The organism is Acinetobacter sp. OYA S30, assembly GCF_033599315.1.
Taxonomy (GTDB): Bacteria; Pseudomonadota; Gammaproteobacteria; order Pseudomonadales; family Moraxellaceae; genus Acinetobacter; species Acinetobacter baumannii.
On the sequence record NZ_JAWVAV010000001.1, the window covers coordinates 115,343 to 230,685 of the forward strand.

Annotated in this window: 114 protein-coding genes, 2 tRNA genes, 1 pseudogene and 1 riboswitch (2 of these 118 running past the window's edge); of the genes and pseudogenes, 66 read left to right on the plus strand and 51 right to left on the minus strand. The window is 39.7% G+C overall.

Annotated elements, in window-relative coordinates; genetic code table 11:
- Positions 1-717 carry the 5' portion of a trigger factor gene (gene tig, locus R5R67_RS00530; RefSeq protein ID WP_001198432.1) on the minus strand. It extends 618 nt beyond the left edge of the window, so only the first 717 of its 1,335 coding nucleotides appear in the window; the start codon lies at positions 715-717; its stop codon lies beyond the left edge, outside the window.
- Between the two features lie 414 nt (positions 718-1,131).
- Between tig and R5R67_RS00535 the strand changes: the two genes are divergently transcribed.
- The 7 genes from R5R67_RS00535 (at position 1,132) to rdgB (ending at position 9,520) form a co-directional block, all read left to right on the plus strand.
- A complete protein-coding gene (locus R5R67_RS00535; RefSeq protein ID WP_005135841.1) occupies positions 1,132-3,363 on the plus strand; it encodes a TonB-dependent receptor in 2,232 nt (743 codons plus the stop codon).
- A 104-nt stretch (positions 3,364-3,467) separates the two neighbouring features.
- Positions 3,468-4,151 carry a Fe2+-dependent dioxygenase gene (locus tag R5R67_RS00540; protein WP_001984475.1) on the plus strand — a complete coding sequence of 228 codons (684 nt, stop codon included), beginning with the start codon at positions 3,468-3,470 and terminating at the stop codon, positions 4,149-4,151.
- A gap of 458 nt (positions 4,152-4,609) precedes the next feature.
- Positions 4,610-6,307 (plus strand): 2-isopropylmalate synthase, encoded by a 1,698-nt coding sequence (gene leuA, locus R5R67_RS00545; RefSeq protein ID WP_000978836.1) that lies wholly within the window; start codon positions 4,610-4,612, stop codon positions 6,305-6,307.
- An 83-nt stretch (positions 6,308-6,390) separates the two neighbouring features.
- Entirely contained in the window at positions 6,391-7,551 is a 1,161-nt protein-coding gene (metX, locus tag R5R67_RS00550) for a homoserine O-succinyltransferase MetX (RefSeq protein WP_000009640.1), read from the plus strand.
- Positions 7,551-8,144, plus strand: coding sequence for a methionine biosynthesis protein MetW (gene metW, locus R5R67_RS00555; protein ID WP_001217230.1), 594 nt, complete (start codon positions 7,551-7,553; stop codon positions 8,142-8,144). Before metX ends, metW begins: the two co-directional genes overlap by 1 nt.
- On the plus strand, positions 8,141-8,728 hold the full coding sequence (locus R5R67_RS00560) for a tetratricopeptide repeat protein (protein WP_000751692.1): 588 nt from the start codon (positions 8,141-8,143) through the stop codon (positions 8,726-8,728). The genes metW and R5R67_RS00560 overlap by 4 nt, the downstream gene beginning before the upstream one ends.
- A gap of 168 nt (positions 8,729-8,896) precedes the next feature.
- The gene (rdgB, locus tag R5R67_RS00565; protein ID WP_000106709.1) at positions 8,897-9,520 is read left to right on the plus strand and encodes an RdgB/HAM1 family non-canonical purine NTP pyrophosphatase; all 624 of its coding nucleotides are present in this window, start codon (positions 8,897-8,899) and stop codon (positions 9,518-9,520) included.
- 194 nt (positions 9,521-9,714) lie between these two features.
- On the opposite strand, the gene R5R67_RS00570 is transcribed toward rdgB, so the two are convergent.
- Positions 9,715-10,590 (minus strand): AEC family transporter, encoded by an 876-nt coding sequence (locus R5R67_RS00570; protein ID WP_001196391.1) that lies wholly within the window; start codon positions 10,588-10,590, stop codon positions 9,715-9,717.
- A 252-nt stretch (positions 10,591-10,842) separates the two neighbouring features.
- Here R5R67_RS00570 and R5R67_RS00575 point away from each other — a divergent pair, with 252 nt between their 5' ends.
- The 5 genes from R5R67_RS00575 to R5R67_RS00595 all read left to right on the plus strand — a co-directional run bounded on the left by R5R67_RS00575 (position 10,843) and on the right by R5R67_RS00595 (position 17,172).
- Entirely contained in the window at positions 10,843-11,061 is a 219-nt protein-coding gene (locus R5R67_RS00575) for a Sec-independent protein translocase subunit TatA (protein ID WP_000908081.1), read from the plus strand.
- Positions 11,062-11,072: 11 nt separating this feature from the next.
- Complete coding sequence (gene tatB / locus R5R67_RS00580) at positions 11,073-11,510, plus strand: Sec-independent protein translocase protein TatB (RefSeq protein WP_000887763.1); 438 nt, start codon at positions 11,073-11,075, stop codon at positions 11,508-11,510.
- A complete protein-coding gene (gene tatC, locus R5R67_RS00585; protein WP_001072722.1) occupies positions 11,507-12,277 on the plus strand; it encodes a twin-arginine translocase subunit TatC in 771 nt (256 codons plus the stop codon). Before tatB ends, tatC begins: the two co-directional genes overlap by 4 nt.
- Before the next feature lie 172 nt (positions 12,278-12,449).
- The gene (locus R5R67_RS00590) at positions 12,450-14,630 is read left to right on the plus strand and encodes a PhoX family protein (RefSeq protein WP_000205450.1); all 2,181 of its coding nucleotides are present in this window, start codon (positions 12,450-12,452) and stop codon (positions 14,628-14,630) included.
- 208 nt (positions 14,631-14,838) lie between these two features.
- Complete coding sequence (locus R5R67_RS00595) at positions 14,839-17,172, plus strand: PhoX family protein (protein WP_000137995.1); 2,334 nt, start codon at positions 14,839-14,841, stop codon at positions 17,170-17,172.
- Positions 17,173-17,215: 43 nt separating this feature from the next.
- Here the strand turns inward: R5R67_RS00595 and R5R67_RS00600 are convergent, their stop codons facing one another.
- Complete coding sequence (locus tag R5R67_RS00600) at positions 17,216-17,995, minus strand: NRDE family protein (RefSeq protein ID WP_000335019.1); 780 nt, start codon at positions 17,993-17,995, stop codon at positions 17,216-17,218.
- Positions 17,996-18,088: 93 nt separating this feature from the next.
- Between R5R67_RS00600 and lgt the strand changes: the two genes are divergently transcribed.
- The 7 genes from lgt (at position 18,089) to msrA (ending at position 22,971) form a co-directional block, all read left to right on the plus strand.
- The gene (lgt, locus tag R5R67_RS00605; RefSeq protein WP_000959085.1) at positions 18,089-18,907 is read left to right on the plus strand and encodes a prolipoprotein diacylglyceryl transferase; all 819 of its coding nucleotides are present in this window, start codon (positions 18,089-18,091) and stop codon (positions 18,905-18,907) included.
- Between the two features lie 73 nt (positions 18,908-18,980).
- Entirely contained in the window at positions 18,981-19,340 is a 360-nt protein-coding gene (locus R5R67_RS00610) for a hypothetical protein (protein WP_000889270.1), read from the plus strand.
- A gap of 10 nt (positions 19,341-19,350) precedes the next feature.
- A complete protein-coding gene (locus tag R5R67_RS00615; RefSeq protein WP_000881941.1) occupies positions 19,351-19,716 on the plus strand; it encodes a hypothetical protein in 366 nt (121 codons plus the stop codon).
- Positions 19,717-19,882: 166 nt separating this feature from the next.
- On the plus strand, positions 19,883-20,725 hold the full coding sequence (thyA, locus tag R5R67_RS00620) for a thymidylate synthase (RefSeq protein WP_001203166.1): 843 nt from the start codon (positions 19,883-19,885) through the stop codon (positions 20,723-20,725).
- Positions 20,726-20,769: 44 nt separating this feature from the next.
- Positions 20,770-21,279 carry a dihydrofolate reductase gene (locus R5R67_RS00625; protein ID WP_000312546.1) on the plus strand — a complete coding sequence of 170 codons (510 nt, stop codon included), beginning with the start codon at positions 20,770-20,772 and terminating at the stop codon, positions 21,277-21,279.
- A gap of 14 nt (positions 21,280-21,293) precedes the next feature.
- Positions 21,294-22,349 (plus strand): DUF4105 domain-containing protein, encoded by a 1,056-nt coding sequence (locus tag R5R67_RS00630; RefSeq protein WP_000551512.1) that lies wholly within the window; start codon positions 21,294-21,296, stop codon positions 22,347-22,349.
- Between the two features lie 100 nt (positions 22,350-22,449).
- Positions 22,450-22,971 carry a peptide-methionine (S)-S-oxide reductase MsrA gene (gene msrA, locus R5R67_RS00635; protein WP_001183413.1) on the plus strand — a complete coding sequence of 174 codons (522 nt, stop codon included), beginning with the start codon at positions 22,450-22,452 and terminating at the stop codon, positions 22,969-22,971.
- Between the two features lie 60 nt (positions 22,972-23,031).
- Here msrA and R5R67_RS00640 read toward each other — a convergent pair whose 3' ends face one another.
- The 5 genes from R5R67_RS00640 to R5R67_RS00660 form a co-directional block, all read right to left on the minus strand.
- A complete protein-coding gene (locus R5R67_RS00640; RefSeq protein ID WP_000885431.1) occupies positions 23,032-23,436 on the minus strand; it encodes an ExbD/TolR family protein in 405 nt (134 codons plus the stop codon).
- Positions 23,436-24,056 (minus strand): MotA/TolQ/ExbB proton channel family protein, encoded by a 621-nt coding sequence (locus R5R67_RS00645; RefSeq protein WP_001011664.1) that lies wholly within the window; start codon positions 24,054-24,056, stop codon positions 23,436-23,438. Before R5R67_RS00645 ends, R5R67_RS00640 begins: the two co-directional genes overlap by 1 nt.
- 44 nt (positions 24,057-24,100) lie before the next feature.
- Positions 24,101-24,856 carry an energy transducer TonB gene (locus R5R67_RS00650; RefSeq protein WP_000083586.1) on the minus strand — a complete coding sequence of 252 codons (756 nt, stop codon included), beginning with the start codon at positions 24,854-24,856 and terminating at the stop codon, positions 24,101-24,103.
- 391 nt (positions 24,857-25,247) lie between these two features.
- Positions 25,248-26,111, minus strand: a complete 864-nt coding sequence (gene purU, locus R5R67_RS00655) for a formyltetrahydrofolate deformylase (protein ID WP_001057506.1) — start codon at positions 26,109-26,111, stop codon at positions 25,248-25,250.
- Between the two features lie 74 nt (positions 26,112-26,185).
- Positions 26,186-26,878 (minus strand): TetR/AcrR family transcriptional regulator, encoded by a 693-nt coding sequence (locus tag R5R67_RS00660; RefSeq protein WP_000056618.1) that lies wholly within the window; start codon positions 26,876-26,878, stop codon positions 26,186-26,188.
- Between the two features lie 112 nt (positions 26,879-26,990).
- On the opposite strand from R5R67_RS00660, the gene R5R67_RS00665 reads away from it, so the two are divergent.
- From R5R67_RS00665 to R5R67_RS00680, 4 genes are all read left to right on the plus strand, one after another.
- A complete protein-coding gene (locus R5R67_RS00665) occupies positions 26,991-28,439 on the plus strand; it encodes a coniferyl aldehyde dehydrogenase (RefSeq protein ID WP_001088259.1) in 1,449 nt (482 codons plus the stop codon).
- A 167-nt stretch (positions 28,440-28,606) separates the two neighbouring features.
- Positions 28,607-28,843 (plus strand): 50S ribosomal protein L28, encoded by a 237-nt coding sequence (gene rpmB / locus R5R67_RS00670; protein ID WP_000048256.1) that lies wholly within the window; start codon positions 28,607-28,609, stop codon positions 28,841-28,843.
- A 12-nt stretch (positions 28,844-28,855) separates the two neighbouring features.
- Positions 28,856-29,011, plus strand: coding sequence for a 50S ribosomal protein L33 (gene rpmG, locus R5R67_RS00675; protein ID WP_001205031.1), 156 nt, complete (start codon positions 28,856-28,858; stop codon positions 29,009-29,011).
- A gap of 148 nt (positions 29,012-29,159) precedes the next feature.
- Positions 29,160-30,869: a cation:proton antiporter gene (locus R5R67_RS00680; protein ID WP_001119808.1), complete on the plus strand. Its 1,710-nt coding sequence runs from the start codon at positions 29,160-29,162 to the stop codon at positions 30,867-30,869.
- A 36-nt stretch (positions 30,870-30,905) separates the two neighbouring features.
- Here R5R67_RS00680 and R5R67_RS00685 read toward each other — a convergent pair whose 3' ends face one another.
- The 10 genes and pseudogenes from R5R67_RS00685 to R5R67_RS00730 all read right to left on the minus strand — a co-directional run bounded on the left by R5R67_RS00685 (position 30,906) and on the right by R5R67_RS00730 (position 39,703).
- The gene (locus R5R67_RS00685; RefSeq protein WP_000027403.1) at positions 30,906-31,184 is read right to left on the minus strand and encodes a hypothetical protein; all 279 of its coding nucleotides are present in this window, start codon (positions 31,182-31,184) and stop codon (positions 30,906-30,908) included.
- A gap of 112 nt (positions 31,185-31,296) precedes the next feature.
- On the minus strand, positions 31,297-31,800 hold the full coding sequence (locus R5R67_RS00690; RefSeq protein ID WP_002027464.1) for a DUF6586 family protein: 504 nt from the start codon (positions 31,798-31,800) through the stop codon (positions 31,297-31,299).
- Positions 31,801-31,922: 122 nt separating this feature from the next.
- A pseudogene (locus R5R67_RS00695) lies at positions 31,923-32,084 on the minus strand (ASCH domain-containing protein); the annotation flags it as partial.
- A gap of 7 nt (positions 32,085-32,091) precedes the next feature.
- Positions 32,092-32,331, minus strand: coding sequence for an RNA recognition motif domain-containing protein (locus R5R67_RS00700; protein WP_000699342.1), 240 nt, complete (start codon positions 32,329-32,331; stop codon positions 32,092-32,094).
- 73 nt (positions 32,332-32,404) lie between these two features.
- Positions 32,405-34,384, minus strand: a complete 1,980-nt coding sequence (locus R5R67_RS00705) for an ATP-dependent helicase (RefSeq protein WP_000050351.1) — start codon at positions 34,382-34,384, stop codon at positions 32,405-32,407.
- A 116-nt stretch (positions 34,385-34,500) separates the two neighbouring features.
- Positions 34,501-35,073, minus strand: a complete 573-nt coding sequence (locus R5R67_RS00710; RefSeq protein WP_000859452.1) for an HdeD family acid-resistance protein — start codon at positions 35,071-35,073, stop codon at positions 34,501-34,503.
- A gap of 137 nt (positions 35,074-35,210) precedes the next feature.
- On the minus strand, positions 35,211-35,969 hold the full coding sequence (locus R5R67_RS00715; protein ID WP_000265766.1) for a hypothetical protein: 759 nt from the start codon (positions 35,967-35,969) through the stop codon (positions 35,211-35,213).
- An 87-nt stretch (positions 35,970-36,056) separates the two neighbouring features.
- The gene (topA, locus tag R5R67_RS00720; protein ID WP_000024261.1) at positions 36,057-38,693 is read right to left on the minus strand and encodes a type I DNA topoisomerase; all 2,637 of its coding nucleotides are present in this window, start codon (positions 38,691-38,693) and stop codon (positions 36,057-36,059) included.
- A gap of 35 nt (positions 38,694-38,728) precedes the next feature.
- Positions 38,729-39,178, minus strand: a complete 450-nt coding sequence (locus tag R5R67_RS00725) for a hypothetical protein (protein ID WP_000368721.1) — start codon at positions 39,176-39,178, stop codon at positions 38,729-38,731.
- Between the two features lie 147 nt (positions 39,179-39,325).
- Positions 39,326-39,703, minus strand: coding sequence for a winged helix-turn-helix transcriptional regulator (locus R5R67_RS00730; RefSeq protein ID WP_001029766.1), 378 nt, complete (start codon positions 39,701-39,703; stop codon positions 39,326-39,328).
- Between the two features lie 99 nt (positions 39,704-39,802).
- On the opposite strand from R5R67_RS00730, the gene R5R67_RS00735 reads away from it, so the two are divergent.
- Complete coding sequence (locus R5R67_RS00735; RefSeq protein WP_000648644.1) at positions 39,803-40,813, plus strand: zinc-binding alcohol dehydrogenase family protein; 1,011 nt, start codon at positions 39,803-39,805, stop codon at positions 40,811-40,813.
- A 47-nt stretch (positions 40,814-40,860) separates the two neighbouring features.
- Here the strand turns inward: R5R67_RS00735 and R5R67_RS00740 are convergent, their stop codons facing one another.
- Positions 40,861-41,106 (minus strand): SlyX family protein, encoded by a 246-nt coding sequence (locus R5R67_RS00740; protein ID WP_000165735.1) that lies wholly within the window; start codon positions 41,104-41,106, stop codon positions 40,861-40,863.
- Positions 41,107-41,138: 32 nt separating this feature from the next.
- Here R5R67_RS00740 and R5R67_RS00745 point away from each other — a divergent pair, with 32 nt between their 5' ends.
- The 4 genes from R5R67_RS00745 to R5R67_RS00760 all read left to right on the plus strand — a co-directional run bounded on the left by R5R67_RS00745 (position 41,139) and on the right by R5R67_RS00760 (position 46,248).
- Positions 41,139-43,049 (plus strand): ATP-binding cassette domain-containing protein, encoded by a 1,911-nt coding sequence (locus tag R5R67_RS00745; RefSeq protein WP_000323468.1) that lies wholly within the window; start codon positions 41,139-41,141, stop codon positions 43,047-43,049.
- Positions 43,050-43,194: 145 nt separating this feature from the next.
- Positions 43,195-43,827: a LysE family translocator gene (locus R5R67_RS00750; RefSeq protein ID WP_000886295.1), complete on the plus strand. Its 633-nt coding sequence runs from the start codon at positions 43,195-43,197 to the stop codon at positions 43,825-43,827.
- A gap of 119 nt (positions 43,828-43,946) precedes the next feature.
- On the plus strand, positions 43,947-44,882 hold the full coding sequence (gene lpxL / locus R5R67_RS00755; protein WP_000078872.1) for an LpxL/LpxP family Kdo(2)-lipid IV(A) lauroyl/palmitoleoyl acyltransferase: 936 nt from the start codon (positions 43,947-43,949) through the stop codon (positions 44,880-44,882).
- Between the two features lie 265 nt (positions 44,883-45,147).
- On the plus strand, positions 45,148-46,248 hold the full coding sequence (locus R5R67_RS00760; RefSeq protein WP_000867097.1) for a glycosyltransferase family 4 protein: 1,101 nt from the start codon (positions 45,148-45,150) through the stop codon (positions 46,246-46,248).
- A 55-nt stretch (positions 46,249-46,303) separates the two neighbouring features.
- Here the strand turns inward: R5R67_RS00760 and gltP are convergent, their stop codons facing one another.
- Both gltP and R5R67_RS00770 read right to left on the minus strand, forming a co-directional pair.
- Positions 46,304-47,590, minus strand: coding sequence for a glutamate/aspartate:proton symporter GltP (gltP, locus tag R5R67_RS00765; protein WP_000787679.1), 1,287 nt, complete (start codon positions 47,588-47,590; stop codon positions 46,304-46,306).
- A gap of 689 nt (positions 47,591-48,279) precedes the next feature.
- Complete coding sequence (locus R5R67_RS00770; protein ID WP_000639216.1) at positions 48,280-49,401, minus strand: endonuclease/exonuclease/phosphatase family protein; 1,122 nt, start codon at positions 49,399-49,401, stop codon at positions 48,280-48,282.
- 189 nt (positions 49,402-49,590) lie between these two features.
- Between R5R67_RS00770 and asd the strand changes: the two genes are divergently transcribed.
- The 5 genes from asd to truA all read left to right on the plus strand — a co-directional run bounded on the left by asd (position 49,591) and on the right by truA (position 55,386).
- Positions 49,591-50,709 (plus strand): aspartate-semialdehyde dehydrogenase, encoded by a 1,119-nt coding sequence (asd, locus tag R5R67_RS00775; protein ID WP_000862762.1) that lies wholly within the window; start codon positions 49,591-49,593, stop codon positions 50,707-50,709.
- A 148-nt stretch (positions 50,710-50,857) separates the two neighbouring features.
- Positions 50,858-52,222 carry a FimV family protein gene (locus R5R67_RS00780; RefSeq protein ID WP_000128067.1) on the plus strand — a complete coding sequence of 455 codons (1,365 nt, stop codon included), beginning with the start codon at positions 50,858-50,860 and terminating at the stop codon, positions 52,220-52,222.
- 59 nt (positions 52,223-52,281) lie between these two features.
- Entirely contained in the window at positions 52,282-53,544 is a 1,263-nt protein-coding gene (locus tag R5R67_RS00785) for a hypothetical protein (protein ID WP_000967583.1), read from the plus strand.
- A 58-nt stretch (positions 53,545-53,602) separates the two neighbouring features.
- Positions 53,603-54,574 (plus strand): asparaginase, encoded by a 972-nt coding sequence (locus R5R67_RS00790; protein ID WP_318754729.1) that lies wholly within the window; start codon positions 53,603-53,605, stop codon positions 54,572-54,574.
- Positions 54,575-54,588: 14 nt separating this feature from the next.
- Positions 54,589-55,386, plus strand: a complete 798-nt coding sequence (gene truA, locus R5R67_RS00795) for a tRNA pseudouridine(38-40) synthase TruA (RefSeq protein WP_001190102.1) — start codon at positions 54,589-54,591, stop codon at positions 55,384-55,386.
- Positions 55,387-55,405: 19 nt separating this feature from the next.
- On the opposite strand, the gene R5R67_RS00800 is transcribed toward truA, so the two are convergent.
- Entirely contained in the window at positions 55,406-56,416 is a 1,011-nt protein-coding gene (locus R5R67_RS00800) for an AraC family transcriptional regulator (protein WP_002009591.1), read from the minus strand.
- Positions 56,417-56,679: 263 nt separating this feature from the next.
- Between R5R67_RS00800 and infA the strand changes: the two genes are divergently transcribed.
- Positions 56,680-56,901 (plus strand): translation initiation factor IF-1, encoded by a 222-nt coding sequence (infA, locus tag R5R67_RS00805; protein ID WP_001284370.1) that lies wholly within the window; start codon positions 56,680-56,682, stop codon positions 56,899-56,901.
- Between the two features lie 51 nt (positions 56,902-56,952).
- Here the strand turns inward: infA and R5R67_RS00810 are convergent, their stop codons facing one another.
- On the minus strand, positions 56,953-57,321 hold the full coding sequence (locus tag R5R67_RS00810) for a lysozyme inhibitor LprI family protein (RefSeq protein WP_000724608.1): 369 nt from the start codon (positions 57,319-57,321) through the stop codon (positions 56,953-56,955).
- A 168-nt stretch (positions 57,322-57,489) separates the two neighbouring features.
- On the opposite strand from R5R67_RS00810, the gene R5R67_RS00815 reads away from it, so the two are divergent.
- Positions 57,490-57,897 (plus strand): hypothetical protein, encoded by a 408-nt coding sequence (locus tag R5R67_RS00815; protein WP_002030185.1) that lies wholly within the window; start codon positions 57,490-57,492, stop codon positions 57,895-57,897.
- A gap of 53 nt (positions 57,898-57,950) precedes the next feature.
- On the opposite strand, the gene leuB is transcribed toward R5R67_RS00815, so the two are convergent.
- From leuB to leuC, 4 genes are all read right to left on the minus strand, one after another.
- A complete protein-coding gene (gene leuB / locus R5R67_RS00820) occupies positions 57,951-59,030 on the minus strand; it encodes a 3-isopropylmalate dehydrogenase (RefSeq protein WP_000043186.1) in 1,080 nt (359 codons plus the stop codon).
- A 31-nt stretch (positions 59,031-59,061) separates the two neighbouring features.
- Entirely contained in the window at positions 59,062-59,652 is a 591-nt protein-coding gene (locus R5R67_RS00825) for a hypothetical protein (protein WP_001984507.1), read from the minus strand.
- Positions 59,653-59,764: 112 nt separating this feature from the next.
- The gene (gene leuD / locus R5R67_RS00830) at positions 59,765-60,412 is read right to left on the minus strand and encodes a 3-isopropylmalate dehydratase small subunit (RefSeq protein ID WP_000649450.1); all 648 of its coding nucleotides are present in this window, start codon (positions 60,410-60,412) and stop codon (positions 59,765-59,767) included.
- Between the two features lie 18 nt (positions 60,413-60,430).
- Positions 60,431-61,849 carry a 3-isopropylmalate dehydratase large subunit gene (gene leuC / locus R5R67_RS00835; protein ID WP_000907602.1) on the minus strand — a complete coding sequence of 473 codons (1,419 nt, stop codon included), beginning with the start codon at positions 61,847-61,849 and terminating at the stop codon, positions 60,431-60,433.
- Between the two features lie 237 nt (positions 61,850-62,086).
- Here leuC and R5R67_RS00840 point away from each other — a divergent pair, with 237 nt between their 5' ends.
- Together R5R67_RS00840 and R5R67_RS00845 are read left to right on the plus strand one after the other, a co-directional pair.
- Complete coding sequence (locus tag R5R67_RS00840) at positions 62,087-62,341, plus strand: DUF2061 domain-containing protein (RefSeq protein WP_000244900.1); 255 nt, start codon at positions 62,087-62,089, stop codon at positions 62,339-62,341.
- 117 nt (positions 62,342-62,458) lie between these two features.
- A complete protein-coding gene (locus R5R67_RS00845; protein WP_001046500.1) occupies positions 62,459-63,319 on the plus strand; it encodes a LysR family transcriptional regulator in 861 nt (286 codons plus the stop codon).
- A gap of 5 nt (positions 63,320-63,324) precedes the next feature.
- Here R5R67_RS00845 and R5R67_RS00850 read toward each other — a convergent pair whose 3' ends face one another.
- Positions 63,325-63,561, minus strand: a complete 237-nt coding sequence (locus R5R67_RS00850; protein ID WP_000164722.1) for a hypothetical protein — start codon at positions 63,559-63,561, stop codon at positions 63,325-63,327.
- Between the two features lie 95 nt (positions 63,562-63,656).
- Between R5R67_RS00850 and R5R67_RS00855 the strand changes: the two genes are divergently transcribed.
- Positions 63,657-64,253, plus strand: a complete 597-nt coding sequence (locus R5R67_RS00855; RefSeq protein ID WP_000114044.1) for a hypothetical protein — start codon at positions 63,657-63,659, stop codon at positions 64,251-64,253.
- Between the two features lie 54 nt (positions 64,254-64,307).
- Here the strand turns inward: R5R67_RS00855 and R5R67_RS00860 are convergent, their stop codons facing one another.
- Positions 64,308-64,958: an HAD family hydrolase gene (locus R5R67_RS00860; RefSeq protein WP_000761586.1), complete on the minus strand. Its 651-nt coding sequence runs from the start codon at positions 64,956-64,958 to the stop codon at positions 64,308-64,310.
- 182 nt (positions 64,959-65,140) lie between these two features.
- Here R5R67_RS00860 and R5R67_RS00865 point away from each other — a divergent pair, with 182 nt between their 5' ends.
- From R5R67_RS00865 to katG, 3 genes are all read left to right on the plus strand, one after another.
- Positions 65,141-65,626: an RNA pyrophosphohydrolase gene (locus R5R67_RS00865; RefSeq protein ID WP_000567254.1), complete on the plus strand. Its 486-nt coding sequence runs from the start codon at positions 65,141-65,143 to the stop codon at positions 65,624-65,626.
- Between the two features lie 85 nt (positions 65,627-65,711).
- A complete protein-coding gene (gene ptsP / locus R5R67_RS00870) occupies positions 65,712-68,006 on the plus strand; it encodes a phosphoenolpyruvate--protein phosphotransferase (RefSeq protein ID WP_000069121.1) in 2,295 nt (764 codons plus the stop codon).
- A gap of 516 nt (positions 68,007-68,522) precedes the next feature.
- A complete protein-coding gene (gene katG / locus R5R67_RS00875) occupies positions 68,523-70,679 on the plus strand; it encodes a catalase/peroxidase HPI (protein WP_000064294.1) in 2,157 nt (718 codons plus the stop codon).
- 66 nt (positions 70,680-70,745) lie between these two features.
- Here katG and R5R67_RS00880 read toward each other — a convergent pair whose 3' ends face one another.
- On the minus strand, positions 70,746-71,798 hold the full coding sequence (locus tag R5R67_RS00880; RefSeq protein WP_000653392.1) for an MBL fold metallo-hydrolase: 1,053 nt from the start codon (positions 71,796-71,798) through the stop codon (positions 70,746-70,748).
- Positions 71,799-72,533: 735 nt separating this feature from the next.
- Here R5R67_RS00880 and hcaR point away from each other — a divergent pair.
- Positions 72,534-73,433 carry a DNA-binding transcriptional regulator HcaR gene (hcaR, locus tag R5R67_RS00885; protein ID WP_000423241.1) on the plus strand — a complete coding sequence of 300 codons (900 nt, stop codon included), beginning with the start codon at positions 72,534-72,536 and terminating at the stop codon, positions 73,431-73,433.
- 263 nt (positions 73,434-73,696) lie between these two features.
- The gene (locus R5R67_RS00890; RefSeq protein ID WP_000232918.1) at positions 73,697-74,374 is read left to right on the plus strand and encodes a DUF1345 domain-containing protein; all 678 of its coding nucleotides are present in this window, start codon (positions 73,697-73,699) and stop codon (positions 74,372-74,374) included.
- Between the two features lie 58 nt (positions 74,375-74,432).
- Here R5R67_RS00890 and R5R67_RS00895 read toward each other — a convergent pair whose 3' ends face one another.
- The 4 genes from R5R67_RS00895 to R5R67_RS00910 form a co-directional block, all read right to left on the minus strand.
- Complete coding sequence (locus R5R67_RS00895; protein ID WP_000053843.1) at positions 74,433-75,038, minus strand: glutathione S-transferase family protein; 606 nt, start codon at positions 75,036-75,038, stop codon at positions 74,433-74,435.
- A gap of 49 nt (positions 75,039-75,087) precedes the next feature.
- On the minus strand, positions 75,088-75,783 hold the full coding sequence (locus R5R67_RS00900) for a helix-turn-helix transcriptional regulator (protein WP_000091414.1): 696 nt from the start codon (positions 75,781-75,783) through the stop codon (positions 75,088-75,090).
- Between the two features lie 73 nt (positions 75,784-75,856).
- Positions 75,857-76,531 (minus strand): HAD-IA family hydrolase, encoded by a 675-nt coding sequence (locus tag R5R67_RS00905; RefSeq protein WP_000054126.1) that lies wholly within the window; start codon positions 76,529-76,531, stop codon positions 75,857-75,859.
- A complete protein-coding gene (locus tag R5R67_RS00910; RefSeq protein ID WP_001089408.1) occupies positions 76,528-77,460 on the minus strand; it encodes an RluA family pseudouridine synthase in 933 nt (310 codons plus the stop codon). Before R5R67_RS00910 ends, R5R67_RS00905 begins: the two co-directional genes overlap by 4 nt.
- Positions 77,461-78,182: 722 nt before the next feature.
- On the opposite strand from R5R67_RS00910, the gene R5R67_RS00915 reads away from it, so the two are divergent.
- The 4 genes from R5R67_RS00915 (at position 78,183) to R5R67_RS00930 (ending at position 83,955) form a co-directional block, all read left to right on the plus strand.
- The gene (locus tag R5R67_RS00915) at positions 78,183-81,515 is read left to right on the plus strand and encodes an Rne/Rng family ribonuclease (protein ID WP_000827319.1); all 3,333 of its coding nucleotides are present in this window, start codon (positions 78,183-78,185) and stop codon (positions 81,513-81,515) included.
- Between the two features lie 192 nt (positions 81,516-81,707).
- Positions 81,708-83,549 (plus strand): long-chain-acyl-CoA synthetase, encoded by a 1,842-nt coding sequence (locus R5R67_RS00920; protein WP_000084322.1) that lies wholly within the window; start codon positions 81,708-81,710, stop codon positions 83,547-83,549.
- A gap of 232 nt (positions 83,550-83,781) precedes the next feature.
- Positions 83,782-83,857: transfer RNA gene (locus R5R67_RS00925), tRNA-Lys, on the plus strand.
- A 22-nt stretch (positions 83,858-83,879) separates the two neighbouring features.
- Positions 83,880-83,955, plus strand: a tRNA-Lys gene (locus tag R5R67_RS00930).
- Positions 83,956-84,018: 63 nt separating this feature from the next.
- On the opposite strand, the gene R5R67_RS00935 is transcribed toward R5R67_RS00930, so the two are convergent.
- Complete coding sequence (locus R5R67_RS00935; RefSeq protein WP_000375491.1) at positions 84,019-84,915, minus strand: LysR family transcriptional regulator; 897 nt, start codon at positions 84,913-84,915, stop codon at positions 84,019-84,021.
- 112 nt (positions 84,916-85,027) lie between these two features.
- Here R5R67_RS00935 and R5R67_RS00940 point away from each other — a divergent pair, with 112 nt between their 5' ends.
- Positions 85,028-85,783: an SDR family oxidoreductase gene (locus R5R67_RS00940; protein ID WP_000207243.1), complete on the plus strand. Its 756-nt coding sequence runs from the start codon at positions 85,028-85,030 to the stop codon at positions 85,781-85,783.
- A 51-nt stretch (positions 85,784-85,834) separates the two neighbouring features.
- Here R5R67_RS00940 and hemW read toward each other — a convergent pair whose 3' ends face one another.
- On the minus strand, positions 85,835-86,989 hold the full coding sequence (gene hemW / locus R5R67_RS00945; protein WP_000279709.1) for a radical SAM family heme chaperone HemW: 1,155 nt from the start codon (positions 86,987-86,989) through the stop codon (positions 85,835-85,837).
- Between the two features lie 117 nt (positions 86,990-87,106).
- On the opposite strand from hemW, the gene R5R67_RS00950 reads away from it, so the two are divergent.
- On the plus strand, positions 87,107-87,568 hold the full coding sequence (locus tag R5R67_RS00950; protein WP_001984522.1) for a DMT family transporter: 462 nt from the start codon (positions 87,107-87,109) through the stop codon (positions 87,566-87,568).
- A 33-nt stretch (positions 87,569-87,601) separates the two neighbouring features.
- Positions 87,602-88,948 (plus strand): multidrug efflux MATE transporter AbeM, encoded by a 1,347-nt coding sequence (abeM, locus tag R5R67_RS00955; protein ID WP_000073360.1) that lies wholly within the window; start codon positions 87,602-87,604, stop codon positions 88,946-88,948.
- A gap of 34 nt (positions 88,949-88,982) precedes the next feature.
- On the opposite strand, the gene R5R67_RS00960 is transcribed toward abeM, so the two are convergent.
- Positions 88,983-90,233: an acyl-CoA dehydrogenase family protein gene (locus R5R67_RS00960; RefSeq protein WP_000205418.1), complete on the minus strand. Its 1,251-nt coding sequence runs from the start codon at positions 90,231-90,233 to the stop codon at positions 88,983-88,985.
- Positions 90,234-90,266: 33 nt separating this feature from the next.
- Complete coding sequence (locus tag R5R67_RS00965) at positions 90,267-91,514, minus strand: SfnB family sulfur acquisition oxidoreductase (RefSeq protein WP_000202666.1); 1,248 nt, start codon at positions 91,512-91,514, stop codon at positions 90,267-90,269.
- A 257-nt stretch (positions 91,515-91,771) separates the two neighbouring features.
- On the opposite strand from R5R67_RS00965, the gene R5R67_RS00970 reads away from it, so the two are divergent.
- Together R5R67_RS00970 and R5R67_RS00975 are read left to right on the plus strand one after the other, a co-directional pair.
- Positions 91,772-93,070, plus strand: coding sequence for an ABC1 kinase family protein (locus R5R67_RS00970; protein ID WP_001096918.1), 1,299 nt, complete (start codon positions 91,772-91,774; stop codon positions 93,068-93,070).
- 100 nt (positions 93,071-93,170) lie between these two features.
- Positions 93,171-93,425 (plus strand): type B 50S ribosomal protein L31, encoded by a 255-nt coding sequence (locus tag R5R67_RS00975; protein ID WP_001224256.1) that lies wholly within the window; start codon positions 93,171-93,173, stop codon positions 93,423-93,425.
- Positions 93,426-93,558: 133 nt separating this feature from the next.
- On the opposite strand, the gene R5R67_RS00980 is transcribed toward R5R67_RS00975, so the two are convergent.
- A complete protein-coding gene (locus tag R5R67_RS00980; protein WP_000123564.1) occupies positions 93,559-94,002 on the minus strand; it encodes a hypothetical protein in 444 nt (147 codons plus the stop codon).
- A gap of 25 nt (positions 94,003-94,027) precedes the next feature.
- Between R5R67_RS00980 and R5R67_RS00985 the strand changes: the two genes are divergently transcribed.
- The 10 genes from R5R67_RS00985 (at position 94,028) to R5R67_RS01030 (ending at position 101,537) form a co-directional block, all read left to right on the plus strand.
- Positions 94,028-94,279 (plus strand): hypothetical protein, encoded by a 252-nt coding sequence (locus R5R67_RS00985; RefSeq protein WP_001071970.1) that lies wholly within the window; start codon positions 94,028-94,030, stop codon positions 94,277-94,279.
- A gap of 72 nt (positions 94,280-94,351) precedes the next feature.
- The gene (locus R5R67_RS00990; protein ID WP_000200014.1) at positions 94,352-95,506 is read left to right on the plus strand and encodes a replication initiation factor domain-containing protein; all 1,155 of its coding nucleotides are present in this window, start codon (positions 94,352-94,354) and stop codon (positions 95,504-95,506) included.
- A complete protein-coding gene (locus R5R67_RS00995) occupies positions 95,496-95,807 on the plus strand; it encodes a hypothetical protein (RefSeq protein WP_001159851.1) in 312 nt (103 codons plus the stop codon). The genes R5R67_RS00990 and R5R67_RS00995 overlap by 11 nt, the downstream gene beginning before the upstream one ends.
- Before the next feature lie 94 nt (positions 95,808-95,901).
- Positions 95,902-96,096 (plus strand): hypothetical protein, encoded by a 195-nt coding sequence (locus R5R67_RS01000; protein WP_000332078.1) that lies wholly within the window; start codon positions 95,902-95,904, stop codon positions 96,094-96,096.
- 2 nt (positions 96,097-96,098) lie between these two features.
- On the plus strand, positions 96,099-96,359 hold the full coding sequence (locus R5R67_RS01005) for a hypothetical protein (RefSeq protein ID WP_000812656.1): 261 nt from the start codon (positions 96,099-96,101) through the stop codon (positions 96,357-96,359).
- 98 nt (positions 96,360-96,457) lie between these two features.
- Positions 96,458-97,801, plus strand: a complete 1,344-nt coding sequence (locus R5R67_RS01010) for a virulence factor TspB C-terminal domain-related protein (protein ID WP_000534881.1) — start codon at positions 96,458-96,460, stop codon at positions 97,799-97,801.
- Positions 97,802-97,803: 2 nt separating this feature from the next.
- Positions 97,804-98,085 (plus strand): DUF2523 family protein, encoded by a 282-nt coding sequence (locus tag R5R67_RS01015; protein ID WP_000269720.1) that lies wholly within the window; start codon positions 97,804-97,806, stop codon positions 98,083-98,085.
- Positions 98,086-98,161: 76 nt separating this feature from the next.
- Positions 98,162-99,637 (plus strand): zonular occludens toxin domain-containing protein, encoded by a 1,476-nt coding sequence (locus R5R67_RS01020; RefSeq protein WP_000902833.1) that lies wholly within the window; start codon positions 98,162-98,164, stop codon positions 99,635-99,637.
- 357 nt (positions 99,638-99,994) lie between these two features.
- Complete coding sequence (locus R5R67_RS01025) at positions 99,995-100,972, plus strand: IS110 family transposase (protein ID WP_001108400.1); 978 nt, start codon at positions 99,995-99,997, stop codon at positions 100,970-100,972.
- A 232-nt stretch (positions 100,973-101,204) separates the two neighbouring features.
- Positions 101,205-101,537, plus strand: a complete 333-nt coding sequence (locus tag R5R67_RS01030) for a HopJ type III effector protein (protein ID WP_000046495.1) — start codon at positions 101,205-101,207, stop codon at positions 101,535-101,537.
- Positions 101,538-102,035: 498 nt separating this feature from the next.
- Here the strand turns inward: R5R67_RS01030 and crcB are convergent, their stop codons facing one another.
- The 4 genes from crcB to R5R67_RS01050 form a co-directional block, all read right to left on the minus strand.
- Positions 102,036-102,416: a fluoride efflux transporter CrcB gene (gene crcB / locus R5R67_RS01035; RefSeq protein WP_000291740.1), complete on the minus strand. Its 381-nt coding sequence runs from the start codon at positions 102,414-102,416 to the stop codon at positions 102,036-102,038.
- Between the two features lie 124 nt (positions 102,417-102,540).
- A riboswitch (Fluoride riboswitch) is annotated at positions 102,541-102,607 on the minus strand.
- A 44-nt stretch (positions 102,608-102,651) separates the two neighbouring features.
- Positions 102,652-103,062, minus strand: a complete 411-nt coding sequence (locus R5R67_RS01040) for a GFA family protein (protein ID WP_000075984.1) — start codon at positions 103,060-103,062, stop codon at positions 102,652-102,654.
- Positions 103,063-103,139: 77 nt separating this feature from the next.
- Positions 103,140-104,345, minus strand: a complete 1,206-nt coding sequence (locus R5R67_RS01045) for a TIGR03862 family flavoprotein (RefSeq protein ID WP_000066781.1) — start codon at positions 104,343-104,345, stop codon at positions 103,140-103,142.
- Positions 104,335-104,973 carry an SAM-dependent methyltransferase gene (locus R5R67_RS01050; protein ID WP_161782654.1) on the minus strand — a complete coding sequence of 213 codons (639 nt, stop codon included), beginning with the start codon at positions 104,971-104,973 and terminating at the stop codon, positions 104,335-104,337. The genes R5R67_RS01045 and R5R67_RS01050 overlap by 11 nt, the downstream gene beginning before the upstream one ends.
- 87 nt (positions 104,974-105,060) lie before the next feature.
- Between R5R67_RS01050 and R5R67_RS01055 the strand changes: the two genes are divergently transcribed.
- The gene (locus R5R67_RS01055; RefSeq protein WP_001138289.1) at positions 105,061-105,255 is read left to right on the plus strand and encodes a DNA gyrase inhibitor YacG; all 195 of its coding nucleotides are present in this window, start codon (positions 105,061-105,063) and stop codon (positions 105,253-105,255) included.
- Here R5R67_RS01055 and R5R67_RS01060 read toward each other — a convergent pair.
- From R5R67_RS01060 to R5R67_RS01080, 5 genes are all read right to left on the minus strand, one after another.
- Positions 105,252-105,896, minus strand: a complete 645-nt coding sequence (locus R5R67_RS01060; RefSeq protein ID WP_000942273.1) for an MBL fold metallo-hydrolase — start codon at positions 105,894-105,896, stop codon at positions 105,252-105,254. The two genes, R5R67_RS01055 and R5R67_RS01060, sit on opposite strands and share 4 nt — an antisense overlap.
- A gap of 23 nt (positions 105,897-105,919) precedes the next feature.
- Complete coding sequence (gene hemH / locus R5R67_RS01065; RefSeq protein ID WP_000007331.1) at positions 105,920-106,936, minus strand: ferrochelatase; 1,017 nt, start codon at positions 106,934-106,936, stop codon at positions 105,920-105,922.
- 73 nt (positions 106,937-107,009) lie between these two features.
- Positions 107,010-108,014, minus strand: coding sequence for a DUF4062 domain-containing protein (locus R5R67_RS01070; RefSeq protein ID WP_000887662.1), 1,005 nt, complete (start codon positions 108,012-108,014; stop codon positions 107,010-107,012).
- A gap of 120 nt (positions 108,015-108,134) precedes the next feature.
- Positions 108,135-109,001 carry a glutamate racemase gene (gene murI / locus R5R67_RS01075; protein ID WP_000125350.1) on the minus strand — a complete coding sequence of 289 codons (867 nt, stop codon included), beginning with the start codon at positions 108,999-109,001 and terminating at the stop codon, positions 108,135-108,137.
- Positions 109,002-109,049: 48 nt separating this feature from the next.
- Positions 109,050-109,661, minus strand: coding sequence for a DUF1285 domain-containing protein (locus tag R5R67_RS01080; protein WP_000248028.1), 612 nt, complete (start codon positions 109,659-109,661; stop codon positions 109,050-109,052).
- Between the two features lie 186 nt (positions 109,662-109,847).
- On the opposite strand from R5R67_RS01080, the gene R5R67_RS01085 reads away from it, so the two are divergent.
- On the plus strand, positions 109,848-111,560 hold the full coding sequence (locus R5R67_RS01085; RefSeq protein WP_009518782.1) for an electron transfer flavoprotein-ubiquinone oxidoreductase: 1,713 nt from the start codon (positions 109,848-109,850) through the stop codon (positions 111,558-111,560).
- An 86-nt stretch (positions 111,561-111,646) separates the two neighbouring features.
- Here R5R67_RS01085 and R5R67_RS01090 read toward each other — a convergent pair whose 3' ends face one another.
- Both R5R67_RS01090 and tusA read right to left on the minus strand, forming a co-directional pair.
- Positions 111,647-112,027 carry a hypothetical protein gene (locus R5R67_RS01090; RefSeq protein WP_001000885.1) on the minus strand — a complete coding sequence of 127 codons (381 nt, stop codon included), beginning with the start codon at positions 112,025-112,027 and terminating at the stop codon, positions 111,647-111,649.
- A gap of 142 nt (positions 112,028-112,169) precedes the next feature.
- A complete protein-coding gene (gene tusA, locus R5R67_RS01095) occupies positions 112,170-112,427 on the minus strand; it encodes a sulfurtransferase TusA (protein WP_000003406.1) in 258 nt (85 codons plus the stop codon).
- Positions 112,428-112,611: 184 nt separating this feature from the next.
- Here tusA and R5R67_RS01100 point away from each other — a divergent pair, with 184 nt between their 5' ends.
- Positions 112,612-113,451: an HlyC/CorC family transporter gene (locus R5R67_RS01100; protein WP_001154809.1), complete on the plus strand. Its 840-nt coding sequence runs from the start codon at positions 112,612-112,614 to the stop codon at positions 113,449-113,451.
- Positions 113,448-115,007 carry an apolipoprotein N-acyltransferase gene (gene lnt / locus R5R67_RS01105; RefSeq protein WP_001203098.1) on the plus strand — a complete coding sequence of 520 codons (1,560 nt, stop codon included), beginning with the start codon at positions 113,448-113,450 and terminating at the stop codon, positions 115,005-115,007. Before R5R67_RS01100 ends, lnt begins: the two co-directional genes overlap by 4 nt.
- A 1-nt stretch (position 115,008) precedes the next feature.
- Here the strand turns inward: lnt and R5R67_RS01110 are convergent, their stop codons facing one another.
- Positions 115,009-115,343: the 3' portion of a tRNA-binding protein gene (locus R5R67_RS01110; RefSeq protein WP_000434937.1), read on the minus strand. It continues 4 nt past the right edge of the window; the window shows 335 of its 339 coding nt (coding positions 5-339); the start codon falls outside the window, past its right edge; the stop codon is at positions 115,009-115,011.

Consider the following 115,343-nt stretch of genomic DNA (forward strand, 5'->3'; position numbering starts at 1 on the left):
AACTTGCTTCACAGTGATTTTGAACTGAGCTGCTTTACCCGCTAAGTTTTCAGCTTGGTAATCTTCAGGGAAAGTTACATCAATAACTTTCTCTTCACCAGCTTTCATGCCAATGATACCGTCTTCGAAGCCAGGAATCATACGGCCTGAACCTAACACAAGTTTAAAGTCTTCAGCAGAACCGCCTTCGAACTTCTCACCGTCGATAGAACCTTCAAAGTCAAAAGTCACTTGCATGTCTTTTTTCGCCATACCCTTGGTTACAGCCCAAGTTTGACGTTGCTTTTGCAAGTTTTCGATCATGGTGTCAACGTCAGCGTCTTTAATTTCAGCTGTTTTACGTTCAACTTCCAAACCGTCAAATGCTTTTACTTCAACTTCAGGATAAACTTCTACAGTTGCTTCAAAAACTAAAGCATCTTCTTTATGTTCAACTTTCTCAATGTTCGGCATACCTACCGCATTGATTTTTTCTTGTTGAATTGCTTCAAATACGCTGTCACGAATGATGTCATTCACAACTTCTTGATAAATACTTGCACCGTATTCGCGGCGAACAACGTTTGCAGGTACTTTGCCCGGACGGAAGCCGTTGATCTTCACAGTTTTGGCAGTGCGCTTCAAACGAGCTTCAAATTGCTCGTTAATACGGCTCGTCGGTACAGAAACATTTAAACGACGGGCAACGCCCGAAACCGCTTCAGTCGTTACTTGCATGGCTTCCTCGATAAAAATTAGTTAGTAGGAACAGTTTTTAAAAAAGTGCTGTATTATATGACAACTTTCAAGATATACAAAATTAACCGATCAGATCATAAAATTGAAGGACGTATTTTTAGGAAATTTCACAGTAATTTTATGATTTTTTAATTTTTTTTAATGCAACGTTAAGCAAAAGTAATTTTTTAACTATTCTTTACAAATCTAAAATTACAATTAATTTTAATAAAGTTATCGATTTTCCAAACAGTTAAGTTTAATCAAATAATTAGGGCCAATTTGCAACTAAAAGTGATTAAAACTTTCACATTTCCTTCACAATTCTATCGGCAAATCCAATTAACACAAACTGTACATATAAATAAGAATTATTATTATTCGCATAACGTTTATATTTAAGTCCTGAAAGTCATGTCATTGATTAGAACACGTAAAAAAATTGTTTCCTCTGCAATCGCCTCATCGCTCTCGATGATAGCAACAACTGCGATGGCGCAAGAAGCAGTTTCGCAATTACCAACTATTCATACTAAAGCGACTCAAGAAGAATCTTTAAAGGTTGATCAATCAGCAAACTCTAAATTTGTTGCTCCCCTTCTAGATACTCCTAAATCAGTATCAGTTATCTCAAAACAACTTATAGAAGATACAAAAGTAACAACTTTAGCAGATGCATTGCGTACTGTTCCTGGCATTACTTTAGGTGCAGGTGAAGGCGGTAATCCGAATGGTGATCGACCTTTCATCCGTGGTTATAGTTCAGAAAGCTCTATGTATATTGATGGTATCCGCAACTCTACCTCACAAAACCGTGAAATGTTTGCGGTCGAGCAAGTAGAGGTAACCAAAGGTTCTGCATCAGCAATGGGTGGTGCAGGTTCAGTTGGTGGCAGCATCAATATGATTTCCAAGGTAGCTAAAAAGGGTGATTTTCTAGAAGGCTCAGTAGCCGCTGGTACTGATAACTACCAACGTATCACTTTAGATGGTAATAAAGACTTTGGAAATGGCATTGCAGCACGTGTAGCTGTTTTGGGACATCAAAATGAAAAGGCTGGCCAAAGTAATGGGGCTGAATATAAACGTGTTGGTATTGCACCAAGTATTACTTTTGGCTTAGATACACCGACACGTGCAACTTTGAGCTACTATTATTTACAAACTGATGATAAACCTGATTCAGGTATTCCTTATTGGGATTCATCTCTTGGAAAAGCTCAAGGTAAACCGGCTGAAGTCAAACAAGGTACATATTACGGCTGGAAAGATCGAGATTTTCAAAAGCAAGAAAATCACATCGGTACAATTAAATTAGAACACGACCTTACCGACAATATAACTATTACTAATACGGCCATGTATGCCAAATCAAAAAATGATTATGTCTGGACAAACCCAGATGACTCAAAAGGTAATGTTGGCAAAGGTCTTGTTTGGCATCGTTTGAACTCAGCTATTACAGATAGTGAGACATTTACCGATCAATTAGCACTTACAGGTAAATTTGATACTGGCTTCTTAAAGCACAGATTTAATGTAGGAGCAGAGTACAGCAAACAAAAAACTGATAAAGGCGGCTATAACATTATTGATGCCAAAGGTAATGTTTCTAGTACTGGCTTCTATAGCGATTGTTCAGACTTATCAACAAATTGGTGTACTTCGCTCAATGGTCCAACTCAAAAGCCATTTGTTGACCGTTTACAAGCACGCCCAGACTTTGATGCAACTGTAGAAAGTACTTCTGTCTACTTACTCGACAATATTGAGATCACACCAAAATGGTTATTAGATCTTGGCCTACGTTGGGATAAGTTTGAAGCTGAACAAAACTTCTTAGCCACTTCTAGTGCAGCGGCCTATACAGCAAAAAATGATTCAGATTTCGTGACCTATCAAGCGGGCATTACATTTAAACCAACAGAGAATGGCTCAATTTATACAAGCTATGCAACCTCAGCTAGTCCAGTCGGCTTAAATGCAGGTTGGGGGGATAATAGCGAAACAATTAATGCCAATAATCAAATGATTGATCCCGAAGAGGCACAAACATTTGAAATCGGTACGAAATGGGATTTCCTAGATAACCACCTAAATTTAACAGCTGCTATTTTCCGTACTGAAAAACAAAATACACGTGTACAAATCGACCCAACTACTTATGCAAATGTAGGTGAAAGTAAAGTTGATGGTTTTGAATTAGGCTTAAATGGTGAAATTACTGATAAATGGAACATTTCAGCTGGCTATACTTATTTAGACAGTGAACTAACCAAAAATGGTAAATCTTGCCGTAGCGGAAAATGTACTGACCAATCCATTTATAATGGCAACCAAATGCCAAACGTACCTAAGCAAGCTGCTACGTTATGGACTACCTATAGAGTACTTCCACAATTGACGGTAGGCGCTGGCGCTGTTTACTCTGACAAAGTATATGGTGATGTAGCAAATACTAAATGGGTTCCATCTTACGTACGTTACGATGCGATGGCACGTTACAACGTAAATAAAAATGTTGATCTTCAATTAAATATCAACAACCTATCTGATAAGCGCTATTTCACTAAAGCTTACGCTTCTCACTATGCAACAGAAGCAGAAGGCCGTAGTGCAGTTCTAGCAGTTAACTTTAAATACTAAGTTAACCTAGAATCCCATAATATTTTTATGGTTTATAATATAAAATAGCCTCTCTTGTTAGAGGCTATTTTAATTTTCTACTATTATTACTCGCAGGTATCACCGTGATCCATCATATTCCCAATGTCTTGAGTAAAGAGCAGGTCCAATATTTTCGTAATGAAATGGATAAAATTGAATGGGTCAATGGCAAAGTAACCGCTGGTACACTCTCTGCAACTGTAAAACGCAATCAGCAGCTACCTGAAGATCACCCTCTTACTCACCATCTCAGCAATATTATTCTTGAGGCACTAGGCACACACCCTTTATTTTTATCTGCTGCAATTCCACTTGATATCATCCCTCCTCTTTTTAATCGTTATGAGAATCAGGAGTCTTTTGGTTTCCATGTAGATAATTCTATCCGACGCATACGTGGTACAAATGAACGGCTTAGAACTGATTTGTCATGCACTTTATTTTTAAGCGAACCTGAAGAATATGAAGGTGGTGATCTGGTCGTAGAAGACACTTATGGTTATCACGAAGTGAAACTCCCAGCAGGAGATATGATTTTATATCCATCCACCAGCTTACATGAAGTGACTGCAATTACTTCTGGCTGCCGTATTGCTTCTTTTTTCTGGGTGCAAAGTATGGTTCGTGATGACGCCGAGCGACATATGCTTTTTAACTTAGATCAAACGGTACAAAACCTAAGAATGCAACTGGGTGATAATCATAGTGAAGTAATTAAACTGACTAACCTTTACCATAATCTCATGCGTAAATGGGCTGAACTGTAACACTATTTATTTTTGCCTTATTTGAGCTAATTAATTATTTTTACCTCAATAAGGCAAAATAATGAAAATTATTTTCAACAAAACATAAAACAATGGAAAATTAGAAAATTATTTTCTAAACACTGAAATTAAAATCTCTATAAGACTTTTGCACAACGTGTAATCATCGTTTAGATGTGGTATATCTAAACAATAAGCATATTTGCAAACCACCAAACTTACTATTTCATGGTCTATAGATGAAAACGAATTACTTGTTTGCCCAGCCTACTCAAGCAAGACATCATCTCGAACTCCTGATGCTGCGCCTCGCGCGCGTATAAATTTTTGTCTGTATTTTAGAGCAGACCTTTTCAAATTCCCTTTAATTTTTCTGTATTAGATACCATATATAACTGTAGACGTTGCCTTTCACACGATACTTGACGCAACCGTGCTACGAGATAAGGAGTTTTCTCATGATGTTGGCTGACCCTAGCAAAAAATACCACCGTATGTACCAGCGAGTCGATTTACCAGACCGCCAATGGCCAAATAATGAAATTACAAAAGCGCCAATCTGGATGAGCACGGATTTACGTGATGGTAACCAAGCAATTTTTGAACCGATGAACATGGAACAAAAGTTCAAAATGTTCAAAATGCTTGTAAAAATCGGTTTTAAACATATTGAAATCGGCTTCCCTTCTGCGTCTCAAATTGACTTCGATTTTACTCGTATGTTGATCGAAGAAAATCATATTCCTGATGATGTATACATTGAAGTATTGGTTCAGGCACGTGACCATTTAATTGAGCGTACTTTCGAAGCTTTAGCAGGTGCTAAGCGCGCAATTGTGCATATTTATAACTCTAACTCTCCAACTTTCCGTCAAAAAGTGTTGAATGTAGATGTTAATGGCGCAAAACAGTTGGCGGTGAATGCAGCTCAGAAAGTGAAAGAATATGCTGCGCAATATCCTGAAACTGATTGGATTTTCCAGTATAGCCCAGAATGCTTCTCTGCAACTGAATTAGAAGTAGCAAAAGAAGTCTGTGATGCGGTTACAGAAATTTGGGATGCACGCCCAGATCATAAAGTTATTTTGAACTTACCTGCGACTGTCGAAGTTTCCACACCAAATGTTTATGCAGACCAAATCGAATGGATGCATCGTAATTTGGCACGTCGTGATGGCGTCATTATTTCTGTTCATTGTCACAATGACCGTGGCTGTGGTATTGCTGCATCAGAACTTGCCATTATGGCAGGTGCCGACCGTGTTGAAGGCTGCGTATTTGGTAATGGCGAACGTACCGGTAACGTTGACGTTGCTGCAATTGCATTGAACATGTACACCCAAGGTGTAGCACCAGAATTAGATTTCTCTAATATTAATGAAGTCATTGCAACGGTTGAAGAATGTACTGGTTTACCTGTACACCCTCGTCATCCATATGCAGGTGACTTGGTATTTACTGCATTCTCTGGTTCGCATCAGGACGCAATCAAAAAAGGCTTTGAATACCAGAAAAACGAAGAAATCTGGGATATGCCTTACTTACCAATCGACCCGAAAGATTTGGGCCGCGACTATGATGCTGTCATTCGTGTAAATAGTCAGTCTGGTAAAGGCGGTATCGCTTACTTATTAGAATCAAACTATAACGTTGTATTGCCTCGTCGTTTACAAATCGAATTTAGTCAGGTTGTTCAACAATATACTGATGAGAATGGTACAGAGATTAGTGCTAAACAAATCTGGACTTTATTTAAAGACACGTATGTTGAAGTGAAAAACCATCATTACACGGTCAAAAACTATAAGTTATCTGACATTAATGGTACTCAAATTATTGAACTTGAGATTGATGTTGAAGGTGAAACTCAACAATTACGTGGCGAAGGTAATGGTCCTATCTCTGCATTCTTAAATGCACTTCAATTACCAATTGATGTATTGAACTACGAAGAACGCAGTATTAGTTCAGGTGCAAATGCCAAAGCATTAACCTTAATTGAACTTCAAGTGAAAGGTACAGGCAGAGGCTCATTTGGTGCAGGTGTTCACGACAACACAGTCACTTCATCTATTGAAGCTATTATTGCATGTACCAACCGTTTGATTGATCAAGGTGTTTTAAGTACAGATCAGGTTGTTGCCGCCGCTGTTTAATTAAAAAAAAGACTTTGGAAAGGATACCTAGCTTGGTATCCTTTCTTTTTATTCCTGAAAGATTTAAAAGGCGAAATGTTCCCGTGTCTTTTCCAGCTGACTCAGTGGGGTTAGTCACTCCGCAAAAGTTCCAATTTGAAGAACCCTTACATCTTGAATGTGGCCGTGTTTTACCGCGCTTTGAGTTAATGGTTGAAACTTACGGCACTTTAAATGCAGATAAATCAAATGCGATTTTAATCTGTCATGCCCTTTCCGGACATCATCATGCAGCAGGTTATCACCATGAAGATGATAAAAAAGCTGGATGGTGGGATAGCTGTATTGGCCCGGGCAAGGCAATCGACACAAATAAATTTTTTGTAGTTGCGCTTAATAATATTGGCGGATGTAGTGGATCAACCGGTCCAACTTCACCAAATCCGGAAAATGACAATCGTCCCTATGGTCCAGATTTCCCGTTAGTAACGGTCCGTGACTGGGTCAAAACTCAAGCCATGCTTTCTGACCGCTTAGGAATAAGTGTCTGGTATGCGGTGGTCGGCGGTTCTTTGGGTGGCATGCAGGCGTTACAATGGTCGGTAGACTACCCTGACCGTTTACAAAAATGTGTCGTTATTGCCAGTGCGCCAAAGCTTTCAGCACAAAATATTGCGTTTAACGAAGTGGCACGTCAATCAATTCTGTCTGACCCGGACTTCCATCATGGTCGTTATTTGGAAAATGATAGCTATCCGAAGCGTGGTCTAATTTTGGCTCGTATGGTTGGCCATATTACCTATCTTTCTGAAGAAGCCATGAAACAAAAATTTGGTCGTGATTTAAAATCCGGCAAGTTTATGTACGGTTTTGATGTCGAGTTTCAGGTCGAAAGTTATCTCCGTTATCAAGGTGAACAGTTCAGTCGTAACTTTGATGCCAATACTTATCTCATTATGACCAAAGCTTTGGATTATTTTGATCCATCGCGTGAGTACGGTCACTCGCTTACAGAAGCGATGAGTAAAACCAAATGCCAGTTCCTGATTGTCTCATTCACCACTGACTGGCGTTTTGCACCAAGTCGCTCACAAGAAATTGTAGATGCACTCATTACCAATCATAAACCGGTAAGTTATCTTGATATTGATGCTGAACAAGGTCATGACTCGTTCTTATTCCCGATTCCACTGTATGTCAAAACACTGCGCGCTTTCTTAGGCGGTGAAGAACATTTAAAATCGACATCACTGGAGGCAAGCTAATGCGTATTGATCAACAACTGGCAGAAAAGTGGATTAAACCCGGCTCTAGCGTACTCGATTTAGGGTGTGGTGACGGTGAATTACTCGCTCATATGAGCCAAAAGCATCAAATTCGTGCTTATGGTTTAGAAATTGATCAAGAAAAGATTGCAATTGCCGTCAGTCGCGGGTTAAATATTATTCAACAAGATTTGAATCTCGGTTTAAGCCGTTTTGCCGACCAGTCTTTTGACTATGTGGTTATGGCACAGGCTTTGCAAGCCGTAGATGCACCCGATGTTTTATTAAGAGACATGGTGCGTGTGGGTAAACAGGCCATTATCACTTTTCCAAACTTTGCACACTGGAAGACTCGCTCTTTTCTAGCATTAAAAGGGATGATGCCTGTATCGGATGCTCTACCATATATGTGGTATAACACCCCCAACATTCATTTATGTACGTTTAAAGATTTCGAAGCACTATGTGCGGAAAATCAAATACAAATTATTAATCGACTCGCCGTCAATGGAAACCAGCAGGGAAGCCTGTTAAGCAAACATGTTCCGAATTTGTTTGGTGAAGTCGCTATTTATCGAGTGAGTGCACTATGAAAAAGACATTATTTAGCACACTAATTGCAGGACTGCTAAGTATGCAGGCTCATGCAGATTATATCGCCCAGCCACAATCGGTTGCGAGCCAAGCTGCGCGCTTCTCCACAATGGGGATTCATGACCTTCAAAAAGCTGCTCAAGCGGGTCAAGCTGGAGCACAGTTTTATCTTGGTACACGTTATCAATACGGCAAAGATGTAGCAAAAGACGATAAACAAGCATTTGCATGGTTTAAAGCTGCTGCTGATCAAGGTCTTTCACCTGCGCAATTAAATGTTGGCCGTATGTATGCTGATGGTATTGGCGTTAAGAAAGACGAAGCTATGGCTCGTAAATATTTCGAAAAAGCGGCAAGTAACGGCGATAACCGTGCAAGCTACAACCTTGCGATGATGGAAGAGCAAAAGAAAAACTACGTAGGTGCTTACCAGTGGTATGAACTTTCAACTCGTGATGGCATGCTCGACAATAAAGTGATTAGCTTATCTGAAGGTAAAAAGACGGCTCTTGCTGCAAACTTAACTCAAGAGCAAATCCGTATGGCACGTGACCGCGCGGATAAATGGATTCAAGCACAATAATAATCCAGCTTATACTTACTCGACTAAAACCACCTTATATCACCTATAAGGTGGTTTTAGTTTTTTAAGCTTCTAAATTTATATTCCATTTGTTTTGCTCTATATCCCCTTTCAAAAAACACGTAACATAGCTCACGTTCAATATTGGTTATAAAATTTGGTTATCTTATGTCTACCCCACATTGGTTTGATCAGGGCTCTTTAGTCCTTGCAAGTAACAACAAAGGTAAAGTCGCAGAGTTTGAAAAACTTTTTGAACAGCTCAAGTTGCCTGTAGAAATTATTCCTCAGGGTCACCTAAATATTCCCGACGCCATTGAAGACGGCTTAAGCTTTATTGAAAATGCCATTATTAAAGCGCGTCATGCCTCTAAGATTTCAGGGAAACCTGCTATGGCTGATGACTCCGGTATTTGTGTTCCGGTTTTAGGGGGTGCACCTGGTATTTATTCAGCACGTTATGCTGGAGAACATGGTGACGATGCAGCGAATAATGCCAAATTATTAAATGACCTTTTGCCATTTCGTAAAAATGGTGAAGCGATTGAAGGTATGTTTGTGTGCGTACTTGCTTTAGTGACTCATGCGGAAGATCCATTGCCACAAATTTTCCAAGGCATCTGGCATGGTGAAATTTTAGAAGCGCCACGTGGTGAAAATGGTTTTGGTTATGACCCACTGTTCTGGTTGCCTGAGCTACAAGTTTCTAGCGCTGAGTTGTCTAAAGAAGAAAAAAATAAGATTAGTCATCGTGGACAAGCGATGCAGTTATTTAGAGAAAGTTTAGTATAATTTTTTTCCATATAGCCTTTGAATACCACGTTAGAAAGTATTCGGCTTTGTATAGGCAATACCTTACTTTTGTTTTGGCAAAAGTAACAAAACCATTTATGTCACTGACGGTACATCCTTGCTACCGCAGTGACATGGCGGCATCCATGCCGCCTTCGCACAAGTAAATGTGGGGGAAGAAAATTTAAAATTAATTATAATGCTACATGTAAAAACACCGCATAAATCGCAATACACACACAACTCACAATCGTCCCTGAAGCGATATAAGCCGCAGATCTCCCTGTCCCTTGATAATGTGTCTCTAACGCAACAATATTGGCTGCTGGTGGCAAGCAAAACATTAAAAACATTACACCGATGTGCTGATTTATATTTGAAATCGGTAAAAATCTATAACTTAATCCACAAAGTATAAATCCACAGGCCACTTTAAATGCTTGAGCTTTTGTACTGTAAATTAAATCTTTTATATAAACTCTGGTACGGCGCAGCCACATTCCAAGCACACACATACCTGCAAAAGTCATTGCAAATTTAGCAACCTCATAAACCCAATGTATAGCAGGGCTTTCGATATGTTGGGCCCCTAAAAGTCTGAGCACAACAGCACAGAATATCGATATACAAGGTGGTGAAGTTAAAACCTTTTTTAATATATTGAGCTTACTTTGCGGTGCCGTAGTAACGGCAGTCACAGCCCAAGCATTGCCAAAAAGCGACATTCCAATATATAAAGCAACAATTGGAGCAGTTGCTTCAGGACCGAATAAAGCCATAGCGAAAGGAAAACCAAGCCACCCCATGTTGGTATAACTTACGCAAAGTGCCAATAAGCGGTCTTTAAATAAAGCCAAATAAGCAAAGAAAATAATGAACGCCGAACCAAAACTAAAGAGCATTAAGCTCAAGCTTCCCGATTGATAAAAGACCATGTTGTAAATAATCACAATCGGAATCAGGAGTCGTGCAAGCCAAGCTGAGAGAATAGGTTTTATGGTTTCTGAAATGGAGGTCTGAGCAAGTAGAAGTCCTGTGATAAATGCCAATATAGGCAGTAATAATGCCACGCTCTCTCCTCTCGCTCGTCAAAATCAGCCTGTTATGCTACACCTTTTGATTTTGAAATGTATGATCTATTTCAAGTAAATTCGTCTAAGAACGAAGCTCAATAAAATTTAAAAATCCTCCCAAAAAATATCTTTAAAAATCTGGTCATAAGTGGCCACTTATAAATATTGTCTTAAAAATGAAATATAAGTGTCACATTCCTGTCATGGCAACCTGTTGATATAAAGCGAACTAAAAAGAGGTATAAAATCATGGCTGGTTTATCTATTTGGCATGTCGTTATTTTCGCAATTGTCGTTATTTTATTGTTCGGTACATCTAAGCTAAAAAATATCGGTAAAGATGTAGGCGGTGCAGTAAGAGATTTTAAAAAGTCAGTTCGTGAAGAAGACGAAGCTGCATCTTTAAATAGCCCTCGTACAATTGATGCACAAGTTAAAACATCTGAAAGCACATCAGTGAAAAGCTAAAGGTTTGACCCATGCTTGATGTAGGAATGACAGAGTTACTCTGTTTTGCAATTATTGCAATTTTAGTTTTAGGTCCAGAGAAGCTTCCGGAAGCTGCACGCTTTGCAGGTCGCTGGTATGTTCGACTAAAACGCTATATTACGAATCTGCAAAACGAGATTGATCAGGAGCTACGTCTGTCTGAGTTCCGCAAAGAAATGCAAGAGGAACTTAACCGCATTGAAGCATTGGAACGTAAAGTACAACAACAGCTTGAAGAAATACAAAAACAGCAGGTTTCAGAATCTTTAGAAGCAACTGAAACAGCTAAAACAACACAAAAGCCTATTTGGAAATGTACTCCTATATCGGGCCATTACAAAGTGCCGTATCTGACTAAAGTTAAGCCTTTGGCTCCTCAAACTGATATTTCAGAAACATCTCCTGTTGAATTGAAGATTGCCGTATGAACCAACTGCCTTCAACCGCTGTAAATAGTCAAGAAAACCTAGACCAAATGCCAATCATGAATCATTTGGTGGTTTTAAGACGTCATTTATTTAGGATTGTAGGGGTAACATTATTCTTATTTTTTTGTTTACTGCCCTTTCGAAATCATACTTATCAATTATTATCTGAGCCTCTAAGGTTACAACTTCCTGCCTCATCTTCCATGATTGCAACGGATGTTACAGCAACCTTTATGGCGCCATTTAAACTTAATTTATTTGTTGCGCTCATGCTGGCAATGCCATTTATTCTTTATGAAATATGGTCTTTTGTTCGCCCAGCGCTTTATCAAAAAGAGCGTCATTTAGCGCTGCCGTTACTGATCGGTAGTATTATTTTATTTTATGCAGGTGTCGCTTTTGCTTATTACATTACCCTGCCTGCCATATTACATTTCTTTATTAGCGTTTCACCTGAAACAGTAGCCCCAATGACCGACATTAATAGTTATTTAAGCTTCTGCTTAAAGCTATTTTTGGTGTTTGGTGTCACTTTTGAAATCCCTATCGCAACCTTGCTACTCATTTTGATTGGTGTGGTAAATACGCAAAGCCTTGCTGAAAAACGACGTTTTATTATTGTAGGATGCTTCTTTGTAGCGATGTTTATTACCCCACCCGATGCGATTTCGATGGTGATGCTAGCAATTCCAATGTGGCTACTTTTCGAAATAGGCTTACTCTTCGGCAAAATTCTTGAAAAGAGAAAAACCCATTCTGCTGAATAAAAATAATATAAAAAAGCCTGAACTTCTAAGTTCAGGCTTTTTTATATAGAACGCTTTTTAATCTACAAAGCAATAAACTGTCTTCAAAGTGACTTAAAAATGTAAGAAAAGTGTCATTTTCAATCCATAGAATCGACTCAACAAATATACACACAAAAGTTACGGATTTATTATGACCACTGCTTCTAACCACCCAACACGTCGCGATATTTTAAAATGGTTTACGGGGATCCCTTTTCTTCCATTAGGTGCGATGGCTACGGCAGCAACGTTAGCAGGTTGTAACGATAGCGATAACGACTCATCTATTGTCACTCCGTCAAAGCCAATTAACTTTAAGAATGCAACATTCACATCAATGCCAGCTCCTTCAACGGTAGCAGATATTGCCACAACAGCATGTGCATCAAAACTTGCTATTTCATGGGAAGATGGCAGCAAAACAGAATACCAACTCGCTTATAAACCATTCTTCTTAACAGGTACAGAAGTGCCTGATGGTAAAGGAGGAAAAGTCATCGCGGGTGGTTATTACGATATTAATAATAAGCCAATTATTGATAAATCAGTTGCAGGTAAAGAACGTCAATTCTTCTCTGACTGCCCAGATGGTAGTTCTCTCATTAGTTTCAAACAAGCAACAGGCAAAGATTTCACAGATGCTGACAAGAAAGCATTGGGTGTATCCGGTAACCCAGTGTTCCATGTGGTCCAATTTGAATATCTATCAAAAGACCAAAATGGTGGTGATACTTACGGTAAATTATCATCTCCGATTGCTGTTTTAACTTTAGATCAAGATCCAAAGACAGGTCACTTAACTTTAATTAAATACCATAACGTTGATACTTCAAGTGCACATGGACTATGGATTACTTGTGGTGCAAGTTTATCTCCATGGGGAACTCATCTTTCTAGTGAAGAATACGAACCAGATGCTTTTGACCAAAAATTAGGTCAATCACTTTCAACACTTAAAGCCTTCAGTAAAAATATATATGGCGATGAAAACATTGCCAATCCATATAACTATGGCCACTTGCCAGAAATTACCGTAAATGCAGATGGTACTGGTCGCGTTACAAAGCACTATTGTTTAGGCCGTATTTCACACGAACTTGTACAGGTTTTCCCTGATAACCGCACTGTGTTAATGGGTGATGACTATACCAACGGCGGACTATTTATGTTCGTTGCAGATAAGGAGAAAGATTTATCTGCAGGTACACTCTACATTGCAAAATATACAACAGTACTTAGTGATACAACGACTGGTCAGATTTCTTGGATCAGACTTGGTCATGCAACAAGTGCCGAGATTGAAAACCTCATCAAGAGCGGCATTAAAGGAACTGATATTTTTGAGTCAGTTCTACAAATTGCTAAATATCCAAGCGATGCAACAACAGCAGAGAAAGAGGCTATTGATGCGGGCGACAAAGGTACTCCAGAACAACAAGCTTTAGCCAAAGCTGCAAAAGAGCGTTTAAAACTACAACAAGCTGCCCAAAAAGCAGAATTGGAAGCTCAAGGTTTTAAATTTACTTATTTAAGTAAAACTGGTGTATATCTCAAGCTTAAAGATAATAGCGACAGAACTAAACTTGCAGCGGCTTTCCTTGAAACACACCGTTATGCTGCTTACATGGGTGCTTCAATGGCATTGACCAAAAACGAAGGCACAACAGTAAATATTGCAGATAAAAAAGCTTATTCGGCTTTAGCTAATATTGTCGATTCAATGGTTGAAGGTGGTAGCGGTTATCTTGCTGAGCACAACGTTAAATTCCCGAAAATCACTGCTGGTGGTATTTTGGAGCACACATTAACTGGTGGTCAGAAAGACAGCTCAAATGTTGCAATCAATAGTGAGTGGGTACCTAGCCAATCTAACCTTCTCATTAAAGGTAAAGATATTAGCTTTGACAGCTTAGGGAACACTGCTGACCCAGAGCAAATTGCTAGCCCTGATAACTTGAAGTTCTCAGAAAAACTTCGCACTTTATTTATCGGTGAAGACTCTGGTAACCACTTAAATAACTTCTTATGGGCTTATAACGTTGATACCAAACAGCTCATCCGTATTTTATCTACACCGGCAGGTGCTGAATCGACGGGTCTACATGCAGTCGACGAGGTAAACGGTTGGACTTACATCATGAGTAACTTCCAACATCCAGGTGACGAATGGAACCGTTTCTACAAAGAAAAAGATGGTGTTCGTACTGGTATTAGCGCAGATTTACTCGCTCAAATTGATACTGCAATTAATACAAATTACAGTAATAAATTTGCAGCAGCAGTTGGCTATATCACTGCCGACCCAATTGCACCATCTGTTGTGAAGAAATGATTTCTTTCAACACTATAAAAGAGGCCTGCTTTATGCAGGTTTCTTTTATTTTTAAAGTCTCATTAAAAAAATAAAATTCCTTCAACCTTTCACTAAACGGTCAAATATTTCATTAACTTATCATCAAAACGTCAAAGCCTCGTCACATTCACAAACTAAGCTCATGAAGACTTTTAGAACAATCTCTTTATTAACTTAGGAATTTCCCATGACAGAGCTGACGCCATATCATGAAGACCAAGAATTGGACAATAATACTTCTGACAATATCCACTTTCGTGACATTTTAGAACAACACATCAGTCGTCGTAGTTTAATCACCAAAGCAGCAAGCGGTGCAGTAGCACTGACTTTAGCTTCTACTTTAACTGGCTGTAATGATAACGATGATGACTCTGGCTCTAATAATGGTGGAACCACACCTGTAGACCCAAATAAAAAACCGGAAAAACTCACTTTTACGCCCGTAGCTAAAAATTTAAATGATATTGTGACTGTACCTGAAGGTTATGAAGCCAATGTTATCTACGCTTTAGGTGACTCAATCAATCCAAGAGTTGGAGATTGGGACGACAATAATATTCCATCTGGCCCAAGCTTCCAGTTTCGCTCTGGCGACTGCCATGACGGCATGCATTATTTTGGCTTAAACACATCAACAAACCGCTTTGACGAGACTGTGTCAGCACAAGGTTTGTTGGTGATGAATCACGAATATATTAATCAGACCTTCCTTCATCCCAAAGGTCCTACAAAAGTGGATGGACGTCGCCCTGAAGATGAAGTCATTCGTGAAACCAATGCACATGGGGTTTCTGTAGTTCATATTAAAAAAGATCCAACCACTCAAAAAGTAGAAATTGTTAAAAATTCTATTTTTAATCGTCGTATTACAGCTTCTACAGTTATGGAGTTTGCAGGTGCTGCAGCGGGTTCAAGCCTGCTTGCAACTCGCTTCTCACCTGCTGGACGTCAAACACGTGGCACTCATAATAACTGCGGTAACGGTTATACACCTTGGGGCACTTATTTAACCACTGAAGAAAACTTTATTGGTTATTTCCAACGTTCGGGTAGCGATGAATATGCACGTACAGATGCAGAAAAAATTGCATTAAAACGTTATGGTTTAGGCGTTAAAAAAGATGAACCTTATCTGTATGAGAAAGATGAAAAAGGTGCACCTAAAAAAGATAAAGATGGCAAGATCATTTACTTAAAAGATAAAAATGGTGAGTTAATCCCTAACGTTGATGAACAAGGGCGACAAATTTATTTAGGCACAAGTTCGCGTTACGGCTGGGAAACAGCAATTGGTCAAGTAGAGTCACAAGACTTGTATGATCGCTGGAATGCCGATGTAAAAGCAGCTCAAGCTACCCAAGATTACCGAAATGGGCCAAATACATTTGGCTGGATGGTTGAGATTGATCCATTTGATGGACGCCAAAATCCGGTTAAACGTACTTCATTAGGCCGTTTCGCACATGAAGACAGTGCTTGCCGTGCCGTAGTAGGTCAACCATTAGCATTTTATATGGGTGATGACTCTCGTGGTGAATACATCTATAAATTCGTTTCAACCGCTGTGTGGGACACCAAAGATATAAACGGTGGTTATACAGCTGGCGACAAATACATGAATGCAGGCAAATTGTATGTTGCTAAGTTTAATAACGATGGCTCAGGTCAATGGATTGAACTTGCTTATGGCAAAAATGGCTTAAATGAAAGCAACACCACCTACCCGTTTAAGTCACAGGCAGACGTTGTTACATTTGCACGCTTAGCAGCAGATTCTGTAGGCGCAACAAAAATGGACCGCCCAGAATGGTGTACGGTCAACCCAGTAAACGGTGAAATCTATGTCACACTCACCAATAACTCAAATCGTGGTAAAGACTATGCAACTGATGCAGCCAATCCACGTAACTACACAGACCTATATGCAGGCACAAAAGAACAAAAAGGAAACGTAAACGGTCATATCATCCGTTTTAAAGAAACTGATGACAAAACAACTGCTGAAACCTTCAAATGGGATATCTATTTATTTGGCGCAGAAGCAGCAATGGCTTCAAACATCAACTTATCCGGCTTAACAGATAACAATGATTTTTCATCTCCGGATGGTATGTGGTTTGACCCACGTGGCGTTCTCTGGATTGAAACCGATGACGGCGCTTACACTGATGTTACTAACTGTATGATGCTTGCAGCTCTGCCGGGTCAAATCGGTGATGGTGGTACAGCAACAACTTCAAATGGTCAGCAGACCATAACAGGCGCCAAAGTTACAGACGCAACATTACGTCGTTTCTTAGTCGGACCAAAGCAATGTGAAATTACTGGTATTGCCATGACTCCTGACTACAAAGCAATTTTTATTAATGTTCAGCACCCTGGTGAAGATTCACCAAGTTACGCAAAACCAGAAAGTAACTGGCCTGCCACACAAAAAGACCCAAGCAATAAAACTGCGCGCCCACGCTCAGCAACTGTTGTGATTACCCGTAAAGATGGCGGCGTTATTGCCGGTTAATTGATTTACCCAAAAAAATGCCGATCACTTGATCGGCATTTTTCTAACGGTTTAAAAGCACCTGTTGCTGCACAATTTGACCACTATGTTCACCTTGCTGGGTCTTTTCCAACCATATCCATTCATTATTGGTCATTCTTAAAAAATTCGAACACCGTGTTCCATATACGGGGCTTTGAATAAAAGTCGATGACAATAATTCTTCCATTTCCGGCTGAATGCCCGTGTTTGGCAACAATGCTGTGGTGACCTTACGCTCATCTTCTAAAATATCCCACGCTGCATGCTGCAAACTTAACTCTTCTGTTTTGTGCTGATGCATAGGCAAAAACTCTTGCGTAAAACGTGTACGTAAATGTCTGGTTTTTTCCCAGTGATCGGACATTAAACCATTCGAAACCACATATACGCCGTTGGCTAATACTTGAGGAGCCTCACCGCGGTTACTCATATAGACCGCCTGATCAGCAGTTCCCATAAACAGGTTAAAACCAGCAAAGTTCTGTTGCTGTTGTTCTAATTGCTGAGCAAAGCGAATCGGTAACAAATCAGACTCTAAAAAAGCCTGAACCAAATGACCACGAGAGGTCTCATATTGTTTTTTATCACGTCCATCACGGAAATTGGTTAACACAGCCCATCGGCCCTGCGGCGTAACACCCATCCAAGTACCACCCGACTGTAAGTCTTGCCCTGCAATGATTGGCGTATGTTCCCATTGATGCAACAATGCGGTTGGTCGATGATAAAATTCATCACGATTTGAAATCAGACACAAGGGCATATCATCCAGAACATGCCATGCTAAAGCCACAATACACATTGATTCTTGTTCCCTATGTTTACACATTGAATGTACAACATTTTTCACATCATTCCGCTACAATCTGTCAAAACGTAAGATCAAGGAGCAGCAATGCTGACCTATCCTAATATCGATCCGGTCGCAATACATCTAGGACCTCTTCAAGTCCATTGGTATGGACTCATGTATTTATTGGCATTTTTATGTGCTTGGGGGCTTGCTTCCTACCGTGCCAAACAGCGTGATGGCTGGACATCGGACATGGTTTCCGATCTGGTGTTTTACGGCGCCTTAGGTGTTGTACTCGGCGGACGTATCGGCTATGTGCTTTTCTATGAGTTTGATAAATTCCTTGAAAACCCAATCTGGTTATTCCAAGTCTGGACAGGTGGTATGAGCTTCCACGGCGGCTTCTTAGGCGTCATGATCGCAATGCTATTCTGGTGTAAAAAATATCAAAAAACATGGTTCCAGACACTCGACTTTGTTGCCCCTTGTGTACCGACAGGCTTAATGTTCGGACGTATTGGTAACTTTATTGGCGGAGAGTTATATGGTCGTGCGGTCACAGATCCGAATTATCCATTCGGAATGATTTTCCCAACCGATCCATTACATCTGGTTCGTCACCCTTCTCAAATCTACCAAGCGCTTTGCGAAGGGCTATTACTCTTTATTATTTTGTGGTGGTTTAGCTCAAAACCACGCCCACGTATGGCTGTATCTGCCCTATTTTTAATGGGTTATGGTGTTGCACGCTTTGTGATGGAATTCTTCCGTCAGCCGGATGCCGACCAAGGTTTCATCTTGTTTGGCTGGATGACCAAAGGACAAATCCTCACCGTTCCAATGCTACTGATAGGCCTTTGGATGATGTGGTATGCCTACCAAAAGAAAATTTATGACTGGGGCCCTCAAAAGAACAGTTAACATCTAAATCAGAGGAGTTTCGGCTCCTCTTTTTTATGCTACAGTTTTTATCTCCCAAGAAAGAAGATTCGCCATGCTGGAATTCTGGTTTAATACACAAGTCCCGACTTTTAAAAAATTAATCATTTTAATTATTACCCTCTTAATCTGTATTGGGTTATATCAATATCAACCATTGCCTTTAGATACCATTTTAATGTTTACAGGGACTGGGGTTATTTTTTTAATCTGCCGTTACTTTAAATTGCATTTTGCTCAAAGTAACCCGACTGGTTTACTTTACCGCCTATTTACGTGGGTTCCTATCGCTCTTTTATTTGCACTTATTTTTGTAAAAACCATGCCTAACTTACTGATCTGGGGCGTTCAAGGAATCGCATTTATGGCGCTTGCTGCTTTTATTTTTTCACCCCAATCGTTATTTAACAAATAGGCTCATTTTTATGTTGGCTTATTGGTATAACGCACCGCGTCACATCAAACTCATCTTCATTATTGTCGTTTGTGCTGCAATTTATGCAGCCAATCAAGTACAGCCTTTATCGCCGACTTACACTGTTCTTAGTCTCGTGTTAGGATTCGGGCTTCATTTCGGGCAATATTTACAAACAAAAATTCCAGAGCACAGTTCATATAAACTTAAGCTCCAGTTTCTGCTTAGAATTTACCCTCTCATTATTGTTGCTATTATAATGTGGTTACTGCCCCCTCAACACAATTGGATCGCAACACTACAAGCTTTAGGCTTTGTACTGGTTGGATTTTTTCTTGTTTCGATTTATCAAAATCGTGCCAAGCGTTTTGACTAATTCCATCCATCAAAATGTCATAGAACTATTTTTAGATTTTCATCTTGGGCTACAACAGGTATCATCTTCAATGGCTCATGATGAAGCAGCTCTATTGCGTAATTATTTATCGTTGAGCTATCTCCCCCTTTTATTTTATGGAAATTAATCCGAACTCGAGAGTGTTATGCGTGCATATTTAGACCTTCTACAACATATCCTTGATAATGGCGGTGACAAAGGCGACCGTACAGGCACAGGAACCCGTTCTGTATTTGGTCATCAAATGCGTTTTGATCTCTCTAAGGGTTTTCCTTTACTCACCACAAAAAAAGTTCACTTTCGTTCTATCGTGATTGAGTTACTTTGGTTCTTAAAAGGCGATACTAACGTTAAGTACTTACAAGACAATAAAGTCACCATTTGGGATGAATGGGCAACAGCAGAACAAACTGCCCGTTTCGGCCGCCCAGAACATGAGCTTGGCCCAGTTTATGGCCATCAATGGCGTAATTTCGGCGCAACTAAAAATGCCGATGGTACTTATAACCAAGATGGTTTTGACCAAATTAAATGGTTAATTAATGAAATTAAAACCAACCCAAATTCACGCCGTTTAATTGTCTCTGGCTGGAACCCAAATGAGGCTGGACAAGTTGCTTTACCGCCTTGCCATACGCTCTTCCAATTCTTTGTACAAGACAACAAGTTGTCATGCCAGCTTTATCAACGTAGTGCTGACGTATTCTTAGGCGTGCCATTTAATATTGCCAGTTATGCCTTACTCACTCATATGATTGCTCAAGTGTGTGGCTTAGATGTTGGTGATTTTGTTTGGACAGGTGGCGATACGCATCTTTATGCCAACCATTTTGAGCAGGCAAAACTACAATTGACGCGTGAGCCATTACCACTTTGCCAATTAAAACTTAATCCAGAAGTTAAAGATATTTTCGACTTCAAATTTGAAGACATCGAGATTGTAGGTTACGAGTCACATCCGGCAATTAAAGCACCAGTTGCAGTATAACGACGGCTTAAATTTCATTAGATTACGGTTTAGAGAATAAGATTATGGCATGGCAAAATGTAGAAGTTGTCCACGTTGTCGCAATGGACAAAAATCACTGTATTGGTAAAGGCAATGCGTTGCCATGGCATATCTCTGCCGACTTAAAACACTTTAAAGAAATCACACAAGGTGGTGTGGTGATCATGGGCCGCAAAACGCTTGAGTCTATGGGCCGTGCTCTACCGAACCGTGTGAACTGGGTGATTACCCGTGACATTAACTGGCATTTTGACGGCGTAAAAATTGCGTATTCAATTGAAGATGCTTTAAATGCTGCTTTAGAAGATGCCAAAAATACCGAAAAGCAAGCTTTGTTCATTATTGGTGGTGGTGAAATCTTTAAGCAAACCTTGTCAATTGCAGACCGTCTTGAGCTCACTCATGTTGACTTAGATGTACAAGGTGATGCACATTATCCAACAATACCGAATGAATTCCATAAAACTGCAAGTGAGCAGCAAGTAGATGAAAAATCAGGAACTTCATTCGAATTTGCCACTTATAAAAAATAATTTTCTGGTCGCCTATGCACAATATCGGAACACGTGAATTTATTATCGCCCTCCTCTTCGGCGCTTTACATAGTTTATTCACGTTGTTTATTGTGCTTTCCAGCATTTGGGTATGCTTAGCCCTATGGGTCCAACAACCTTTTGGCTGGTTAGGCAGCCGTATTATTATTGGCATATGGATTGCCTTTGCGTTAAGTATGGCGGGTTTATATTTTAATGGGCATATTATTAGCCGTCGTACAGACGTTTTAATCTACCTATTAGCTTTTGCCTGCTCTTTGGTTTGGTACTTTTCGATTACTGCACGTCAAGACCGTGACTGGAACCCTGAAGTTGCCAATATGCTAAGTTACGAAAAACACGGCGATGTTATTACTTTGCATAATGTCCGTAACTTCAACTGGCATCCTGATGGAACCTATGATGTCCGCTGGGAAACCCGTACTTTTGACCTGAACCAGTTAAATGGCATAAATATCATTACCTCTTACTGGATGGGGCCACAAATTGCCCATACGCTAGTCAGTTTCGAATTTAAAAATCAACAACCTTTAGTTTTTTCGATCGAAATTCGAAAAGAAAAGACTGAAGAGTTTTCAGCAATTGGCGGCTTCTTTAGAAAATATGAACTGAGCTTAATTGCATCTGATGAAAAAGATATTGTCTACACGCGTAGCAATATCCGTAAAGAGCAAGTTTATAATTTTCCGGTCAATATGCCTCGCTCGGAGCAAAAAGCGCTCTTTTTAGAATATCTTAAAAAAGCAGATGAACTACGTGCAGAACCAAAGTGGTACAATACGCTCACAAGTAATTGTACAACTTTAATTTTTGATATGGTTCAAGCCATTAACCCATATCAGCTTCCTAAAGATTATCGGTTAATTGCCTCTGGTTACTTACCTAATTATTTATATGATCTTAAAGCACTCGATCAAAATATTAGCTTGAAACAGTGGTATCAAATTGCACACATTAACCCACGTACTGAACATTTTGAACAATTTGCAGACCAAAGCAGTGAGCATTTCTCTCAAATTGTTCGACAGGGTTTACCTAAAGTAAAATGAAATAAGTAATGCAATTTTCTTTACTTTTTTATACACGCTTTACTTTGTAATCTAACTAGATAAACCCTATTGTAATAGGCAGGAAATAGAGGAAAAAACAATGCAACAGGCATTATTTGGCGGCGGCTGTTTTTGGTGCGTCGAAGCCGTATTTTTACAAATACGTGGTGTAGAAAAAGTAACAAGTGGTTATGCTGGTGGGCATACAACTCACCCAACTTATGAGCAAGTATGTCAAGGTGACACTCAGCATGCTGAAGTGGTTCTTATCGACTTTGATGAACAACAAGTTACATATTCTCAGTTACTTGATGTGTTCTTTGCAACGCATGATCCAACGACTTTAAACCGCCAAGGTAATGATATTGGTACTCAATATCGCTCTGTTATTTACTATTTTAATGAAGAGCAAAAGCAGGCAGCAGAACACACCATTCAGACATTAAAAGATGACGATCTTGATATTGTGACTGAATTATCCCCTGCTCCTACATTCTATCCAGCAGAAGACTATCATCAAAATTACTATGAAAAGAACCCTTCACAAGGTTACTGCAACTTTGCAATTCCACCTAAGCTGTTAAAATTACATAGTAAATTCCAACATCTCATGAAAAATTAATAAATGAGAAAATAAAAAAGCAACCGAATTGGTTGCTTTTTTATTACGTGAAACTAGTTTTTAGTTTTCACTTACAAAGGCAATATCGCTCAGTCCGGCTTCACTGGCGCGAGACATTACCTGAGCAACAGTATCGTACTTCGACTCTTTATCAGCGCGAAGTTGAACTGTCGGTTTAACCGCACCTTGACCTGCTTCTTGGAAACGTTTTTGAAGCTCATCAAGGCTAATTACTTGAGTATCCCAAGCCACTTCACCATTTGCATTGATACTAATCGTAATTGCTTTTGGTGGTGGATCAATAATTTCAGCAGTTGTTTTAGGAAGCGTTAATGGAATCGATGGGTTGGCAACTGTTGCTGTGACCAAAAAGATGATCATTAACACCAACATAATGTCGATTAGCGGAATGAGATTCATCTCATTCATGCCACTATCGTGGTCTTCACCCAATTGAAAAGCCATTAAGCTTGACCTCCAACATAACTTTGCTGTGCAGTTTTAACATCAGACTTTACAGTTGAGTCTTGCTGCAACATGGTGTCGATTAACAAACTGTGTGCTTGATCTTGTAAATCATGAGCAAGGCCACGATTCGCACGTACACAGATGTTATAAGCCAATACCGCTGGAATCGCAACTGCTAGACCAAGACCAGTCATAATAAGTGCTTCACCTACTGGTGTAGCCACTTGAGCTAAACCTGCCTGTCCGCTCTTACCAACAGCAACTAACGCGTGGAAAATACCCCATACTGTACCAAACAAACCCACGAATGGTGCAATTGAAGCAATTGTTCCTAAAACTGAAATACCTTTATCAGCATTGGCTTTCTCAGCAGAAATCTGACGCAATAATGCTTGCTCTGCAACTGCTTTACGTTGTTCAAAACTCAAAGGTTGTAACTTTGCTTTGAGCGAAGTAATAGCCTGAGAGAGTTGAGCATAAGCTTGTTGTTTTAGTTGGCGAGTCCCCATCAAACGTAAGATGAAAACTGTCCAGGTAGCAATCGACATTGCCAATAAGATGAAATACAGGGTTTTACTCACTGCATCTGCATGTTGCCAATAGATTGAAAAGTTCATATTCGAACTCCTGATTAAGGTTAGCCGTTGGGACTCAAATTCGTTTAAGGGGTTAAGTCAAACGGTTGCTCTGCTTTAATTGGATAAGCAACACCGTTTTCCATATAAGGTTTAAATTTTGCACTACGTACAGCGCGGACTACTTTGTCATCTAGACTTGGAATACCGCTGCTACGGGTTACGCGCACGTTAGTAATCTTGCCTTTCTCATCGGCTTCAATAAGTACAACAACCGAGCGTGCTTCGCCCTGTAAATCTTTTGGTGAAACAGTCAAACGTGGTGAGCGGCTCCACTGTACACCCGAACCGCCAATTGAAACGCGTTTTGGCGATGGATCTGGAGCAGGTTGAGCTTTAGGTGCTTCTTGAACCACTGGCTTTGGCTTTTCAACGACTTTTTCAGTCACAGTAGTCGTTGGCGTTACTATTTTCGGTTCAACTTTAGGTTCTGTTTTTACTGTTTCTTTAGGTGTTTCAGCCTTTTTGACCTGCTGAATTTTTTCCACTTTTTTAGGTGGAGTTACAGGTTTCTCGACAACTTTAACCTCTTTCACTTCTTTTTTAGGTTCCGGCTTTTTAGGCGGTTCTTTTGGTTTTGGTGGTAAAGGTTTTGGTTGCTCTTGAATTTTTACAAAACGGACTTGTAAAGGTTTCTTTTCAATTGGCTTTAGTTCAGCAGGCTTAATGTGGCTGACTGCCCATAAGACCCCGATATGACCAATTGCAACCGCAATTAGTGCCGTGATGACTTTCTTTTTCATCGGATTGGGAGAGTTTAAGGCTGCGGAAGATTGACTCATAAGAATCTAATTACCTAATGGATGATGATTTCGGCTTTCAATTTATAGAAACGATTTCAAACATCGGATAGAACAATAAAGTGCCACAATAATAAATGAGAAGTGTTTTCATTTGCAACTACTTTTTTATGAAAACATTCCTCATTATCGCGAGGTCTAACTTGATAAAGTGATATCACCTTAGTTTTCTCATGCTTAGACAACGCACTAAAATTTGTAAGTTCCCTATTTTCACTTATCAGATCGCGCTCAGCTTAAAAAATAATTAAGTAGCTAGATATTAAAAGTAATCTATAGAGCAACAGACTCTAGTTATGTTATAACATTTTAAATTTATTTTAGCCATAAAAAAAGCACGCTCAAAAGCATGCTTTTAAAGGAATATAAGTTGTTAGAAAACAACAGTCTTATTGCCATCTACAATAATTCGGTCTTCTAAATGCCATTTAACAGCACGAGCTAATACATTACGTTCAACATCTTCGCCAAGCTCACGCAACTGCTCAACATTATAATCATGGCTCACACGTTCAACGTCTTGCTCAATAATTGGGCCTTGGTCTAGGTCAGCAGTCACATAGTGAGCTGTTGCACCAATCAACTTTACACCTTTTTCATATGCTTGCTTGTATGGGTTTGCGCCCACAAAAGCAGGTAAGAATGAGTGGTGAATATTGATAATTTTCATTTCCCATTTAGAAACGAAATCTTCGCTTAAAATCTGCATGTAACGCGCAAGAACTAACAAGTCATTGCCTTGCATCATTTCATGAATTTGAGCATAAGCTTCTGCTTTATTGTCTTTGGTTACTTTAATGACTGTAAATGGAATACCAAAGTTTTCAACCGCTTCACGTAAATCTTCGTGGTTAGAAATTACGTGGGTAATTTCACACGGTAAAGAACCACGTGCATGACGCCACAATAGCTCAAGCAAAGCATGGTCAACTTTAGAAACTAAAATACCAACCTTTTTAATATCATTAACAAAAGCAAGACGCCATTGCATGCCATAACGTTCCGCTACATTTGCTGCGAAAGTCTGAATTAAAGCATCTTTACGAGACTGTAAATGATCAAGTTCAAATTCAACACGCATGAAATAACGTCCGCCTTGAGCTTCCGTCGCATACTGATCAAGCGCGGTAATGTTTGCACCCTGATGGTACAAAAAGCTCGATACAGCCTGTACGATCCCAGGCTTGTCTTCACAAGTAATCAGTAAACGGGCTGTATTGGCAGTGGTCATATTCATTTGGTTAATATCACTTAATTGAGACAAAATTTTGATAAGCCGAGTATTCTAGCGCTCTAAATAAACAAGCACAACTATTCATCTTTTAGGGACGATAAGCTGGCAAAAAGATCAGAAGGTCCAAGTGACTCCAATAATTGCTCATAAGTCGCGCGACTTTCCCCCATTAAATAAGGGCCTTCTAAAAAAACCATTTGACGTAAAGCTTGCCAAACCCATTTTTCTTCAAGGTGGTTATTGTCACTAATGTGTCCGGACATATATAGAAAGTTGGTCCAGTTGGTTAAGACAATCCAGAGGTTAATAATGAGCGCTTCAATTTCCGATGGCGTCATTTTCATAAGCCCGGCATCAACAAAGGCCTGATAAATTCTTTGCCCTTGCTGCATGACCTGCCCTGCGAATCGAGGATAGATCTTTTTAAAGTCTTCGTTACTTTCAACTAAATGATAAACATCGCGGTGGATAAAACGATAGTTCCATAGCTGACCACTGAGTACCTGAAAATAATTAATTTTGTCATTGGTCGTTAATGGTCTGTCCTCAGGTAAAGAGAGCATTTCTAAAGTCTCGACCTGGTATTGGTGCATTAATTCCTTAATGATTTCATGCTTGTTTCGAAAGTGATAATACAAGTTTCCAGGACTAATCCCCAACTCTGCAGCAATATGATTGGTAGTGACAGACCGTTCGCCACGCTCATTAAAAAGCTGCAAACTGATTTGTAAAATCCGGTCTTTTGTCTTCAGAGCTTTAGGTAGAGACATTTTAATAACCTTCGTTAATTCATATGGTTAAGACTTGCACACAGAAACCAACTTGACTATTTAGAGTATTTACTCTAAAAAATAAGTATATCAGTATATTTGGTAAGTACCGATGAACAGTCAAACAAAAACAAATCCAGAGACTCAGGTTACTTATGATGTTAAGCATTTACATGATTTGCTTGAGCAGCAAAAGATTGCCTACTTACGTCATCCGGTACCCACTGCTAAAGAGCGTATTGATCGTTTAGCTCGTCTTAAAAGAGTCTTGGTAAAATATCAAGATCAGATTGCCGAAGCAATTAACCTTGATTATGGCAATCGTGCCATTATGGAAACCAAAATTGGTGAGTTACTTACCTGTCTTGAACAAATCAAGTATTACAGTAAGAACCTGACCGGATGGATGAAACCATCAAAACGCCATATCAGTGTATTACATCAGCCAGCAAAAGGTTGGGTACAATATCAACCAATGGGTGTTATTGGCATTATTACACCTTGGAACTATCCATTACTACTTTCCGTTGGCCCACTCATCTGTGCTTTGGCAGCCGGTAATCATGCCATGATCAAAATTTCGAGTGCTTCTCCAAATTTTGGACAAGTTCTTGAAAATGCACTTTCTGAAGCTTTTCCACAAGAATTGGTTGCTGTGGTTAATGGCGGTGGTGTGATCTCTGATGCGTTTAGTCACCTGCCTTTTGACAAAATGATTTTCACAGGCTCGACTTCTGTCGGTAAAACAGTCATGGCGGCTGCAGCTCAAAATCTGGTTCCGGTTATTCTTGAGTTGGGTGGTAAATCCCCCGCTTTGGTACATGCTTCCGTAGACATGAAAGATGTCGCACAGCGTATTGCTGTGGGTAAATTATGGAATGCAGGCCAAACTTGCGTTGCGCCAGACCATATTTTCTTGCCGCGTGGTAAAACTGCCGAGTTCATTGAAAACTTTAAATTGATTGTGGCTGGAATGTATCCTCATTTCCGTAACAATCAAGACTACACATCTATTATTAATGATAAGCAGTACAACCGTATTCAGGGCTATCTAGAAAATGCCCGTGATCAGGGTGCTCGTATTATTGAAATTAATCCTCAAAATGAAATTTTAGATGATGTCCGCAAAATTGCACCGACTCTGGTTACTGGTGTAACGACTGCAATGGATATTATGCAAAATGAAATTTTTGGTCCTGTTCTACCAATTTTAGAATATGACCAAATCGAAGAAGTCATCGAATTTATTAATAGTCGACCACGTCCTTTGGCGATGTATTATTTTGACTATGATCAAGCACGCGCCGATTATATCTCTCAGCATACTCATTCAGGGCATTTCGGAATTAACATGGTGATTACCCATGTAGCACAAGATGATTTACCTTTTGGCGGTATTGGTGCATCAGGTATGGGTAAATATCACGGACCGGAGGGCTTTTTTGGGCTTTCACATGAACGTTCGGTCATGTCAAATCCAAAACTTTATAGCTTGAAATATATTCTTCCGCCGTTCAATAAACCGATTCATCGCTTCATTTCGAAAACCTTGTTGCGTTAACTGATCAAGGCATGATCTGTTATACTAGATCATGCCTCGTTTTTACCAATTTCGCTTGTCTTTTAATCGTATTTTTGGTATAAAACGCCCCTTGAATGAATTCATCCGTTTACATTTAGTATGACTGGCCACAGATTTGCTGTTGGCTAAATCAATGGAGTTACACCATGTCTAAGGTTTGCCAAGTTACCGGCAAGCGTCCAGTCGTTGGTAACAACGTCTCACACGCCAACAACAAAACCAAGCGCCGGTTCGAGCCGAACCTGCACCACCACCGTTTCTGGTTAGAAAGCGAAAAACGTTTTGTACGTCTTCGTTTAACCACTAAAGGTATGCGTATTATTGACAAATTGGGTATCGAAAAGGTTGTTGCAGACCTTCGTGCTCAAGGTCAAAAGATCTAAGGAGTCTGAGCAATGCGTGATAAGATTCGCCTCGTTTCTTCAGCTGGTACAGGTTACTTCTATACCACGACTAAAAACAAACGTACTATGCCGGAAAAAATGGAAATCAAAAAATTTGATCCAAAAATCCGTCAACACGTGATTTTCAAAGAAGCTAAAATCAAATAATTTTAGCCTCGAAAAAAAACGACTTCTTTATGAAGTCGTTTTTTTTTGCATTTTTTTTATACCTGCCTTTTTGTTAAACTTTCCACATATTCCGCCTTGGCATTTTTTATGCTTGTCTTTAGCCTAACTCACGTAAAAGGAGTTTTTAGTGCCGCATGACGTAGATTTAATTATTTTACTTGCTGTTGGTTTTGGCGTTGCCCTGTTTTTTGGCTATATTGCCGCCCGACTACGACTTCCCCCTCTTATTGGCTATCTCATTGCCGGAATTATTATTAGTCCTAATACTCCTGGTGTTGAAGCAGATATTCATCTTGCAAACCAACTTGCTGAACTCGGTGTAATGTTCCTCATGTTTGGCGTTGGTATGCATTTTTCCTTAAATGATCTTTTACTTGTTCGCCGCATTGCCTTGCCAGGTGCAATCTTACAAATTGCTGTTGCAACTTTACTGGGTATTGGCGTTTCAATGTTATGGGGCTGGAGCTTTGGCTCCGCACTCGTTTTTGGCTTAAGCCTGTCATGTGCGAGTACAGTTGTATTATTAAAAGCTTTGGGAGACCGTGGTCTTCTAGATTCTGTAAACGGCAAAATTGCTGTGGGCTGGCTGTTAGTTGAAGATTTAGTCATGGTACTTGTTTTAGTACTTCTTCCAGCTACAGCTGTTTTACTCGGCGGAAAAGCTCCAGCAGGCGCAGAAGGTAACATCTGGCTAACTCTTGGAATCACCCTATTAAAGGTTATTGGCTTTATTGCCTTTATGCTGATTGTCGGTAAGCGCGTTGTACCTATTATTATGCAGTTTGTTGCTCGCTTAGGTTCAAGAGAGCTTTTTACACTTACTGTAGTCGCTGCGGCTGTATCGATTGCCTATGGTTCTTATGCCATCTTTGGAGTTTCAATGGCATTAGGGGCATTTTTTGCCGGAATGGTCGTTAAAGAATCAGATTTTAGCCATCGCGCAGAAGAAGAAACGCTACCACTACGTGAAATTTTCTCGATTTTATTTTTCGTTTCAGTAGGGATGTTGTTTGATCCACATATTCTTATTGAACGTCCACTACATATCTTGGCTGTTATCGCGATTATTATGGTGGGTAAAACTCTTGCTGCAATGGCTTTAGTTTTATTCTTCCGCTATCCAATCAATACGGCTTTAACAGTCGGGGCCAGCCTTGCTCAAATTGGTGAGTTTTCATTTATTTTAGCTACCCTTGGTGTCTCTTTAGGTCTATTAACTTTAGAAGCTCAAAACCTGATTTTAGCAGGCGCTTTATTCTCAATTACACTGAACTCTTTCATCTTCTCGGCAATTGAGCCGGTACAACGTTGGATTCGTGAACGCTCTCATTTAGCACGACTTCTTGAACGTAGTGGCGACCCATTAGCCATGCTGCCAGATGAAGTCGATCAATCTTATCTACGCGATCAAGTGGTGATTGTAGGGTATGGTGGCGTTGGACGACGTATTACTGAAAATTTAATTAATCAAAATATTAAAGTCGTAATTGCAGAAGAGAATCGTGAAATCGTAGAAAAACTACGTCAGGCAAATATTGCGGCTGTAAGTGGTGTAGCAACCGAACCTGGCGTTTTAATTCAAGCACATATCATGCACGCACGACTCTTAGTAATTTCGCCTATGGATATCTTAGATATTCACCGAATTGTAGATATTGCGAAGCAATTGAATCCTCAAATTCAGGTTTTAATTTGTGCAGAAAGTAAAGAAGAAGCCGCAGTGATTAGAGACGAACACATTGGTGAAGTATTCTATGCGAAAGAAGAAATGGCTAAGAATATGAGCCATCATATTTTAAATCAAATCGAACTTGCGCATCAGTCCACACATCATTAATGCATACAAAAAAGCGTACTCAAGAGTACGCTTTTTTTAACTTAAGAATTTAGGCTGCTCATCCACAACTTCAGCCTGCCATTCATTGACCTGCTTTTCTAACAGCCCAAACAAAGCAGCTTGAATCATATGTTGTGCAACTATAGGCGTCTGTTCACCTAATATTGCTTTTAGTTCATCACTAAACTGAATTTTAACCAAGGGCTCTTTTTCAGAACCAGCATTACGCAAGGCGAGCTCACCACCTTCTAGTTGGACCAATTCCAACACTGCTTCTTGATTTCCAAATAACTCTTTCAATTGCTGTATAGACATATACTTCCTCCATGTTTCAACATGGTGGCAAAGCACCCTTGCACTTTGCATCTCTCGTCTTATTTATATAGGCGCACTGGGATTAAATTTCAAGCGCTCAGATAGTTTAATTTTAGAACTCGACCATTTCGTTACGAAAACCATCAATTAAATGACTTAACTCTCTATGCCATTCACGCAAAATTTTCACATCAGGTAACCATGATTGTGGTCCCTGAGTCACTTTAATGATCAAATTAGAAGAAGTTTCTTCTTCCGGTGTCGGTTCAGTTGGTTCCGGTGCATATTGGCACATACGGTAAGCACGTTTTAATTCTGCAACGAAGCCATCTTTTGCCAATTGCTGCAAAACAGAAACTTCCGGAGAAACTTGTCCTTTTGCCGCCATATGCTCTTCAATAGATTTTAATGTCGGTTGCAAGTCATTTAAACGGTAATAACGTACCAATTCTTGCAAAAATGCCAACATCGCACCATGCAAATGAAATACAGCTGCTTCACGATACGCTTGTACCTGCTGTACATGATCAGTTTGCTCTGCTTGTTGACACGCTAGGCGTGCAAAATAGAGTTTTTGATTGGTACGATCGGCATGATAACGAGCAACACGTGACATAACTAAACTTTCCTGTTCTAAAATTGCCATCTATATGGCTATTCTTAGCTTAACGACTCCATTGATAAAATCAACGTTATTTATGGTAAATCCAGAGAGACTTGATAAATTTTACGTTATCCCTCATCACCATCATTTATTAAAAAATTTTGGTTCTCAACAATGAATAGATCTTTAAGAGGCAGCTGTGCAGGGACCCATGAACGAACTTCAAGTGTTTTTATTCCCTGAGCTATACGGGTTCCATTTGGAGCAACCACAGAAAGAGCTAAAAATTGTTGCATAAAAGCCTTACTCTTCAGCTGCCTTAACCCGAATACCGTAACCTTTTACTTTAAGTGTATTTAGACCTTTGATTGCTTTAATGGCTTCACGCGGATTCGGCATTTCGACAAAGCCAAAGCCCTTTGATTTACCCGTATCTTTATCGGTTACAACGACACAAGACTCAACTTTACCATAAGCTTTAAACAGCTCTAAAACTTCAGCTTCAGTCACTGAACGATCTAAATTACGAACTAATATTTTCATTTTCCAACCTTCATTGACCATCAAAAGAAAGGCCAATATACATTTGAGTATTCACAGTGTCTTATACAGTAATTTAGTCAAGATCGATACCAAAACCTAAGTTTACTGTTCGTGAAGTTTTCCATTGCTTTTTGGCAAATGGCTGTGGCACCTGACGATGAATTTTGGCCTGAACCAGATGAGCAGGTAAATCATTTAGAAAATAGCTTTCGATTTTGCGGCCTTGTTCGTCATACGTGTCTTGTGACCATGTATTGAGATTTTGCTTCGTCAAAATCAATTCATTTTCCGCACGTGTTAATGCAACATACAATACTCTGCGCTCTTCTTCGACTTCATCAAAATCGCCCTGTGCACGCGCATAGGGATATTGGTTTGGTGAGACATGTGGCACATAACACACTTTCTGTTCTGCACCTTTAGCGGAGTGAATTGTAATTAAGGTCACTAAATCATCATCACCCGCTTTTTCAATTTCAGAAATTGAAATTGGTTCAAGCACATATTCTTCAAGAAATTCACCAAGAGATGCATGTTTACGCGCAAGTTGTTTAACCAAGTCAAAATCCCTAACTCGACGTGACCAGTCTTTAGTTTTATAGTTTTGCTCTAACTGTTCACTTAATGCATCAAGTGCTAGACCAATGCTTGCCTCAACATGCTGCTGTAGCACATCAAGCTGTTTCAAAATCAAAATGGCCTGTAAAGGAACTTTTCCATGACGCTCCAAACGCTGACAACGCTCTTCGACCTCACAAATGCTCATTAACTCTTGCGCTAGCTTGCTGGCACCCACATCTCCAATACCATCCCATAAGGTTAAAAAGCGCATCCAAGCCAAGTCATCCTGCGGGTTACTCACAATACGCAATAAACTGAGCACATCCTTTACATGCGCTGATTCAAGTAACTTTACGCCACCAATAAAACGATACGGAATTTCAGCGGCAATAAATGCACCTTCTAAATAGCGTGCGCTGTAACCAGAGCGGACTAACACCATATGGTCGTACCAATTTGCGCCCTGTTGGTGTCGCTCTATTAAGTCTTGTGCAATCCAGTTGGCTTCTTCAAATTCATTACCAAACAAATGGAGTTGTGGCTTTTGTCCTTTGCCACGATGTGCCTGTAACTGTTTTTGGTAATCGATTGGACTGTGAGCGAGTAACCAATTTGATAAATCTAATATTTCTTGAGTCGAGCGATAATTCAGATCTAAAGTATGAATAACAGCATCAGGAATACGTTCTTTAAAAGAATGAATGTTTTCAAAATCGGCCCCACGGAAACCGTAAATTGACTGGGCATCATCTCCCACACAAAATAATTTCACCTTACCAATCAGTGGCTGCAAAAGTGCCCACTGTAAAGGGTTGGTATCTTGCATCTCATCAACCAACAAAGCTTGGCAGAAACCAGCAACCCAGTTCGTCAGTGCTTCCGAGTTTTGTAAATGAACAGCGACGATCGACAAAATGTCATCATAGTCTAAAAAATTACGCTCTCTTTTACGCTGTTCATAGGTTTTCATTAACTCAGCAATTTGTGATTTATATTCATATGCTTCAGGTAATTGCTTGAGTAACGCTTCAGAAAGCTTCGATTGCGTATTTCGGGCATAAGAATATAAATCACACAGCTCTGCCGCTTTAGGCAAAACATTATCTTTGTCTTTGCCTCTCAATAAGCGAAACATGAGTAACTGATCATCACGATCAATAATACTAAATTGGGTTAAACCAAACGCTTGCGGATTACGACGCAATAAATACATGCAAAAGGTGTGGAAAGTGGATGCACGAAGACCTTTGGCTTGTGCCCCAACATGCTGTTCAACCCTTGCCACAATTTCACTCGCAGCTCGGCGGGTGAACGTTAAAATCTGAATTTGATTTGCAGGCAAACCTTGATCAATTAAATAAGCTGCGCGAGCAACAATAGTTTTCGTCTTGCCACAACCCGCTCCAGCCAAAACCAAACAGTTTTGAGCCATAGTCGTCGCTGCTTTTTTTTGCTGAGCATTTAATTCATTAATTAACTTTGCAAGACTCATAACACATATCGCTAAAACACCAAGGCTTAGTTTAACAGACCCATGCCATGAGATGGACCTTCGCTCACTAAAAACAAAAAAGAGCACCCTAAGTGCTCTTTTGTTCGTTATTTATATTAAGAAACCGTTTTTGAACTAGAAGGTAAATGCTTAATCGCAGAAGCGAGCCCTAAAAAGTTAATGCCCTGAAATAAAATATCTACTGCTAAAAACATTCCCAACACCCAAAACGGAGAATCTTTAGAAACTAAAATTAAAATACCTGTAGCGAGGGTTAATAATCCTGAAAATAAGGTCCAGCCCCACCCTGCAATTGGTCTTAGTAAAAATGCATTTATAGTGCGGATTACACCCGCAATAATCAGAGCAATTGATAATAAGCTTGTTAAAACCACAGCCGTAGTAACAGGCGTAGAAAATGCATAATAGCCTGCCATTAAATACAGCACGCCAAAAAGTGCCCACAGCCATCGGCTACCGCCTTTAAATACACTTAAGGCAGCAATTAAATGCAGCACACCGCCCACCATCATTAAAATACCAAACAGAAAAACAACCGAAAATGTGGCAAATGGCAGTGAGCTAAATAACACCAAACCGAAAATAATGAGCACAAAGCCTAATATTAGATACCATTTACGATCAGCATGTAGCTGATTACGAACCAAATCATTACCTACAGTTTTCATGACGGCGACTCTTATTATCAGGTATTAGGAAGTTTATATAATGTCATTATAGTGATGCACTTCACATTTATTGTCTGTATAAGATGTGCATCGTTTATTAACAATTGATGTGGATAAAACAGTATTTATCCACAATTTTATTTCAGCCACCCCACTTCTTGAGCTGTTGGTAAACCTATGACGGTTTCTTGTAAATCACTTGGCATTTTGCTGGTCTGCTCAGATAATGGTGTTCGACCACCCATGATTTCTGCTCGCTTTTGTGGATAAAGGGGTACTTTTTCAGGTTGTGCATATCCTAATGGATATATGGGCTGACCTGTTTTTAAATCATATTTATCTTTTGCCCCAAAGCCATGTAATAGCTCATGAACGATTACAACCTGATTTTGTGATGCTTGCCCACGTGTAGCAAACAAATTAACACTACCAATACGGCCCTTTTCTAAAGCAGTCGAATGCACCAAAACTTTTTGATAATTGGGATCGTAATAATTTAAATAAAGTTTGAGCGATGCTCCATTATCTTCAGGCTGTTGTTGTCGCCATGCATAAAAACGAAACTTTAAACTCCACCAAACCACATGAAAAATACCGGCATTTTGTGGCACCTCAGGTGGACGCTGCTGTAACTGTTGCCCTAAGCGTATTTCAAAGTTTGCTGATTGCCCCCGATAATGTTGCGACCATTCACTTAAATAGCTTTTAAGCGCCTGGAAATCAGTGTTTTGTAACTGATGAATATAAGCTTGTGTGGTTTGTAAGCCATCTGCATTTATTGGGTGTAATACCACCACAATAGGCTGATTCCAGTCTTGGTTTTGGTCACGCCACGCTTGAACTGCAACGATTAATAAAACAATTAATAGACATAAAATCCGAATGTTTTTCCACATTCTTTTTCCCCATAAAAATTAAAATTTTCTTTTATTGTTGTAGATGTAAAAAATGCTAGCTGAGCTAGCATTTTTTATCTGTCTTATTTAGCCTTCAATCCATTTACCGTCTTGATAAATTAGGCTCCATTTGGTTTGTTTACCTTCTGGTGTTTCAGAGCCCACATATTGTGATTGGTTCTTACGACTAAACTTCACAATGGTTGGGTTACCTTCAGGGTCTACATCTGGAGCTTGTAAAATAAACTGGTATTTTGGATCAAGTTGATCAGCTACGCTACGAAGCTCAGCAACTTTTGGTGCACGTGTTTCACGAATTTTCGGGAACTTACTTGCAGCCAAGAACAGACCAGCCGCGCCATCACGTAACACAAAATAATCATCATGTTTGGTTGAACGCAAGTGTTCCATCTTGATTGGTTCTACACGTGGTGGTGCAGGTTGACCATTTTTCAAGACCTTACGAGTATTGTCACAGCTTGTACAAGCGAAATATGGGCCGAAGCGACCAGTCTTAAGCTGCATTTCACCATCACATTTATCACAAGGAATGGTTGGGCCATCATAACCTTTGATCTTGAACTCGCCTTCTTCAAGCTCATAGCCATCGCAATCCGGGTTGTTACCACAAACATGTAACTTACGACCACCATCAATGACGTAGCTGTCCATTGCTGTACCACATTTTGGACAACGATGTTTTGACATCAAGTCTGCTGTTTCAGCACTGTCATCATCAGATAATGCTGCTAGAGACTCAACTGGCGTTAAGTTCAAGGTTCCTTTACAGCGTTCTTTAGGCGGCAAGTTATAACCAGAACACCCTAAGAATACACCTGTTGTTCCCGTACGAATCTGCATTGGACGTGAACATTCAGGGCAATGTACTGCTGGTACTTCAACTGGCTGGTTACGACGCATTCCCTGCTCACCTTGAGCATTGGTCAAACGCTTTTTAAAATCACCATAGAATGTGTCTAGCAATTCCTTCCAGTTACGCTCACCCGTTGCTACACGGTCCAACTGACCTTCAAGGTCTGCTGTAAATGCATAGTTCATCAGGTTATTAAAACTTTCATCAAGACGATCTGTTACGATCTCACCCATTTTCTCGGCAAAGAGACGGCGATTTTCTAACTTAACGTAACCACGTTCTTGAATCGTAGAAATAATGGCAGCATAAGTCGACGGACGACCAATACCACGTTTTTCAAGTTCTTTTACTAAAGATGCTTCAGTAAAACGAGCTGGTGGTTTAGTAAAATGCTGACTTGGATCTAGCTTTTCTAGCTTTAAAATTTCACCCACTTTAATTGCAGGTAAAATGATATCATCATCAGATTTGTTGGCACCACGAACTTTAGTAAAGCCATCAAATACAAGCGTACGGCCTTTTGCCTTTAACTCAACATTGCCAGCTTCAACTGTTAAAGTTGAAGATAAATATTCTGCTGGAGTCATTTGGCAAGCTACGAATTGACGCCAAATTAAATCATACAAACGCTGAGCATCACGCTCTACACCAGCAAGTTGATCACCAGTCAGCGCAACATTTGATGGACGAATAGCTTCGTGGGCTTCTTGAGCACCTGCTTTATTACCATAGCGATTTGGCTTAGCTGGTAAATATTTTTCGCCATATTGGCTTTCAATATGCGCACGTACCATACTTACAGCATCATCACTCAAAAACGTTGAGTCAGTACGCATATAAGTAATGAAACCAGCTTCATACAAGCGCTGCGCCAACATCATGGTTTTCTTTACAGAGAAACCTAAACGTGTACTTGCAGCCTGTTGCAAAGTCGATGTGATGTATGGGGCGCTTGGATTCACCTTAGTTGGTTTATCTTCACGCTGGGCAACTTTATATTCAGCACCTTTTAATACATCTAACAGGGCATCTGTTTCAGCTTTATTTTTTAATTTAAGCGTTTTACCCGCCTGTTTAACAGCCTCAAGACGAATATCATCTTTTTTAGCTTTAGTGTCTGCAAAGACTTGCCAATATTCTTCTGGAATAAAAGCACGAATTTCACGTTCACGTTCAACAACAAGCTTTACCGCTACAGACTGTACACGACCTGCCGATAAACCACGGGCAATCTTTTCCCACAGTAATGGCGAAACCATGAAGCCCACTACACGGTCCAAGAAACGACGTGCTTGTTGTGCATTAACACGGTTTAAGTCGAGACGTGTTGGCTGTTTAAATGCTTCTTGAATGGCATTTTTAGTAATTTCGTTAAATACCACACGATGATAACGGCTATCGTCACCACCAATCACTTCGCGTAAGTGCCAAGCGATTGCTTCCCCTTCTCTATCCAAGTCCGTTGCGAGATAGATTGCATCTGCATCTTTAGCAAGTTTCTTGAGTTCAGCAACAACATTTTCTTTGCCAGGCAGAACTTCGTAATGCGCTTGCCATCCATGTTCCGGATCGACGCCCATACGATTGATTAAAGCCTGATTCGCTTTTTGTTCTTTTTCAGCCTCAGTGAGTTTGGTCCGGGCAGCCGGCTTTTTCTCTGTTGCTTTACTGCCGCCTGTTGGCAAGTCACGTACGTGACCTACAGAAGACTTAACAATGTACTGCGAACCTAAATATTTGTTGATGGTTTTCGCTTTGGCAGGCGACTCCACAATCACTAAGGCACGTTTATGTGCAGCAGAGGCAGAAGATGCTGTGCTTTGAGATGCAGAGCGCGAGGTATTCGCCATATAAAATGTTATTCCTATACCAATAAATTTAAAAATCAGGCTTCAGCCAAGGCCAACAGATAAGCCTTCATCTCATCTAATTGCGTAGCTTTCAGGTCCGATTCCTCATCCCAATAAAGGCCTACACAGTTTGCCTGCATATCAATAGCATAAATCCCTTTTAATGCAATGGGAGAATCATTAAATTTCTCATCGCCTTGCACAACTTTTAATTTTCCGTCTATAACGCGAGCACGCATGAGCGGTAAACGAGCATCGGGGATCAATACACTATAGTAAGCAACCATGCTGGCACGCTTTTCAGTTGCCATCGGGACATGTGTCCATTCAGGTGCAGCAATTACGCGTGGATGTAGCCCCATTTTGCGGGCTTTGTCTCGCATAATTCCCAGCGCCTTTTCACGTGGACTCACTCTTAAACCAAAAATGGAGCCTAGCACGAAAAGAACAATGATAACGGTAACCCAAATTCCGATATTGTCCATAGCAAAACCTATTAATCTCTTTTATTAGAGTTGCATAAGCTGACCAGAAAACGCAAGTTACATCATAAAAATAATGTCCAATTAACCGACAAGGCTAAAAACTACAACATTTCCTCATAGATATTTTTAACAATCTAGGCAGAATATTTAGGCGCTCTTTTCAGTTTCAAGAGTAGTTAACTTACCAAACTGATCCAGATGCGCATCTCCCCACGTTTTTAAAGCAAGAAGTATCTGCTCAAGCCCGCACCCTAAATCAGTTAGACAATATTCCACTTTAGGAGGCACTTGAGGATAAACCTCACGGTGAATAATGCCATCTTGTTCTAATTCCCGAAGCTGATTGGTCAACATTCTTTGTGTAATGCTTGGAACTCGTTTACGAATTTCATTAAATCGTAAAGTTCCTTCATTTAATAAATGCCAAAGAATGACACATTTCCATTTGCCATCAATCAAACTGATTGCGGCCTCAACTGAACAACCTGGTGAGCAGTCAAAACTTGAATGTCGAGCTTTTGCCATTTTACAGTATCCTTTTTGACACTATGAGCGTTATTTGTCTGTAGTCACTATTTTTAAGCTTACGTTATGATCAAACTCTCAACAAGAGGAATGATGATTATGAAAGCTGTGGCATATCAAAAAGCGGGGCCTATTACATTGCCAGAGGCGCTCGTAGATATTGAACTCAATACTCCAGTAGCTAAAGGACATGATTTACTTGTTCGTGTTCAAGCTGTATCAGTAAATCCGGTCGATACCAAAATACGTCAAAATGTAAGTGCTGAACAATCTGGCTGGAAAGTTCTTGGATGGGATGCTGTAGGCACGGTAGAAGCGATTGGCGATAAAGTTACTCAATTTAAAATTGGTGATGTGGTCTGGTATGCAGGTGCTTTAAATCGCCAAGGCAGTAATAGTGAATTGCAATTAGTTGATGAACGTATTGTCGGTCATAAACCAAAAACTTTAGAAGTGACTGAAGCTGCGGCTCTTCCTTTAACAGCAATCACAGCTTGGGAAATGTTATTTGATCGTCTGCAAGTTCCAAAGACTGCGCCTGCTAATACGACTATTTTAGTGATTGGTGGATCTGGTGGGGTAGGTTCAATTACCATTCAGCTTCTTAAGCAATTAACTAACCTCACGATTATTGCTACAGCTTCACGCCCCGAAACAAAAGAATGGGTAGAACAACTAGGTGCTGATTATGTATTAGACCACCGTCAGTCTTTAGCTGCACAAATTAAACAATTAGGTTTAAGTGCACCTTTATATGTATTCTCAACCACTGAAACAGATCAACATTTATCAGATATTGTAGAGTTAATTGCTCCACAAGGTCATTTTGGACTTATTGATGACCCTGATCAGTTAGATATTAAACCGTTTAAATCTAAGTCTGTCTCAGTCCACTGGGAGTTTATGTTTACGCGCTCAATGTTCCAAACGGAAGATATGGAAAAACAAAGTGCGCTACTAAATGAAGTCAGTAAACTGGTGGATGAAGGTAAAATCAAAACAACTGTGACTCAGGTTTTAAGCCCAATTAATGCTGAAAACTTAACACGGGTTCATGAGCAAATTGAAAGTGGTTCAACCAAAGGAAAAATCGTTTTACACGGATTTTAAGTTGCACTTTTGAAAATAAATGGCAAGCTTAACGCTTGCCATTTTAATTAATAATGCGGTGGTTTATTCGTTAATGGATCAAAAGGTGCAACACCTTCTGATAAATCTGCAGATTCCACACGTTGATAAAGTAATTGCATTTGTTTTTTTAAATCAGCTATTTCTAAAGTTTGAATCGCGAGTTGCTGATTTAATTCCTCAACTAAATCATCTAAAAATGCAATTCGCACTTGCAAATCTTCAATGGGTGCGGAAAATGACGCTTGATCATCATGATATGGTGGTTTAGTCATTTAAGTCCTCATTTGAGATTTTGGAAAACATTATGGCCTATATTACTTTAAGGGATGTCCAACTTGCTTTTGGCGGACCTGCCCTGCTCGATGGCGCGAACTTCAACCTAGAACGTGGCGAACGAGTCTGTTTAATTGGTCGTAATGGTGAAGGTAAGTCTACTTTACTTAAACTCATTGAGGGAAGCCTACTACCAGATTCTGGTGAAGTTTCTGTCCAAAATGGTTTAACTGTTTCTATGTTAGCCCAAGATGTTCCAATGTCATCGGGCAAAGTTGCAGATATTGTAGCAGAAGGTGCAGGCGAAGCCGCTGCCGTACTTAAAGCCTATCATGAAGCAAGTGATGCCTGTGTACTTGGTGACATGGAAGCTTGCGATCGTATGGGATCTTTACAGCATAAACTTGACCAACTTGATGGATGGGCTTTAGAAAATAAGGTCAACACGATTTTAGGTAAAATGGAGTTAGATCCGAATGCAGATCTAGCCGACCTATCGGGTGGTCGTAAACGTCGTGTTTTACTTGCCCGCGCCCTACTTACCCAACCAGATGTGTTATTACTCGATGAGCCAACTAACCACTTAGATGTTGAAAGTATTGAGTGGCTTGAGAAATTCCTGCTTGATCAAAATAATTTAACCTTACTCTTTATTTCGCATGACCGTTCTTTTGTAGACCGCCTTGCAACTCGTATTGTGGAATTGGACCGCGGCATATTACGCAGCTATGAAGGAAACTATTCTCGTTACCTTGACCTAAAAGCTCAGCAACTTGAAGCTGAAGAAAAACAAAATGCCTTGTTTGAAAAGAAACTTGCCGAAGAAGAAGCATGGATTCGTCAAGGTATTAAAGCGCGTCGTACACGTAATGAAGGTCGTGTTCGTGCCCTTAAAGCATTACGAGAAGAGTCAAAAGCTCGCCGTTTCCAACAAGGCAAAGTCAATATGGGCGTTCAAGAAGCACAGCGCTCAGGCAAACTTGTATTTGATATTGAACACTTAAGCGTAAGCTACGATGGACAAACCCTCATTAGAGATTTCTCTGCCATTGTTATGCGCGGTGACCGCATTGGTTTGGTCGGTGATAACGGCGTAGGAAAGACTACTTTAATTAAAGCGATCTTAGGCGAAGTTCAGCACGAAGGTGTTGTCAAAACAGGAACTCAGCTTGAAATTGCTTACTTCGACCAATTACGTAATCAGCTTGATCTTGAAAAGTCGGTTTCTGAAAACGTTTCTGAAGGTTCAGATTTCGTTGATGTAAATGGTCAACGTCGCCATATTCTCAGTTACTTACAAGACTTCCTATTCTCTCCAGAACGAGCTCGTACACCGGTAAAAGCACTTTCTGGTGGTGAGCGTAATCGTGTCCTGTTAGCAAAACTATTGCTCAAGCCATCGAACCTGATTGTAATGGATGAGCCAACGAATGACTTAGATATGGTCACACTTGAGCTACTTGAGGAGATGTTGTCTGAATATAAAGGTACTTTGCTCCTAATTAGCCATGACCGTGCTTTTATGGACAATGTGGTGACATCAACTTGGGTATTTGATGGCAAAGGCGGTATTGCAGAATATATCGGTGGTTATCAGGACTATTTGATTCAGCGTCCAAACGAGAGAGTCGTTGACCAAAAAGGCGATGTAAAAAAAGCTCAGGCTAAAGCAGAAGCTGAAAAAAATGCAGCTCAAACGAACGTAAAAAAGGTCAAATTAAGCTACAAAGATCAACGTGAACTTGAGCAATTACCGGCAGAAATTGAAAAGTTAGAAAATGAGCAAGCTGAACTTTCTGACAAACTTGCTGACGGGTCATGGTTCGTAACTGATGCCGATGCGGCAACCAAAGCAAGCCAGCGTCTAGCAGAAATTGAAGAATTACTCCTTGAAAAGTTAGAGCGCTGGGATGAACTTGAGCAAATGAGTAAAGGGAATTAATTAATTTTTTTACCTGCTGATTAATTTAAAAAGCCTCCTAGATTAGGAGGCTTTTTTAAATATAATTTAAGATATTTTTTCAAATAAGATTTATAAAAATAATTATGTTATACCTATCAGTATAATAATATTTAAGGATATTTCCATGCTAGATCTCTCTCAAATTTTGGCATTTGGATTAATTTGTCTGGCAATGGTACTCACCCCTGGCCCAAACATGATTTATCTTATCTCTTGTTCCATTAGTCAGGGCAAAATCGCAGGATTTATTTCTCTCGGTGGCGTTGCCGTTGGTTTTGTATTTTACATGCTTTGCGCATCTTTCGGGATTACAGCACTTGTTGTTGCAGTACCTTATGCATATGACACTATTCGTATTGCCGGTGCGATGTACTTACTTTGGTTAGCATGGAAAGCTTTACGCCCCAATGCCGCACCTATTTTTAATGTTAAAGATTTAGCGGTTGACTCACCATTAAAGTTATTTTTAATGGGCTTTTTGACTAATTTACTTAATCCTAAAATTGCGATTATGTATTTATCTTTATTACCTCAGTTTATTCACCCACAACAAGGCAGTATTTTAGCGCAGTCTATCCAACTCGGGACTATACAAATTTTTGTAAGCGTTTCAGTAAATGCGCTGATTGTATTTTCTGCTGGTAGCATTGCTCTTTTTCTACAGAAAAAACCACTTTGGGCAAGCATTCAACGCTGGGTCATGGGTACAGTATTAGCTGGCCTTGCGGTTCGTATTCTTCTAGAACACCGCCGATAACCCGCTTTATTTTTCTTTATCGCGTCTAAACCTTCAATTTACTCCTGTGTATTACGACGATAAATTCAGTTCGTGATACACTTTTGGCAGTTTTAACTTTTTAAATTCTTTATATCGTTATGAGCCAAAAGCAGCCTTATACGCCCGGTGAGTTTCAATGGTCCTTTTTGTTGCCTAAATATTGGGGTGTGTGGATTGCGATTACTTTCCTGATGCTTTTGGCTATTTTACCGTGGGCAATTCAATGGCGCTTAGCTCATGGATTGGCAAACCTTGCTTGGAAATATTTAAAGTCTCGTCGTAAAACCACAATTCGTAATTTAGAAGTTTGTTTCCCTGAATGGTCACCTGAAAAAGTACAGCAACAAGCAAAACAAGTTTTTGTAGATATGATGCTTGGTATTTTTGAGACCTTAAACGCATGGTATAAACCTTACTGGTTTAAAAACCGCGTCACTATTGAAGGCTTAGAACACATTACCAATGCACAAGCTCAAGGCAAAGGTGTTTTATTGCTTGGTACACATAGTACTTTACTCGATGCAGGTGGTTATGTATGCGCCCAATATTTCGAGCCGGATGTTGTGTATCGCCCTCAAAACAACCCCCTCCTCGATATGCTAATTTATCGTTGCCGCGGCACAATTTATAAAGCACAAATTGATCATGATGACATGCGTGGTTTGATTCGTCATCTTAAAGAGGGTGATGCAATTTGGTATAGTCCCGATCAAGACTTTGGGCTTAAACAAGGTGTTATGGCACCATTTTTTGGAGTCCCAGCTGCCACTGTAACCGCTCACCGTCGTTTATTAAAAATCTCGAAAGCGGTTGCTGTGCCTTTATATTTTTATCGTCATGGCGATGTACAAGACCCTAAATATCATATCTTGATTGAACCAGCGGTTGACAATATGCCAAGTGAAGATGAAGTCGATGATGCAACGCGTGTGAATAAGATTATTGAGAACCAACTTCGTATCGCACCAACTCAATATATGTGGTTTCACCGTCGTTTTAAAACACGTCCTGAAGGATATGAAGAGATTTATTAAGATAAGGCTGTAATAATTTTAGATTAGTAATAGGCACAGCTTCGATTTAAAGTGATATTCAAATACTTTCGGATAGGCAGACCTTACTTTTTAGGGATGAAAAGTAAGCAAAAATCCTTTGTTCCGGTGATGTTACATCCTTGTAACACAACGCAACAGCGACATCCATGTCGCTATCACGATAGTAAACTCCGGATAATGATTTAGTTTGAGATGATGTATCTATGGATGATCCATCTTTTATGAACGTATAAGGCAAAAAACAATGAAAGTGATGCAACTTCTCCCAGAACTTAATAGCGGTGGCGTAGAACGCGGCACACTGGAAATTGCACGTGCACTGGTCGCACAAGGCCATCAATCTTTGGTTGTTTCAAATGGCGGCCGACTAGTGTCCCAACTTGAAGCTGAGGGTTCTACTCATTTAACGCTGCCTATCCATAAAAAATCATTGTCAAGCTTGTGGCAAATCCGTCCATTACGTCAGCTGATTGAAGAGCACCAACCAGACATTGTACATGTGCGCTCTCGCGTACCTGCGTGGCTAACCCACTTCGCTTTAAGAAAAATACCAGCGAATAAACGCCCTCACCTCATTAGCACGGTACATGGTTTCTATTCAGTTAATCGTTATAGTGCGATCATGACTCAGGCAGAAAAAGTGATCGCTGTTTCTGACAGCGTAGTTAAATACATCACAGACCATTATAAAAACTGTCCACCACAAGATATTGTCCGTATTTATCGAGGCATTGACCCTGCTGCTTTTCCGCATAACTACCAACCTTCAGCACAGTGGTTTAACCAAGTTTTTAACGACTTTCCCGAACTCGAGAATAAATTTTTACTTTGCCTACCTGGCCGTATTACTCGTTTAAAAGGACATGAAAGTTTAATTGAACTGATGCAGCAACTTCATTCGCAATATCCTCAACTGCATGCTGTTGTTGTGGGTGGGGCTGATGTAAAAAAACAAGCCTATTTAAGTGAGTTGCAAAACACCATTCAAAGCAAAGGACTTGCAGATAAAATTACCTTTGTAGGACATCGCTCAGATATACGCGAATGGCTCGCTTTTAGCGATATAGTACTCTCTCTATCCAATCAAGCAGAAACATTCGGTAGAACAGCATTAGAAGCCCTTTCGGTAGGCACGCCGGTCATTGGCTGGAACCGTGGAGGTGTTGCCGAGATTTTATCTCATGTGTACCCGCAAGGTCTTGTTGAAGCAGAAAATGAAAAAGCTTTAGTAGAAATAGTAAAGCATCATATTGAACAACCGCAAACAGTCGCTCCTGTGACAATGTTTAGTTTAAAAGATATGTGTGACCAAACCCTTGAGCTATATCAAAGTGTATTGAAATAACCCAATAAAAAACCCGCGATGTTCGCGGGTTTTTTTCGACTAAAAAATTTCTCTCTTACTTAAGAGATGCTTCATAAGCAGCAGCTTTTTCATAGTCGTATTGTTTTTCCCATTTACTGATTACAAGTACAGCAAGCGCGTTACCTACAACGTTCAACGCAGTACGAGCCATATCCATGATACGGTCAACACCAGCAATAAATGCTAAGCCTTCTACAGGAATACCAACACTACCCAATGTTGCCAATAACACAACAAATGATACCCCAGGAACACCTGCAATACCTTTAGAAGTAATCATTAACGTTACAACTAAAATCACTTGTTGGCTGATTGACATTTCAATACCGTAAAGCTGTGCAATAAAGATTGCTGCGATACTTTGGTAAAGCGTAGAACCGTCAAGGTTAAATGAATAACCAGTTGGAATTACAAAACTAGAAATCGCTTTTGGCGCACCATAAGCTTCCATTTTTTGCATAATACGCGGTAAAACTGTTTCCGAACTTGCAGTCGAATACGCCAAAATTAATTCGTCTTTCAAAATCTTAAACAAAGTAAAGATATTGATGCTGAACATTTTTGCAGTAATACCTAAAACCACTAAAGCAAAGAATAAGATTGCACCATAAACCAATACAACCAATTTACCCAATGGAATAAGCGAAGCAAAACCGAAGTTTGCAACAGTTACAGCGATTAAGCCAAATACACCCACTGGCGCATATTTCATGATGATGTGTGTTACACGGAACATTGTTTCCGATACAGCATGAAATACATTTAATAATGGGTCTTTTGTTGTTGCTGGTAATGAAGATAAACCAATACCAAATAGCACAGCAAAGAAAATCACTGGCAACATTTCGCCATGCGCCATTGAACTAATAATGTTCGTTGGGATAAGCGATAATATCGTCTGGATAATACCATTAGACTGTGACTGTACTTCTTCAGTTGTATGCTTATATTGAGAAATATCAGTTTGTACCAGTTGAGACATATCAATGCCTGAACCTGGATGGAAGATATTCGCTGCAAACAAGCCAACCAAAATAGCAATAGTAGTAATAATTTCGAAATAGAGAATGGTTTTAAAACCAAGACGCCCTAGACTTTTTGTACTGCCAACACCAGCAATACCTAAAATCAATGTAGAGAAAACGATTGGGATTACAATCATTTTAATCAGGCTAATAAAGATCTTACCTAATGGAGTAAGAACGTTATTTACAATACTATCTTTGATTTCAGGCTGGTTATGTAAAACAGCCCCGACAACTATCCCTAGGATTAAAGCAATTAAAATTTGCCATGCAAGGCTAAATTTAAAATTCTTCATAAGACAATCCTTATGCACCGCAAAGTATCAAATATGAGAGGGAGAAGACCACTACTTTAGAGTGAAACCTCAATATGTACACGAATTTCCAAACAGAAATTTAAATGCACAAGCAAATCACAACCCGCCGATCCGGCGAAGTAAACAACAATGCCTGTTGACGATCCAACATGTCAACGATCGGCACATTCTATTGAGATTTGCCAATTAAACAAGTCCAATTTATATCTAAATAGGTCAAAGCCTAGATTTATCCATCAATAATCTATAAAAACAAAAACTTAACAAAAAATTTTTTTGTATCTATTTTCATTAAAAATTGCTCAGATATATAAAAAAATTTATGGACGATTACTTATAATTAAGTAGATTTTAAAATTAAGAATACCTTAAAAATATTGGTTTTATTTACAACGAATTAAATGATATATCTATAAAATATCAACCCGAGTTCTGCGTCCTGCAAAACTCGGGTAAATGAGGTTGTGCTTTCAGGGTATATAATTCTTTTTATCGCTTCCGTTCTAACATCTTATCCGTGATGTCGTTCCATATCAGCTTAGTGCATCCTTACTTGGGATTATCCATTCCCGCTTCCGTGTGCCGATGAATGTAGAATACGGGTTTTAACTCTGCCTGCCTATTGGACCTAGACTCAAATCTTTGTACGTTATTGCTTACAACTCACTTTATATATTTTTCTCTTTATAAGGCTGTGCAATTTCATCAGTCACGATTTTTTCTTCTTTTTCAGCTTTAGCAATACCTTCTTGTATCGCGGCTTGAGCTTCTTCTTCATCGGCTTGAGTTTGTTCTAGTTCCTCGTGAATTTCTTCAAATATTCGACCTGTTTGTAAAACGACATAGACAGGAAAATGGTCTGATCCAATATGAGATAAACGCTGCATTTTTACTAAACCGAAGTCTGTACTATGAAAGATATGGTCAAGTGACCAGCGCAATAAAGGATAGTCCGCATGAAAAGTATTAATAAAATGCCGCCCCACTCGTGGATCGAGTAGCCCACTAATACGTTGAAATAAACGGGTTGTTCGTGACCACGCTACGTCGTTTAAATCCCCCATCACAATACAACTTTCATTAAGATCTTTAATTTGATCTCCGACAATTAAAAGCTCAGCGTCACGCAGTGTTGAATCTTTTGCTTCAGTTGGGCTAGGTGGCTTAGGATGTAAACAGTAGAGCTGAACAGGCATGCCAGATCGCAAAATTACCGTGGTATGAATAGAAGGAATTTCATTACTTAAAATGAATTTAACCTCAGTATTTTTAAGCGGTAACCGGCTATATAAATGCATCCCGTATAAATTATCTAATGGTACGGGCACACGGTATGGATAATCTTTCTCGATCTCTTTTAAAGCATTTTCCCAAGTTGTATCGCTCTCTAAAGTAAGCAATAAATCAGGTTTTAACGTCCGTACATGCTCAAGTAATAAATGATATTTATCATTCGGGGTGAGCACATTAGAAACTATCAGTGAAATCTGTTTTTTAGGATCTAGCTGATGCTGTTTGACCTTTTTAACCTGTTTTTTCCAAAACAGCGTATACGGTAAAACCATTTTAAGTTGGTAGGCAATCGCTGCGATGAGTACCGCAAGCAAAAGCTCACGCCATACGTCCCATTCGGTCGGCCAAAACAACATACCAATTAAAGCAATTAAGCCAATAAACAGAATTTGTAATCTTGGAAAATCTGCACCTCGAAACCACCACTCATCACGAGGAATAAGTGACCAGAAGCTTAACCAAATCACCACTACTGCCAGTACTTCGATATAAATCATTGAAATTACTCTTTTAAGATGATTTGTTTTTTAATGTTTTTGTCATCTTTATCAATTTTGTATGTAACATAAACAAGATATTCTACTCAATAAAATTGCTGTTTTGATTCTGTAACGCTTGCAGTTGTGAGCACTTTTGATACACTCAACTCCCCCTTTAACAATTTTAACGCACCGAGGCAAAATGACATGAAAGTAGGTCTGGTCGGTTGGCGCGGGATGGTCGGTTCCGTCCTTATGCAACGTATGGTTGAAGAGAATGATTTTGCTCATATTGAGCCATTCTACTTCTCTACCAGTAATGCAGGTGGTGAAGCTCCTTCATTTGGTGGTAAGACTGCCCCAGCACTTATGGAAGCTACAGACATTACCAGTCTGAAGCAAATGGATGTCATTATTACCTGTCAAGGTGGTGACTACACGTCTGAAGTTTTCCCAAAGTTAAAAGCAACTGGTTGGGATGGCTACTGGATTGATGCGGCATCTACTTTACGTATGACTGATGATGCAATCATCGTTCTTGATCCGGTTAACCTTAATGTAATTAAAGACGGTTTAGCGAAAGGCACTAAAACTTTCGTTGGTGGTAACTGTACAGTATCACTCATGTTGATGGGTGTTGGCGCACTTTTCCAAAATAATTTGGTTGAGTGGATGACTGCAATGACTTATCAAGCGGCATCAGGCGCTGGCGCACAAAACATGCGTGAGTTGTTAACAGGTATGGGTTATTTATATAACAATACCAAGACTTTGTTAGATGATCCTAAATCTGCAATTCTTGATATTGACCGTCAAGTTGCCGAGTTACAACGCGGTGAAGGTTTCCCTTCTGCGAACTTTGGTGTGCCACTTGCTGGTTCATTAATTCCTTACATTGATAAACAGCTTGAAAGCGGTCAGTCAAAAGAAGAGTGGAAAGGACAAGTTGAGACCAACAAGATCTTAGGTAACTCTCAAATCGTTCCTATCGATGGTCACTGTGTTCGTATCGGTGCAATGCGTTGCCACTCTCAAGCATTAACCATCAAATTGAAAAAAGATGTTCCGCTTGATGAGATCGAAGATATGATTCGTAACTCAAACCAGTGGGCTAAAGTTGTACCAAATACACGTGAAGCATCAATGACTGATCTTACACCTGTTGCTGTAACTGGTACCCTAACTGTACCTGTAGGTCGTTTACGTAAACTCAATATGGGTAAAGAGTACCTCGGCGCATTCACAGTAGGCGATCAGTTACTTTGGGGTGCTGCTGAGCCTCTACGTCGTATGTTACGTATTTTAGTAGAATACAAAAGCTCATAATTTGATCTGAATTATTCAGTCAAAATAAAAAGCCGATCACATTTGATCGGCTTTTTCGTAACTGGTTTGTAAAAAATTAACAATTTATTTACATTCCATTATTGTATAATTTTGAACGACTTTACGACTGATCAGGTCATGGATTGAGATGACTGCATATAACAAATTAAAAATTGCCATTTTCACCATTATGTCTTCGCCTTCTATTTATGCGATTACATTAGATCCTATTCAAATTCAATCTGCACCTGGGGAATTACTTTATGCAGAAATGAATTTTCAGCAAGCAGATCCTAATACCCCATTGCAAGTCAGTTTGGCCACTCAAGATGATCTCAATGGTTTGGGAGTAACTCATCAACCTCCGGGTAACCTAAACTTTTATACACGCCAAAATGGTCAGGGTTCTGGCGTTATTGTGATTACCTCATCGCGTCCTATTATCGATCCTGAACTGAATATTGTCGTAAAAGTCAGTGAAGGTAACGCAACCCGTCTTCAACATATTAAAACCGTTTTAAAGCCATCGCCTATAAAAAAAGCCGCCATTAACGAAAGTCCACTTTCACCGCAATTTATCGTAAATGAAAAAGATATCGCACTAAATTTACCTGAAAGTACTCAGTACACACCTACTGAAAATACATCAAACGTGGCTGAAACCACAGGTAATGAATATAATCTAAATATTAGCACTGGTACTGCTCCAGCTTTGAATAGTTCTAGCCCTGCTCCTGTGGCTCCTTTTACCGAAAAACCTTCGACTCAAACACCTCAGCCAACTATAGCTACAATGAATACCGAATCATCGGCTGTAGAGAAACAACCCTCGACTTCACTCAAATCAAGTGGTGGCAATCAAACAACTACCGTCAAAAAAGCAGCGCAACCTAAAACTGCTCAACAAAAAAATGTATTAAGTAAAAATGCGTCGAAAAAGCAAAAAATTAGCACTTATAAAGGCCCGGCACCTACAGGTAAATATGTCGTACAACGTAACGAGTCTTTATGGAGTATTGCCAATTGTATTGCAGCACAAACTAAACAACCTGTAGCTAAAGTCATGCGAGATATCCAAGCTCAAAATCGACATGCTTTTATTCAAGGCGATGTAAACCGTTTACGTCAGGGAAGTTCGCTAAACTTAACAACAAATACAACTAAAGCTTCCCATTTAAAACCTAAATCGAGTGAAGCTCACTTGGCAAAACCCTCTTCTGGCAGAGCTAAATATCGTTTACAACAAGCTGAAATGAGCATTGTGGCAGAGAACAGCCCAAATTCTGCTCATGGAAGTGCAAAAAAGAGCACACAACAAAGTCAAAACAATACTGAGTTAGCAGTAAAAGTTATGACAACTCGCAAAAAAACCGTTACATTACAAAGGAATGTAACCAAACTAAATCAAACTTTAAGTTTAAAAGACCAACGTATTCAACTCTTGAATGCGCGTTTGGCAGAGTTACAACAGCAATTACAGGCACAGCAACAAACTCACAAGCAAAAACATTAAGTTAAAACCAGAGTTAGCACGCTTTATATTGCAAATATTTATTTTTTAAGGGGAAAGTAATGTTATATGTGATTCCGTTTATCATATTACTCGTGGTCGCCGTTATTTTAAAAAAACGCGAGAATAGTCAAAAACAAGAGGCCACTTCCCCAAAAAATATAAATAGAAAATCCGGCAAAAAAACGAGTGCTAAATCAAGCAAAAGTTCGCGTGAAAAAACAAAAACCAAGGTCATTGAGGAAAATACTCCTGCTATCCCTCAAAGCAATCCTGTACCTGAAGCTTTGCGACACAATATTCAACAGCTCATTCAAGAAAAACAGTTTTCAGCAGCTGAAGCTCAAGTCAATCAGGCGCTAAAAAAAGATAATACTCAACATGAACTGTATTTATTACTTCTTGAAATTCATATTGCTCAGAAAGATGAATTTGCAATTCAACAGTTGATTAGCCATATTCGTAGCTTAGGTTTAAATGAAATAGCAGCTCAAGCAGAAACTCGACAAAAAGAATATGAATCATCCAGACAACCTGATGCTATTGATTTCCCTCAAGCTCAAACATATGAAGAACCGAAAAACACAGATACAACGGCTCAGTTCGATGAATTAACAACAAGTTCTTCCGAGGCTTCTTTTGATGACCTACAGAAAGACTATACGCCTGTAAAACAAGAACCTGCTGTTGAAATTGAACCTTTAGAGTTTAACTTTTCATTCGAACAGACTTCGGCTACGGAAAATACCAACCAACCGGCACAACAACCTGAGTTATCATCCACTCAAGAAACAAATGAGCTGGCCGATTTAGAGTTTTCTTTTGACTTGGCACCTCTGCATGAAACTGAGGAAAAATCTCAAGCAGTAGAGGTAAAAGCAGACCAAGAAAATAGCATCAATGCATTAGATTTTCACCTTGACTTAAATCCTTCAAGTTCAGAGACGAAATCTGTTGAACAAGCTCCATCATTAGATGAAATTAAACTCGTAGAACAAACCCAATTAGAAGCGGCTTCTATCGCACCTCTTAAGTTTTCGTTAGATGAGCCTGCCTTAGTTCCAGCGCCAGAGCTTGAAACTCAAAGCCATATAGATGTAGTAAATGAAGCAGCTACTCAAACCCAAATAGAGGATCCGCTTTTAGAAGCTTTTCCAGAATTAAAACAAATAAATGAAAATGAACTCGATTTAAAATTGGCTGAACAATACATTAAGTTTGGAGCGAACCAAGCAGCGCGTAATTTACTACAGAGTGATGAGCAAAAATTCAACACAGAACAACAACAACATGCGAAAAACCTACTTAATCGCATAGCTTCTTAGAACTGTTCGATTTACCATAAGCAGTCAGAGATGACTGCTTTTTTATGCCTGCAAAAAGATGAAAAAAATAGCTTTATTTTATATGGGTGGTACTTTTGGTTGCATTGGTGAACCTTTAGCTCCTATGCCTTATGACCAATTCCTACCTCAACTTGAGAAAGTGATTCCCCCACACTTAACAGTTGATTGCTTTGCTGCGCCCAATATTGTCGATAGCAGTGCATGTACAGCACCTGACTGGTTACGCCTAATTCAACGCATACAACAACTACAACTAGAAGGCTATCAGCATTTTGTTGTCATTCATGGTACAGATACGCTCAGTTATGCAGCTGCGACTTTAGCCCGCTTTTTAGGGCAAAGCTGTCATATTGTGATTACTGGTAGCCAATACCCGTTACTCAATATTCAAGGTGATAACACCCGTGAATTTACTGATGCAATCGAAAACTTATATCTTGCATTAGAGCAGGTTATCGCACTTCCGGTTGGTGCTTATCTCGCATTCCACCATCAAGTATTTCACGCACAAACTGCATTAAAAACGCATACCACTGAACTTGATGCATTTTCAGGGTTAAGTAGTAACGTTGAGTTTACGCCTCAGCAAAATGAATTGATCGTACAAGATGCTCAAATTGAAAAAGCTGCTTCCTTTCAGATTTTAAACTGGATGATGCGACCGATTGCAACACAGCATTTAGTACAACAATTACGTCATTTACTGCCTGCCCCACCACACTTTTTAGTGTTGCAAGGTTTCGGTACAGGTAATATCGCCGTAAACGATGAATTTTTGGCAACATTAGACGAACTCTATTCTCGGGGATGTGTACCAATTTTGGCGACACAAGTCACTTTTGGGGGTATTGACCAACGTTATGCAATTAGTGCTTGGGCCAAAACTGCAAAAATTGTCATTAATGATGCCCATAGCCATGCAGATCTCTATGCAAAAGCACTTCAAATCTATTTAAAATACCCAACCCCAGAACAATGGTTGAACCATTGGAATGAAAATCTGCATTAAATAGAGGTGAAGCCATGCAACGTTATGCGGTCGGTATTGAATTTAGTGGTATTCAATATCGAGGTTGGCAAACACAACAGCCAGGCGTTGCCAGCGTTCAGGAAACTATAGAGCGTGTACTCAGCAAAATCGCTGATGAACCAATCACACTTCACGGTGCTGGTCGAACAGATGCAGGAGTACATGCAACAAATATGGTGGCTCATTTTGACACTAATGCGATTCGTCCAGAGCGTGGATGGATCATGGGAGCAAATAGCCAACTTCCTAAGGATATTTCAATTCAGTGGATTAAACAGATGGATGAAGAGTTCCATGCACGTTTTAAAGCCACTGCTCGTCGCTACCGCTATGTTGTATATAACGCTCCACATCGCCCTGCACTTTTACATAAACAAGTCACGCATATTTATCAAAAATTAGACGTGCAAAAAATGATTAAAGCTGCCAGCAAATTTGAAGGTACGCATAACTTTGAAACCTTCCGTGCAGCAGCCTGCCAGTCAAATCAACCTGTACGACATGTAAAGCATTGCCGTTTGTTTGAACATGGACGTTATTTGGTTTTAGATATTCAAGCTGATGGCTTTTTACATCATATGGTTCGAAATATTATGGGTTGCTTACTTGAAATTGGGCAAGGCATGTATGAAATCGACCATATTGATACAATGTTCGCAGCCGAAGATCGTAAGGCAGCAGGAATTACCGCTCCACCTGATGGTCTCTATTTTATTCAATGTTATTATCCCGAGCAGTTTGACTTACCACAACCACCACTCGGGCCACATTGGTTAAACCTACCTGAGTAGGCTTAACCAATTTTTAGTTCTAACGGTGTTGCTTACGCTTACGGTACTCAACCGGTGTTTCGTTAGTCCAGCGCTTAAACGCGCGGTAGAATGTACTCGGTTCAGAAAAACCAGTTAAATACACAATACGCTCAACACTTTCATTAGTATTTGCTAAAAGTTTTTTAGCTAAACGACAACGGTAGTCAGAAAGTATTTGCTGGAAGCTGGTATTTGCTTCACTTAACTGCGTCCGTAAACGACGCGGCGTAATATTTAATTGTGCCGCTACGGTTTCTAGCGTCGTTTCTCCACTTTCAAGTGTCGAACCAATCGCACGACGAACCTCACCCACTAAATCATAACGGGCAAGTTCTTGTAACTTTTCAATTGCCAATTGTTCATGCAATTGAAGTAATTCAGGCTCTGCCTGCCAAAGCTGAAAATCTAAAATGGCAGGGTCAAAATATAGCCGTGTTTCTTTCTGACCTAAGCTTACCGGACAGCCATAGACACGGAAGTATTCATCTTCAGAAGCACCTTCACTGAAATTAAAATCAATGAAGATCGGATGAAACTGGCCTTCGGTAATAAATTTGAAGAATCTGAGCACACCTGAAATCGCACATTCTGAAAAATGACGATTAACAAGGTTGTCTGCCCCTACCTGCTCACCATTGGTCAAATAGCAGCGTCCATCTTCAACCACCAGTTTTGCATCAAAAGCATCACTAATGAGTCGCTGGTAAGCCAAAGCTCGCTTAAGCCCTTCACCAAAAGTTTCACTACTAATAAATAAATGTTCAATCACCTGACCACGGTACAAAGGTAAATGCTCACCTAAATGCAAACCGATGTCTGGATCTTTACTGACTTCCTGAGCAGCAGTCCAAAAGGCATACTGCGCACTTAACGGAGTACGTGCGTTTGTATCGACCTGATTTAAAGCGACTCCCGCTTTAGTTAATATTTCTTCTGTTGGCAATCCTGCACGACGAATTGCTTGATAGCCAAAACGTAATACAACTGATGCATCTGTTAGCTGACCCACGCAGTGCCCTTCCATGTAGATACTTCATTGATACTTAGGAGCTGTTGACTCTTTATGCATGAACAGTCCCTAATAACTATGATTTTAGATTAGCGTTGATTGACCAAACTGACAACAGAATTAGAGTTCTTTTGTGAAAAAAATTACATCTTTTTTATTAGTCATACTTTAACCAGATGCTTTCACGAGAAGATGTCTATCTTGTTTTTTTTAAATAAATTGACTATAATTTGCGCCTTTCCAATTTGATCATCAGGTAGGCTATGGCCAATAAAGAGGAACTCATTGAGTTCGAAGGCGTTGTCACCGAAACGCTTCCTAATACGATGTTCCGTGTACGTCTTGAAAACGGTCACGAAGTTATTGCACACATTTCTGGTAAAATGCGTAAACACTATATTCGTATTCTTACTGGCGACAGTGTGAAAGTCGAAATGACTCCATATGACTTAACCAAAGGTCGTATTACGTACCGTGCTCGCTAATTAGTGAATGCAAAAAAGCCACTTCATCATGTGGCTTTTTTATTGCGTTTTTTATTCACTTAATCGACTGGTTTTACATCCCACCGTTTGGCATTCACGCAATCTTTCTTGCAGCCAATGGTTTCTTTCTTGCGTTGTCTGTAAACGACACTGCACGTCTACGCTATTTCTATTAGAATCTGTACATTCAGCATCACGTTGGCGTATCCAAGCAAGCTGCGACTTCTTAAGCGTATTTCTTTGTGCTGTATTTAATTTCGCTCTTAATGCCTGATAATTCTTATTCAGGTCTGCATCAGCACTCGCATAGATTTTATTGGTACAGTAAATATCATCATAAGTATTACGAGCACTATCACAGTTATCAGCATAGACCGTGGTTATTCCGAAACACAAAAAGGCAAAAACTATTTTTTTCATACTCTTCTTCCTTAAGTTTTGGGCAATTATTATTAGTCTGTAAATATAAGAGTAAGTCTAAAGGCAAACTCACCTTCTATTTATCATAATCTTGCTTTTTTACTTTACAAGTTAGCAAATCCAACCTATTGTTCTTTAATGATAAATATAATTCTATATAGAGAAAAAATGAATATATCTACCTTATGTCAAATGAGTTTGCTTTCATTCATGCTATTTAATATTAATGGCTGTGCTAGTCATCCACGCCAATCTGTAGATTTGCAAGAATATTTAAAAAATTTTATAGGCAAATCATCTACAACGATTCAGCAAGATCTCAACTTACGAAGTCTTGGCTTTCAAGTCGCCCGCACACCACAAAAAACTTCTGATCAACTTATTTATACGATTTTACGGCCCTTAAGCATCCCAATTCCGATGGTAAGTAATGTAGATATGAGAGGTGGTTCTGTTCCCATACAATCAGGTAATTTGAGCGGCAACTCTTATGATATTAACTTTAATTGCAAGGTTATTTTTAAGCTCAAAAATGACATTGCCGAATCTATTCAATACGAAGGTAAAGCTTGCTAAACACAACCATAAAAAAACGCAGCTTTAAGCTGCGTTTTTTAGCAAACTAGCGATTAAGCAAGAGCAGCAACAACTGCTTCACCCATCTCGGCTGTACCAACTTTAGTCATGCCTTCAGACATAATATCGGCTGTACGTAAACCTTGATCAAGTACTTGCCCTACTGCATCTTCAATTGCTTTAGCAGCAGCTTCTTCACGGAAGGTATAACGAAGCATCATCGCAACTGAAAGAATGGTTGCCAACGGGTTTGCAACGTTTTGCCCTGCAATATCAGGCGCTGAACCATGACAAGGTTCATACATGCCTTTGCCATTTTCATCTAAAGAAGCCGATGGCAACATACCAATTGAGCCGGTAAGCATTGCTGCTTCATCAGACAAGATATCGCCAAACAAGTTACCTGTCACGATTACATCAAACTGTTTAGGCGCACGTACAAGCTGCATGGCAGCATTGTCCACATACATATGTGAAAGCTGAATATTTGGATAATTGGCTTGCTGTAAATCTGTGACCGTTTGCTTCCAAAGCTCTGTTACTTCTAAAACATTGGCTTTATCTACAGAACACACTTTACCGCCACGTAATCCTGCAAGTTCAAAAGCAACTTTTGCAATACGCTTAATTTCGCTTTCAGAATAAACGTCAGTGTTATAGCCCTGTTTTTCACCATTTTCGAGTTCACGAATACCACGTGGTTGACCAAAATAGATACCACCAGTTAATTCACGAACGATCAAAATATCTAAACCAGCAACTATCTCAGGTTTTAAGCTAGAAGCATCGGCTAATTGTGGATATAAGATCGCTGGGCGCAAATTAGCAAATAAGTTAAGTTCACTACGAATTTTTAAAAGACCACGTTCAGGACGGATAGAACGTTCAATAGTGTCCCACTTTGGTCCGCCAACAGCACCTAATAAAATGGCATCAGCCTTCTTTGCTTGCTCGCTAGTTACGGCTGGATACGGCTCTCCATGAGCATCAATCGCTGCACCACCTAACAAGCCATGTTCCCAAGTCAACGACAAATTAAATTTTTCATTTACTTTATTTAATACTTTTTCTGCTGCCCCAACAATTTCAGGACCAATCCCATCGCCAGCCAAAATTAAAATCTGTTTAGACATGAAGTTTTCCATTTTCAAAGACAAGACAGCGTTATGACTGCCGTGGTGTTAGTTTTTTCTGTTCGAGAAATTCACCTAGTCCTGTGGTGACATCAAATGGTCGACAAAAACGGCGAATTACCCGCCCATCCTGCTCTAAGTCAACACATAATGGATCTGGTACAGAAACATTCAGCAAACTACCCGAACGGTTAGATTTGTCTCGGTACATTTTAAACATATAGCGATGGTTAGCTTTGAATTGGTGAATAACATGAATCGTTTCAGCCCGATCTGGAGAAATCGGATAGTAACGAATCACCACTTCATATTGTTTGGCAGGCACAGATAGATACAAACTATTGCTTTGACTTAACACCGAACCATTTAATCTCACAATTCCTTGATGAATTGCCTGATTACTAATACGACGTGTCTGTGCATCAACAACAGTAATATCATTTAGCCGTTCAAATTCGCAACTTTTTGCGCCCGAACAATATATTGCTGCATTCTGCCCCAAATTTTCTTGTTCAGCCTGCTTAATACGAACAGTATCCACTACATTGTAAGTGCTCTGACAAGCACTTAGTGTTATCGCGCACAGGCTCAACAAAAAGCTATGAGTAACGTTCCTCTTCATTGTTCAAGCCCAATCCTCATCTAGTGCATAATTTTAAGCTGTTGTTATGCTTTAGCATGTTAGCAAGAGTTTGAACACGACGCCATGACTATGTTTAAAATGTACCGAAAGGTTAATTTATCTCTTGGAATACCCAAGGACGAACCTGTTTGGTTTTTTCTTCATAAGCGCGAATTGCATCCGCATTTTGAAGTGTCAAACCAATATCATCCAAACCATTTAACAAGCAATGCTTACGAAATGGATCTACTTCGAATTTAAATGCTTCGCCAGTTGGTGTACGAACTTCTTGCGCAGCCAAATCAATTGTTAATTGATATCCTTCTTGCGCAGCACATTCCTTAAATAACTGATCAACAATGTCTTCAGGCAAAATGACTGGCAACATTCCGTTTTTAAAACAGTTATTAAAGAAAATATCAGCAAAGCTTGGCGCAATAACGGTACGGAAACCATATTCGTTTAATGCCCAAGGTGCATGCTCACGACTTGAACCACAACCAAAGTTAGTACGAGCAATTAAAACGGTTGCACCTTGATAGCGAGGCTGATTTAAAACGAAATCCGGATTTTTTGGACGTACCGAGTTATCTTGTCCCGGATAGCCTTCGTCTAAATAACGAAGTTCATCAAATAAGTTGTCGCCAAAACCTGTACGTTTAATCGACTTTAAAAACTGTTTTGGAATAATTAAATCTGTATCAACATTGGCACGATCTAATGGTGCAACGATACCTTGTTCAACTGTGTAAGCTTTCATGGTTTGCTCCAGACCGAATTAAAATGAACGAACGTCAACAAAATGACCTGCAATCGCAGCCGCTGCTGCCATTGCCGGACTGACCAAGTGAGTACGACCACCATTACCCTGACGACCTTCAAAGTTACGGTTCGAGGTTGATGCACAATGCTCACCCGGTTGTAACTTGTCTGCATTCATTGCCAAGCACATTGAGCAACCCGGCTCACGCCATTCAAAGCCAGCTTCCAAGAAAATTTTATCCAAACCTTCTTTTTCTGCCTGTTGTTTAACTAAACCAGAACCCGGAACAATCATGGCTTGCTTAATGCTAGGTGCCACTTTACGACCTTTAACTACTTCAGCAGCAGCACGAATATCTTCAATACGTGAATTCGTACAAGAACCGATAAAGACACGATCAAGTTGAATATCAGCTAATGCCTGACCTGCATTTAGGCCCATATACTGATAAGCACGTGTCCAGTCATTGCGTTGTACGTCATCTTTCGCTTGTTCTAAAGTTGGTACAGCTTTCGAGACAGGAATTACCATCTCAGGTGAAGTACCCCAAGACACTTGTGGTTCAATCTCTGTACCATTTAATTCAACAACTGCATCAAACACAGCATCATCGTCTGAATGCAATGTGTTCCAGTAAGCAACTGCTTGATCCCATTGCTCACCTTTTGGTGCATAGCTACGACCTTTTACGTATTCAATGGTTTTATCATCAACAGCAACCATACCCACACGAGCACCAGCTTCGATCGCCATGTTACATACCGTCATACGTCCTTCAATCGACATATCACGGAATACCTGACCACCAAATTCGATTGCATAGCCCGTACCGCCAGCGGTACCAATTTTACCGATAATGGCCAACACGACATCTTTTGGTGTTACACCTTTACCCAATACGCCATCGACGCGAACTAACATGTTTTTAGATTTTTTCTGAACCAAACATTGTGTTGCTAATACATGTTCAACCTCAGATGTCCCAATACCATGTGCCAAGCAACCGAAAGCACCGTGAGTCGCTGTATGTGAGTCACCACACACCACAGTCATACCCGGTAAAGTTAAGCCTTGTTCAGGACCAACAACATGCACAATACCTTGGCGAATATCATTAATACCGAATTCAACGATATTAAATGCCTTACAGTTATCATCTAAGGTCTGAACCTGAATACGAGATGTATCATCTTCAATACCAGCGATGCCCTGATCACGTTCTTTTTTAGAGGTTGGAACGTTGTGATCTGGGGTAGCTACGTTTGCACTTAAACGCCATGGTTGACGACCAGCAAGTTGCAAACCTTCAAATGCTTGTGGACTCGTTACTTCATGCAATAAATGACGGTCGATATAAAGTAAGCACGAACCATCATCACGCTGAGTAACTACGTGGTCATCCCACAATTTGTCATATAAAGTTTTGCCTGCCATGTCGTCTTGCTCCATTGGACTGGGTAATTCTAATCTTTCTTCGATTATAGCCAGAGTTTTACATAAATCTAATTTATCATTTTTATAAATTAGAAAACTTTTAGGAATCATTCCTGAATGTTTTAATATCGGTCAAAATATATAAATCGGATTTGTTAATGATTATCATTTGCATAATCCATTTTTAATCTTATACTCTCATCTCTATACTAAAAATATCAAATACAGGTAGAGAGAATGGTTATGGCTAATATTCAAAAATTCGTTGTTAATAATCAACGTACATTAAAGAAAACCTTAAGTTACTACATAATGCATATTACGGTAGCCATGTTAGTTGCCTACTTTGTAACGGGTAATATTTGGATGGCTTTAACATTAAGTATGTTAGAACCAACAGTACAAGCTTTTGCATTTTTCTTTCATGAAAAAGTATGGGCAGCAAAAGACCGCCGTATATCAGCTTTAAGCGAAAACGAGACGACTGCTTAGATTAAGATTAATACGCTAAATCACAACTTTATAGAACGTTGAGCTGCAAGCATGATACGATTTTGGCTTGGCAACTTTAGCCTCTCTCGATTTTTCTATTCCAAGTAGAGTTGTATTATGAATCTTGCAGCCTTTGAAGCTTTTGTAAAAGTTATGGAAACAGGTTCGATCTCTGTGGCTGCGGATCAACTATTTATTACCCAACCTGCTGTCACCAAACGTATTCATAGCCTAGAAGAGTACTTTGGCGTAAAGTTATTTGAATCGGCAGGCCGTGGGGTTCAAGCAACTCATGCTGCGCATTCATTATTACCAAAAGTTAAAAGCTGGTTAAATGAACTTCGAGATATTCACCACACGCTAAGTCATGAACAAACCCAAATACAAGGTCGTTTAAAAATCGGGACGAGTCATCACATCGGTTTGCATCACTTGCCTGCTCCGCTTAAACACTTTGTTCAGCAGTTTCCTCAAGTCACGCTAGACGTACATTTTGTTGATTCCGAACAAGCACACGAACAGGTACTTGCTGGCGATTTAGAGTTAGCATTTTTAACACTCCCGCCCTCAGGTGATGAGCGTCTTAACTATATTACGATCTGGAATGATCCTTTAGTTTTTGTAGCTGCTCCATTTCATCCATTGGCTCAAAAAAAGAATTTAACCTTACAAGATTTAATTGAATATCCAAGTTTGCTACCTGCCGCACAGACTTATACAGCTCAAATCACTTTGGCTGAGTTTGAAAAACAAGGCCTTAAACCGAAAATTACCATGAGCAATAACCCACTAGAGTCAATTCGTATGTTGGTTTCTATTGGTTTAGGTTGGTCAGTTTTACCAAAAACTCTGCTGAATCAAGATATGCAGCAGCTTGATTTAAATGTCGAGATGAACCGTCAGCTAGGTATGGTATGGCATCCTGCACGTACTCAATCTAGAGCCATGCAAGAGTTGATTAAAATGATGCAAGAATAACGGTATTAATGGCTATATTTTTTAACAAGGATATAAATCAAAGCCGCGAAAGGTAGTAGTAAAAATAGAACGCCCCAACTGAAACATATAGCAGCGAAAATAATTCCGCCAAGTGCACTCATAAACAGTAAAGCAATGATATAAATAAGTAACTCACCAAAAATAGCGGTAATGAGCTGATCTATAAATTCTTGAAAGAAACCATTGCTACCTTTACTTTTAGTGCGCTTATTTTTAGTCATGCTATTTTAATTAATAAATTTATATATTGATTAGAAATAATACTACAAATATATACCCTTTACTCTACTATCATTATACTTTTCACTTAAGATTCATGAGCGTGAAGAATCAATATTCAAAGATAATTAAAATCGGTTTATATATATTTATAACTTTAGCTATCTTAGTTCTAGTTACATTTATTTGGTTTAAACCGATACGTGTTATTTTCGCCCATCACCTTTCATTGTTACATTGTGATGGTCAAGTCTGTGTAGATGATCCAAAGACACAGCCTCTTGCAAAGACACTTTATAATCAGGCATTAAAAGAGACCCAAAATAAAGTAGGTGCTTTTCATCAACAACCCACTATGGTTTTTTGCTCAACTCCACAATGTGCAAATACCTTTGGTATGGAAAAAGCAGCCGCTAAAGCGGTTGGTAATTTGGGGTTATTGGTTGCACCGCGAGGCTGGAAAGATTTCTATATCACTCATGAGCTTATTCATCATCGACAAGCAGAAGAATGGGGAAATATAGCAATGCTAACTAAACCTAAATGGCTGGTAGAAGGCATGGCTTATAGCTTAAGTGATGACCCTCGACCTACTTTATCGGTTCCTTTTCAACAATGGCGAGCTCAATTCAAGCTTTGGCATCAACAAAATCCTGATTCAAATATTTGGCTTACCACAGAGAAAGTTAAATAATTTATTAGAGAGCTTCCGGAATATTACATTTTTCTAGGAAGCTCTTGCTTTAAATTAAATCGACCAGTCCTGAATTTCCCAGTTGTGTTCTTGAGCCAGTTTCTCAAGGCGATCATCAGGGTTGACTGCAATCGCATGCGTTGCATATTCAAGTAAAAAACGGTCATTAATTGAATCTGAATAAGCCCAAGACTCAGAAACGCTACGACCGTCCAGCCATGCCTCAAGACGTGCAAGTTTGCCCTTTTGATAACACGCTAAACCCGCCACTTTACCTGTATATTTACCATCAGCAACCTCGGCGTTAGTTGCTAAGATTTCAGTAATTCCAAATTCACGGAAAATCGGCGCAGTAATAAAATCACTTGTTGCGGTAATACCTACAATGGTATGGCCTAAATCTTGATGTTTTTTGATTGCATCAAAACCTTTTGGTCGCATTTGAGGACGGATCACTTTTTCCATAAACAACTGATGAAGCTCAGTTAAGTAGTTATTGTCATGCTTTGTTAGAAAGCCGAAAACAAACTCATTATAAGCATATGGATCTAGTTGCCCTGCTTTGTAGTCTTCATAAAATTTATCATTCATCTGACGATGATGAACCGGATCAACCAAACCTTCATTGACTAAAAATTCACCCCACGAGTGGTCTGAATCGGTATTTAATAAGGTATGGTCTAAATCAAACAACGCCAGTTTCATGAAAATTCTCGTTTAAACTGAAATTTAAGAAAAAAAATGTAAATCTATCTCCGCTAGTCGATAGAAATTCGTTAAGATCGTAACAATTTAAACATTTTACTTTGATCTTTTCGAGCTGGACATAAAAAAGTGTTTGTCCCCGTGATCGAAGTCAACGATATAGACAATATTTAGGTAGCCAAATGATCGACTCAGAAGGTTTCCGACCCAATGTCGGGATCATTTTGGCAAACGATGATGGACAGGTTTTATGGGCAAAGCGCATTGGTCACAATGCTTGGCAATTTCCACAAGGAGGCATCCAGTTTGGAGAAACCCCTGAACAGGCACTTTTTCGAGAACTGAGAGAAGAAATCGGCTTATTGCCCGAGCATGTCCAGATTATTGCGCAAACCAAAGGATGGCTGCGTTATCGTTTGCCACATCGGTATATTCGGTCAGACTCTGACCCCGTATGTATCGGACAGAAACAGAAATGGTTTTTACTGAAGTTAACTGCGCCTGCAAAAAACATTCAGTTAAACCTCGCCGACCCGCCTGAATTCGATGAATGGCAGTGGGTTAGCTATTGGTATCCTCTTGGTCAAGTGGTGAACTTCAAACGTGATGTTTACCGTAAAGCCATGGTGGAGTTGTGTACACAGTTGCCAGTGCAACAATTACCCTAAAAATCATTTATCTAGCAAATGATTTTTATTAAAAGTGCTGTTATAAATACATTCATAGTCTAAAAAAATACTGGAGTATACATCCATGTCAAACATGCAACTCGACACTCTAAGACGCATTGTCCAAGAGATTAATGCGTCCGTGAGTTTGCATGAATCGTTAGACATTATGGTCAATCAGGTTGCTGAGGCCATGAAAGTGGATGTTTGCTCTATTTATTTACTTGATGAACGCAATCAACGTTATGTATTGATGGCCTCAAAAGGCTTAAATCCAGAATCTGTTGGGCATGTTTCATTGCAGTTAGGTGAAGGCTTGGTGGGTCTGGTTGGGCAACGTGAAGAAATTGTTAACCTTGACAATGCGCCAAAGCACGAACGCTTTTTGTATTTACCTGAAACGGGCGAAGAAATTTATAACTCATTCCTTGGCGTACCCGTCATGTATCGCCGTAAGGTAATGGGTGTTTTAGTTGTCCAAAATCGACTTCCTCAAGATTTTAGTGAAGCAGCCGAATCATTTTTAGTCACCTTATGTGCGCAGCTCTCAGGTGTTATTGCACATGCGCATGCGGTTGGAAATATTGATGTATTTCGTAAGCCAAGCAATGGGCCTGCCTATAAGACCTTTCAAGGCGTTTCCGGTGCAGGTGGGGTGGCTTTAGGTCGCGCTATTATTTTATATCCGCCTGCCGACTTAGGTTCAGTACCTGACCGCGAAGCAGAAGATATCAGCGATGAACTCCGCATTTTAGATCAAGCTATTTCATCGGTACGTTCAGAGATTCGTTCTTTAGATGAAAAAATGCATGACTCGCTCATGGCAGAAGAACGGGCTTTGTTTAGCGTATTCTTAAGAATGCTAGATGAAAATGCCTTACCTGCAGAAATTAAAGAACTGATTCGTGATGGGCATTGGGCACAAGGTGCGGTGCGCCGTGTAATTGAAAAACACACTGCCCTATTTGCACAAATGGAGGACGATTATCTTCGTGAACGCGTTTCTGACCTTAAAGACTTAGGGCGACGTATTCTAGCGTGCTTACAAGAAGAAGATTCGAGCCACCGTGAACTTAGCCCAGACAGTATTTTAATTGGTGAAGAAATTAGTACCGCAGCGCTAGTAGAATTACCAGTAGATAATATCGCAGCTATTGTGACGTCAGAAGGCGCAGCCAATTCGCATATGGTGATTGTTGCCCGTGCATTAGGTATTCCAACGGTTGTCGGCGTAACCGAACTACCTGTAAATACGCTTGATGATGCAGAAATGATTGTGGATGCCTATCAGGGCCGTGTTTTTGTAAACCCTCCACGTCGTTTACGTCAACGTTATAAAGAAATTCAAAAAGAAGACGAGCAAATCGCAAAAGATCTCAAACAATATGAGACCAAAGAAGCGATTACACCAGACGGTGTCTCTGTTCAACTGTTTGTGAACACGGGCCTTATGATTGATGTAGTCCGCGGTGTACAACGTGGCGCTCAAGGTGTGGGTTTGTACCGTAGTGAAATTCCATTCATGTTACGGGAACGTTTCCCAGGTGAAGAAGAACAACGTGCCATCTATCGCCAACAGTTGAGCCACTTTGCCAATAAGCCGGTAGTCATGCGTACCCTCGATATTGGCGCCGATAAAGACTTACCTTACTTCAGTATTGAAGAAGAGAACTCGGCATTAGGGTGGCGCGGTATTCGTTTCACGCTCGATCATCCGGAGATTTTCTCAGCACAAATCCGGGCAATGCTCAAAGCCAGTATTGGTTTAAATAATTTGCATATCCTATTGCCAATGGTAACGACAGTAAGTGAAGTCGAAGAAGTACTTTATTTACTTGAGCGTGACTGGATTGCAGTGCAAGAAGAAGAACAAGTTAAAATTACCAAACCAAAAATCGGGATTATGGTTGAGGTACCGAGTGTACTGCTACAAATTGATGAGTTCGCCGAACTTGTCGATTTCTTCTCGGTTGGTTCAAATGACTTAACTCAATACTTACTTGCTGTGGACCGTAATAATCCGCATGTCGCAAACGTCTATTCACACTTCCATCCATCTATTTTGCGGGCTTTAACTCGACTCGTGAAGGAATGCCATAAATACCAAAAACCGGTAAGTATTTGTGGTGAGATGGCGGGTGATCCGTTATCGGCAATCTTACTGATGGCCATGGGCTTCAATACCCTTTCGATGAGTTCAAGTAACATCTTGCGCGTCCGAAAAGCAATTTGCCATGTCCCAATGTCAGATGCCCAAAAGCTGCTTGATGATGTCATGAAAATGAATAATCCGCTTATTGTAAAAAGCTGGCTTGAGTACTACTTTAAAACTCACGGTCTAGCCGATATGGTTAAATCTAACCGCCTTGTAAGCGTATAAATACTTAAAAAAGGAGAGTCAAAAAGCTCTCCTTTTTCAATTCATCTATTTTTAAATTTTCTCTTTATTTTTAAGCTGCCACTTAGCGCACTCCTGATCTTTAATTCCCCCAAAAATCGGTTTTACCAATTAATATGGACAATTTAATCCATTTGAAAAATAAACAATCAGATTCTAGTATATTTAAAGAACGAAATTGAAAGATATTGCGATGTTTCAATGATTAAGGAGCTCATGCCATGCGTCATTATTTGCAAAATTTGAACCATTTTCCCTCTTGTTTTTTAGCCTTCATGCAGTAAATTGAAGGAATAATAAACAAAGGAAACTCATGTATTGTTGAATAAAACTGATGAGCTGACATAACAGTGAAAAATTTTTAAAACGGTTTCTCTCACCACTTGTTCTCTCATTTCTTTATTCGATACGCATCATTTTTTTAACCCAGAAGTCCAGGAAAATGAGCCTTCAGTTTTATTAAGAGCTCAATAAATATTACCCAGAGAGAATATAATCATGTCAAACGAATCAAAATGTCCTTTTTCAGGTCATAACTCAAAACCGCAAGTAACAGTCGGTGGTGGCACGGCTAATTTACACTGGTGGCCAAATCAATTACGTGTTGACTTACTTAATCAACATTCAGAACGCTCTAATCCACTCGGTAAAGATTTTAATTACCGTCAAGAATTTAAAAAACTCGACTACTACGCACTTAAAGCCGATATCAAAAATGTATTAACCGATTCCCAAGACTGGTGGCCAGCCGACTGGGGAAATTATACGGGCTTATTTATCCGTTTAGCGTGGCATGCTGCCGGTACATATCGTATGGGCGATGGCCGTGGTGGTGCCGGTCGTGGTCAACAACGTTTTGCTCCATTAAATAGTTGGCCTGACAATGCAAGTTTAGATAAAGCACGCCGTTTACTATGGCCAGTTAAACAAAAATACGGTCAAAAAATATCTTGGGCCGATTTATTTATTCTTGCCGGGAACATCGCACTTGAGTCTTCTGGTTTCCGTACCTTTGGTTTTGGTGCCGGTCGTGAAGATGTTTGGGAACCAGACAACGATGTAAACTGGGGCGATGAAAAAGAATGGTTAGCTCATCGTAACTCTGAAGCATTGGCGGGCAGTAATCTTGCTGCAACCGAAATGGGCCTAATTTATGTGAACCCTGAAGGACCACAAGCGAGTGGTGACCCACGATCAGCAGCACCGTTTATTCGTGCCACTTTCGGCAACATGGCAATGGATGATGAAGAAATTGTTGCCTTGATTGCTGGCGGTCATACTTTAGGTAAAACTCACGGCGCTGCCTCTGCTGACCATGTCCAAGCAGACCCAGAAGGTGCACCAATTGAACAAATGGGCTTTGGTTGGGCAAACAGCTATGGCACAGGTGTCGGTAAAGATGCGATCACTTCAGGTTTAGAAGTTATTTGGTCACAAACGCCAACACAATGGAGCAATTACTTCTTTGAAAACCTCTTCAAATACGAATGGGTACAAGAACGTTCACCTGCTGGCGCAATTCAATGGGTAGCGGCAGATGCTGAAGCCATCATTCCAGATCCTTTCGACCCATCAATTAAACGTAAGCCAACCATGCTTACTACAGATTTGACCTTACGTTTTGACCCTGAGTTTGAAAAGATCTCTCGTCGTTTCCTTAACGATCCACAAGCCTTTGCCAATGCTTTTGCTCGTGCTTGGTTTAAATTAACTCACCGCGATATGGGACCAAAAGCACGTTATTTAGGTCCAGAAGTTCCTGCTGAAGATTTAATTTGGCAAGATCCATTACCTGCTGCTAGCGCTACACCATCTTCTGCAAGCATTGCTGATGCAAAAGCAAAAATCGTTGCTCTAGGGTTATCTGCAGGTGAGTTGGTTTCTCTTGCATGGGCATCAGCATCAACATTCCGTGGTGGAGACAAACGTGGTGGTGCAAACGGTGCACGTATTGCTTTATCACCACAACGTGAGTGGGAAGTAAACAAAAAAGCTGTTGAGACTTTAACTCAAATTGAAGAACTCAAGGCATCAACCCAATTGTCATTGGCGGATTTAATCGTGTTAGCTGGTAATGTTGGTGTAGAGCAAGCTGCTCAAGCAGCAGGTTTCAATATTACCGTTCCGTTTGCCCCTGGTCGTGTTGACGCATTACAAAGTCAAACCGATGTTGAATCATTCCAATTACTGCTCGGTCTTGCTGACGGTTTCAGAAATTGGAAAAAACAGGGAGTCAACACACCAGCTGAAGTCTTATTAATTGATAAAGCACAACAACTGACTTTAACTGCACCAGAGTTAACTGCATTGATTGGTGGTTTACGTGTACTGGGCACTAACTGGGATGGTTCTCAACATGGTGTCTTCACTCAGCAAGTTGGTGTACTCAGCACAGACTTCTTCACAAACTTACTCGACATGTCGAATGTATGGGCACCTGTTGATTCAACAAGTGAAGTATTTGAAGGTAAAGACCGTAAATCAGGCACAGTGAAATTTACCGCAACACGTAATGATTTAGTCTTTGGTTCGAATTCTATCTTACGTGCATTAGCCGAAGTTTATGCTCAGGCAGATGGTAAAGAAAAATTTGTTCAAGACTTTGTTGCTGCATGGACTAAAGTCATGAATCTTGACCGTTTTGACTTAGCTTAATTTAAGCCAAAATAATAAAAAGCCAGTTCAAATTGAACTGGCTTTTTTAATACGAAACAATGAATTTTAGACAGTCAATTTATGCCCTTCTCGAATGCAATAAAAAGGATTAGCAAGCTTTGATGAAGCTTTAATGGCTTGAGCTAATGCATGTTCAGGATCTTCACGCCCCTCATCCGTTAACTGAAAAGTTCGATAGTGAATTGCCACCGACCGATGTGCTTGTAAATCTAAATGCGCATGAACTGCATCTTGCGGATTCATATGAACATAGCTCATTAATTTACGAGGTTCATAAGCTCCGATTGGAAGTAAGGCCACACGCGGCGCGCCATAGCGCGTATGAATTTGTTTGAAGTGGCCCGCATAACCGGTATCACCCGCAAAAAAACAATGTCCTGTTTTCGCCAAAACCGAAAAACCGCCCCAAAGTGCCTTATTTTGGTCACGTAAACCCCGCCCCGAGCCATGCTGAGCAGGTGTATAAACAATTCTTAATTCGTGATAAGGAATTTCCTGCCACCAATCCATTTCAATTACATGGAACTCTTTAGGTAAGTAAAATCCGTTGCCAAGCCCTGTATAAATCGGCATAGCAAACTTCTTATGAAGCCACTCAAGCGTTGCTAAATCCATATGGTCATAATGGTTATGGCTCAACAATACCCCATGAATGGTAGGTAACTGTTCTAAAGCAAAACCCGCTGGGCATACACGGCGTGGACCACGACCATGTAAAGGACTTGCGTAGTCACACCATACCGGGTCGGTAATAAAGTTATAAGGTCCAATTTGAATGAGTACCGTAGCATGCCCTACAAACCAAACTTGCCAATCATCTAAATCCGCATGTGGACGGTTTTGTGGTAAAGCAATTGGTGTATTAACACGTACATCATATTCATTCTGAATATCAACATTCCAAGTATAAGACTCACGAGTGACTAACCAACGCAATAACTCTTTCGATCCTCGTGCAGGCGATCTAGGCTGCTGATTATAAAAACGGGTGTCATTTTCATGGCCCAGTTCAGGATGACAAAAAGGCGGTTTTATCCATGTATGCGTCCAACAGGACTGAGTCGGCAATTGATAAGTTAATGTCGGCTTGTCTTTCATGGGCTTATTCTATGGTTGTAGCATCAGGAGGATGAATCATTCAGTTTTCTATCTTAGCGATTTAAATAAATTAAGCTATGACACTTACACTTATTTATCATATAAATATCCATTTTATTTTTGTCACAGCCGACATAGATCAATCTAAAGTGCCACAAAAAAATGTTTAGATGTGTTGAGTTTGTGATTCCTTAATTACTATTCTTATTAAAAGCTACTGTATAACATAACAATAGAATATAATAAGCAAAGACTTACAACAGAGGTGAGCTAGTTTCTTTGTGGTTAATCTCTTATTTTTAAAACTGCTCAATTTTATCAATTTTGCTTCATATATAAACTATTAAACCAAGCAGCACATGCATTGAAAAAACTAAAAAAATATAGCAAGATGAACCGAAACATTTATTAACAAAATACTCCTTACATATTTTTTGTTAGAAATTAAGATCCTCAATTCTTAAATTAACAATACTTTTTTTCATAATATGAGAAAACTTTAAGTGAATTTCTGGAAAGTAATTTAAATTTCTTTCCTAAATTTAAAATCACTTTGATTATGAATATGAATTAATATATTTTACAAATTAATAATTAAATAAAATTTCATATTAATTTCATAATGATTTATAAATTTTCATTTATTTTATAAATACCTAAAGCACCTTCACGCTATATAGTTTTATGCTTTATACTTTGCTTAAATCATAGTAAGACATTTTTTGGATTAGTCTTATGGAATTACGCCATCTTCGATATTTCATTACAGTTGCTGAAGAATTAAATTTTAGTAAGGCCGCTCTCAAACTCTATACTGCTCAACCCTCCCTTAGCCAACAAATTAAAGATTTAGAAGAAGATGTCGGGGTACGACTTTTAAACCGCACAAAACGTAAAGTTGAGTTAACAGAAGAAGGTGAAGTATTTTTAGAGCATGCCCGTTTAACGCTTGCTCAAGCTGATAAAGCAGTAGCGATGGCCCGCCAGGTCTCAAAAGCTAAACAACAATTATTACGTATCGGTTTCGTCCCCATCGCAGAAATGAAAATTTTTCCATACGTACTTCCAAATCTGCGCTTACAACACCCTGACCTCACCATTGAATTATCAAGTTTAAATAACGCTGAGCAACTCAAAGCCTTAAAAAGAGGTGAACTCGACATCACGTTTACCCGTGATAATACTGAAAATGATGAAATCCAAAGCCAATTTGTCTTAACAGAACCTTTAATTTTTTTATTACCAAGAAACCATCCACTTGCGAAATATGACCGTATTCCGGTCAAAGCTTTGCATGGTATTGATTTTATTATTCCGGCAGCTGAACAATCTAATACACTACACAATACAATTTTAGAGTTTACTAAAACTCATGGTATTGACCTCAATATTGTACAAAAGGCCGATAGCATTTTACTTAATATAAACTCTATTGGTTCAGGCTTAGGTTGTACTATTTTACCTGCCTATGTCGCGCCTTTAGGGGTTTCTAACACTGTAGTTCGCCCTCTAGATGTCGAATTACCTTCTTTAGATTTATTTGTTAGTTATCGTAAAAACACAGAGTCAGTCGGTGTAAAAAGATTTATTGATCAACTCAACAAAGTATTTCATCTTGATAAAAATCTAGATTAAGCACTTTAGGTATATTTACGCTTATTATTAAATAATAAATGAGTTAGAAAATTTAAATGCATGTATAAAAAAATGAAATTAAAATTTATTTAATATCTTTTATCGATTAATTAATTTGAGATAATTTTTATTATATTTTAGATTGTCACACTTAATAAAAACAAAAATGACGATCTAAAGTATAAAGGTTATATAAAACTTAATGTTAAATTAACCAAATAGTAAAAAATATATTTAAGATAACAGCAAGGAGAGTTAACAAGATGGTTGGACTATTTCAGCATTTAGGACGTAGTGTACAAAACCGCCCTCACTTCTTTATTGCTTTAATTTTTGGAGTGGTTGTTGCAAGTTTATTGGCATGGCTCACTTCATGGAAATGGTCTACCATTTTATTAGCAAGCTGGAATGGCTCAATCAGTTTATATTTACTCCATGTCTGGAAACTGATGAGAAGTGCCGACCATTCACAAATGCAACAGCAAGCCAAAAAACAGGACGAAAGTAAATGGGTCATTATGCTCATTGTTTTATTGGCCATCACAATGAGTCTAGTTGCGATTTTGGTACAACTTTCCCAGCTCCCTTCTGGGCATTATGAAAAGTTAGGACATGTAGCGTTAGCTTTACTCACCATTATTTCAGCATGGCTTTTCATGCATACTGTTTTCGCTTTGCATTATGCCCATGACTTTTATATGGCTCTATCCAGAAATGAAGAGAACGGTGGGTTAGACTTCCCGGGTACCGAACATCCGACCTACCCTGACTTCTTATATTTTAGCTATATTATTGGTACCTCAGCACAAACCGCCGATGTTTCAATTACGAACAAACATATGCGTCTTTTAAACTTATTTCATGCTGTATTATCTTTTGGCTTTAACACGACCATTTTAGCGATTTGTATTAACGTTGCTGCTGGCTTTCTTACCAATTAAGACCTTTATTAAAAAAACAAAAAAGCCCCATTTAGGGGGCTTTTAAGAATAACTATACTTACAACAGTTGGCCCATACTGCTTTGTTTTAAGCCTTCGCGCTGTTTGATCGTTTCAACATAACGTGTAATGGCTGGGTGCGATTCAATCGTTTTCATTTTTAATTGCCATAATAGCATGGCTCCAACACTTACATCTGCGGCGGTAAATTGTTCACCACATACATACGGATTTGCTTCTCTCAGTCCTTGAACTAAAGCTTGATAAGCATCGTTATAATCACCATAACCCACAAACATTTTTTGCTCAGGTGAGATCTCTATTCCTAAAGCTTTATCTACACCAGCAGCTTCCCAAGGACCCGCCATCATAAAGAGCCAACGATAGTACAAACCACGTTTCGGATCATCTAAAGCAGGTGCCAAACCTTTGTCACTAAATTTGTCTGCCAGATATGCACAAATTGCACCTAATTCATAAATAACGACATCGCCATCTACCAATACAGGCACTTTCCCAAACGGGTTAAGCTTTAAATATTCGGGTGATTTCATCTCGGTTCGGTATGCTACTTCAATACGTTCACATTCCACGCCAAGCTCAACCAAAAGCCAGTCTATAACGACACCACGCGATTCATTGTTAGTATAAAGTTTAAGACTCATTCTTATTGCTCCTTGTTTATCGTGATTCCTAGTCTACAAATACCTTTTGTCAGTTTTTGTCAGTAGTCCTTTGCATTTCTTGTTTCCACCATCTTTGAAACAGATGTTTTTTAAATTCAGGATATATTTCCTCACTCATTTGCAAGTTATGAATACGATCTATCCGAAAATGGCGAAATGCCTGCCGTAATTCACACCAAGCAGCAAGTACAACTTTGTCATGTAAATACCCTAAAGCAAAAGGCCAAAGAGAACGTTGACTCATACGCTTGTGTTCATCGCAATAATCGACTTTGATCTTTACTTGTTTACGAATCGCTAAACGTACTTGTTCTACTAAAGCTTCATCAACCGGATGCCAGTAATGTGTAACACCTAGCGTCATGTCATCGATCAAATATTTCCGGTGCTCTGGTAAAACTGCATAAAGTTTGGAATAAATTGAAACGGCTGCCGATTTCATTGCGTGATCTGGAACGTCTTTCAACCACTCTAAAGCTAAAAATAGAGCCTCGGCTTCATTCTCATTAAAAGTAACCGGTGGTAATAAAATGTCTTCTTTAAGCTGAAACCCCAAACCTGCCGATGCATCTATTCTGACACCTTGAGCACGTAAACTATCAATATCACGGTAAATGCTGCGAATACTAATTCCCAAGCGTTCAGCCAAGACTTGAGCAGTAACGGGATAACGAGATTCACGGAGTTGCTGTAAAAGATTTAATAGACGAATAGAGCGGCTCATTTTTTCTCTTCTTATTGTTCTTTAGTTTTAAAAATAAGGAGGAATAAATTCCTCCTTCTTACATCATTTTAAATTACGCTACGTCTACAGTAGATAACTTTGCATACTCTCTTAAAAAGTTGTGCAGCTCAGGTACATCTTTAGCAATGGTTAAAGGTTGGAACTGTTGTAGAACTTCGACCGAGTGCACTCCATAGCCCACCCCAATACGAGGCATACCTAAACGCTGAGCCATTTCAAGGTCATAACTACTATCACCAATCATAACTGCCTGTTCGACACTTACTCCAGTTACAGTCAAGATTTCTTGTAACATGAGCGGATCCGGTTTTGAACGGGTTTCATTGGCTGCTCGAGTAACATCAAACAGATGAGTACTCTGTGTTTTTGCAATCACACGGTCTAATCCACGACGGTTTTTACCCGTCGCAACTGCAAGTTTTAAACCTTGAGCTTTTAAGTCATGAAGTAGTTCAGAAATACCTTCAAACCATGCATCATTTGTCGAGTTGGCAATATAGTGATCGCCATATGCTTTTAAAATCGAATCATGCAAATCAGGTACTTCTGGAAATAAGGTCTGCATCACTTCCGGCAAACCTAAACCGATAATACTCTTTGCGGCTTCATCAGTCAGAGTTAACTTATGCTCTTCTGCCGCATGCTGTAAACTTGCAACAATCTGACCAACAGAATTATATAAAGTACCATCCCAGTCAAAAATCACTAATTCGGTTTTCAGACTCATTTTGCTACTCTCAAAGCCTCTAATAACTGGGTCATGTCTTCTGGCAACGGTGCTTCAATCGTTGGGTAACCCGGAATATCCAAACGCATGGCATGTAAACACAAACGGCGTGCTTCAGGCCCCGTATATGCAGTGTTGTGCCCATATTTATCATCGCCCACCAACGGATGTCCAATACTTAAACCATGTACACGAATTTGATGGGTACGCCCTGATAAAGGAGATGCATGAACTAAAGTGGCATTTTTAAAGCGCTCTGCAACTACCCATTCGGTTTTACTTGGCTTACCTTCTTTAGATACACGTACACGACGTTCGCCATTGGCTAACTCATAACGAAATAAAGGAGCATCAATGAGCTGTTTATCAAGACTCACCTGACCTTTTACAATCGCTGCATAGGTCTTACGAATTTTGTGTTCACGCAACATATCTTGTAGCAGTTTTAAAGTGCTACGCTTCTTACTAATCATAACTAGGCCAGAAGTATCGCGGTCAATACGGTGAATCAGTTCTAAATATTTTTTACCTGTTGCCGCGCGTAGTGCCTCAATCAAACCATAAGCCACGCCGCTACCGCCATGTACAGCAATACCCGATGGTTTATTTACAACTAATAGTCCTTCATCTTCATAGACCACACGGCCTAATAAACCTTGAGCCACACTGTCGCTTACAGGAATAGCAGTTTCATCTTTTTGTTCATAGCGAATAGGCGCAACACGAATCTGGTCCCCAATTGCAAGTTTGGTCTCGGCTTTAATACGTTTTTTATTCACGCGAACCTGACCTTCACGAATCAAACGATAAATTCGACTCTTTGGCACACCCTTTAAACGTGAAAACAGGAAATTATCGATTCGTTGTCCTGCTTGATGCTCATCCACCTCAAACCAAGTGACACTTTGCCATTGCTGTGTAGAATTCATACTAATATTTAAACCTGAAATTTTACGAAATTTGATTAATAAATGACCGATTAGCTTAGTTTTTTCACAAGAAATCTAAGCTTAGCCCATAGGCAGATGCTGCAAGGTTTGATATAGTCAGCGCACGGATACCACCGTAAGTGAACATCTAAAGGGAAATTTCCCTGATTGAAACCTCAATCTAAATGATGCTTTCATCACCAGCTCGGACAGGTCCTAAAGAATTATGCCGACGCCGAAGGCTTATTATATCGGCAAAATGACAAACTGTTGCGTTTAATTCAGTTTGTTCAAAAAAATATGTTACCAACTCTAGTTGGTTATGGAACGTAAACTGATACACATCAGACAAATCGCTCCTTAATGTTGCCTTCAGGCTAAAGCGTTGATGCATTGGAACTGCCGAAAGCACCGATACGATGAGCATTCCGTATCAAACTTCCAATAAAGAAGTCACTTCGCGCCCAATGACAGTGAAAGTCATTAACCAATGCACCGCTCACCCGCCAGTGAAGCAAAAAGGAATTCCGATTTAAAGGTTGAAGCAGTATTGCCTACATCGCAGACGAGAATCGAAGCTAAGGCTAAATGTAGCCGGTAACAGATGACTCAGACCACAAGTATTTTGAGATCTGGGAAATGATCCGTCATGTTCGATGTTCGTTCAGAACCTTTAAGTTTGTTTGGTTTGTTTGTGTGAGTCACTATTAGGTGTCACACCCATGAAACGTATGTTGATTAATGCAACTCATGCCGAAGAAGTTCGCGTTGCACTTATCACTGGTAATCGTCTTTACGATTTTGATTTAGAGAATCGTACCCGAGAACAGAAAAAATCCAATATCTATAAAGGCCATGTCACCCGCGTAGAACCATCTTTAGAAGCTGTTTTTGTTGAATATGGCGCAGGTCGTCAAGGCTTCTTGTCTATGCGTGAAATTGCGAATAGCTATTTTCAGGCAGACCCACGTCAAACTTCAAACATTCGTGAACTTATTACTGAAGGCACAGAGCTTTTAGTTCAGGTTGAAAAAGAAGAACGTGGTAATAAAGGTGCAGCACTTTCTACGTTTATTTCCCTTGCAGGCCGTTATTTAGTTCTTATGCCAAATAACCCGAAAGGTGGTGGTATTAGCCGTCAAATTTCAGGTTCAGTACGTGAAGAATTAAAAGAAATTTTAGCTTCTTTAAATGTACCTCGTGGTATGAGCGTTATTGTTCGTACTGCTGGTATTGGGCGTACTCAAGAAGAATTACAGCTCGATTTACAACACTTGCTTGACCTGTGGGCACAAATTCAAGGTACAGCGAGCTCAGGCCCTTCTCCGATGCTTGTTCATCAAGAAGCGGGTGTAGTAACACGTGCAATTCGTGATTACTTACGTGATGACGTTGCTGAAATCTTAATTGATAGCGAACAGGCTTATAACGAAGCATATAACTTTGTTAAAGCAGTGATGCCTCGCCAATTAGACAAATTAAAAACTTATACTTTAAACGAGCCATTGTTTGCTCATTTTGGTATTGAAAGCCAAATTCAAACTGCTTACGAGCGTGAAGTAAAACTTCCTTCTGGCGGTTCAATTGTGATTGACCAGACTGAAGCTTTAGTTTCAATCGATATTAACTCTGCGAAATCGACTCGTGGACATGATGTTGAAGAAACTGCACTGAATACTAACCTTGAAGCAGCAGAAGAAATTGCTCGCCAGCTTCGTTTACGTGACATTGGCGGTTTAGTAGTTATCGACTTTATCGATATGACTAAAGAACGCAATCAACGTATGGTTGAAGCAAAGCTTCGTGAAGCAACACAAAGCGATCGTGCCCGTATCCAGTTCGGTCAATTGTCTCGTTTTGGCTTAATGGAAATGAGCCGTCAACGCTTACGCCCATCGCTTGAAGAAGCAACAGGTTATGTATGCCCTCGCTGTCATGGTACAGGCATGGTTCGTGACTTACGTTCGCTTTCTCTTTCAATTATGCGTAAAGTTGAAGAGATTGCACTTCGTGAACGTCATGGTGAAGTTCAGGTTGAAGTTCCAGTTGAAATCGCAGCCTTCTTGCTTAATGAAAAACGCCATAGTCTGGTGTATTTAGAGCAAACTTCTGGTGTACGTGTGACTGTATTGCCACACCCGCACTTAGAAACTCCACATTACGAAATTGCATATAACCCAGATGGCTTTGCTCCATCTAGCTATGAACGTACAGAAGCAACCCGTTCTAGCGAGAAAGAGTTAGGTTATGAGTCTTCTGAATGGCATTTAGAAGAAGCAGATCATGGCCATGCTCATGTAACTGCTACAGCTTCAACTCATGCTGCGGCTCAGAAAAAAGCAAATCATGCAACTCAACCTGTAGCACAACCTTCTGCTCAAAAAGCAGCAAGCCCATGTGCATGGTTAGAAAACCTGTTTGTTCAAAAACAAGCGCAAACAGTTGATCAATCTCGTTCAGCACAAAATGCTGCTGCTGCGATTGAGCAAATGGTGAATACAGGCGCAGTAAGCCGCGGACAGTTCGGTCAAGTAGCCGTACCTGCTGTTGCAGAAGTTGCGCCAGTTCAATCAAATAACGCTTATATTTCACAGTCACCTGTGAAACAAGACGTTCGTGAACATGTTGAAAAAGATGATAAATCTCAGCAACAACGTCAGAACAACAAAAAGCGTAAACATAAAGAGCAACGTGAACAACATCACCAATCACATGAACAGCAACATCAAGTTCATGAAGAAGTGGTTCAATTGTCACGCCAAGAACAACGTGAGTTAAAACGTCAGCAAAAACGTCAACAGCAGCAAGATCAACAACATCAAAATAATGATGTACAACACACTGAAAATGCTGTGCCACGTCGTGACCGTAATAATCAACAACGTCCAAACCGTCCAAATCGCCACCGCGATCCAAGTGTATTAAATGAAAATCAAAATACACCGGTTGTTGTTGATGAAAAACAAATTAAGGTTGATGTGATTGATGCACCTAAGCATGATGTCATGAACACTGCTTTAATCATCAATGTTGATCAAGGTCAAAGTGAGATTGTCGCACTTACGCCTGAGCGTCGTCACGTTGAGCGAGTTGAAACGACTTCTACTGAAGTTGCTCAAGAGCCAACTCCAGCTCCTGTTGTAGCCGAGAAAGCTGCTGTAGTTGAAACCAAAGAAGAAGCTCAGCCAAGCCAAGAAGCTGCTCAGCCACAAATCAAACGTGCTAGCAATGACCCTCGTATGCGTCGTCGTCAGCAACGTGAGGCTAAACACGCTAAGGCAGCTACGCCATCTATTGCGCCATCGCAAATTCCAACTTTGGCACAACACACAATCGGTAGTTTAATCCGTCATGTGTATGGTGAAGATTGCACCGTATTGATTGAACAATTTGGTCTAGTCCCAACGTTTAATCGTGCTTTGCAGAAATTTGCAGAACAGTACGCAAGTACGTTAGTAGTTGAAGTTACTGCTGAAACGGAAGAGAAAAAGCCGGTAACTCGTGATGCAGAACTTCCAAGCCACAAACCGGCTGAAGAAGCAGAACCTGCACCAGTACTTCCGCTTACTCCGCCGCAAGCACCAGCTCCACGTGTTGCAAATGACCCGCGTGAGCGTCGTCGTTTAGCAAAACTTGCTGCGGAACAAGCATTTGAGCAAGTGAAACAACAACATTCTGCTCAAGAAGAAGTTGCTACTCCTGCTCCTGTAGCAGAAGAAACCGTTGCTGCTCCAACTGCTGAAACACAAGCAACAGTTGAACCAGCACAACAACCGCTTGAACTTAATCAGTCAACTGAAGTGGTACAACCTGAAGCTGCTCCTGCAGAGGAAAAAGCTACAGAAGAAACAGTAGCTGAAGCTCCTGCAGCGAAGGAACCTGCGCCATCAAAAGCAGCAAGCAAAGCAAAAGCAGCGGCTGAAGAAACAGTAGCTCCGACTGAAGCAACAACTGATGCCGAATCAGAAGACGTTAAGGCAGATAAGGACAAACCGAGCCGCCCTCGTCGCCCTCGTGGCCGTCCGCCAAAAAAAGCTAATCCTGTAGCTGAGTAAGCCATTTGCTCAATTGCAGCTAATTTAAACAAACCTAGTCATTTCGATGACTAGGTTTTTTTTGTTATTTTTAGCCAATTAGGTTGATTGCACTAGAAGAAAAGTTTTAAAAGCATGGTGAACCATGAAAACTATTGGACTTTTTGCCCACACAACCTTTTTTGGATTGATCGAAAAATAAATAGGATTGATATGAGCCAGACAACACAGACCGATATCATTACGCTTGGTGATGTTGCCACAAGACTTCCTAGCTTCATTCCCAAAGTACCCCATATCCTAAATGGTCTTAAACAGGCTTATTTAAGAACTTCAAATACTCCAACAGGTTTGGGTATTGCTTTTGAAAAAGCTGTTAAAAGAAATCCGAAAGGCACGGCATTATTATTTGAAGATCAAAGTTATTCTTATGAAGCTTTAAATGAATGGGCAAACCAGATTTCCCATTACTATCTTTCTCTCGGAGCGCGTAAAGGGGACGTCATTGCTGTAATGATTGAAAACCGCTCTGAGCTGATTGCAACAATTGTTGGTTTAGCCAAAATTGGTGTGACAATTGCACTTGTAAATACATCTCAAGTCGGTAAGGTTCTCGCTCATAGCATCAATCTTGTAAAACCTATTGCCGTTATTGCTGGTGAAGAAGTCCGAGCTGCTATTGATGAAATTCGTCAGGACTTAAATGTACCTAAAGACCGCTTCCACTGGTTCGCAGATCAGGCAACACGTCAAAACTCGGGTACAGCGCCTGAAGGCTATGTCAATCTTGCGGACCAAATTGATCAATTCCCAAAATTCAATCCGTCTACTACCCGCTCTGTCACTGGTAACGATGGTCTGTTCTATATCTACACATCAGGTACAACAGGTTTACCAAAGGCGGTTATTTTCAAACACAGTCGCTGGACATTAGCATATGGCACCTATGGACATATCTTAAACTTAGGAACAGATGACGTCATGTACGTGACCTTACCGCTTTACCATGCAACAGGCGTGGTGGTTTGCTGGTGTGGCGTTATCGCGGGCAGTGCAACACTTGCGATTCGACGTAAATATTCGACTAGCGCATTCTGGAAAGATGTTCAAAAATTTAATGCATCTGCCATTGGGTATGTTGGTGAACTTTGCCGCTACTTGATGGATGCTCCTGTTACCGAGCTTGACCGCAACCATCGTGTAACCAAAATGATTGGTAATGGTATGCGCCCAAATATCTGGGACAAGTTCAAACAACGCTTTGGTGTTAAAGAAGTACTTGAGCTTTATGCATCGAGTGAAGGCAATGTTGGATTTAGTAATATTTTCAACTTTGACAATACGGTTGGCTTCTCTCCTACTCCATATGCCATTATCCAGTTCGATAAAGAGAAAAACGAGCCAATACGCGATAAAAATGGCTGGTGCCAGAAAGTAAAAGCAGGTGAAGTTGGCCTACTCATAGGGAAAATTACCAGCCGCTCGCCATTTGATGGTTACACCGACCCTGAAAAGAACAAGTCTGTAATCTGGAAAGATGTCTTCAAGAAAGGCGATTCTTATTTCAACACAGGTGATTTGGTCCGTGATATCGGCTTCCGTCATGCACAGTTCGTTGACCGTCTAGGTGATACTTTCCGATGGAAAGGTGAAAACGTATCAACGACTGAAGTTGAAAACATGGTATGCGAATACGACAAAATTGCCGAAGCTGTCGTTTATGGGGTAGAAATTCCAAATACTAATGGCCGTGCCGGTATGGCAGCGATCACTCTCGCAGATGGTGAAGAGCTAAATGATGCTGATTTAACCGAAATGGTGACCGTATTTAAGAAATGTTTACCTACCTATGCAGTACCTGTATTTTTACGTGTACAAAAAAAGGTCGAAACAACAGGTACATTTAAATATCAGAAGAATAAACTGAAGGAAGAAGCGTTTAATCCAAGCAAAACTTCTGAACGTTTACTCGCTTTATTACCTGGTGCAAGCAGTTATTGTGATATCACAACTGAAATTTTTGACAATATTCAGGCGTATAAATACCGTTTTTAGTTTATTTTTTAGCTAAACAAGAGGAAATCGTGCTTTTTATAAGCAATCATGCAAATGTTTTTAAATTTCCTCTTGTGTTAGTTGAATAACTTGCTAAAATACGCGACATCAAAACGATACAGTGTTTAGAAGTGTTACTTCTCTCTGAGTCAGTTCGAGTTTGATTGCTAAAGAAAATTATAGATTTTCTCCTGCATTCAAGTAAAACAAGGTTTTACTTAATTCTCGCTCAGGGTCGTTAGCTCAGTTGGTAGAGCAGCGGACTTTTAATCCGTTGGTCCCGCGTTCGAGTCGCGGACGACCCACCACTTATTAGTTTTGAACCTATTTGGGTCGTTAGCTCAGTTGGTAGAGCAGCGGACTTTTAATCCGTTGGTCCCGCGTTCGAGTCGCGGACGACCCACCAAATTCTAAAAAGCCTCTCAGTTCGAGAGGCTTTTTTTATTGTTATCCTATTTTCTTTTTATGACTAAAAGATGACGATACATTTGCGATTTAAAACTTCCCCCACCCAACTCATAAAAACTTCTAGTCGCTTTGGAATATAACTTCGGTTCGGATATAGAATATTAAGTGGAAGCGATGGTGCACTGTAAGCACTCAGCACCTCAACTAAAATCCCCTGTTCAATTTTATCCTGAACATCGTAATAAGGAAGTTGAATAATTCCCAAACCTGCACAAGCGGCGGCGATATAGGCCTCGGTATTGTTCACGCTTAAAGCACTATCCATCATCACAGTTCCACCTTGATATATAAATTCTCCCTGCTTTTCTCCTACAGCTCCTGCGTAATTAATTAATTTATGCTGTTCAAGATCATTTAACTGCTCAGGAATACCATAATCTTGTAAATATTGCGGGCTGGCACAATTCACCATCACCAAATGACCAATAAATCTTGCAATTAAACTGCTGTTATCTAGCTCTCCTACCCGAACAACACAGTCAATTCCCTTTTCAATTAAGTCAGTCAGGTCATCAGAACTATTGAGCTGTAAATGAATATCCGGATAACGATGATAAAAATCAGGCAGCTCAGGAATAATCACTTGATGCACAATCCGGCTAGGCATCGAAATTTTTAATGTGCCTCGGTAATGCTGTTTTTGTGTCTGGATCAACTGTTCTAATTGTTCATAATCAAACAACAGGTTTTGGCATTCTGGCAATATTCGTTGGCCATCTTGAGTAAGACTGACTTTACGGGTAGTACGATGAAATAAGCGTACTCCATAGTGAGTTTCTAACTGTTGAATGGCACTCGTCACTGTCGAGCGAGGTAGATCAAGCTGATTTGCTACCTCACTAAAGCTTTGTCGTTTAGCGACTTCTGTAAAAATATAAAATTGCTGCAACCGATCCATTTTAATTGTTCGTATTTTCTGAATAGTTAAACCAACCTAGCATAATTGATCACAAATTACTGCCAATCTAGACTTTAAAACACTAAAACAAGTCATCATAGGAACAATCATCATGACAACTCATAGCCTCAAAGATAAAGTTGTATTGATTACTGGCGGTGCTAAAAACCTAGGCGGACTCATTAGCCGTAAATTTGCAGAACAGGGTGCAAAAATCGCAATTCATTATAATAGTTCGGAAACTCAGACAGATGCAGAGCAGACCTTAGCAGATGTTAAAGCATTGGGTGCAGATGCAATTCTAATTCAGGCAGATCTAACTCATATTGAAAATATTGAAAAACTGTTTATAGATACGAAACAACATTTTGGTGGTATCGATATTGCGATTAATACCGTCGGAAAAGTCCTTAAAAAACCGTTTTTAGAAACCACCGAACAAGAGTTTGATAGCATGAGTGATATCAACTCAAAAATTGCCTATTTCTTTATTCAATCAGCGGGTCGACATTTAAATAACGGCGGAAAAATCTGTTCAATCGTAACCTCTCTTCTTGCTGCTTACACAGGGTTCTATTCAACCTATGAAGGTTTAAAAGCACCTGTTGAGCATTACACCCGCGCTGCATCGAAAGAATTTGGAGATCGCCAAATTTCTGTGACTGCTGTTGCACCGGGACCAATGGACACACCATTCTTTTATGGTCAAGAGTCTGCCGAAGCAGTCGCTTACCATAAATCAGCTTCAGCTTTAGGTGGACTTACTAAAATTGAAGATATTGAACCTCTAGTTCGCTTCTTAGTCACCGACGGTTGGTGGATTACAGGTCAGACGATTTTCGCAAATGGTGGTTATACCACCCGCTAAAATTACAAAAGCCGCATCTCATCGTGCGGCTTTTTCTTTATAATGCTTTGATTATAAGAACTCTTCGAGTACCGAGTTTAAGAAAATATGCCCCTGCTCTGTACAAGCCAAACGACCGCTATCCTCTACCAATAACTCTCTCGAACGCAATGAAGTAAGCAGATCATTTAAATCATCTAAAATTAAGCCTGTGCGCTGTTCATATAACTCAGCTTTTACGCCATCATTTAAACGTAAAGCGTTCATCATAAACTCAAAAGGTAGTTCATCTGCTTCAATCTTTTTCATTTGCAAATGTTCGGCTGGAACCTTAGCCAAATAGTCTTTAGGTAAACGAGTCTTTTGAAAACGATATACACCATCCGGTCGGGTTACTTTGCCATGTGCTCCTGCACCAATCGCAAGATAATCACCAAATTGCCAATAATTTAAATTATGAGCTGAAGGCTGCTCTTTACGCCAAGCTGACACTTCATAATTGATAAAGCCATTTGCTTTTAGATAGGCTTCACCTTGCTCTTGAATATCTTCTAACACCTCATCTTGAGGTAAAACAGGCTGTGTTCGGAAAAATACGGTATTTGGCTCAATGGTCAGTTGATACCAACTGATATGTGTCGCACCATGCTCTACAGCCGTCTTTAAATCATAAAGTGCTTGCTCTAGTGTTTGTTCTGGCAAGCCATGCATCAAATCGACATTAACTCGCTTAAAACCTGCTTGTCGTGCCTGCTCAATTGCATCCATAGCATTGTTGGCTGAATGAATACGCCCAAGCTTTTGCAGGTGATCGGTATTAAAAGTCTGTACACCAATCGATAAACGATTAATTCCTGCTTCTAAATAGCCTGCAAACGGGTCATGTTCTAGTGTTCCCGGATTAGCTTCTAAAGTAATTTCACAGTCATCTTCAAAGTTAAGCAGCGATTTAAGCTGTTCAAATAGCCATGCATAACCTTTAGCAGAAATAAGTGAAGGTGTTCCACCACCAATAAATACACTGTGAATTGAACGTCCTTGTGCCATCTCGACTTGAGTTTCAAAGTCGGCTACCAATGCTTTTAAATAAGTTTGCTCGAGTTCTGCCGAAAGCGCACCATCAGGCACCGCATGTGAGTTAAAGTCGCAATAGGGACATTTACGCACGCACCAAGGCATGTGGATATATAAAGATAAAGGAACAGAAGCAGGATTTAATACGGCCAAGGAACAGGGTCCAATTTACACAATATTTCTATTTTAACATGACTGCATCAATGGGCTTATGAAAACATACCTTAATTGCTTTAGACTGTTTTTAAACATACTTAAATATTGATAAAAATGATGAAATTCTCTAGTCAACTTTTCCTGATCTTACCCTTAGCTATGGGAATCGGTGTTGCCATGGCTTTTCAGACTGCAATTAATGCTCAGCTTCGTGAGCAATTACACTCACCATTGCAAGCAGCATTGTTATCATTTTTCATAGGTACTATCGTCTTAGCCATTATGGTGTTCTTCCAAAGTGCCGAGAAACCGAGTTTAAGTGAAATATCCAATATTCCATGGCTTCTCTGGACCGGAGGATTTCTTGGGGTTTATGCAATTAGCATGAGCATTTATACTGCACCTAAGCTTGGTTTTTTAACCTTTACAGGGTTAGTCGTTTTTGGGCAATTGGTCATTTCTATGTTACTTGACCATTTTGGCTGGTTAGGTACCGAAAAGACACCTGTTACATGGCAAAGGTTTCTAGGTGGAGTGGTCATCTTTGTTGGTGTATTACTTACCTTGCAACGCTAGTTTCATTTTTTATATTTATAAAGAGTACCTTTTGTGTCGAATGTCACGTCGTTTCGGTCTGAATTAAAACAACTCTTCCATTTAATGTTACCTATTTTAATTACGCAGTTTGCTCAAGCAGGGTTCGGGTTAATTGATACCATTATGGCTGGGCATTTATCTGCCGCAGACTTAGCCGCTATTGCGGTAGGTGTAGGCTTATGGATTCCAGTCATGCTCTTGTTCAGTGGCATAATGATTGCAACCACACCATTAGTGGCTGAAGCAAAAGGCGCTAGAAATACAGAGCAAATTCCAGTGATTGTCCGCCAATCATTATGGGTTGCAGTAATTCTAGGGGTATTGGCAATGCTCATTTTGCAGCTTATGCCATTTTTCTTACATGTGTTTGGCGTACCAGAAAGTTTACAACCTAAAGCCAGTTTATTCTTACATGCAATTGGTTTGGGTATGCCCGCTGTAACCATGTATGCAGCGCTCCGAGGCTATTCCGAAGCATTAGGCCATCCCCGCCCTGTCACGGTCATTAGCTTACTAGCCTTAGTGGTTTTAATCCCGCTTAACATGATTTTTATGTATGGCTTAGGACCAATACCTGCTTTGGGTAGCGCAGGCTGTGGTTTTGCAACATCCATTTTACAGTGGCTGATGCTCATTACGTTAGCAGGCTATATTTATAAGGCTTCGGCTTATCGAAACACATCTATTTTTAGCAGATTCGATAAAATTAACCTGACTTGGGTTAAAAGAATTTTACAGCTTGGTCTGCCAATTGGTTTAGCTGTGTTTTTTGAAGTGAGTATTTTTAGTACAGGGGCATTGGTCCTTAGCCCTCTAGGGGAAGTCTTTATTGCCGCACACCAAGTAGCAATTTCAGTCACTTCGGTACTGTTTATGATTCCACTTTCTCTTGCCATTGCTTTAACCATTCGCGTGGGAACATATTATGGTGAAAAGAACTGGGCTTCCATGTACCAAGTACAAAAAATTGGTCTAAGCACAGCAGTATTTTTTGCTCTATTGACCATGTCTTTTATTGCTCTAGGCCGTGAACAAATTGTCTCGGTTTATACTCAAGATATAAATGTTGTGCCGGTTGCCATGTATTTGCTCTGGTTTGCAATGGCATATCAATTAATGGATGCTCTACAAGTCAGCGCTGCCGGCTGTTTAAGAGGTATGCAAGATACTCAGGCACCGATGTGGATCACCTTAATGGCGTATTGGGTAATTGCTTTTCCAATCGGTCTTTATTTAGCGCGTTATACCGATTGGGGCGTAGCTGGTGTGTGGTTAGGTTTAATTATTGGTTTAAGTATTGCCTGTGTTTTATTGCTCTCACGACTCTATTTGAATACCAAACGTTTAAGTCAAACCTAATAAAAAAGCCGATGAAACATCGGCTTTTTTTATTTTATGCAGTCTTTGCCCGTGGGCTTGCTCCAATTTGCCAGACAAATGGTAAATCCGTACGGTTTACTTCCCAATCTCCAATCACCTTTTCTTTATAAATAAGCGGATTATGTGAAGACACAGTCCGAGCATTACGCCAGAAACGGTCAAGTTGTTTCACTTGGCTACTCGCCGATGCGCCTAAAGCATTAAATAACTGGCTTGTTAAATCGAGTACTAGATTAGAAATCACCACCTGCCCTTGTGCCGACTCAAGCTCGGCATCTACATTGAATTGATGCTCTTTCACTTCGGATTCGGCAAAATGACTTTCATAGGCTTTTTGCAGTGCCTCAGCGGTTTTTAAGGTAATTGCTTCACTTGCATACGCTTGAGCTGAGGCTTTGCCAACCACTTGTAAAACTTGTGGGTCGTGACGAACCAAGTCCCCATTACCATGACTAAAAATACGTTTACGTTCACGAATTTCCTGACTAAACGTCTCAACCGCGGCACGCGCAATACCCGTTAAAGTTGCAAGATGCACCACCTGATAAAAAGCGGTCTGATATTTAAAACGTTGGTCAAATGGAATAAGGTGTGAAGCTGGCAAATGAACCTGATGTACTTTTAAAGTACCACTGCCCGTTGTCTTTTGACCAAAACCATCCCAGTCATCAATCACGCTCACCCCTGTTTCATGGCGGTAAATAGCAGCAATCACATGACGGTCATTTACTTCATCGTAAGCAAATAAATCAATCCAGTCTGCAAAAATACTTCCTGTTGAATAGTACTTTTCACCATTTACCACCAAGTTACCCGAAGCGTCTTTGGTGACTCGTGTAACGACATCACCAATCTGTACGTTTCCAACTTCTGTCCACGCATTCCCGACTAAATCACCTTGTACAAAGCGCTGAAACCAGACTTCCTGAGAATGCTCTTTATGAGCAACCAAGCGATCTTCAACAAATGCAAAATGACCTCGTAAAGCTTGCACAATATTGGAGTCAGCTTCTGCTAACTCTGCCAAAAGCTGGAACAGTTGAGGTAATGAAACCCCATCTCCACCATATTTACGGGGTATTCGTACAGCACCCAACTTGGCTTCTTTTAACCACTGAATCGGTTCAAAAGGCAAGATTCGCTCTTTTTCCCGTTGAATTGCACCTTGTGCAATTTTTTCGAAAATGGGACGAAATCTGTTTGCAACCTTTTCGTAATCAGCACCGACCGATAGTTCTTCTAATTCAATTTGAGCTGTTGTCATCGTTATTCTCCTAATTTTGTTTTTTCTTTCAATTTAGCTCCATGCATGACGAGGTGGCTGAACCCCATTGAGATAATAGTTACCAACAATGTGATATTTCCAACGCACAGGGTCATGCAAAGTGTGGGTACGGGCATTGCGCCAGTGACGGTCAAGGTTGAGTTCAGATAAAGTAGAACGCGTACCCGATAACTCAAAAAGTTTATTGGCTGCCAAAATAGCAATTTCTGTGGTGAGTACTTTTGCCTCGGCAACCAATAGAGTGGCTTGGTTTACATGTTCTTCGGTGGTGTTGGCAATGGCCTGATCAATTGCATCTCCAGCCAAATCCAATACCGCTTCTGCTGCACGCAGTTTGATTTTTAGGTCACCAATATTTGCAATGGTGTAAGGGTCATCACTGGCTTTTTCTAGACCTGAATCAATCCATGCACGGCTATGGTTTTTAACATATTGAATCGTTTCTTCAATTGCACCACGTGCAATACCGGCATCGACCGCAGCCTGAATAAACTGAGAAATAGCACCTGCTGGTGTTGGGCGCTCAAATGCTTGGTAAATTGGAACTAGATATTCTTCACGTACTGGCACCTGATTCAGCTCTACCGTGCCGCTAGCTGTAGTACGTTGTCCAAAACCAGACCAGTCATTAATAATATTGACCCCAGATGTTTCACGTGGCACAAGTGCAGCATAAGGTTGCCCTTGTTCATTTATAGCAACAATTGGAATCCAATGTGCGAGCAAGGCACCCGTTGCAAAGAATTTCTTGCCATTAATTTCATAACCATGCTCGGTCTTTTGAAGTTTAGTCGTGAGGTCCGCGACTGTCTTACTGTGTTTTTCGGAAAATGCATTGCCAAAACGAATTCCTCTTAACACCAAGTTAAAGAAGAACTGTTGCTGTTCAGGTTTCGCATCTAGTCTTAAATGTTCAATAAAAGCCAAGTGGTTTTGAGGCAACTGAGCAAGAGAAGGGTCAACACTCGCAATTGTTTTGATCACTTCCGCTAAAGTTCGATACTTGACTTGCGCCCCACCAAATTGCTTAGGTACTGTAATGGCCCACAAGCCACTTTGTGAGAACTGTTGAATTTCATTTAAGGGTAGACGGCGCTCTCTATCTCGATCTGATGCTTCTTGGGCAAACTCTTGAGCAAGTTGCTTGGCAACCTCTATTGCCTCTTCATCAGAACGAATAATATGTGCGTCTTTTGACTGCTCAAATACAGATAAAGGAACCGCTTGAGAGCGCCCATAGGACGAATTTAGACTGGTCATAACTTTTATTGTCTCTATTTCTTATTTAACATACCCTTCACCTTAGCACTAAAAAAACAGCGACTTTATAGATATTAAAGCTTTGTTTATGAAATGAATTTTCAAAAGCTTTTCATATTTTTTACTATAAAAATAACATTTTGTTTTTCGAAAATTTTCTTACAGGAGATAAACAATTTCTTATAGGCTTTTTAAGTTTTGTCACCTATGATCAAACCTAGGCAATATTATGTTGTAGTCAATGAGGTATCGAAGATATGGCAAAGAATGCAAGTTCACCTGGCAAACGATTTATGAAACTTGCAGGAATGACCGCGAGCATTGCAACAAAAACCGTTTCTAACTCGATTCGAAACCTGACTGCGGATGAAGAACAGAAACTGGCTGCAAAAACAAAATTATTTCAAGATATCGGGCTGCAAATTGCAGACACCTTGGGAGAAATGAAAGGTGCGGTCATGAAGGTCGGGCAAATTGCATCGCAATATAAAGATATCTTCCCGCCCGAAGTCGCCAAAGCGATATCAAAACTACAACGCCAAGCTCCAGCTATGCCTTTTGCAGCGATTCAGCAACAAGTTGAACGTGAGCTTGGCAAGCCGTTGAATGTTGCCTTTAAATCTTTTGAACAAGAACCTTTTGCTGCTGCATCGATTGGGCAAGTTCACAAAGCTGTTCTGCCAAGTGGCGAACAAGTTGTGGTTAAAGTTCAATATCCCGGTGTTGATGAAGCCTGTGAAAGTGACTTAAAACAAGTACGTTTAGCCCTTCGCTTAATGGGTGTACTTAAAATTGATAAAAAGTTGCAAGATCAGCTTTTTGCAGAGATTCAAGATAGTCTATCAGCAGAACTTAACTATGAAATCGAAGCTCAAAATCTTGAAGTCTTTAAAACTTTTCATAGTAAATTAGACGACAAAATTATTATCCCGACTGTTTATAAAGATTACTCTTCAAGACGTATTTTAACCTTAAGCCTTGAACAAGGTGACAGCATTGAAACTGCTAGTTCTTGGCCTATCGAAATTCGAAACACAATTGGCCGTCGTCTAATCCGCGCTTTGGGTCAAGAAATGTTCTTTTTAAAACGTTTCCACTGTGACCCTCACCCAGGTAACTTTGCCTTCCGCCAAGATGGTAGTGTGATTATTTATGACTATGGCAGTGTTAAAACGCTTTCCAATGAAATTGTGTATAGTTTCAAACGACTGGTGAATGCAGCTCGCCATGAAGATATCGACTTAATTGAAACAGAATTACTCGAACTACATTCACTAGCAGAAAAAGGTAAATTCCCGAGCGATCTTTATAAACTCTGGATTGAAGTGTTGTTGCGTCCACTTACCACAACCTATGATTTTGCAGAGAATTCATCCCATCATGATGGCATGTTACTCGTGAAAAAGTCTTTAAAATATTGGGATGTCTTTAAACCTTCACCAGATACATTAATGGTTAATAGAACCATTTCAGGACACTACTGGAACCTCATTCACTTAAAAGTACATGACAACCTGAATGATTTATTTGAAGAGCTGGTTCCACCTTCTAACTAACTTAATTTACTTATCAATGTAGCCTTTTAGGGTTACATTGACTTATTAATTGTTATGTTATAACATTTCTTTAATCAAAAATAATTTAGGACAATCTCTCATGCGTAAAGATATTCATCCTGCTTATCAACAAGTGTTATTTCATGACACCAATGCAGACGTGTACTTCTTAATTGGTAGTACCATTCAGACGAAACAAACCAAAGAATATCAAGGACAAGTCTATCCTTATGTGACTCTTGATATTTCAAGTGCATCACACCCGTTCTACACAGGTGAAGTACGTCAAGCAAGTAATGAAGGGCGTGTTGCAAGCTTTAATAAACGCTTCGCCCGCTTCAATCGTAAAAGTTAATCTTACGTTAAGTTTTAACCAATACACTTAAATCATTGGAAGCCTAAGACTCATCTCCTCCACTTAGGCTTGTATTTTGACCTTAACAATTCGTTGTTAGGGTTTTTTTTATGTCTTATCCAAAAGTGATGACCTATCGTCTTGCCATATCAGCAACTCGCTGTGCATCTTCTTTGATTACATCACTTGATAAAAGCCCTTTATACAAAAATACAGGTAGTCCATCTTCTACATCAGAATTGTGTAATGGTTTAAAGCCATCACGATATTCAAATATAGCTATTGGGAATTTATCACTATCAACGATAAAGAACCGTTTTTGCTTTACTACAATTTCTTTATCTAAAAATTCCTGCTTTAAGAGTCTTAAAAAAATACTCTCATTTGTGGATAGCAAATTAAGTTCTCTTATGCGATCTGCATCAGTTGCATACATCACTTTTAATGCTTGTCGTTGGTTGTATGAATATGTCCTTTGTATAGGTTTAACTTCTTTCTCTTGGTTTTTTGGCTTTGTTTTACGGCCAAACCAAAATCCTATCCCCAATCCAATAAATAAGAAAATAAATGCTGTCATTTCGAGTTCTATATAGGTGGTTTAAATGAATCAAATTGTATTTGAAGACAAACAAAGTTTTACACAAGCTGCCTTTAATGAAGTAACTCGAATCGTATCACAACATGGCGCTTCTGTACTTGAATGCTTAGCTCCCGCTTTTAATACACAACAATGTTTAGAGCATTTAGCTTTTGTCGCTTCTGAATATGCATACGACTATTCATACATTGATGCCCATTTAGAAACATTCAAAAAAGCAAATAGTGAATTCCAAGATGTTTTCGGGGAAGAATAAAAAATGATCAATACATGTAAAAACACGGCAGAAAGCACCCCCTTTTATAAGATGGGGGTAACGAATTCTCGCATGACATCTGAAGAGTTCACTTTCCCAAGAAATTTGGATAATCAGAAGTTAATTAAAACTGAAGATGGTGTATTACCAGTTTTACATTCTGTTCCTTGTGATATTCATGGCATAGCTGCTGTTGATTGGGTGACTTTTAGTTTTGGTCAAGAAACCTTTGGCGAAAAATACGCATTCCTTGAACCAGAGGAAGTTGATGAGTCGCTTACAGAAGCGATTGAAACATGGCTAGATCAGATTCTTTTTGAAATATTCGGGTTTGGGCTTGCCGTTAAACGTGACAAAGGTATGCATTTCCATACTTGCTCATACGAATTACAAGATAATTTAGGCATGGTGTTATATGGTCATGCAAATAAGAAAATTTCAGTACAAATTAACGGTACTGGTTGTGCATTGGCACGTAAAGGTTGGGAATCACAACTCTATAAGTTCTTAATACGTGGATGTAAACGTCCTAAGTTGAACAGAATTGACCTTGCTCATGATGATTTTGAAGGCAATCACTTAACGGTTGATTTGGCTGACTCTTGGGACAATATCGACGGCTTTTGGTGCGGTGGTCGTGAACCAAATGTAGAACATAAAGGAGCTTGGAAGCGTCCTAATGGTAAAGGTCGTACTCTTAATATTGGCAACCGTGACAGCGGTAAATTTTGCCGTATCTATGAACGTGGAAAAAAAGAAGGTGATGTATTAAGCCCTTGGACACGTGCAGAAGTTGAATTTAAAGGTTCTGATCGCTTTATTCCTTTTGATGTCTTACTTAATCCAAGTTCATATTTCATTGGGGCTTACCCTTGTTTTGAATGGCTTGCTAAAGAACTTACTCAAGAAATGATTTCACCAGAAAAACCTGAAATCGTTAAAAAGCAATCAGTAATTAATTTCGATAAATCAATCGAGATCATGAAACATCAGTTCGGCAAATATATCCGTCAATTCTCAAAAATTATTGCAAGTGATGAACTGGTGGCAATGCTTTCATCTTCTAAAGATGAAGTACCAAAAAGACTTAAGTTTTCTCATGCTGCTGTGATGCAGTCATTACGTATCAATCAACCTATTCAATCTCTAAATGAAGACTACTCATTATTCGTGGGTGTTCCTTTAGTTAATCAAACTCAATATAAGGATTTTATCAATGCAATTTAAAACTGAACTGATCATCTTGGGGGCTAAGTCATCTAAAGGTGACTTTAATGGTAAACCATACGATTCAACTACTGTTTTTTATCAAGCAGATTTGCAATCAGGCGAAAATTTTGTAGGTCAGGTTGGTGAATCAATTAAATGGGGTACATCGTTCAATTTTGAGCGTATTAAGCATTTGTCTTACCCATTTACTTGTACTGCCACAATGGAACAAGTGTCTAACGGGAAATCATCGGTTTTGATCTTGGTTGATCTTGATTTAAGCAAGTTACAGCAATCTACATCTTCAAAAATTGCTTAGGCTATTTTTACTAAATGTAATGTTTTATAGATACCACTGGCTTTTGGGGGCGTGGGTAAGCGCAAGCCAGTGGCTCTAATTGGGGATTTTTGAAATGGCATATGTTTGTTCAGAGTTACAACTAATTGACAACGTTCAGACATGTGTTTCATGGGTTGAGCAGGTAACACTACTTGAACAACTCGCAATAACTAAGGCGCAAATGGTGATGTTGGGGACACCTATTGTGGGGATTTACGGCTTAATCATTGCGTTTTCTATTTTTAATAACTTTGCCAAGAGGGCTTAGACATGAAACAAAATCAATTTGCAGTACAAGAAAAACGTGGCGTTTTAACTTTACGTAACGTTTCAACTTATGGTTTGGGGGCAACACTTGGTGGTGCACTAGCGCTTTCACCTGCTGCTAATGCTGCGTCTTCACTTGATTTCACTGGTGCTTCTGGTGAGCTAGACGGTGTTAAAACTGCTGTAGTCGGTATTATCGGTGTTTTAGTGACATTAATCGGCATTGGTATTGCTTGGTCTTATTTTAAGCGTACTGCTAAATAAAATAATTTCCCAAAGTGCCCCAGTTTTTGGGGCATTTTTCTTGGAGGCTGTATGGATGAACAAGCATCTATAATTTACTGGATTCCACTGGTGGTCACATGGGTAGCATTACATCTTATTGCGTCAAAGTTATAAAAGATAACTTTAAATTAATAACATGGCTGCAAATCTTCATTATAGCCATTACACCTAACTTTATTTTTTATCAGACTGCTAACGCAACAACTGTCTCTGCTGAGGGTTGGTCTGTTACTAAGCGTTTAGTGCAAGGTGCAACGACATTCTATGATGGGGCAAAAAACGTAGTTTTAAATGGTAAGAACTATGCAGCTACGGGAACTGCTGCAATTACTCCAACTGCTAGTCAAGTCAGTAAGATGATTGTGAGAACTGGTGCTGTTTTGGCCGTTGATTTAGCTATTAAAGCTTTGATTGGTTCTGTTGATTACGTAATGGACCCTGCGAACAACCGTGTTAAGTACTTTGTGACTGGTGATCCTGCGAACCCTCAAGACCCATCTGTTCAATATTATTATCAAACAGGTGCATTTGGAGTTACTAAATACTTTTCTTCAAATTCCGCTGCTGCTAATGATCAATGTACGAGAAATGCGCAGGGTAATGGCTGGATACTTGTTTCAGTAACTCCGTATTCTTGGGCGACTGATGAAACGGGTATGAGAGATGCAAAATGTGTTATTAAGCGCTCAGCGACTGATGCTAATGAGACTTTCAACTGGAGTTATATACGTGTTTTAAATCCTGCATATAATCCTGCTGCACCTAATCCAAATACGCAAGAAAAATATTTACCTTATGATGCTGTAGCTTCTCAAATTATTAGTGATGCAACTTCAGAAAATGCAGACTCTAAAGCATACGTTTCATCTGTTGCTGATACTGCACTTGAAGATGAACAAAGACAAATTGTTCCTGCATCTGATGTCACACAGCAACTTAACAACTCACAAGCGATTCCTACCAATGGTACTGGAACAGGTACTGCAACTCCTACTACTGGAACGGGTACAGGTGATCCGACTGCACAACCACAGCCTTATGATATAACAATCAATTTCCCGATTTTTTGTAACTGGGCGCCAACTATCTGTCAGGCTGCTCAAGCAGGCATTAATTATGTAGCTTCATACACTAAAGACGTTGATGCATTAAAAAAAGAATATGGAGATAACCCAAAGTTTGATGATAAACCGCTTGAATTTGATAAAGACCCTGCAACTCCAGATACTACAATATCATTTGGTGGTGGTTGTCCGGCACCTTTGAACGCCCCTTATTCTTTTATGGGAATTTCTGGTTCTATTGAGATTCCGTTTACTCCATTTTGCAAAATTGCAGAAGTTTCTAAACCTGTAATTATTGCAGTTTCGGCCTATTTTGCTGCTCTTATTATTGGCGGAATTAGAAGTGGGGATGCTTGATTATGTGGTCTAAACTCGTCTTTATTCTTTCATCATTACAGTCAGGTGCACTTAAACGAATTTTAGGTGGTGCGGGTATTTATCTAGCTTCTAGTGCAATTTTTATCACAGCTTTTGGTGCTGCTGTAAATACATTAAGAAGTTCAGTTTCTGGTATATCTGCGGATGTTTTAGCTTTGGCGCATTTAGCTGGCTTTGATGTAGCAATGACTATTGTTTTAAGTGCTGTTGTAACGCGCTTATCTCTCAATTCTTCAAAACTTGTATTAAGAAAATCATCATAAGCAGCGGAGCAACCGCAAGCGGCACCACGGCTCGCGTGTGCGCTGCGGTGTGTAGCTGCATTAAGGGGAAATTATTATGTTGCATCTTATAACTGGTACTCCAGGCGCGGGTAAAACCTTATACGCTGTATTCCTTATTGATAATTATGAAAAAGCTAATAAACGCGCACTTGACTTCAATGCTATAGCTTTAAAACAAAATAAAGAACTTATCGAAAAGAACAACTTGCAAGATTATTTTGCTTCATACACTCATTTTTGTAAGATAACTAAAGCGTATGAAACATTTTGTTTTGAACCTGATTATTTTGATTATTTTGAAAAAAAAGAACGTAAAGAAACTATTTTTTTAGATATTCAGTTTTATAACGGTATCCTTGCGAATATCAAAAATGATCTTAATCTTGAGTTAAAACAGCTTAAATCTGTACGTCATATTTACTCAAATATTGATGGTTTAAAAGTTGATTTTGTTCGACCAATGCAGGTTGACTGGCGTAAGTGTCCCGATGGCTCTATTGTCTTCTATGATGAAATTCAGCTTATTGATGTTTATTCAAATGATAACAAGCGAGATGACGAAGGCATTGTTAAATCTCTGACAATTCATAGACATCGTGCATTTGATATTTACGGTATAACGCAATTTCCTCGTCTTGTTCATCCGGGCTTTCGTGATGTTGTCGGTCTTCATTATCACTTACATCGTGGATGGGGTGCACCTTCTGCAACGGTATATGTCTGGGCAAACTGTCGGGAAAAACCCAACTCTTTGGGTAATAAATTCACTGCTGAACGTGATTTTCGTTTTAATTATCCAAAGCGTTTATATGAGATTTATGAGTCTGCAACTGCGAACACTGTTAAGTTGCGTATCCCTCTTAAACTCTTTGCAATTTTGATTATTCCTGTTGTTGGGGTTTTTATGTTTGGCAATATGATCTTTGGTCATGGTCCAAATTTTTTAACAAGTATTTTTGGTGGATCCGAACAACCAAAAACTATTAAACAGGCAAATCAAACACAGCCTACGGCTTCTGCAACTAAAGAGACTACTTCTCAGGATCAGGCTGCATTTGTTCCAGAACAGGATTGTCGAAAAGCAGTTAATGTTGAAAAACCTGTATGTGTTAAATATTTTAATGATTTAACGAATAGTAATGCTTCTGTTACCACGCGCGGTTATCAGGTTTCATATAATCCTGATAAACCTTTTGATAACAGTGAAATACAAGAAAATCTTCACTATGAAGTTACTGCAAAACCAGTCTTCTCCGGATGTGCCAAAATGAATGGTAAATATCAGGCTTATACACAGCAAGGGACTAAGTTAGATGTATCTAAATCTGATTGTGAGCGTTTAATAAAAAATAATGACAGACCTTTCAATTATTTTGCCAACTCTCGAACTGAGTCTGTTAGTACAGGTATATTAAATAATGTTTCAACTGAGCAGACACAGCCGAATAAACAACAGCAAGCTAATAATTACGTACAAGATGGTTTACAACGAAATCCCATTAATGGGGCAAATCAAATTTCTTCTCTCTGATTACAAAAACCGGCTCTTCGATGTGACGTTGTATTAGCAAAGAAGTGTCTTCAGGGGAATTGAGACACATCGCGTAAACAGAGGTCATTTCCATGAATTTGGAGTGTCTCAAGGCGTAGTCTAGACACTTCGACAAACTGGCATAATCTTTAATTTCTGATATATTGTGTTCGTTGTGACTAGCTATCATGACAGCAAATTGCATAGTTTCCACTTAGGCTAACTATAAAAGCTTGCAAAGAAGAATAAACATGCAATTTGCCCTTTGCACAATTAAAATCTCGACGGTATCCAAGCACTTAGATGCTGAATAAACAAGCTAAGATTGTGCAATTGTGCTTTTAATTTGGGGAAATGATGAATTACTTAGGTATTGATGTTTCTAAGGAAAAAATAGATTGTTGTTTATTTATAAATGGTATTTCAGGTAAAGGGAAATCTAAAATATTTTCTAATTCTGAATCAGGGTTTATTAAACTAACTGATTGGTTAACCCATTTAAATATTAATTCAAATGATTTATTAGTAACACTAGAAGCTACTGGAATATATCATGAGAACCTTTGTTATTTTCTACATGATTTAAAAATCAATATTGCTATATCAAATCCAATGCGTACCCGTCGTTTTGCTCAGGGTATGTCCATATTAAATAAAACTGATAAGGTTGATAGCGAGGTTCTTGCAAAATACGGGGCTTTAGCCCCAATTAAATATTGGAAGCCTGATTCTAAGAATTTTAGAGAGTTGCGTGATCTAATGATCAGACGTGATGCTTTATCTACTGATCTTGTTCGTGAAAGTAATAGGCTTGAAAAGTCTACTTTTACCAAAACTTCACTACATGTTATATCGATGATTAAGGAGAGTATCGATAACTTACAAACTCGTATTAATCATATAGATGTCATAATAAATGAATTAATTAAAAATGATTCTGAATTAACCGATGAGATGAGTTTATTAATTTCAATACCTGCGATTGGCCAACGCACTGCTTTGCAAATGCTTACTTTATTTCACGGTAAGGATTTTGATAATGCGGGAGCTGCTGCTGCATATGTCGGATTAGTTCCAATACAAAAACAATCAGGTACTTCTGTTCGAGGTGCGACACGCATTTCTAAATCTGGCTCTTCTCGTATTCGAGCTGCGTTATACATGGCTGCTATTGTTGCAATAAGATTTAACCCTCACTCTAAAGTACTTTATGACAGGCTTCTTAAAAATGGTAAATCCAAGATGTCTGCACTTTGTGCGGTCATGAGAAAGCTTGTGTATTTATGCTATGGCGTTTTAAAGAATAAGACACCTTATCAACCCGATTATGCTTAAAAAGTTACTTAAAACGTAAAATACTGCTTTACATGCAATACGGTATCTTCTTTTTTTATGTGGATTTTTTCTATATTTTTTTCAGTTGTGTATAAACTAAAACTTATCCACATCTTATCTAAAAAATATTCTCAATTTTCCAAATATCCCATCATTTTTTTATAGCTCCCACGCTTTCAAAGCGTGTATTCGATGCTATGCTTAAGCCCCATTTGTTAGGAAGTTTAAGATTATGGCACAAGAGTTACTTGCCCAATTACAAGCAGGCACAGCAAAATTTTCAGATGTTTTAGCTTATATTGAAGCACGCTACCAACATACTCCAACAGCTTTTCAAAATGGCGCACAGCATAACGCTGCAACTGAAAATCAAGGCAGTGCAAAAGTTTTCTCTTTTGCCAAGTTACAAGGTTTAGACCAAGCACAAACTTTAAGTTTATTTGCAGAGCACTACGCATCTGTATTGGCTACCCCAGAGGGAACTGACCACCAAAATATTCGTCAGTTTATGCAAAATGGTTGGGATGGTGTGAAGTTTGAAGGTCAGGCTTTAACTGAAAAGTAATAGATTTAAATAATAGAAACGACTTAATTTTTATTATGAGCACTGCCTTAAATGGAAGTGATATCCAAATGATGGATTGTATAGGCTAAGCTTACTTTTCAAGGATGAAAAGTAACAAAAATCCTTTGTTGCGCTGATGCTACATCCATGTAGCACAGCGAAACGACGGCATCCATGCCGTCTGTCACGATAGTAAATGCCTTATTTTTCTTAATTATTTTATTAGCCTCTTACATTTGATAGGCGATAACGTCATTCGCTGCCTGCGTGGTGTCAATAAAAGATTGTTTTTGCAAAGCATAAGATAAATGGATTCAGTGAACAGGTTCTGCGAATGACAGATGCCTTTGGTTACTTTGGGCAAAACCAAAGTAACTTAATTAGCTGCTTCCATTAGATAACTCAACGATAAGACTCCGTCGTGAAAATCCTACCCAACACTCAACTTCGATGAACTCTCACAACCTGAAATCATGGTCAATTCTTAAGTATAAAAACTCAATGCCCCGCTACCCAATAATAAGTCGCCAACCCCAAACACGTAAAAATTAAAGAGCCAATTAAATGAATAGAAATGGCCAACATTGCCATTCCCCACTTACCACTTTGCAATAAGGTGACGATCTCAATTGAGAAAGTTGAGAATGTAGTTAGAGCTCCACAAAAACCGGTAATCACAAAAAGCTTATAGTTCGGACTCAAATCACTATGAGCAAAATAAGCCATTGCAAAACCAATAATAAAGCCACCGACCAAATTAACAGTAACAGTACCCAACGGAATTTGCGGATAAATCGGGTTCAGTTTTAAACTTAAAAGCCAACGCAACCACGCCCCGAGCACTGAACCTAAAGCAATTGAAAGTAAAGGATAATACATAGAACCACCCCTTTAGTGAGATGCTAAAAGAGCAAACAAAAATGATGGGAAACGTGACATGGCGCACTCCAAAAATAAGCAGAGTACGTAATAACCTACGTACCCAGCGTTATAAATACATGAGGGTAACGTAGACATCATTAGCCAATACGGCGGTTTTTCAAGGGAGGAATGCCATCTCCCTGTTTTAAGTATATTAAATCATCTACAATTTGATTAAAACATACTTTTTAAATCATGGACGTTCATCATATTGCGGTAAATCGTCATGAATGCATTCCCACTCTGCCTTTGAAGCAGCAAAAATATGCATTGTCGGCTTTTGGTCTAATGGTGTATCTAGAGTCCCAATTCTTAAACGATACAATTCAGGCTGAGCATCACGCGAGCTAATAAGCGGTGAACCACATTCGCTACAAAACCAACGGTACACACCATTCACAGCAAATTTTTTGACAAGGTCTTCACCTTGCGTAATTTTAAAATCTGCACTGTTGATAGGAGCATTCGTTGCAAATGCTGTTCCATTGGATTTTCGGCAGCGTTGACAATGGCATTGGATAATATCTCCGATATCGCCTTTAATTTCATAGCGAATACCCTGACATAAACAACTTCCCTGATAAACTGGCGATGCTTGAGACATACGATTCCGACTCCTATTATTATTGATCGCTCAAAAATAACACTTTTCACTTATCAAACATAGCACCGAATTCGTTGTTATTTCTCTAAGAATGAATGCACACCTTCACCAGCTGCTCGTCCCGTAGCAAAGCATGCTGTCAGCAAATATCCCCCTGTAGGAGCATCCCAATCCAGCATTTCGCCACAGCAAAAAACACCTGAAGTTTGTTTCAGCTCTAAACGTTCTGTTAATGCATCTTGCTTAACACCACCAGCACAGCTAATCGCTTCTTCAATAGGCCTAAAGCCATCTAACTTAATTTGAAGTGCTTTCATTTTTTGCGCCATCGTCTCTGGTTGACTCCATAGTGCTTTATCAACCACTTCTCTAATTAAGTTAATTTTAGCTGTGTCTAAGCCTGCTTTACGCCAGATATTGGTGAGCGATTGCTTTTTGCTAGCCTGTAACTTTTTAACTAACTGTGTAAGCTCTACATCAGGCAATAAATCTAAAAATAGATTTAAACTTTTTCCTTGTTTTTGTTGTTCTCTTAAGGCACGTCCGAGTTTATAAATGACCCCACTTTCTAAACCGTAGTGAGTAATCACAATATCACCATGAGTAACTTGGCTGGGTTCAACCCACGCATTGATACGCTTTAAAGGCTCACCAAAACAGCTTTCCATAAAAGCTGACCAAGTGTGCAATACCCCTGCATTACTTGCTTGAAAAGGTTCAATACTAGATTGATCCATCCATTGCTGCCAAGCACCATCACTGCCCAATTGTGACCACGACACAGCACCACAGGCCAATATTACCGCATCGTATTGCTGGGTAAAGGTTTCAGTGCTTTGATTATTTTGGTTTTCTAAAGTCACCGTTGTACCTTGTAAATTAATACAACGATGACGATAAAAGAATTTAACTTGTTGTTCTGCCAAGCGCTTGAGCCAAGCACGGAGTAAAGGTGCCGCTTTCATTTCGACAGGAAAAATACGACCTGAGGTGCCAACGTAGGATTCTATGCCCAGACTTTTCATCCACTTTTGAATCCAGACTGCATCCCATTTTTCAACCCACGGTTTGAGCCATTCTGTATGGTCGTAACGTTCAATGAACTGGGGTAATGGTTCAGCATGCGAGATATTTAGCCCTGTTTTACCAGCCATCAGAAACTTACGCGCAGCCGAAGGTTTTTGCTCAAACACATCAATTTCATAAGCATACTGGCTCAGCACCTCCGCGGCCATTAAACCAGCCGGCCCCGCACCAATAATGGCAATCCGCTTATTCGACATGTATTTGCCCTTGTAGCGGTGCAAACTCATCAAAACGAGTGTTATAACCTTCAGGCTTGGTCATAATAAGCTGCTGACAAAGCTCGCCACGCTCTAAATATTTAATTTCAAAATGAGTACGTGCAGAAGTTTGCGCAATTTTTTCTTTTTGGTAAGGCAGCTTCCACACATTTAATAACTGTTGTTCAGCTTCTTCAATATATTCAGGAATATTACTTGCCAATGTAATCGTTCCACCTGTTTTCAGGCGTGATAACAGGAACTCAAAAAATGGCATGTTCAACCAGCGTTGTGCCGGATTATGAGGTTCTGGGTTCGGATAGAGGATAAAGAAATGTTCTACTTGAGCAGGATATAGAGCATGTACAACCCAAGGTAAAGCATCTGCATGCACAGGGATTAAATTATCTCTTGGCTCCAAACCATGCTGCTTTTGCATGGCCAAGAATTTTTCTCTAGTTCGTTCAATTGCATATAACGTGTGCTGAGGATTTTGCCCACTAAATAGCAAAGCATGTTTACCTTTGCCTGCTCCAATTTCTACACAAATCGGAGTATTATCAATTGGGGTAAAATCGCGAGGCGCTTGCATACGTTGTGCTTGAAATTGACGAATCTGCATAATCACATCAAACTAAATAAAAATCGGCACAAGTCTAACAAGTCACCTGACTTTTGCCTAATCTATTTCTCTTCACTTTGAGGTTACTGCTTTATGCCACGTACATTTCCCTGCCCACGCTGTGGTGAACCAAGTGTTTGGGAAGGTAATGAATTTCGCCCGTTTTGTTCTGAACGTTGCAAACTTATTGATTTAGGCGCTTGGGCAAACGATGAATATAGACTGCCTACCCAAGATGCTCCTCAGCAAGACAAGGGTAGTCAGCATGAAGATGATTATGAGGATTAACCCGCTTTACCTGCGACAAACGGGTTAAATTGTTTTTCATAGCCAATGGTACTCATTGGTCCATGCCCTGAAATAAACTGGGTTTCATCTGGTAAGCTAAAACACTCACGCTGAATTGATTCAATCAGCTGATCATGATTACCACGTGGAAAATCTGTTCTTCCAATTGAGCCTTTAAACAGGACATCGCCAGTCCAGAGTAAACCATGATTCTTGTTATAGAACATGACATGACCTGGTGTATGTCCTGGTGCAAAACGTACCTCAAACTCATCTTCACCCAGTTTTAGCACTTCACCGCCTTCAAGCCATTGATCGACTTTTACAGGCTGTGGAATTGGAAAGCCATAACGTGCCGAAACTTCCTGAATCATATCTAGCCAGAACTGATCTTCTTTATGCGGACCAACAACAGGAACACTCCACTCTTTTGCGAGTTCACCTACAGCCCCAGCGTGATCTAAATGCCCATGAGTAAGCCATAACGCCTTTACTTTTAAACCTAAGGCTTCTACTTCTTTCTTCAAAACAGCAGCATCACCGCCTGCATCAATCAAAACTGCTTCTTTTGTTTCACTGTCCCAAACTAAAGAACAATTTTGAGCAAAAGCAGTAACTGGAACAATTTTGACTTGCAGCATAAGAACCTCTGGCTAAAACGCAATTAACGGTGGGCTAAGGTATGGGTAAGGGCATCAAGATTAGCCTGAACTAAACCTGCAAGCAAATCAATATGCGCTTGATCACTGTTTAAAGCAGGGATGTAAGCATAGCTACCACCACCAGCTTGCTGAAATAACTCAGCATTTTGAATAGCGAGCTCTTCAAGCGTTTCCAAGCAGTCAGCAGAAAAAGCTGGGCTTAAGACCTGAACAGACTTAACGCCCTGCTTCGCCCAATCTTGCAAAAGTTGGTCTGTATAAGGTTTAACCCATTCTTGTTTGCCAAAACGTGATTGGAAACTAATTGCCCATTCATCATCTTTTAAATGCAAAGCTTCAGCGACTAACTTTGCGGTAATACGACAACGGTCTGCATAAGGGTCGCCTTTATCTGCATAAGGCTGTGGAATACCATGAAATGACATCAACAGCTTTTCAGGTTTTCCATGTTGCTCTTGGTAAGCTAGAACACTTTCTGCCAATGCCTGAATGAACATTGGATGTTGATAATAATCTTTAATAATGGTCAGACCCGGCAAATTTCGCTGAGTAGGAATCCACTTAGCAAATGCGTCGTATAACGGTGCTGTAGAAGTGGCTGAATATTGAGGAAATAAAGGCAATAAAATGACATGCTCTTGCGGATTAGTCGCCAGTTTTTCTAAAACTGCATCAATACCCGGATTACCATAAGTCATAGCGGGCAACACAGTTAAATCAAACTGTTTATTTTCACGCTCTAAATAAGCCTGCACACGTTGAGTTTGCTCAAATACAATTTCACGCATTGGTGAATCGGTAGACCATACCGAAGCATAGGCATGCGCTACTCTTTTTGGGCGAAAAGGTAAAACAAACAGATTTAAAATAATCCACCAAATGAATTTTGGAATTTCAATTACACGTGGATCAGATAAAAACTGCTTTAAAAAACGGCGCACTGCTGGGACAGTTGCCTCATCCGGTGTGCCTAAATTCGCTAAAATGACAGTAACTTTCGGTTTTTGTTCAAACGACATGTGTAAATGCCTTTCAGTTCATCTTATGACACTAATGTAACAGCTTTCATGGTCATATCTAAATTGAATCGCTCTAAGCTTTTAATCGAGTACTCCGATGATTCCATTTATAACTGAGCAAGAGCTTTTGGGCTTTGGTCGTTACTTTCCATAAACTATGTTGTTGATCAATCTTGGTTGGAACAATCCAGCCTTGTGATTGCATTTGCTTTTTAATACGAAACAGGGCTTTATGATTAATTTGTGCACCTGCCACTGCATGTGCTCTAGGCAACTCTTGGCGAGCGTCTTCTAACCCGTCCTGATTTAAATACTCATTGAGGCAAGTCCCAAAGTTCTCTTCTGGCATGGCTGTCTCAAAATGTTTAGCCAAAATACTTAACAGTTGAGACCAAGTCATTTGTCTCTGGCGCTTAAGCTCTTTAAAGTTGCCATCTTGAAAAGCCTGAATTTGATATTCAAAAGCAAAAACATCTTGCGGTGCCACTTCATTTGCTTGAATTGATGACTCTGATAACTGTTGTTCTAATTGTAAAATTTTACTTTTTAATCGGTTAATTTCATCTTCCAAATGATGCGCTTGGCGTGCAGGCACCCAACCTTGTCCCATATATTGTTCAACCATTAAAGGCATATTTAAACGGACAGCAAGTTCTAAATCACGTGGGCTTTTAAAATAAAAAATATGATTCGCTTCATGTAATAACTTTTTTCGGAATGCCAGAAATTTCTCTTTAAGCTGCGGATGAGTCTCTTGTAAATGCATATCACGACTTTCAGGTTGTTCATGCATAAAGACGACAATGGGCTTCGCCCGACTTAACGCATATTCATACTCTAAAGAAAAATAACTCGCCCCTGAAATTGATTGCTCCCCATACTGACTACCCAGCAGCAAAACAACATAATCCGATTCATCAATTTGCCGACGGGCAAGCGTCGTTGTTAGAGGATTTCTATATTCTAACCCCCAAGCAAAAAATCCCATATTGACTAAAGTTTGGGAAAGAACCATACGCTCAGGTTGCATCTCGCGACCTGAGGTTGAAATAAAAATCTGATAGCGTGTATCGAGCATAGCAATACCCTTATCGCCCCATAATCTTGATATGGCCTGAATCAGCCAAGATTATGAACCGCCCCAAATAAGAAAAATAAATATAAAAAAACGCTTTCTTCTGAATGCCTACAACAGAGCTCAACTCAGATTGTGCAGCGTCCATGTCAATTCTTGTGGAATCATATTTTGTAAAACAGGTTGTAATACATCTGCATTATTACCACTTACATAACATTCAATACGTGCAACATTCTGACGTATTTGGTCACATAATAACTCATTTTTTATTAAAATACGGGCTGTTTGTCGGGCAACTGCCAAACCCGAATCAACCAGTGTGAATTGGTTATCAAAAAGATGATGAATAGCTTCATTTAAAAACGGATAGTGCGTACAACCAAGTACCAAATAGTCCGCGCCTTGCTCAACTGCAGGTTGTAAAACTTCTCTTAATGCATTTAAACAAACAGGGCTCATTTGCTGCCCTGCTTCTACACAAGGGACAAGCTCTAAACTCGTTAGAGTCATCACTTTAACACCCGCCGGAACAGCAAACTTTTCGACAACATCTTTAATGAGTTGGCCACGAAAAGTAGCTGGTGTCGCCAATACTGCAACCACTTTAGAACGAGTTTGTAATACTGCGGGTTTTAGTGCCGGTACCAAGCCAACAATTGGGAAGTGTTCGCCATAATGTTTTCGTAAATGATCAAGGCTAAATGCGGAAGCCGTATTACAAGCTACGACCGCAATTTTACAGCCCTGACGATATAACCAGTCGACGGCACGAGCCGTTAGCTCTCTGATTTCTTCATCAGAGCGAGGACCATACGGAACATAGGCTGTATCTGCATAATACACAATACGTTCGTTTGGCAAATATTTGGCAATTTCTGCTGCAACCGACATACCTCCAATACCTGAATCAAAAATACCAATTGGGGCATCTGCTAATGCTTTAGGCATAGGTTCTAATTCAGTAAATAAAGGCTGTATGGCTGTCATGGCAGTACTAAAGAGTGTCGGAAAATTTCACTCTATAAAGCTTAAACCTCAAGTGCCTAATTGCAAGTGCAAATTACCACTTTTTAACTGCAAAATGGTTTCGCCTTTATCATTTTCGACCAGTGTTCCATAGTTCACGAGATGATAGAAAGCCTGACGTTGAATAAGCGCATTAATACCAAATCGAACATGGACATAAGGGCGCAACTCCCCTGCATATTCCCGCATAAAAATCGGGTGTTCTGCATCAACTAAAATCACATCCTGATTGGTCGTCGTCAGTTGTAGAAACTCATCACCTGAAATTTCAATCTGATCTACCTGATTGACTAATAAAGGTTCATCTTCAACTTCGATTTCAATTTGTTCTACAGGGGTTTTCAGGTAGAATTTACCCTCTTCTTTCCATAGGACTTTGGTAAACAAATCCAATAGGGCTTGGCGCTTGATTAATTGACCTTCGTGCCACCATTCTCCATTGGCTTTCACCGTTAAATCCATTTTACCGCAATGCTTTGGATGCCATTGCTCTAAAGGTGGGATTGACCTTTTGTGACTTTGCTGTACACCTTTTAAGTATTGTGCAATGTTCATTAAGTTTTTATCATCAGATAACGGTATTTTTCCCATATCCGATGGGGAATTATTTTGATTTACCATAGTTTATGCCTTGCTGACGAAAAAATATGACGACTCAGCCAATTGGCTAGATCATGGTTTAAAACTATACTAGCCCAAACGATAAAAGGCACAATAGCATATTTGCGCCTATGGATTAAAACACTCACGGCAGCACCGGATGATCTGACATTACGGTTGCCACCTTTAAGTATTGAGGAGTCCTACATGGAACACATCGAACGTGAATCGATGGAGTTTGACGTTGTCATCGTAGGTGCAGGACCTGCAGGTCTATCTGCTGCGATTAAGATCCGTCAATTAGCGATTGAAAATAACTTACCCGATCTTTCAGTTTGTGTAGTTGAAAAAGGCTCTGAAGTAGGTGCGCATATCTTATCTGGTGCTGTACTTGAACCGCGTGCTATTAATGAACTTTTCCCGAACTGGAAAGAAGAAGGTGCGCCTCTTAACGTACCTGTAACTGAAGACAAGACATTCTTCTTGCTTTCAGAAACTACCTCTAAAGAAGCACCTCACTGGATGGTTCCTAAAACCATGCACAATGATGGGAACTATGTTATCTCGCTAGGTAACGTTGTTCGCTGGTTAGGTCAAAAAGCTGAAGAATTAGAAGTTTCTATCTTCCCTGGCTTTGCTGCATCTGAAGTGCTTTACCATGAAGACGGTACTGTAAAAGGTATTCAAACTGGTGACATGGGTATTGGTAAAGATGGCGAGCCTACACATAACTTTACTCCGGGTTATGAACTTCACGCTAAATACACTCTCTTTGCTGAAGGCTGCCGTGGTCACTTAGGTAAACGCCTAATTGCAAAATATAATCTTGATAAAGATGCAGATCCTCAACATTACGGGATCGGGATTAAAGAACTTTGGGAAATCGACCCAGCAAAACATAAACCGGGTCTAGTGATGCACGGTGCTGGTTGGCCATTGTCTGAAACTGGTTCTTCTGGTGGTTGGTGGTTATACCACGCTGAAAACAACCAAGTGACTTTGGGTATGATTGTGGACTTGTCTTATGAAAATCCACACATGTACCCATTCATGGAAATGCAGCGCTGGAAAACTCACCCACTCATCAAACAGTATTTAGAAGGTGGTAAACGTATTTCTTACGGCGCACGTGCTGTAGTGAAAGGCGGTTTCAACTCTTTACCTAAATTGACTTTCCCGGGTGGTTGCTTAATTGGTGATGATGCAGGTTTCTTAAACTTTGCGAAAATCAAAGGCTCACACACTGCCATGAAATCAGGCATGTTATGTGGTGAAGCTATATTTGAAGCAATTGCTGCCGGAGTTGAAAAAGGTGGTGATCTTGCGGTTGCTCGTGTAACCGAAGGCGAAGATTTATTCGTTAAAGAATTAACTTCTTACACAGACAAATTTAACAACAGCTGGTTAAAAGAAGAGCTTTATAACGCTCGTAACTTTGGCCCTGCAATGCATAAGTTTGGGCAATGGATTGGTGGTGCATTTAACTTTATTGACCAAAACGTCTTTAAAGTGCCATTCACTTTACATGACTTGAAACAAGACTTCGCTGTATTGAAAACTGTTGATGCAACGAGCTTCAAGCCAACCTATCCAAAACCAGATGGCAAGCTTACATTTGACCGTTTATCTTCTGTGTTTATCTCAAACACTGTACACGAAGAAAACCAGCCAGCTCACTTGAAGCTTACTGATCCTTCAATTCCAGTGAATGTGAACTTACCGAAATGGGATGAGCCTGCTCAGCGCTATTGCCCTGCTGGTGTTTACGAAATCATGGAAAATGATGACGGCTCTAAACGCTTCCAGATTAACGCAGCGAACTGTGTTCACTGTAAGACCTGTGACATTAAAGACCCATCTCAAAATATTACTTGGGTAACACCTGAGGGTGGTGGTGGTCCGAATTACCCTAACATGTAATTCCTTGCGCCGCTTTAACTGCGGCTCATATCCTAAGGTGTAACAAAAAGCCCCGATTATTCGGGGCTTTTTTTATTGGAATCAGCTTATTCAAAAGGAGGGATTTTTGCTACGTTTAAATTAAGATTCCTTTTGTAGAAAATAAATGTGCCTAATAAAAATAAGCCGAGAAAACCAAAGTTTCGCGCTAAATCGAAGTACCAAACTGATTTACCAAATAATAAATCGAGAATTAGTAAAAACCCCATAAACCTTGTGTGTAAGATCAAACTCATTTTAACTTTAGGTACAGGAGCAAAATGTGTATTGCTATAACCTAATATAACTGAACCAAGAGTGATCAAAATAAATAGAATTAAGATAGTGATATTCTCGGATAACCAAGAAACTTCAATACGTAACAAACCTGCAATACAGAAAAACCAAAGACATATAATTAAACTCTGTTTTACAAAATAATCATTCACTTTATCAAGGCATCTAAATATTTAGTTTTTAGAATTATATAACGATTCTTATTTGAAAAATATTATCATTTTAAATTAAAAATTAATTTCTAATAGAGCTTCTAATATGTGTGGATAGAAGCTCTATTCTATTTTTGTTGTTCTATCCTTTTTGTACCAGATAACGGTATTCTTTATGGTTCTGCTCATCTAGAACTTCTTCTTTTAATAGGAGTTCATGTCCCAAATGCATACAAAACTTAGGGATATCCCAAGAAGTCGAAGGGTCAGTCGCCAACACTTCAACAACATCTCCTGATTTTGCTTTGCGAATCGCCTGATGCAGCATCATGACAGGTTCCGGACAACGTAAACCACGCGTATTAAGTTGTACAGTAGGTGAAATAGGTTGTTCTGACATAACAAACTCGAACAAATAGAATTTTCACATTTTAGCATAAACCCATCACTGTCTTATGAACTGTAACTGGCATTTACATAACAATATGTGTTTTGTCTTTTACTTTGTTTTATAGATGCATAAGGGCTTTTTCTTCGGTATGATCAGTGTATTCATTTGATACATTGAGTCTTTAGGAAAGATCATGCAAGAGGAACCGAGTCCGTCGTGGGGTATGCGAGGCTTACGAAAGTGGTTAGGTACAGCGCCAGAAACCCGAGATGAATTATTAAAACTAGTCCAAAATTCACGTCGTTTTTTAGAACCTGATACTGTTGCCATGCTTGAAGGTGTTCTTGACCTTCCTGCTACAAAAATTCGTGAAGTCATGACGCCACGAACAGCAATGATCAGTATGCAAGAAGATGATCAGTTACTTGATATTCTTCACGTATTGGTTGAGTCTGCTCACTCACGTTTTCCAGTTTTCTCAGCTGACCAACCTGATAATGTTGTTGGTATTTTACTGGCAAAAGATTTACTACCATTTTTGACTGAACCAAATACTAAATTAGATATTGGCTCGCTCATGCGTCAGCCATTATTTGTGCCTGAAAGTGCACGTTCAGATCAAGTTCTTCGTATGCTTAAGCACACCCAGACCCATATCGCGATTGTGATTGATGAATATGGATCAACAGCGGGACTGGTTACGCTTGAAGATATTCTTGAAGAGATCGTTGGTGAAATTGAAGACGAACATGATACTGCGGATGAAGATGCACAGTATATTGTTCCAGATAACGACCATACAATAGCGAATGCATGGATGGTGCAGGCACTTACACCAATTGAACACTTCAACACTGTTTTAGATGCTGATTTTTCTGACGATGAAGTAGAAACTGTCGGCGGTTTATTGCTTCAAGAAATTGGTCTAGTTAGTGATTTACAAGGTCAGACTGTTGAGCTTGGAAATTGGTTATTTACGATTGTTGAAGCAGATGCCCGCACTATTCATCTGATTCGAGCTGTACGTCAATGAGAGCATACTTTGAAAAGCTGTTAGATTCTTCGCAACAACAAAAACAGCTTCCTTTAATTTTTCCATTGCTCATTGCTTTATTTTCAGGTGCCGTGTTCAGTTTTGCACTGGCACCTTATTATTGGTGGTGGCTGGCAATTTTGTCTCCTGCCCTACTCTATGCGACATTGCATAACCGCTCAGCCAAACAAGCATTTGCAATTGGCTGGAGTTATGGTTTTGGTTTATGGTTTGTAGGGGCTTTCTGGCTCTATACGTCGATCCATGTATATGGCGATACCAATGCTTTTCTAAGCGTATGTATGATTGCGGTTATGGCCCTTGTAATGGGCTTATTTACAGCATTTCAGACATGGGTTTATCGACGCTTCTTCCCTGAAACACCACTGACTTTCGCCCCTCTCTGGATTATTTTTGAGTGGGCTAAAACTTGGGTATTTACCGGTTTCCCTTGGCTGTTTGTAGGTTATGCTTTTACTGAACGTTTACTCGATGGTTATGCGCCGCTATTTGGTATTTATGCAATTTCCTTCGTAGTCATTGTATTGGCGTGTGCTTTAGTTGAAGTTCTACGTAAGCGTATTTTCTGGGTTATCCCTGCTGCCCTATTGGTTTTAGGTGCATGGGGAGCATCATATATTCAGTTTGTACAACCTAAAGCTACCAAACCGCTTAGCGTTTCGCTCATTCAAGGTAACATTCCACAAGATTTAAAATGGCTAACCGAATATCAAGTTAGAACATTAGAAATTTATGCTGGTTTGACTCAATCTGAATGGGGCCGTGACCTCATTGTATGGCCTGAGTCTTCAATTCCACTCTTCCAAACCGACATTGAACCGTTTTTGGATGCAATGGATGCACAAGCTAAAAAGAACCATACCGCTTGGGTAACTGGCATACCTTATTGGGATGTAGTGAAATCGCATCAAGTCGGAAGTCCACTGTATTACAACAGTATTATGGCCTCTGGCAGCGATTCAAGCGGCCTTTATAAAAAGCAGCGTCTCGTACCTTTTGGTGAATATATTCCGCTGTCAGGTTTGCTTTCTTGGGTTTTACCAGCCATGCAAAATGATATTAGCATGAGCGGTTTTACACGTGGTGAGAGTGATCAGAAACCACTTTTAATTAAAGGGCACGCGCTTGCGGCTGCAATTTGTTATGAAGTGGCTTACCCGAATCTGACACGTCGTAATGCAGAAGATAGCGACTTTTTGGTAACTGTATCTAACGATGCTTGGTTTACCGGAACAGCTGGCCCATGGCAACATTTACAAATGGTGCAGATGCGTGCGAAAGAAAATGGTCGCTGGTTTATTCGTGCAACTAACACAGGTGTAACAGCGTTTATTGATCAAAATGGTCATATCACCGAACAAGCACCGATTGATAAAGAGTTTGTCTTGAGAGGCGATTTACCAGCCATGCAAGGACAAACTCTCTATAACCGTCTAGGTGATTATCCAATTTTAGGATTTGCAATATTACTGCTGGTTTTAGGTTGGATTTATCGTCCACGTAAAGTAGATGTGTCTTACAAATCACGTCGCTAAATTATAATAACTTTGTACCCAGAGGTACTTCAAACTCTGGGATACAAAGTGCTACATCCCCATCTGCATTATGAAACCCTGCTACCAAACATTCCGATTGGATAGGCCCTATTTGCTTTTTAGGGAAATTCACTACCGCAACAACTAATTTACCAATCAAATCCTGCGGTTGATAAAGTTTAGTAATCTGTGCACTCGATTTACGTACACCCAATTCTTCACCAAAATCTACATGCAAAATATAGGCAGGTTTTCGCGCCTTTTCAAAAACCTCAGCTTGAATAATTTTACCAACGCGCAGTTCTACTTTTAAAAAGTCATTCCACTCGATTTGTT

Coding starts and splice junctions, on each gene's coding strand:
- R5R67_RS00535 (WP_005135841.1), top strand. CDS start 1,132: ATGTCATTGATTAGAACACGTAAAAAAATTGTTTCCTCTGCAATCGCC.
- leuA (WP_000978836.1), top strand. CDS start 4,610: ATGATGTTGGCTGACCCTAGCAAAAAATACCACCGTATGTACCAGCGA.
- metW (WP_001217230.1), top strand. CDS start 7,551: ATGCGTATTGATCAACAACTGGCAGAAAAGTGGATTAAACCCGGCTCT.
- R5R67_RS00560 (WP_000751692.1), top strand. CDS start 8,141: ATGAAAAAGACATTATTTAGCACACTAATTGCAGGACTGCTAAGTATG.
- rdgB (WP_000106709.1), top strand. CDS start 8,897: ATGTCTACCCCACATTGGTTTGATCAGGGCTCTTTAGTCCTTGCAAGT.
- R5R67_RS00575 (WP_000908081.1), top strand. CDS start 10,843: ATGGCTGGTTTATCTATTTGGCATGTCGTTATTTTCGCAATTGTCGTT.
- tatB (WP_000887763.1), top strand. CDS start 11,073: ATGCTTGATGTAGGAATGACAGAGTTACTCTGTTTTGCAATTATTGCA.
- tatC (WP_001072722.1), top strand. CDS start 11,507: ATGAACCAACTGCCTTCAACCGCTGTAAATAGTCAAGAAAACCTAGAC.
- R5R67_RS00590 (WP_000205450.1), top strand. CDS start 12,450: ATGACCACTGCTTCTAACCACCCAACACGTCGCGATATTTTAAAATGG.
- R5R67_RS00595 (WP_000137995.1), top strand. CDS start 14,839: ATGACAGAGCTGACGCCATATCATGAAGACCAAGAATTGGACAATAAT.
- R5R67_RS00600 (WP_000335019.1), bottom strand. CDS start 17,995: ATGTGTATTGTGGCTTTAGCATGGCATGTTCTGGATGATATGCCCTTG.
- lgt (WP_000959085.1), top strand. CDS start 18,089: ATGCTGACCTATCCTAATATCGATCCGGTCGCAATACATCTAGGACCT.
- R5R67_RS00610 (WP_000889270.1), top strand. CDS start 18,981: ATGCTGGAATTCTGGTTTAATACACAAGTCCCGACTTTTAAAAAATTA.
- R5R67_RS00615 (WP_000881941.1), top strand. CDS start 19,351: ATGTTGGCTTATTGGTATAACGCACCGCGTCACATCAAACTCATCTTC.
- thyA (WP_001203166.1), top strand. CDS start 19,883: ATGCGTGCATATTTAGACCTTCTACAACATATCCTTGATAATGGCGGT.
- R5R67_RS00625 (WP_000312546.1), top strand. CDS start 20,770: ATGGCATGGCAAAATGTAGAAGTTGTCCACGTTGTCGCAATGGACAAA.
- R5R67_RS00630 (WP_000551512.1), top strand. CDS start 21,294: ATGCACAATATCGGAACACGTGAATTTATTATCGCCCTCCTCTTCGGC.
- msrA (WP_001183413.1), top strand. CDS start 22,450: ATGCAACAGGCATTATTTGGCGGCGGCTGTTTTTGGTGCGTCGAAGCC.
- R5R67_RS00640 (WP_000885431.1), bottom strand. CDS start 23,436: ATGGCTTTTCAATTGGGTGAAGACCACGATAGTGGCATGAATGAGATG.
- R5R67_RS00645 (WP_001011664.1), bottom strand. CDS start 24,056: ATGAACTTTTCAATCTATTGGCAACATGCAGATGCAGTGAGTAAAACC.
- R5R67_RS00650 (WP_000083586.1), bottom strand. CDS start 24,856: ATGAGTCAATCTTCCGCAGCCTTAAACTCTCCCAATCCGATGAAAAAG.
- purU (WP_001057506.1), bottom strand. CDS start 26,111: ATGAATATGACCACTGCCAATACAGCCCGTTTACTGATTACTTGTGAA.
- R5R67_RS00660 (WP_000056618.1), bottom strand. CDS start 26,878: ATGTCTCTACCTAAAGCTCTGAAGACAAAAGACCGGATTTTACAAATC.
- R5R67_RS00665 (WP_001088259.1), top strand. CDS start 26,991: ATGAACAGTCAAACAAAAACAAATCCAGAGACTCAGGTTACTTATGAT.
- rpmB (WP_000048256.1), top strand. CDS start 28,607: ATGTCTAAGGTTTGCCAAGTTACCGGCAAGCGTCCAGTCGTTGGTAAC.
- rpmG (WP_001205031.1), top strand. CDS start 28,856: ATGCGTGATAAGATTCGCCTCGTTTCTTCAGCTGGTACAGGTTACTTC.
- R5R67_RS00685 (WP_000027403.1), bottom strand. CDS start 31,184: ATGTCTATACAGCAATTGAAAGAGTTATTTGGAAATCAAGAAGCAGTG.
- R5R67_RS00690 (WP_002027464.1), bottom strand. CDS start 31,800: ATGTCACGTGTTGCTCGTTATCATGCCGATCGTACCAATCAAAAACTC.
- R5R67_RS00700 (WP_000699342.1), bottom strand. CDS start 32,331: ATGAAAATATTAGTTCGTAATTTAGATCGTTCAGTGACTGAAGCTGAA.
- R5R67_RS00705 (WP_000050351.1), bottom strand. CDS start 34,384: ATGAGTCTTGCAAAGTTAATTAATGAATTAAATGCTCAGCAAAAAAAA.
- R5R67_RS00710 (WP_000859452.1), bottom strand. CDS start 35,073: ATGAAAACTGTAGGTAATGATTTGGTTCGTAATCAGCTACATGCTGAT.
- R5R67_RS00715 (WP_000265766.1), bottom strand. CDS start 35,969: ATGTGGAAAAACATTCGGATTTTATGTCTATTAATTGTTTTATTAATC.
- topA (WP_000024261.1), bottom strand. CDS start 38,693: ATGGCGAATACCTCGCGCTCTGCATCTCAAAGCACAGCATCTTCTGCC.
- R5R67_RS00725 (WP_000368721.1), bottom strand. CDS start 39,178: ATGGACAATATCGGAATTTGGGTTACCGTTATCATTGTTCTTTTCGTG.
- R5R67_RS00730 (WP_001029766.1), bottom strand. CDS start 39,703: ATGGCAAAAGCTCGACATTCAAGTTTTGACTGCTCACCAGGTTGTTCA.
- R5R67_RS00735 (WP_000648644.1), top strand. CDS start 39,803: ATGAAAGCTGTGGCATATCAAAAAGCGGGGCCTATTACATTGCCAGAG.
- R5R67_RS00740 (WP_000165735.1), bottom strand. CDS start 41,106: ATGACTAAACCACCATATCATGATGATCAAGCGTCATTTTCCGCACCC.
- R5R67_RS00745 (WP_000323468.1), top strand. CDS start 41,139: ATGGCCTATATTACTTTAAGGGATGTCCAACTTGCTTTTGGCGGACCT.
- R5R67_RS00750 (WP_000886295.1), top strand. CDS start 43,195: ATGCTAGATCTCTCTCAAATTTTGGCATTTGGATTAATTTGTCTGGCA.
- lpxL (WP_000078872.1), top strand. CDS start 43,947: ATGAGCCAAAAGCAGCCTTATACGCCCGGTGAGTTTCAATGGTCCTTT.
- R5R67_RS00760 (WP_000867097.1), top strand. CDS start 45,148: ATGAAAGTGATGCAACTTCTCCCAGAACTTAATAGCGGTGGCGTAGAA.
- gltP (WP_000787679.1), bottom strand. CDS start 47,590: ATGAAGAATTTTAAATTTAGCCTTGCATGGCAAATTTTAATTGCTTTA.
- R5R67_RS00770 (WP_000639216.1), bottom strand. CDS start 49,401: ATGATTTATATCGAAGTACTGGCAGTAGTGGTGATTTGGTTAAGCTTC.
- asd (WP_000862762.1), top strand. CDS start 49,591: ATGAAAGTAGGTCTGGTCGGTTGGCGCGGGATGGTCGGTTCCGTCCTT.
- R5R67_RS00780 (WP_000128067.1), top strand. CDS start 50,858: ATGACTGCATATAACAAATTAAAAATTGCCATTTTCACCATTATGTCT.
- R5R67_RS00785 (WP_000967583.1), top strand. CDS start 52,282: ATGTTATATGTGATTCCGTTTATCATATTACTCGTGGTCGCCGTTATT.
- R5R67_RS00790 (WP_318754729.1), top strand. CDS start 53,603: ATGAAAAAAATAGCTTTATTTTATATGGGTGGTACTTTTGGTTGCATT.
- truA (WP_001190102.1), top strand. CDS start 54,589: ATGCAACGTTATGCGGTCGGTATTGAATTTAGTGGTATTCAATATCGA.
- infA (WP_001284370.1), top strand. CDS start 56,680: ATGGCCAATAAAGAGGAACTCATTGAGTTCGAAGGCGTTGTCACCGAA.
- R5R67_RS00810 (WP_000724608.1), bottom strand. CDS start 57,321: ATGAAAAAAATAGTTTTTGCCTTTTTGTGTTTCGGAATAACCACGGTC.
- R5R67_RS00815 (WP_002030185.1), top strand. CDS start 57,490: ATGAATATATCTACCTTATGTCAAATGAGTTTGCTTTCATTCATGCTA.
- leuB (WP_000043186.1), bottom strand. CDS start 59,030: ATGTCTAAACAGATTTTAATTTTGGCTGGCGATGGGATTGGTCCTGAA.
- R5R67_RS00825 (WP_001984507.1), bottom strand. CDS start 59,652: ATGAAGAGGAACGTTACTCATAGCTTTTTGTTGAGCCTGTGCGCGATA.
- leuD (WP_000649450.1), bottom strand. CDS start 60,412: ATGAAAGCTTACACAGTTGAACAAGGTATCGTTGCACCATTAGATCGT.
- leuC (WP_000907602.1), bottom strand. CDS start 61,849: ATGGCAGGCAAAACTTTATATGACAAATTGTGGGATGACCACGTAGTT.
- R5R67_RS00840 (WP_000244900.1), top strand. CDS start 62,087: ATGGTTATGGCTAATATTCAAAAATTCGTTGTTAATAATCAACGTACA.
- R5R67_RS00845 (WP_001046500.1), top strand. CDS start 62,459: ATGAATCTTGCAGCCTTTGAAGCTTTTGTAAAAGTTATGGAAACAGGT.
- R5R67_RS00850 (WP_000164722.1), bottom strand. CDS start 63,561: ATGACTAAAAATAAGCGCACTAAAAGTAAAGGTAGCAATGGTTTCTTT.
- R5R67_RS00855 (WP_000114044.1), top strand. CDS start 63,657: ATGAGCGTGAAGAATCAATATTCAAAGATAATTAAAATCGGTTTATAT.
- R5R67_RS00860 (WP_000761586.1), bottom strand. CDS start 64,958: ATGAAACTGGCGTTGTTTGATTTAGACCATACCTTATTAAATACCGAT.
- R5R67_RS00865 (WP_000567254.1), top strand. CDS start 65,141: ATGATCGACTCAGAAGGTTTCCGACCCAATGTCGGGATCATTTTGGCA.
- ptsP (WP_000069121.1), top strand. CDS start 65,712: ATGTCAAACATGCAACTCGACACTCTAAGACGCATTGTCCAAGAGATT.
- katG (WP_000064294.1), top strand. CDS start 68,523: ATGTCAAACGAATCAAAATGTCCTTTTTCAGGTCATAACTCAAAACCG.
- R5R67_RS00880 (WP_000653392.1), bottom strand. CDS start 71,798: ATGAAAGACAAGCCGACATTAACTTATCAATTGCCGACTCAGTCCTGT.
- hcaR (WP_000423241.1), top strand. CDS start 72,534: ATGGAATTACGCCATCTTCGATATTTCATTACAGTTGCTGAAGAATTA.
- R5R67_RS00890 (WP_000232918.1), top strand. CDS start 73,697: ATGGTTGGACTATTTCAGCATTTAGGACGTAGTGTACAAAACCGCCCT.
- R5R67_RS00895 (WP_000053843.1), bottom strand. CDS start 75,038: ATGAGTCTTAAACTTTATACTAACAATGAATCGCGTGGTGTCGTTATA.
- R5R67_RS00900 (WP_000091414.1), bottom strand. CDS start 75,783: ATGAGCCGCTCTATTCGTCTATTAAATCTTTTACAGCAACTCCGTGAA.
- R5R67_RS00905 (WP_000054126.1), bottom strand. CDS start 76,531: ATGAGTCTGAAAACCGAATTAGTGATTTTTGACTGGGATGGTACTTTA.
- R5R67_RS00910 (WP_001089408.1), bottom strand. CDS start 77,460: ATGAATTCTACACAGCAATGGCAAAGTGTCACTTGGTTTGAGGTGGAT.
- R5R67_RS00915 (WP_000827319.1), top strand. CDS start 78,183: ATGAAACGTATGTTGATTAATGCAACTCATGCCGAAGAAGTTCGCGTT.
- R5R67_RS00920 (WP_000084322.1), top strand. CDS start 81,708: ATGAGCCAGACAACACAGACCGATATCATTACGCTTGGTGATGTTGCC.
- R5R67_RS00935 (WP_000375491.1), bottom strand. CDS start 84,915: ATGGATCGGTTGCAGCAATTTTATATTTTTACAGAAGTCGCTAAACGA.
- R5R67_RS00940 (WP_000207243.1), top strand. CDS start 85,028: ATGACAACTCATAGCCTCAAAGATAAAGTTGTATTGATTACTGGCGGT.
- R5R67_RS00950 (WP_001984522.1), top strand. CDS start 87,107: ATGATGAAATTCTCTAGTCAACTTTTCCTGATCTTACCCTTAGCTATG.
- R5R67_RS00960 (WP_000205418.1), bottom strand. CDS start 90,233: ATGACAACAGCTCAAATTGAATTAGAAGAACTATCGGTCGGTGCTGAT.
- R5R67_RS00965 (WP_000202666.1), bottom strand. CDS start 91,514: ATGACCAGTCTAAATTCGTCCTATGGGCGCTCTCAAGCGGTTCCTTTA.
- R5R67_RS00970 (WP_001096918.1), top strand. CDS start 91,772: ATGGCAAAGAATGCAAGTTCACCTGGCAAACGATTTATGAAACTTGCA.
- R5R67_RS00975 (WP_001224256.1), top strand. CDS start 93,171: ATGCGTAAAGATATTCATCCTGCTTATCAACAAGTGTTATTTCATGAC.
- R5R67_RS00980 (WP_000123564.1), bottom strand. CDS start 94,002: ATGACAGCATTTATTTTCTTATTTATTGGATTGGGGATAGGATTTTGG.
- R5R67_RS00985 (WP_001071970.1), top strand. CDS start 94,028: ATGAATCAAATTGTATTTGAAGACAAACAAAGTTTTACACAAGCTGCC.
- R5R67_RS00990 (WP_000200014.1), top strand. CDS start 94,352: ATGACATCTGAAGAGTTCACTTTCCCAAGAAATTTGGATAATCAGAAG.
- R5R67_RS00995 (WP_001159851.1), top strand. CDS start 95,496: ATGCAATTTAAAACTGAACTGATCATCTTGGGGGCTAAGTCATCTAAA.
- R5R67_RS01000 (WP_000332078.1), top strand. CDS start 95,902: ATGGCATATGTTTGTTCAGAGTTACAACTAATTGACAACGTTCAGACA.
- R5R67_RS01005 (WP_000812656.1), top strand. CDS start 96,099: ATGAAACAAAATCAATTTGCAGTACAAGAAAAACGTGGCGTTTTAACT.
- R5R67_RS01010 (WP_000534881.1), top strand. CDS start 96,458: ATGGGTAGCATTACATCTTATTGCGTCAAAGTTATAAAAGATAACTTT.
- R5R67_RS01015 (WP_000269720.1), top strand. CDS start 97,804: ATGTGGTCTAAACTCGTCTTTATTCTTTCATCATTACAGTCAGGTGCA.
- R5R67_RS01020 (WP_000902833.1), top strand. CDS start 98,162: ATGTTGCATCTTATAACTGGTACTCCAGGCGCGGGTAAAACCTTATAC.
- R5R67_RS01025 (WP_001108400.1), top strand. CDS start 99,995: ATGAATTACTTAGGTATTGATGTTTCTAAGGAAAAAATAGATTGTTGT.
- R5R67_RS01030 (WP_000046495.1), top strand. CDS start 101,205: ATGGCACAAGAGTTACTTGCCCAATTACAAGCAGGCACAGCAAAATTT.
- crcB (WP_000291740.1), bottom strand. CDS start 102,416: ATGTATTATCCTTTACTTTCAATTGCTTTAGGTTCAGTGCTCGGGGCG.
- R5R67_RS01040 (WP_000075984.1), bottom strand. CDS start 103,062: ATGTCTCAAGCATCGCCAGTTTATCAGGGAAGTTGTTTATGTCAGGGT.
- R5R67_RS01045 (WP_000066781.1), bottom strand. CDS start 104,345: ATGTCGAATAAGCGGATTGCCATTATTGGTGCGGGGCCGGCTGGTTTA.
- R5R67_RS01055 (WP_001138289.1), top strand. CDS start 105,061: ATGCCACGTACATTTCCCTGCCCACGCTGTGGTGAACCAAGTGTTTGG.
- R5R67_RS01060 (WP_000942273.1), bottom strand. CDS start 105,896: ATGCTGCAAGTCAAAATTGTTCCAGTTACTGCTTTTGCTCAAAATTGT.
- hemH (WP_000007331.1), bottom strand. CDS start 106,936: ATGTCGTTTGAACAAAAACCGAAAGTTACTGTCATTTTAGCGAATTTA.
- R5R67_RS01070 (WP_000887662.1), bottom strand. CDS start 108,014: ATGCTCGATACACGCTATCAGATTTTTATTTCAACCTCAGGTCGCGAG.
- murI (WP_000125350.1), bottom strand. CDS start 109,001: ATGACAGCCATACAGCCTTTATTTACTGAATTAGAACCTATGCCTAAA.
- R5R67_RS01080 (WP_000248028.1), bottom strand. CDS start 109,661: ATGGTAAATCAAAATAATTCCCCATCGGATATGGGAAAAATACCGTTA.
- R5R67_RS01085 (WP_009518782.1), top strand. CDS start 109,848: ATGGAACACATCGAACGTGAATCGATGGAGTTTGACGTTGTCATCGTA.
- tusA (WP_000003406.1), bottom strand. CDS start 112,427: ATGTCAGAACAACCTATTTCACCTACTGTACAACTTAATACGCGTGGT.
- R5R67_RS01100 (WP_001154809.1), top strand. CDS start 112,612: ATGCAAGAGGAACCGAGTCCGTCGTGGGGTATGCGAGGCTTACGAAAG.
- lnt (WP_001203098.1), top strand. CDS start 113,448: ATGAGAGCATACTTTGAAAAGCTGTTAGATTCTTCGCAACAACAAAAA.